Here is an 85,330-nt window from a genome sequence, read left to right on the forward strand (position 1 = left end):
TAGAGCCAAATTTTTTAGGATTTTCATTTGTTTGAATAGTAGATAACAAATGATAATTTGACCAAAAAACTCCCGTTTCAAACAAAGAAGTATCTACTTTCACCCCTTCACCTATTTTTGTCCTTTGTAAAATGGCTGATACGACACCTAATGCTCCCCAAATCCCACTTCCTTGGTCTAGAATAGATACTGGTATTCGGGATATCTCCGATGAACCGGTAATACTTATTAAACCTGTTTCAGCCTGTAAAATGGCATCGTAGCCTGCTTTAAAACGGTCAGGACCATTCTGCCCATAAGCACTTAAACTACAGTAAATGAGACGGTTATTATATTCTTTGAGTTTTTCAAATCCTAACCCTAACTTTTCCGCTTTCCCAAGTCTCAAGTTTTCTACAAATACATCTGCATCAGCAATCATTTCATATATAAAATCAAGCGATTCTTGTAACTTTAAATCCAAAACTACTGATTTCTTATTTCGGTTTATATTAATGAAGTATGTGCCGTCCTCTTTAACAATCGGTGCCATCTTTCTCGCTTCATCACCACTACCCGGCCTTTCTATTTTAATAACTTCTGCTCCTAAATCTGCTAAAATCATAGTTAGAGTAGGTCCAGAAATATTAGTTGTTACATCTATTACTTTAATTCCTTGTAGTGGTAGCATGTTATCCCCTCCCTTCAAGTTTATTAATCATTTTCTTAGTTAATATAGTTGCATCCTTCATTGCACCTATTTCAATACCTGTTTGAATATTCATATCCTCCAAAAGCTGTACAACACCATTTGTTGACACATTTCCGGTTGCACCAGGTGAAAAAGGACACCCACCTAATCCAGCTAGTGAACTATCAAACTTGTCTATTCCAGCTTGTAACGCCGCAATGATGTTGGCAAATGCAAAACCATTTGTATCGTGGAAATGAGCAACAAATACCACATAAGGATGTCTTTCTTTTAATGCTTTAAAACGGTCATAAACGATCCTGGGATTTGCTTGCCCATTTGTATCTCCTATTACTACTTCATCTGCTCCATTAGCAACAAAATGGTCGACAACATAACATACTTTTTCAAAACAAATGTTTCCTTCAAAAGGACAATTAAAACTCATAGAGACATAAGCACGTATGAAAATAGCATTTTCTTTAGCTTTTTGAAAAATCTTCGTACACTCTGACAAAGATTCATCAATTGTTCTTTTGATATTTCGCATATTAAAGGTCTCAGAAGCCCCAACAAAAACTGCTATTTGAGGTACTTTAAAGTCAATTGCTTTTTCTAAGGCTATCAAATTTGGTGTTAAAACAATAAAATTCATTTCTATCTCATGACAAAATTGAATAATTTCTATCGCATCTGCCATTTGAGGTACTACTTTTGGATGAACGAAAGAAGTAGCTTCAATTCGTTTTACTCCCATTTTCTGCAATCGAAGGATAAGTTTCTTTTTTTCCTCGGTAGTAACTTGTACTGGCTCATTTTGTAAACCATCCCGTGGGCTAACGTCTATAATTTCAACTTGTTTCGGAAAAAGCATTTGAACACCTCTAATACGATTTAGGCAAATGAAGAACATGTTCCCCTATATAGGAGAGGATCAGGTTGGTTGATATAGGTGCAACTTGATATAATCTTGTTTCTTTAAACTTTCTTTCGATATCGTATTCAGTGGCAAATCCAAATCCGCCATATGTTTGTAAAGCAACATTCGCAGCTTCCCATGAAGCATCAGCAGCAAGCAACTTTGCCATATTTGCTTCAGCTGCGCATTTTTTACCTTCATCAAATAGTTGTGCAGCTTTTTGACGCATTAAATCAGCAGCTTCAACATGAATATGTGCGGTAGCTATAGGAAATTGAATACCTTGATTTTTACCTATTGGACGATTAAAAACGACACGTTCATTTGCGTAATTGGTTGCATGTTCGATAAACCACCGACCATCTCCAACACATTCGGCTGCTATTAATATCCTTTCGACATTCATACCGTCCAAAATATAGCGGAACCCTTTACCTTCCTCGCCAATCAAGTTTTCAACAGGGACTTTCAAGTTTTCTATAAAGAGCTCCGTAGTTGCATGATTCATCATTGTTTTAATCGGTTGAATTTCTAATCCATGTCCAACAGCATCGCGTAAGTCTACAAGTAATACGGATAATCCTTCACTTTTTTTAGAAACTTTTTCAATTGGTGTAGTTCGAACAAGCAGTATCATTAAATCTGAATGCTCCGTCCGTGAAATAAATACTTTTTGCCCGTTAACAATATAATAATCGCCTTCTTTAACAGCCACTGTTTTTAAATTGGTTGTATCTGTACCCGTGTTTGGTTCAGTTACACCAAACGCTTGAAGTCGAAGAGTCCCATCTGCAATTTTCGGTAAATACTTCTCTTTTTGTTCCTTCGAACCATGTCTTAGAAGCGTACCCATCGTATACATTTGTGCATGACATGCTCCTGAATTACCTCCAGATCGATTGATCTCTTCTAATATTATGGATGCTTCTACGATACCTAATCCCGCTCCTCCATATTCCTCAGGAATTAGTGCACCTAAAAAGCCTGCATCTGTTATTGCCTTTACAAATTCAGTTGGATATGCATCTTTTTCATCCAACTCTCTCCAATATTCTCCTGGGTATTTTTTGCAAACATTGCGTACACCTAAACGTAATTCTTCTAAAAAATCTATTTGCTCTTGAGTATCACTCATAAACTCACTCCTATCGTCCCTTAAAAACTGGTTTTCTTTTTTCATTAAATGCTATTACACCTTCTAACCGGTCCTCAGAATGGACAACTTTTTTATAAGTCTCAATCTCAAATTGTCTAGCCTCGTCTGTCTTCATTGAAATACTCTTATTTACTACTTGCTTTGCCCCCATAATACCTAACGAAGCATTAGAGGCTATTTTGATTGCTAAATCGAGACCAACTGACTGAAGTTCATCATCTTTTACAAGTTTATTTAACAAACCCGATTGATAAGCCTCCTGAGCATCAACGATTCTTCCTGTAAATAACCACTCTTTAGCTATATGGGAGGCTACACGCTGTGGTAATAAGCGAGCTCCGCCACAGCCTGGCATAATACCTCTTGTAACTTCTGGAAGTCCAAACTTAGCATTCTCGGAAGCTATTATTAGGTCACAGTTTAGCGCTAATTCAAATCCTCCTGCCAAAGCAAATCCATTTACTAGAGCAATAGTTGCTTGTGGCAAATCTTCTAATGCATATACCATTCTTTCAAACAAATAATGCTGATTTCCCCATTTTTCATCAGACATTCCTTGGCGTTCTTTTAAATCAGCTCCGGAACAAAATGATTTAGGATCTGAAGAATTTAAGATAACAACCTGTATTTGTTTATCATTCGTGATATTTTGAAAAATAGTTAATAACTGCTCAGCCATTTCGGTATTAAACGAATTTCTCATTGCTGGTCTATTCAATGTAATTTGGAAAATATTCTTTTGATCTCCTAGAAGCTCCGTTAATACATAACTCATTATGGTCACTCCTTTAATGGGTATGTTCTATACCTATAGATGCACGTGTCACTCCTCGATTAAATGAAGCATCCAATGCAGCCGGAATGTCCTCTAACGTGTAATTACATGCAAGAATTTCACTAAACGGGAATTTCTCTATGTTCAAACTTAGAAATTTTAATGACTTATATAAATACCAAGGTTCATAACGAATCAATCCCATTACGGTGATATTTTTTCTTGTCATAACTCCTGGATCAAATTCTGTTAACTTCCCTGGAGAAATATTTCCTATAGAAATATATTTTCCAGCAGATTTAATGAGATGAATACCTTCAGCGAATGCTGCAGGTACACCCGTTAATTCCATTACCACGTCTGCACCAATACCATTTGTTAAATCCATTATCCTGTCAATACGTTCTTCAAGTGTTTTGTATTGTTCGATGGAAATCGTTTCATCTGCTCCAAATTTCTTTGCCAATTCTAATCGATTGGGAACACTATCTATTACAATTACTCGCGCCCCAAATGTTTTGGCAACTGCTGTTGCATTTAATCCTAGACCTCCAGCACCTTGAATTACTATGGTTTCTCCATACTTCAAACCAGATTTTTCAATCCCAAAATATACTTGCGAAAGAGCACAATTAGCTCCAGCGGCTACTTCATCTGGGATATTCCCAGGTACTTTATAAAAATATTGATTTGGGTGAATATAATAATGGGTAGCAAATGATCCATGAAAATGAGGAAACTCCTTTGCATCTTTGCTCCAATACTCGTATGCGTTATCACATAAGTTAAAGTAACCTTGCAAACAATGTTTACATTTCCTACAAGTTATAAAGTAGGCTGCAGCAACACGATCACCAATTTGTACTGGTTGTCCGGCATAATCCGTTGTTACTCCTTCTCCTAAGTCCACGATTTCCCCAACCATCTCATGACCCATAACTCCCGATTTTTTAGTCGGATGTAAGCCCTTCCAAATATGAAGTTCAGAACCACACACATTTGTTCTTCTTACCTTTACTAAAATAGAGCCATGTCCAGCTTTCGGTATTTCATATTCTTCAAAAATCATTTTTTCTGGTTCTGTCATTACCGCAACTTTGCCCTTCATCAAAAGTCCCCCTTATTATCCCTATAATAGGAATGTCATGACAATAATCTAAAAACTACTTTACAATATATCTTTAATTACAAACTTATATACTTCTAGCTTTGTAATCTTTTAAATCCACATCGGATATTGTATCCAATTTATTTTTTAAAAAATTCCTGTCTATTTCAAAACAAGAATACCATTAAAAGTAATTGAAGTAAACTAAATATTTTAATATATCAGTTAATTTTAATTGCATAGAATTATATATGTGAAACAAAAGTATACTATTCATTTAGATTGGTTTATTTCTTTGTCTGCATACCAATCGTTTCCATAAGAATCGTTAATGACGATGGCAGGAAAATTCTCAACCGTAATTTTCCTAACTGCTTCGGTACCCAAATCCTCATATGCTATAACATCCATACTTTTAATAGTACGAGCAATTAATGCCCCAGAACCACCGATAGCAGCTAAATACAGAGATTTGTTTTTTTTAATAGAATCAACTACCTCTTTTGAACGATAGCCTTTCCCTATCATTCCTTTTAAACCATAGTCAAGTAAAGAAGGTGAATATTTGTCCATTCTCTCACTTGTTGTTGGACCCGCGGAACCTATGATTTGTCCTGGCTTTTGTGGAGTTGGCCCTACATAATAAATTACTTGACCCTCAACATTAAAAGGAAGAGATTCCCCTCGTTGAATTGCCTCGTACATCCTCTTATGTGCAGCATCTCTAGCGGTATAAATAGTTCCCGTTATTAAAACTCGGTTACCGGATTTTAAACTATCAATTGTCTTTTGATCAAAAGGCGAGATAATTTTAATAGACAGCAATAACATCTCTCCTCTACATAATTATTTTTTTGTGTCTACTGGCATGGCAGTTTAAATTAATCGCAACAGGAAGTGAAGCAATATGACATGCTTCCATTTCAATCTTTACATCTAAAGCTGTAGTATTTCCTCCCATACCTTGTGGTCCAATACCTAATTTATTTATCTCCTCTATTAAGTCCTTTTCTAAAGTAGATATCTCTTTAGATATGTTTCGAAATCCAATCGGACGAAATAATGACTTTTTCGCCAAGTAAGCACATCTCTCAAAATTACCACCAATTCCAACACCTACTATAAGTGGTGGACAGGCATTTGGCCCAGCTATACGAACTGTTTCTATGATAAAATCTTTCACACCTTGCAGTCCATCTGATGGTTTTAACATTTTCATAGAACTCATATTTTCACTACCTGCTCCCTTTGCAGATAGATTCAAAATTAATTGATCGCCGGGCAGTAGCTCAATGTGAATAACTGCTGGAGTATTATAAGTAGTACTTGTTGTTCTACTAATAGGATTTCCAACAATTGAGTGACGTAAGAAACCATCACTATATCCTTTTACAACTCCCTCATTAATGGCAGAATAAAGGCTCCCCCCTACAATGTGACAGTCTTGGCCAAGTTCAACTATTAAGACTGCAACTCCTGTATCTTGACACATCGGAACTCGTTCTTCTTTAGCAATAACGGCATTTTCAATTAGTTGTTCTAATATATATTTTCCATTTTCCGATGTTTCGGTTTCCAAAGATTTTTTAAATGAGTCAAACACATCACTACCTATATCAAAATTTACATCCTGACATGCTTTACTTACCTTTTCTACAATATCTTCATAATGAATAATTCGCATATGCACGCTCCCATATTCTCAATCATTAGTTGGAGATTCATAAGTTAATAATGTCTTTGCTTTTTTATACATTGGATAATCAATTAATTGATTTTGATAACGTATAGATGCATCACCTTTGTTTTCAGCTTCTTCAAAAACTCGAACTAATTTTTGTGCGTCCATTAATTCTTTTTTAGTTGGAGAAAATAAATCATTTACAATATCAATTTGGTTTGGATGAATAATCATTTTCGACTTAAATCCAATATTTTTTCCACATAGTACACTTTCTTTTAAGCCCGCTATATTATTTAAATCTGTATATATTGTATCTATTGGGGATTGAAGTCCTGCTGCTCTTGATTCATTTACAATCTTTGAACGGGCATATAATAGCTCCATGCCACTAGTTGAAAGTTCACATCCAATATCTAACGAATAGTCGATAGATCCGTATGCTAACTTTGACACCCATCTATTAGATTTTGCTATTTCATATGTAAAATGTATACCTTTAGCTGTTTCTATTAATGGGATAATCTCCATCATTTCTTGCGACTCATTTTTAATGAACTTACATATTTCTTCTATATTTTCTGCCGACTCTGCTTTCGGTATCATGATCCGATTTATCCCAATTTCAATAGCACTTAAAATATCTGATTGCCAAAACGGTGAATTAAAGTCATTTATGCGAAGTAATATTCTTTTCTTGTTCATCCCTATTGCTTGTGCAAGCTTTAATCTAGCATTTTCTTTTTCCACATGAGCTACCGAATCTTCTAAATCAATTATTATAGCATCTGCTTTGCTTTCTAATGCTTTAGAAATCATTTGGTGTTTTGTAGCTGGTACAAAAAGATAAGAACGTTCCATAATTATTCACCTCTTTTACTCTCCACCAATAAAAACCCTTTATTTCACTTCTCTATATACTTCCCCTTGCTATCAATAATTGGAATAAGTCCTTTGCCGACTCTAGAAATATGCTGACTAATTAAATCTCCCGCTTTCAAAGAATCATTTTCTTTCACGGCTTTTAATATTTCTCGATGTTCGCTATTCGATGTTCCAATTTGATTTGGAAGTAAGTATGGGGTATGCTGCGGAAATCCACTCCATAAATTCTCTATAAATGACTTCAGTTTATTCATTTGACAACAACTCATTAATTCAGAATGAAATTGTATATTGATTTTAACAAAATCCTCAATATTAGATGTTTTTCCCATTTCTTCTACTAATTCTTCTAGTCTACTAATGACAGAACCATTCATATTTTCTACACTATCTTTCACCGCTTCTTTTTCAAAAATACTGCGAAGATAGTAAATTTCTTGTACTTCATCAATACTAAATGTTCTTACAAAAGCTCCTTTATGTGGTTCTATAATGATCAAGCCTTCTGTTTCTAATTGTTTAAATGCCTCACGAATTGGCATTCTACTAACACCTATAGAATTTGCTAATTCGTCTTGAACTAAGCGTTGTCCTGGTTGCAGTTCTCCATTAAGGATTGCTTGTCGAATGACACGGCAAACCTTTGTCGGAATTGTCTCAAAATCTAGATTATCTAATCTTAAATTATTTCCTATTCCCATCCTTTTCATCTCATTTCAGTTTTCTTTGTAAAAGCATGAAACAGGTTATTGAATCCAATAACCAATTTACTTATATAAGTTATATTATACCACCTGAATAATTGCAATATTTAATATTTTCAAATAAAATATAATTCTATCATGGTTATAAAATATTCTTTATTCTCTTATTGAACATTCTACCTCCCTCTGTTTAAATGGCAAAAGTTTAATTTTTATTCCTCTCCGCATTCTTGGCACACGGAAAAGACGCTCACCATTTTGAGGCAAGCGTCTTTTCATAGATATTATTTCAATAATCCCTGTTTTAAATCATTATGCCATTGAGAAAGCATTGGTATATCCTCTTCTGTAATTGTTCCGGCTTCTTTTGCAGCGGTTGTTAATGCTTCATAATTTGTTAAACTCACAAAGGAAATACCTGCTTCTTTAAATGCTTGTTCAGCTTTTGGTAGTCCATATGTAAAAATACTTACTACACCCAGTACTTCTAATCCTTCTTTTTGAAGAGCTTCCACCGCTACTAGACTGCTCCCACCTGTGGAAATTAAATCTTCAATTACTACTACTTTTTGTCCTGCAATTACTTTACCTTCAATTTGATTGCCACGGCCATGCTCTTTTGCTTTTGACCTGACATACATCATCGGAAGTTCCAATACATCACTCACCCACGCTGCATGAGGAATACCCGCGGTTGCTGTACCTGCTACTGCTTCTGTTCCAGGAAAGTTCTGTTCGATTGCTTCTGCTAAACCTTGTGCAATCTCTTTTCTAACAATAGGTGAAGACATGGTAATTCGGTTATCACAGTAGATTGGCGATTTAATGCCAGAAGCCCATGTGAAAAGATCATTTGGTTTTAATTCCACGGCACCTACTTCAAGAAGCGCTTTGGCAATTTTAGATTCTAAAGTCATGCATTTTCCTCCCACATTTTCAAAATAGTTTCATAAGCTTGTACAGGGTTTTCGGCGTTTGTTATTGCTCGACCTACCACAATATGAGAAGAACCAAGGATTCGTGCATTTGCAGGAGTTGCAACACGAATCTGATCATGTGCTTCTCCTTCTGCTAAACGGATACCAGGAGTAACGCGTAAGAATTCCTGACCACAAGCATCTGCAATTTTTTTTGCTTCCAATACCGAGCAAACGACTCCATCTAATGTAGCTGTTTTAGCTAGTTCCGCATAATGAACAACAGATGCGTCAATCGTCGTTGGAATCAGCTGTTCTTGTTGCATTTGCGCTTCAGATGTAGAAGTTAGTTGGGTTACAGCAATGATGGAAGGTCTTGTACTACCAGTTGGTGTCCCTGCCTCTAACCCTTCACGTGCTGCAATCATCATAGCCGCTCCACCAGCAGCATGGACGTTTACTAAATCTGCTCCTAAACGAGCAAGACCTCTCATCGCTTGGCCTACTGTATGTGGAATATCATGTAATTTCAAATCAAGAAATACATCATGACCCATTTCTTTCAATTTATATACGATAGAGGGTCCTTCTTGTAAATATAATTCCATTCCTACTTTTACAAATAATGACTGTTCAAATGGAGTTAGAAATTTGTATGCATCTCCTGCAGAGGCAAAATCTAATGCAATTATTGGACTGTTTTTCATAGACGGTGACTCCTTCCAACTAAATCAGCTACTGTTTCAAAGCCAAGTTCATCTAATTTTTGGGGAAGTTGTTCGATTAACGTCGGACATATGAATGGATCTACAAAGTTTGCTGTTCCTACAGCGACCGCACTTGCTCCAGCCGATAAGAAATCAATGACATCATCAATGGTAGAAATACCACCCATTCCAATAATGGGGATAGATACGTGTTTAGCTACATCGTAAACCATGCGAAGTGCCACTGGTTTGATGGCGGGACCTGAAAGACCTCCTGTTACATTTGCAATTACTGGACGACCAGTTTTTGTATCTAAACGCATACCGAGTAATGTATTAATCATAGTAATACCGTCTGCTCCACCTGCTTCTACCGCTTTTGCAATTTCTACAATATCCGTTACATTTGGAGATAACTTCATATACACAGGGACAGATGAAACTGCTTTTACCGCCCTTGTCAATTCTTCCGCAACAAAAGGATCAGTTCCAAATGTAATCCCGCCTTGTTTAACATTTGGACAAGAAATATTTAGTTCTAGTGCGTGCACATTTGGTGCTTTTGAAATGGCTTCTGCTACAGTGACATAATCCTCTGTTGTGTATCCCGCTACGTTTGCAATAATCGGTACTTCGTATTGTTCAAGCCAAGTTAGTTCATTTTCCATCACTTTTTTTAATCCAGGATTTTGTAAACCAATTGCATTTAGCATTCCAGCTGGCGTTTCTGCCACACGTGGTGTTGGATTACCTAATCTCGTTTCAGGCGTTGTTGCCTTAATCATAATTGCACCCAGCTGTGACAAATCGTATAATTGTGCATACTCCTTTCCGAACCCAAAGCAACCAGAGGCTGGAATGATTGGGTTTTTTAAGGAAAGTCCTGGTAATTCGATTGCTAATCTATTCATACTCGAACCACTCCTGACGGGAACACTGGACCATCTGAACAAACCTTCACATAATCAGCATCTATTTTCTCAGTTGTATCGCAAACACATGCAAAACATGCTCCAATTCCACAACCCATACGTTGCTCAAAAGATAAATAACCTTGTTTTTCCGGATACATTTTTTCAAGTGCAGCTAACATCAGTGTTGGACCACAGCTATAGTAAACTTCAAAATCATCGTCCAACATTTCTAAAACATTTGTTACGAATCCAGTAGAGCCATAGCTTCCATCTGCCGTTACGATATGGGTATCTCCAAGTTCTTGAAATTGTTTTTCATAAAAAACAACATCTTCCGACTGAAATCCTAATACATGGATAGGTTGTACACCTTTTTCAACTAGTCTTTTCGATAGCTCATATAGCGGTGGTACACCAATTCCTCCACCAACTAGCAAAGCCTTTTGACCGGCTTCTATTTTATCATCCGGAAACCCATTTCCAAGAGGTCCAAGTACATCGACTTGGTCTCCTGGTTTTTTCTCAGAAAGAAGGGTAGTTCCTCTGCCGTCTGCTCGGTATATCATTGTAAATTCTAATGTAGCTTCATCTATGGAAGAAATACTTATTGGTCTTCTTAACAAAGGTTCCATTTGATCAGAAACTCTTAGATGGACGAATTGACCAGGTTGTTTCATATCCAGTACTAGTTGCCCAGTCAAAGTGAGCTCAAAAATGTTCGTCGCAATGACTTTTTGTTGGACGACTTGCATTTGTTGTTGTCTAATCATGCTTTAACCTCCTGATGTTTCATCGTTTCAGTAGAGAATGTCATTGATTCAATTACGCGTAGCATTGCTTCCGCCGTGTCTAAGGAAGTTAAACATGGGATTCCATTTTCTACAGACTCTCTACGAATACGGAATCCATCACGTTCAGGCTGCATTCCTTTTGTTAATGTATTAATGATAAATTGCGCTTCCCCTTTTTGAATTACATCTAATAGGGTAGTTCCTTTTGCACCGATCTTATCCACGATGTCTACAGGAATCCCAGCATTTTTAATTGCCGCCGCAGTTCCTTGAGTCGCCATAATTCGGAATCCAATTGCATAAAATCTTTTCGCAATGTCTATGCCTTCTTCTTTGTCTTTATCCGAAATGGTCATTAAAACTGTACCATGGTCTTTTATTTCCATACCTGCTGCTACTAAACCTTTATATAACGCTTTTTCAAGTGTAATGTCTTTCCCCATTACTTCTCCAGTAGATTTCATCTCAGGTCCAAGCGTAATGTCTACTCGACGAAGTTTCGCAAAACTGAACACTGGTACTTTTACATATACACCTGGACTATTTGGAGCAAGACCTGGTATGTACCCTTGTTCTATGATTGATTGACCCAAAATTGCTTTTGTAGCAATATTCGCCATAGGAATAGATGTGATTTTACTTAAAAATGGTACTGTACGACTTGAACGTGGATTTACTTCAATCACGTATACCTCATCTTTTGAAATGACATATTGAATATTCATCAATCCAACAATTTTCAATCCCTTTGCAAGTCTTGTTGTATAATCTACCAGTGTTTCAATGTGTTTTTGTGAAAGCTTTTGTGGCGGATATACAGCAATTGAATCTCCTGAATGGACTCCTGCACGCTCTATATGTTCCATAATTCCTGGTATTAATACATTTTTCCCATCACAAATTGCATCTACTTCTATTTCTGTGCCTGTTAAGTATCGGTCAATCAGTACCGGTTTTTCTGGGCTTGCTTCCACCGCATGCTCCATATAATGTTTGATCTCGTCTTCGGTATATACAATTTGCATTGCACGTCCACCAAGTACATAAGAAGGTCTAACTAGTACTGGATATCCAATTTCATGGGCAATACTTGTAGCTTCTTCTACAGAAACAGCCGTTTTTCCAAGTGGCTGTGGAATATCTATTTCATGAAGAGCCGCCTCAAATTTGTTACGGTTTTCTGCACGATCAATGTCTTCTAGCGTCGTACCAAGAATTTTAACGCCTCTTTCTTCAAGGCCAGCAGCTAAGTTGATCGCTGTTTGTCCTCCAAATTGTACAACTACACCTTTTGGCTGTTCTAAATCAACGATGTGCATGACATCTTCCAGTGTAAGTGGCTCAAAGTATAATTTATCTGAAATGGAGAAGTCGGTAGAAACTGTTTCAGGATTATTATTGATAATAATTGCCTCATAGCCAGCTTCTTTAATCGCCCAGACGGAATGGACAGTTGCGTAGTCAAACTCAACTCCTTGACCGATTCTAATCGGACCAGAACCTAGTACAATTACGCTTTCTTTTTCCGTACGAATGGATTCATTTTCCTCCTCATACGTTCCATAGAAGTAAGGTGTTTCTGACTCAAACTCCCCTGCGCAAGTATCGACCATTTTATAGACTGGTATAATTCCATTTTCTTTTTTGAAGTTATATACTTCTAATTCTTTTACATTCCAATATTTCGCAATCGTATTATCTGCGAAGCCCATTCGTTTTGCTTTATATAACACTTCTGTATTGAAAGGATTTGTTTGGATAACTTCTTCATACTTCACGATATTTTGAAGTTTGTTTAGGAAGAATAAATCAATTTGGCTCCACTCATGAATTGTTTCAACAGGTACTCCACGACGAAGTGCCTCTCCGATGAAGAATAGACGTTCATCTCCTGCATGACGAATTCGTTTTTCCATCCATGCATCTGTAATGGACTCACTGTTTTTCATTTCGATATGAAAATGACCTGTTTCCAGTGAACGAACTGACTTAAGGATCGCTTCTTCAAATGTACGACCAAGTGACATTACTTCACCAGTCGCTTTCATTTGTGTTCCAAGATTACGTTTAGCCGATTCAAATTTATCGAATGGCCATCTTGGAATTTTCGCAACAATATAATCCAATGCTGGCTCGAAGCAAGCGTATGTTTTTTGTGTTACGGGATTCATCATTTCATCCAGTGTAAGACCAACCGCGATTTTAGCTGCCAGTTTTGCAATTGGATAACCAGTTGCTTTGGAAGCTAGCGCAGAAGAACGACTTACACGTGGGTTAACCTCGATAATATAGTAATTGAAGCTATGTGGATCAAGTGCTAATTGCACATTACATCCACCTTCAATTTTAAGTGCACGAATAATTTTTAGAGAGACATTTCGAAGCATTTGGTTTTCACGGTCAGACAATGTTTGTGTTGGAGCAACTACGATGGAATCTCCAGTATGAATTCCAACAGCATCGAAATTTTCCATATTACAAACAACAATTGCATTATCAGCCGAGTCACGCATTACTTCGTACTCAATCTCTTTAAAGCCAGCAATCGATTTTTCCAGTAAACATTGAGTAACTGGGCTGTATTTTAATCCACTTGTAACAATCTCAGCTAAATCTTTGTCATTATAGCAAATACCGCCGCCTGTTCCACCCATCGTAAATGCCGGACGAACGATAACTGGGTAGCCAATTCGTTCAACAAATGCTTTCGCTTCATCAAGATTATGTATAATATCACTATCTGGAACTGGTTCATTTAATTCATTCATCAGTGTACGGAATAGATCACGATCTTCTGCTTTGTGAATTGCTTCTAGTTTTGTACCTAATATTTCGATTCCGAGTTCATCTAAAATTCCAGATTCATCCAGCTCAATTGCCATGTTCAATCCAGTTTGTCCACCCAGTGTAGGTAAAATTGCATCTGGTCGCTCTTTACGAATGATTTTACTTACAAATGGTAATGTAAGAGGTTCAATATAAACTTTATCTGCAATTTCTGTGTCTGTCATAATTGTTGCGGGATTGGAATTCACTAAAATGACGCTATAGCCTTCTTCTCTAAGTGAAATACATGCTTGTGTACCAGCGTAGTCGAATTCAGCAGCTTGGCCAATGACGATTGGACCAGAACCAATTACTAATATTGTTTTTATGTCTTTACGTTTAGGCATGTGAATTCCCCTTTTTACCTTCAGCATTCATTAGTTCGATAAATTCGTCAAACAGATGTTTTGAATCTTCTGGACCTGATGATCCCTCTGGGTGGAACTGAACACAAAATACCGGAAACTTAGTATGCTTAACCCCTTCAACTGTGCCGTCATTTAAAGCTATATGTGTTATTTCTAAGTCAGTTTGTACGATGGAATCTGCATCGATTGCATAACCATGGTTTTGAGAAGTTAACTCTGTTCTTCCCGTTCTTAAGTCTTTAACAGGATGATTTCCGCCGCGATGACCAAATTTCAACTTGAAGGAAGTGGCACCACTTGCAAGTGAAATTAGTTGATGTCCTAGACATACTCCGAAAATCGGTACTTTTCCGATAATTCCTTTGACCATTTCGATTGCTTCAGGAATAGCAGTTGGATCTCCAGGTCCGTTAGATAACATAACACCATCCGGGAACATACCTAGAATTTCAGAAGCAGATGTGTTATAAGGAACAACAATAATATCGCAATCCCGTTTGTTTAGTTCTCTTAAAATACCGTGTTTCATACCAAAGTCCACTAGTACGACTCTTTTTCCACGTCCTGGACTTGGATATGGACGAGTGATCGAAACTTGTTCTACTACGTTTCTAGGGATTTCAGTTGCTTGAAGTTCTTTTACTACTTGTTCCACATTCATTTCTTCATCTGCATTTGTAAGTCTTCCTTTTAACGAACCATGCTTTCGAATAATACGTGTTAGCTTTCTTGTATCAATTCCTTCAATTCCAGGAACGTTTTTTGCCTGTAAAAATTCACTCAAAGTACCCGTACTTCTGAAATTCGATGGTTGTTCAGCAAGCTCCCTTACAACAACTCCATATAGTCCAATTGTAATTGCTTCAAAATCATCAGGATTTATGCCATAATTTCCAACCATTGGATACGTAAATGTTAATATTTGACCACAGTTAGAAGGATCTGAAATGGATTCCTGATAGCCTGTCATTGCAGTTGTAAAAATTACTTCCCCAATTGTCCCTGCTTCGCTTCCAAATGCAATTCCCTTGAATACCGTACCGTCCTCTAATATTAAACATCTAGTTTTCAAGCTTGTTCCTCCTGCCATACGATTTCTCCGTTATACATAGTAAGTTGAGGCCATCCATTGCAAGCCCATCCGTGAAACGGTGTACTTTTTCCTTTAGATACAAATGCTTCTTTATCTATTCTTTGTTCTTTTTCTATGTCCAATAAAACTAAATCGGCTGGTGCTCCTACTTCAAGTTTTCCAAATTCAAATCCGAAGACCGCTGCTGGTTTGATGGTTAAGTAATCTAATAGTTGTTTGAGTGTCCATTCCCCAGTTTTTACGAAGTGCGTATATAATAGCGGGAAAGCTGTTTCTAATCCAACAATTCCGAATGGAGCTTTTTCAAATCCTAATGACTTCTCTCCATCTGTATGGGGGGCATGATCCGTTGCGATAAAGTCTAAAGTTCCGTCTTCTAATCCCGCGCGAAGTGCCATCATATCTTCTTTAGCTCTAAGTGGAGGGTTCATCTTCCAAACTGCATCATTAGAAGGAATATCGTCCTCACAAAGTATTAAATGATGTGGACTTACTTCGGCCGTCACATGAATACCAGCTTTTTTAGCATCTCTTATTACACGAACGGATTCTTTTGTACTGACGTGGCATACATGATAGTGAGCTCCTGCTGCTTCTGCGAGTAAAATGTCTCGCGCAATATGTACTGATTCTGAAACTGATGGTATACCTTTTAATCCAAGCTCTTCGTTTCTTTTTCCTTTATGTATTACACCACCGTATATTAGTGTGTTATCTTCACAGTGAGCGACAATAGGAATATTAAATTTTGCTGCTTCCTCCATTGCTTCAAGCATAGTCCCTGCCGCTTGAACACCAACACCATCGTCTGTTAAAGCAAATGCTCCCAGTTTTTTCAAAGACTCGATATCTGTTCTTTCTTTACCTGCTTGTCGAATTGTAATGGAACCATAAGGCAAGACACGAACTAGTGCATTTTTTTCGACTAGCTCCAAAACATGGGAGAAGTTTTCTACAGTGTCAGGTACTGGTCTTGTATTTGGCATTGCGCAAATGGTTGTATACCCTCCTTTAGCTGCTGCTTTCGTCCCTGTCTCAATCGTTTCCTTCTGCTCTCCACCTGGTTCACGAAGATGTACATGTACATCTATGAATCCTGGTGAAAGTATGTATCCCTTACCATCTATGCGTTGTGCGTCAGTTGCTGTGACATTCGATCCAATTGCTGCAATCCTACCATCTTGAACTAATACGGCAGTCGTCTCTAATTTACCTGCATTGTTAACTATTTTAACGTTTTGAATAATTTTTGTCATGTTATTCTCTCCCTCTCAAAATCATCTCCAAGATAGCCATTCGAACATAAGTACCGTTTTCCATTTGCTTAAAAATCCTTGACCGATCGCATTCTATTAGTTCATTTGCTATTTCCACGTCTCTGTTGAATGGGGCTGGATGCATGATAATTGCATCTTTTTTCATTTTTCGCTCTCGCTCAATTGTTAGACCATACATTTGATGATACTGTTCTTTAGAAAATGCTGTCTTCCCATCATGTCTTTCGTGCTGAACACGGAGCATCATGAGAACATCACTATCTTCTACTACCTCATCAAATTCATTTAGCGCTTCAAACTCACCTTGCCATTCGGATGGGCAAACAAATCGGACTTTTGCGCCTAATCTTGTGAGTGCATCTGCATTAGAGCGGGCAACACGGCTATGGGCAATATCTCCTACAATTGTAATTACTTTATCTTGTAAAGTGCCAAATTCTTCCCAAATTGTATAAATATCAAGAAGACTTTGCGTCGGATGATTTCCTGTCCCGTCTCCGCCATTAATAATCGCAGTATTAACTTTTCCAACTAAATCTTCAAAATAATTGTTTTGTTCATGCCTAATTACTAATACATCTAGGCCAATGCATTCTAAAACTTTTACTGTGTCATAAAGTGTTTCGCCTTTTAATGTACTTGAGAAACCAGTTTCGAAAGGAAGGACTTCTAAATTTAGTTTTCTTTGAGCCATTTCAAAGCTCATCTTAGTTCTAGTGCTAGGCTCAAAAAAGAGGTTCGATACTGTGTATTTATTTGTCAGTGTGGAGGTAGCACCATCACGAAATGCTTGTGCTAGGCTTAATATCTCATGTATTTGGTCTACTGATAAGTCTTTCATTGATACTAAATTTTTCATGAAAATCCACCTTTCTTTCTCGTCCATTAATTACTATTTACGAAATAAAGTTAAAACCTCCTCGAAAAAGTCTCGAGAAGGTTCGTTTTTGCATAGACAAGTAATTGGATCATATTACATATCCCCACTTGCTACCCGAACCTTTTGTCGACTCACTGTTCGACTTATTAAAAGGTCTATTTAGTTTGTTGTAAATCTATTCCCTCTGCTTGTTTTTTACCAGGTAGGATAAGATTTAATATAACTCCGATAATTGCTGCTAAAGCCATTCCTTCAATGCTAAGTGCTTCTGTCACGATGAACTTTGCTCCACCGATTCCTATTACAAGAATTACAGATGCAATGACTAAATTACGACTATTGCCAAAATCCACTTTTGCATCGACTAACATTCGCAATCCACTTGCTGCGATTATCCCAAATAACAGGATCGATACACCGCCCAATACTGCTGTTGGTATCGTAGAAATGACCGCCATGGCTTTTCCAAAGAATGATATTAGTATAGCCACAACAGCTGCTCCCAAAATGACATAAACACTATATATACGAGTTATTGCTAACACTCCAATATTTTCACCGTAAGTCGTTTTAGGTGGGCCACCGATAAGTGCGCTTACTAAAGTTCCTAAGCCATCACCTAGTAATGATCTATGCAGTCCAGGTTCTTTTATATAATCTCTTTCTACAACTTTGCCTAACACAAGCTGATGACCAATATGCTCCGAGATCGTTACGATGACAATTGGGACCATCACTAGCAAAATATTAGGAGTAATAACAAAGTCATAATCTACTCCTGGTATTAAAAATTCTGGTAAAGCGAATAATTTTGCTTCTTTTATTGGGGTAAAGTCAACAATTCCAATGATGATGGAATAGATGTAACCTACAACTAATCCTATTAAGATAGGCATTGTACTAATGATATTTTTGAAGAATACCGTACAGACAATTGCTGTAAATAAAGTAATCAAAGCCGCTGAGAAATGTAGGAAGCTATAATCTTTTAAGCCTGTACCAGCATTTGTTATATTCATCGCCATATCAACTGCTACACCAGATAGCCCTAATCCAATGACCATGATAACTGGTCCAACTACGATTGCTGGTAATAGCTTCATGATCCATTTATAACCACTTTTCCAAATGACTAGAGATACGATTCCGTAAACTAACCCTACGAAAACTGCACCGATCATGGCATTTCCTGGATTAATAGCTTTTCCAGATTCATCTAATCCATTTACTGCGATAATGATTGGTGCAATAAAAGCGAAAGAAGAACCTAAATATGCAGGTACTTGGAATTTCGTTACGAGTAAGAAGATTATAGTTGCAATCCCACTTGTTAATAATGCAATTGCTGGACTTAAACCTACTAGCTGCGGTACTAATATGGTCGATCCGAACATGGCAAACATATGTTGAAAACTTAAGGTGACGAGTTGCCCACCTGATGGCTTATCATTTACATCTAAAATGGCATTTGACATGAATTTTCCCTACCTTTAAATAGATTCTTATTCGTATATAGATACTGCATCTACTTCGTCTGTTTCCGTAACTTTAACAACAATTCTCTCACCGCTTGAGGTGGGTATATTTTTCCCAACATAATCTGCTCGAATTGGAAGCTCACGATGACCTCTATCGATTAAAACAGCCAGTTGAATTTGTGATGGTCTTCCTAAATCCATGACTGCATCCATCGCTGCTCGGACAGTGCGTCCCGTATATAACACATCGTCCACAAGAATAACTTTTTTATCCTTTACATCATGGGTTATGTCAACTTGCTGTACTAATGGCTCGCCCGTATCATTCTTTAAGGATAGATCATCTCTATACAACGTAATATCAAGCTCACCTGTTTTTATGGGCTTGCCCTCAATACTTTCGATTTTATCTGCGAGACGTTTCGCTAAAAAAGCTCCTCTAGTTTTGATGCCTACTAGAATACACTCTTCAATACCTTTGTTGCGTTCAATAATTTCATGTGCAATTCTTGTGAGTGCTCGATTTATCGCTTGCTCATCTAGAATATTTGCTTTTTCTCCCACCATTTTTCATCCCCTCTGAATAAAATAAAAAACCTTCTAAGCTCGAGAGCCTAGAAGGTTGTAAATGCGCAAGTAGAGTGATTCCTATAAATCCGCAGATTGATAGCGAGTCACGTTCACATGTACCTTCTCAGCCTCTCTGGACTGTTATTAAAGGTGAAGCTATATAGTTTTTTATTATTTCTTTCATTAGTATAGAATATTAATCCTCATTAATCAATGATTGATTTCGTAAATTTTGTATTAAATCATTAAAATCTTCAGGCAATGGATAAGAAAACTCTAAGTATTCTCCCGATTTCGGATGAATAAACCCTAATAATCCCGCATGTAAAACTTGCCCGTCAAAATTAATCGTTTTTTTCGGACCGTATTTTGGATCTCCCGCAAGTGGATAACCGATATACTTCATATGCACTCGAATTTGATGCGTTCGACCAGTTTCTAATTGGCATTCAACTAGTGAAAATTTATCAAATCTTTCTAACACATGGAAATGAGTAACTGCATGTTTGCCATTATCCACTACTGCCATGCTTTGTCTTTCTCTTTTATCACGTGCGATAGGTGCATCAATTGTTCCTTTATCATGCGCTATACGACCGTGTACAATTGCTGTGTATTTACGAGTAACTGTTTTCTTTACTAATTGATCAACTAAAGATACATGGGCTACATCATTTTTAGCAACCATTAATAGACCAGTCGTATCTTTGTCAATACGGTGCACTATTCCTGGACGCATAATCCCATTAATACCTGACAAATCTTTGATCTGATGCATCAACCCGTTAACTAGTGTACCAGTAGTATGTCCTGGCGCAGGATGTACAACCATCCCACGAGGTTTATACACAACTACTACATCTTCATCCTCATAGACAATTTCTAAATTCAAGTTTTCAGCTTCGATATCCAGTGGCACTGCATCTGGAGGTGTTACGATAATAACATCTCCTGCTTTCACTTTATAATTCGATCTTGCTGGTTCATTATTCACGGTAACATGTCCATCTTTAATAAAACCTTGGATCTGTGTACGTGACCAATCTGACTCAAAAGATGCAAGTGCTTTATCAATACGCTCTTTTGCTTGTTCATTTTCAATAATAAATGTTAAATCTTCCATTACTTCACCTTTTTCTTTTCAGCTCGTTCTTCTTGAAACACGAATACTATTACCATTACAACTCCAACAGTTAGTGCTGCATCCGCCACATTAAAGATTGGAAATTCATAATTGATAATTGGTATTAAAATATCGACGAAATCAACTACTTCGCCTCTCCAAAGTCGGTCAATAAAGTTCCCTATTGCTCCACCAAGTAGCACCATCAAACCAATTTGAAACATTGGTTTACCTTTTGCTTCTTTATGAAAGTAGTAGACAATTCCAATGATGACGATGACAGTAACAATGGTAAAGAATCCTATTTTTCCTTGTAGAATGCCCCAGGCTGCTCCTCTATTCCTATGAGAGAGTAGCGCTAGGTAAGGGTCCCACATAATAATTCGTTCACCAAATGTCATATTTTTAACGACAAGCCATTTTGTCCATTGATCTAACGCAATGACAAAAGCCGCCAGTCCATAAAATTTCCACACATTATTTCCCCCACATAACAAATTCTATTTAAGTAAAATTGAACACTCTCCACCTAGTTTAACACAAAACCATACAATCCGTAAAAGAGCAGAGTAAATTAAAAAAGTGGAAATCGTCCGAATAGTGATGGAAGGTTAATGTGAAAGTTGTAAAAACAATTAACAAAATTTGAATTTAGCTCTCGGCAGGTTCTTAGTTGGAATTATCGATACTTTAGTTGGAATATTATTATTTTTCCAGACTAGTGAGCATTTCTTTTTATCTACATAATCTAGCTGCCCAATCTAAAAAAATGTGATCCTAATAATAGGACCACATTTCGTTACTTCAATTATTTACTTAACAACCTCTGCGCAACGTGCACATAAAGTTGGGTGTGCTTCATTTGTTCCAACTGTTTCGGAAATTGTCCAGCAACGCTCACATTTTTCACCATCTGCTTTTTCTACTACAACTGAAGCACATTCTAATGCCAAGCTATTTGCAGGCGCTTCAGATTGAGCACCACCTAATTCAAACTTAGAAACGATGAATAACTGAGCGAAGTCAATCGCATCCGTATCAAACAATGTTTTATAATCATCATTTACATATAATGCTACTTTTGCTTCTAATGATTTACCGATCGTTTTTGCATTACGTGCTTCTTCCAATGCTTTTAATACATCGTCACGTATTTCCATAATTTTAGCCCATTTAGTTGCTAACTCTTTGAATTCTGGATAATCTACTGCTTCTGGCATATCCGTTAATTGTACACTTTCCGCCGTTTCATGCTCTAAATAAGCCCAAAGCTCATCTGTTGTATGAGGTAAAATAGGTGTTACTAATTTTAGTAGCGCTAATAATGTATCGTACATAACTGTTTGCATAGCACGACGATCTGGGTGATCCTCCCCGTAAATATAAACTACATCTTTTGCAATATCTAAGTAAAATGAACTTAATTCACTTGATACAAAGTTATTCACCGTATGGTATACACTTGCAAAATCATAGCGATCATATGCAGCTCTTACAGTAGTAATTACTTCTTGAAGCTTCATATACATAAATTGATCTACTTCACGAAGATCTTTAAATTCCACACGATTATTAACAGGGTGGAAATCGCTAATATTACCATGTAAGAATCGGAATGTATTACGGATTTTACGATAAACTTCGGATACTTGTTTGAAGATTGCATCAGAAACACGTACATCCGCAGTATAATCAACAGAAGCTACCCATAAACGTACAATGTCTGCTCCTAACTGATTCATCACTTTAGAAGGAACAATTACGTTCCCTAATGATTTACTCATTTTACGGCCATTTCCATCCAATGTGAAACCGTGGCTTAACAAACCTTTATAAGGAGCGTGGCCATGCATAGCAGTACTTGTGATTAATGAAGAGTTAAACCAACCACGATACTGATCCGACCCCTCTAGGTATAGGTCAGCTGGGAACACTAAATCATCACGTTCTTCAAGAACACCATGATGAGATGAGCCCGAGTCAAACCAAACATCCATAATATCTGTTTCTTTCGTAAAGATACCGTTCGGGCTTCCACTATGTGTATACCCTTCTGGTAGTAATTCCTTCGCTTCTCTTTCAAACCAAACATTAGAACCGTGCTCACGGAATAATTTAGAAACATGTGAAATAGTCTCTTCTGTCAGAATAGGTTCTCCATCTTCCCCATAAAACACTGGAATCGGAACTCCCCATACGCGTTGACGAGAAATACACCAGTCTCCACGGTCACGAATCATGTTAAATAAACGCGTCTCCCCCCATGCAGGAGTGAACTTCGTATCTCGAACTGCTTGAAGTAATTCATCTCTAAATGCTTCAATGGAAGCAAACCATTGTGCAGTTGCACGATAAATAACTGGTTTTTTCGTACGCCAGTCGTGTGGATATGAATGTGTAAAGAATGTAAGTTTTTCAAGAGCACCTGCAGCCTCTAACGCTTCAGTAATTGCTTTGTTCGCTGTGTCATAGAATAACCCTTCAAACCCAGGTGCTTCATCTGTCATTACACCGCGGTCATCAACTGGACAAAGAACCTCTAATCCGTAAGCTTTCCCTACGTAAAAGTCATCTTCCCCGTGACCAGGAGCTGTATGAACACATCCAGTACCAGATTCAGTAGTAACATGATCTCCTAAAATGATTAAAGAATCACGATCATATAATGGATGTTTTGCAACTAAGCGGTCCATTTCCTTCCCTAGTAGTGTCCGTTCCACTGTATATTCTTCCCAGCCTAATTCCTCCACAACAGATTTTACTAAATCTAGTGCAACAACAAAATTAGAACCGTTCGTTTTGACAACTGCATACTCCACTTTAGGGTCTAATGCAATAGCTAGGTTTGCAGGAATTGTCCATGGTGTAGTAGTCCAAATGATAAATTTTGTTCCTTCTTCAAGGACACCTTTACCTTCCGTCACTTCAAAGCTTACATAAATAGATGGTGATTTTTTATCTTGGTATTCAATTTCAGCTTCTGCTAATGCAGATTCACTTGATGGTGACCAGTAAACAGGCTTTAATCCTTTATAAATATATCCTTTTTTAGCCATTGAACCGAATACTTCAATTTGACGTGATTCAAACTCAGGAGTCAATGTAACATACGGATTTTCCCAATCTCCACGAACACCTAAACGTTTGAATTGAGAGCGTTGATTGTCGATTTGTTGATAGGCATATTCTTCACAAAGCTTTCTAAACTCTGCTAAAGACATTTCTTTACGTTTTACACCTTTATTCGTTAGCGCTTGCTCGATTGGAAGACCATGCGTATCCCAGCCTGGAACATAAGGGGCATGGTAACCTGTCATAGATTTGTGGCGGACAATCATATCTTTTAATACTTTATTTAATGCGTGGCCCATATGAAGATCGCCGTTCGCATAGGGGGGTCCATCATGCAATACAAAAAATGGTTGACCTTTTGTATGGTCTTGTACTTTTTTATAAATATCCTGCTCTGCCCATTTTGCTTGAATGTCTAATTCCTTCACCGGTAAGTTTCCACGCATTGGGAAATCAGTTTTTGGCATTAATAATGTGTCTTTGTATTCCATCTTATTACCTCCTAATTAATAAAAGCACGAGTACTTACTTTAAAAGTAGTACCGAAAACAAAAAAACTCCACATCCCAAAAAGGGACGAGGAGTTATGCTCGCGGTACCACCCTACTTGCGATTTGACTTAAAAATCGCCGCTTAGAATGCCATAACGGGGCACAAACCGAAGACACTTACTAAAAAGTTCAGTGCCCTTGCTCCAAAGTGATATTCTAAATAAGTTTCTTTTCCTGAGCTCTCACCATCCTCAAGTCGCTATGTCGAAAACAAATTTAGACGTCTTTTTCTACGCATACTATATGATATGAAATTATTATAGGTAAAGTATGACGATGAGTCAAGAAATGTTAATCTTCCGTCACAGATATACGATCAACGGCTTCCGTATCCACATCATATTGCATTAAATGATTCCAGTCATCTGTGTTGATCAAGTCTAGTTGAGCCTCGACTAACATTTTAAAACGATTTCGGAAAACTTTAGATTGTTTTTTCAAATCCTCAATTTCCATCGCAATTCTTCTAGCTTTCGTAAGAGCTTCATTGACAATGCGATCAGCATTTTTCTCTGCCTCTTTCACAATCAGTTTCGCTTCTTTTTGTGAATTGCGACGGACTTCTTCCGCTGCTTCTTGCGCTACAACAATGGACTTATGTAGTGTCTCTTCAAGCGAAGTAAAATGACCAACCTTTTCGCTTGAAGTTTTTAGGTTCGTTTCTAATTCCTTTTTTTCTTTCATCAAAATTTCAAGGTCTTTCATAATTTGATCAAGGAATTCATTTACTTCATCTTCATTGTATCCTCTAAATCCTTTACCAAATTCCTTATTATGTATATCAAGTGGTGTCAGTGGCATTTTAACATCTCCTCTACTTACTATTCTTGCATTCTTTCTACCATTATACATTTTCAAGGAGGTGAAAACATCTAAATTTGAAATATTCTTATAAAAATCAGCTTTTTAGTTCTAACCTACCAATTTGTAATCGAATTTTTTCTTTTTTTGTTCTTCCTTCAATCATTATTAATTTTACTCTACCATGCCCTCTTATAGAAAGTAAATCAAGCTCTTGTAACTCAAGGGATACCTGATCTTTTTCAGACCAGTTCACTTTGACTTTCCCACTATGAATGAGGGATGCTGATTTTTGACGAGATATATTAAAAACCGAGGCAATTACTGTATCCAATCGGAGGGAACTAACCGTTAAAGTCTCGGTTATCCATTCCTCCTGTTGCTCAAAATAATTGATGGAATCTTCAATTTCGTCTATCTGAACTTTCACTTTCCCAATAGATGTGAAATTTGCTCGAACATAATCTAATACCTCTAAAGCAACAACGAATTGAATGGCACCTTCTTGTACGCGTATATCACCAAATTTACTACGATCAATTCCTAGTGACATCATTGAACCAAGAACATCCTTGTGCTTTAACGTTACAAATTTATTGGGATAATGAACTTCTACTACTCTCATAGAGAAATCGTTAGTCGATGCAATATAATAAGACGGAAACAGTAGTACTCTTTTCCTTTCAGCATCCTCCAGTGCACCTTCAGCGCTAGAACCAATATCTGCATATTGGCGACGAATGGAGTCTACGATAAATTGCTGTCTTGGATCTAGAAAGTCCGTCAACTTAGGAGCATATCGATCCTCTACTTCACGCATCATACTCACAACCTGCTCGATAAAAGGCTGTTCTTCTTTTCTAAAATGTTGCAATACATTTTCCATGGTCATATTTCCCTTTCAACTATAGTAAAAAACCCCACGGAAGTGAGGTTAGGTAACTATATTAGCTAAATAATATATACCTTTCATTGCTAGGTTTAATACAAAAATTGCTACGATAGGTGAGATGTCAATCATACCTAGTGGAGGAATAATCTTTCTAAACGGTTCTAAGTATGGTTCACATATTCTTCCTAAAAACTTTCCGAAACCCGATTGTTGAATGCTCGGTACCCATGACATTAAAATATATGCTATTAATGCATATGTATAGATTTGAACACCCCAACTTATTAAATATAAAACTAATCCCATAAGTTATTAATTCCACTCCTCTGTTAATCTAGGTCGTTATAGTAATAATCCGATATTGCGCCATCTACTTCTACAGAATCTGGTGCACAAAGGAATATATCCGTACCTATTCTTTGTATGTCTCCACCTAAAGCGTACACTGTTCCACTTAAAAAGTCGATTATTCGAATTCCCTGCTCCTTATCAATACGTTGCAGATTTACGATTACTGCTTTTTTACTTTTTAAGTGTTCAGATATATCCTGTGCTTCTGCATACACACGTGGCTCTATCAATATTACTTTTGATGACTTTTGTACGTTTTGAATACTTACAAGATTAGGAGTAATCGCTTCTTTAGGAATCGTATTGAATTTACGTTCTTTTGGTGCGGATTTTCCAGTTTGCTGTTTTATATTATTATCAACAGGTTTTTGATGCTGGGATCTTAATTGCTGCGCTTCTGATGCTTCTTCCTCTTCATCCAAGTAGAAGAAATTTTTCATCCAGTTTTTCATGCTCATACAATTCCCTCCCTCTCTTTTCCAACTAATGCTGTTCCGATTCTTATAAAAGTAGCACCTTCTTCAATTGCGATTTCATAATCCCCAGACATTCCCATGGAAAGTTCTGTGCAAGGTGTATTGGCTATTTTTTTAGCTGCAATTTTAATTTGCAGTTGTTTTAACCTTTGGAATACATCACGTATGATGGAGTCATCTTCCGTATTCGGAGCCATTGTCATCAAACCAATAATGCGAATGCGTTCATGGTTTTTGAGTTGATCTATAAATGCTTCTACTTCAGCAAAAGGCAATCCATGTTTTGACTCTTCTTGCGAGACATTTACTTGTACAAAACAATCTTTTGTGGAAGTAGCCCTTTTCTCAATCTCATCTGCTAAACTCATCCGGTCCAACGAATGTAGGAAGTTTATATTATTAATAACTGATTTAACTTTTCTTGTTTGTAAAGTACCTATGTAATGCCACCTGACATCATTAGAAATGTTAGAAATGGCATCTAACTTTTTCTGTAAACCCTCAGGTCTATTTTCTCCTAAGTGCAGAACACCATTGTCCATTACCTCATTAGTTCGATCAACCGAAACTTCTTTTGTTACAGCTATTAAAGTAACATCTTTTACCTTTCGATTAGAACGGTCGCTAGCATTTTGCATACGTTGTTTTATTTGTTCTAAATTTTGTTGTACGTTTGTCATTCGAAACCCCAACTTTTCATCTAATGTTTTATGTTTATTGTATCAATGAAAAGCCGTTTTATCAATGATGAACATTGTAAATCTATATTTTCGATACAATTATAACGTCTTTTCCAATTATTGCTATATTTTGTACTGCTATTTTCTTCGTGTCTCTTTTTTTATTAAAAAAAGTTGGATATGCGCCATTTTCCTCCACTAGAAATGAAATAATAAAGCCAGTGTCCTTATCAATTTCGGCATCGACAATATAACCTAGTAATTGGCCACTTTTCGCTTCTATTACTTCTTTTTGCTGTGCATCTGAAAATTTCATTCTTTGCCCCCTTTATACATTATATGAATGAAAATGAAAAAAACGCTCTTTTCTAGAAAGAAAAAAGCGTTTTAGCTAATTGATACCCTTATAAATTTAATTGACTTTGAATGCTCGATAAAGCACTTTTCTCTAATCGTGAAATCTGAGCCTGTGATAATCCTAAGTCCATTGCTATTTCTGTTTGTGTAGCTCCATAGTAAATTCTTTTTGTTAATATTTTCTTTTGTCTTGTATCTAGCTTCTGAAAACTTTCTTTCACAGTAAAATAAGTGACCCATTGATCTTCGGATACATCATTATCGCATAATTGGTCCATCATATAAATAGCGTCGCCACCATCACTGAATATTGGCTCTTGCAAAGATACTGGATCTTGAATGGCATCTAAAGCAATTAATATATCCTCTACCGGAATATCCAGTTCTTTCGACAAATCCTCCAAGGTTGGCTCTTGTAAATGCTCGTTTATAAACTGTTCCTTTGCTTTCATAGCTTTATATGCAATATCTCTTAACGATCTTGATACTCTTACTGAATGGTGATCACGTAAATGTCTTTTTATTTCTCCAATTATCATAGGAACTGCATACGTAGAAAAACGGACGTTATGCTTTAGATCGAAATTCTCAATAGACTTGATGAGTCCAATGCAACCAACTTGAAACAAATCATCTGCTTGTTCTCCTCGGTACGCAAACCTTTGAACTAGGCTTAATACTAACCTTAAATTACACATTACTAGCTCATCTTTAACAGAGTCTTCACCAGCTTGTAATCGAATAAATAATGCTTTCATTTCTTCATGCTTAAGTAAAGGAAGCTTAGATGTATCAATGCCGCATAATTCAACTTTTGTTCTCGTCATAGATCTTCCTCCGGACTTTTTAATTGTTCTAAGTCAGTTTGTCCGGTATATAAAAGATTATTCTAAAACGTTCTATCCAATTTCACCCATTAGGCAATTGGTTCGTTTAACAGCTCCTTTAAATCTAAAATGATTTTCTTTTCTAAACGAGATATATATGATTGCGAAATACCTAAATGATCGGCTACTTCTTTTTGAGTCATTTCTTCTTTACCATTTAAACCAAATCGACATTGCATAATATACTTCTCTCTATTTCCCAGTAAATTTATTGCTTCAAATACATGTTGGCGCTCTAGTTTCTTCTCCACATCCTCAATGATTAAATCCTCACTAGTACCTAAAATATCTGAAAGTAACAGTTCATTCCCGTCGGAATCAGAATTTAAAGGTTCATCAAAAGAAACTTCTGATTTCATACGATTAGTCTTTCTTAAATGCATTAATATTTCATTTTCTATACATCTAGAAGCATAAGTTGCAAGCTTGATACCTTTTTCGAGATTAAACGTCTCTACAGCCTTTATAAGACCGATAGAACCTATACTGATAAGATCTTCTATATTCGTATTTGTCTGATCAAATCTTCTCGCAATATAAACAACTAGTCTTAAGTTTCTTTCAATTAATACATCTCTAGCGTGGTCGTCGCCGTCCGCAAATGCTAGTAGCATTTCTCTCTCTTCGTCTCTAGATAACGGCTTAGGTAATGATTCATTGCCACCAATATAATGTACACTTTTTCGCCTAAAAGAAAGTACCCAGTAGTAAATTTTACGTAACCATTTCATCAGCATTACCCTACACTCCTTTTCTTCAAATGAAAATATGAGGAACTATGCAATATCCCATCTGCCTCATGTGGAAACTTTTCTTTCGCTTTTGTCATAACAATATATCCTTTAGGTAAAGTCTGACTGTCAACTAACCATTGATCATACTTAATACCAACAACCCATGTTTTATGCTTCTGAATCGTTGCAATTGGGATTAAACGTAATTTACTTGCATATTCTTTAGGAATCTTGTCTAATCCGGTCCTTCCATCAAACTCCCAATCACTAATTGCTGTAAAGAGCGCTTGTGGCAATATTTCTTTTAACATTTCTGCTGCCACAAAGTGGACAGGATCATTGGAAAGTGGTTCCGTACACACATTACCTGAGTCTATGAAAAGTGTCAGTTCTTTTGAAACGCCAAACAACGTAACCTCAGATGGATATAGGAGCTCCCTTTCTACATGTGCGATATTCAGATGAAGTACATGTTTGGCTAAAAAATATAAACCACCAGTAGCAATCAAAGCAAAGTTGATAATCATAAACCAATTACTACTATAGTTATACAAAGGTGCAATTGCAGTAAGTAAACCACCAGCAAAAACACTTGCCAATAACGTTAATATAATTGCTTTAACAATCTGTGAGCGTTTTTTCCAAAAAGCGATAGCAATCATTACAAAAAAAGATAAAAATATTGTACTCAAAGAATGAGAGAAAACAACTGTGATTACTCCAGCAGTTAGAGCAGATAGAAATAAATACTTTTTCTCATTTTCAATCCATCCTATTTTATTGGCAAATGCTAAAACGGTATAATTGAAAAAAGTATTTGTTACAATCATTACTTCCGCATACATAGTTTCCCTCCTTTTGACTAAAGCTTAGCATCTAAAGTGTAAGAAATTTGTCAAAATAACGTTCCAAAATGTTCTTTTTTTACGACATAATAATAATTTGGATTAATGGTGATTTTAACAAATAGGTACGTAAAGGTTATTTCCTCTAACTATTTAATACATATTCGGGAAAAAAACGCCTTTTCTTTTAATATTTAAACCTGTTTTTATTGTTTTCGAAAGGCCTAGGACAGACTTATTGCTATATGATTACCGTTGGATTTTTTAAAGAGGTTGGTCGTGACTGACGTCACGACCAACCTCTTTTTTCACGATAATTTTATGGCTTTTGACTGTCTGTCGCCCTCCTACAACTATAAAAAACAGGTTAGTTCATTTTTGGGTAACTAGAGATATGAAACTCTCCTATTCATAATAGAAGCTCACGAAGATACAATTTCGTTCGCTCTTTCGCTTCTTTATTTAGGTAGCACTAACTATTTCTTTTTTTCCACTAGATAAGAGAAAATCTACTTTCTTCCTCTTTCCTTATAGAATAGTATCCCTAATTAAAAAGACAATTTTATCCCTTCAATAACTTGGACTACTCTAATCATCTTAGCGAGAGGCTATGCAATATCCCCTACTAGAGTACTACTCAAGTAGGGGGCGAACTGTTTAGCTGACGCAATTATTAAGCTCCACAGGTACTTACGTATCCCCCGGCTAGTGACGCAATTAATACGTGGTTAAAATTAGTGTTCAAAAAAAGAAAGAACAATTACTCTGTTCCTTTTGGGTTATATTTTATCTTTTATTTCTTCTCTTTAATTGGATTAAAGTTATTAATACACCTAAATTTATTACTATTAGGATAGGAAACCCGAAGTAAAGAACATAAAGTATCCAGTTCAATGCATCCTTTTCAGAAAGTAATTCCATTTTATTCACCTCAAGTAAGCGTATGAAGAAAACTATACTATGATGCTCATTACGACCAAAGTGTATATTAAAAGATTAGTATCAACCTTTATCTTTAACATAGCCTAAATATAGGAAAAACCGGGCAAAAAAACGCCCGGTCCTTTAAGTAAAATGTAGAAATGCCATTGATTTCTGCTCGTGTACACGGTACATTTTTATATACTTTCTTATCTTTTAAAAAAGCAACCACCGAGGTGATTGCTTTTTTAATGTATTAGTTTCTGCGTTGACGATTTCTTAAGAATGTTGGGATATCTAATGCATCATCTTGTTGGTTATGAGATACATGTCGTTCTTGCTGAGGTGCTTGTTGTTGTTGTTGCGGCACTTCTTCTTTACGTTGTTCACGGATAGGTGCTGTTGCAGTTGGTTGTGGTGCTCTGTTCCCACCAAAACCTGTGCTACGTGGTTGTTTTTGTGTTACATGTTCTTCGTTAAATCCAGTTGCAATTACCGTGACAACTATTTCATCTTTCAAGTTATCATTAATAACCGAACCGAAGATCATATTAACTTCTTCATCTGAGGCAGAGGCAACAATATCCGCTGCTTCTTGAACTTCAAACAGACTTAAATTAGAACCACCCGTAATATTCATCAAGACACCAGTTGCACCATCGATGGATGTTTCAAGTAGTGGACTTGAAATAGCTTTTTTCGCAGCTTCTGCAGCACGATTTTCTCCTGCAGAAATACCAATACCCATTAGAGCCGCGCCTTTATTGGACATAATTGTTTTTACATCTGCAAAGTCAAGGTTGATAAGACCAGGTACTGCGATCAAATCAGAAATACCTTGAACCCCTTGACGTAAAACATTATCCGCTTCTCTGAATGCTTCAATCATCGGCGTGTTTTTGTCAACTATTTCTAACAAACGGTCATTTGGAATGACGATTAATGTGTCTACTGACTCTTTCATCATACCAATCCCACCAACTGCTTGCGTAGAACGTTTACGACCTTCAAAAGTAAATGGACGAGTTACAACACCTACTGTTAATGACCCTAAATCACGTGCAATTTGAGCAATAACTGGTGCTGCACCAGTTCCAGTACCGCCACCCATACCCGCTGTGACAAAGACCATATCTGCTCCTCTCAGAGCTTCCTCGATCAATTCTTTACTTTCTTCGGCAGCTTTTTTCCCTACTTCAGGGTTTGCTCCTGCACCAAGACCGCGTGTTAGTTTTCCACCAATTTGTAGCTTTACTTCGGCTTTTGACATATTAAGAGCTTGGGCATCTGTATTAACAGCGATGAAATCTACCCCTTGAACACCATGTTCAATCATGCGATTTACAGCGTTGTTACCGCCACCACCGACTCCAATAACTTTAATGACCGCTAATTGATCTTCATTTGTTTCAAATTCTAACATGCTATTGCCTCCTATGCTCTCTCTGCTACGATTAAGGGATTATTATTCAAAAAATTTGTCAAAAAATCTCTTTGCTTTTGTCATTGCACTATCTTTGTGTTCATTAGTCATTTGAGCAGTTTGTTTTTGTTTTTTAGATACGGCAACCGCTTCATTTGAAACCGAATGCGCTAACGCATGGCTACTACCAATTTTACCATAGAAAAGGTCTTCTTTATAGGCATATCTTATAAGACCAACTGCAGTCGTATATTGTGGCTCACGAACTCCAATATAATCTGGAGTGTATAATCTCACTCGTGTTTGGAGAATATGCCTAGCAAGCTGTCCTAAGCCTTCCAGTTTAGAAACCCCACCAGTAATAACTACCCCTCCTGGTAAGTCCTGTAAACCAAGTCGATAAAATTCTTCCAGAACCAGTTCAAATAGTTCTTCTAGTCGAACTCCAATGATTTCAGCAATATACCGTTGAGAGTATTGTTCTTTCATATCTGCCCCTATTACTGGTACTTCAAATAATTCATCATCCGAAGCGTCATCATAGAAGGCATGTCCATATTTTAATTTAATCATTTCTGCTTGTTCCGTTGGTGTTTTCAATACTATCGATAAATCTTTTGTAACATGATCCCCACCAACAGGAATAACAGAAGTATTGATTAAGTGACCTTCATTGAAGATGGCAATTGTCGTGGAACCCCCGCCTATATCAATATAAGCTGTGCCATGATTTTTTTCATCTTCTGTTAAAGCGAAATAACCTCCAGCTAAAGGCTGTAAATAAATTTCTCTTATTTGGAGACCAGCTCTTTCTACACATCTTAACACGTTATGTAAAATTGTTTTAGATGTAGTCATCATTATACCGTCTAGCTCTAGACGAGTACCAATCATCCCCCGAGGATCTTTAATCTCCTCTAAGTGATCGACGATGAATTGTTTTGGTGCTATATTAATAAGCTCTCTTTCAGGAGGGATTGACATCACTTGTGCAGACTCAATCACACGTTCTAAGTCTCCATCTGTTATTTCTCTATCCTCTCTATTAACAGCAACTACACCTTTAACATTTTGTATATTTGCCATATTTGCTGGAATGCCTAATACGATTTCATGAATAGACATGCCAATCATTCTTTCGGCTTCACTAACAGCTTTTTTGATAGATTGTACGGTTGCGTCTATATCTACAATGGTGCCTTTTCTTATTCCGTTTGATTTTACATTTCCTACGCCTATTACATGCAGCGAGTCATCATTCATTTCGCCGATTAAGACCTTAATCGAAGACGACCCAATATCTAGTGATACGTATAATTCTGATTGATTCAACCCGTGGCACCTCCTAATAACTCTTATTTATTATTCTAGTGTAAAAATGATATAAAGTCTAAAATTTTCTAAAGAAATAGTCAATTTACACATATAAACTTATTGATTTTTTCTTTCTGACCATTTTGTCAGCATAATTCGACGAATAACTGCTATATTTTGAAATAATCGCACACCAAACGCAAAAATTGCAGCTAAGTATAAATCTATCCCCAAGTGTACGCCTAAAAATGCTAAAGCTGCGGCAAGACCTATGTTAAAGAAAAATCCTGAAACAAATACTTTGTCATCATAAACATGCTGGAGATGAGCACGTATTCCACCAAATAGAGTATCGAGTGCTGCCAATACCGCTATTGATAAATAACTTTCATATATTTCAGGAATCTGTATTTCCGTTAATAAACCGAGGGAAATCCCAAGTATCAGCCCTAATAATGGCAACCACATTTCATGACTCCCCTTCTGGTACTTCTTTTAAAAATCGGTTGTTTATTGTTTGGTCAAAAGCTGAAATGGTGATCTTGTGCTCGGGCTCCCCAATCTTAAGCTTTAAATTGTCGATATAGAAATCATCACCAATTGTTGAAGCCTCCAATTGATTGTACATTTTTTGTGCATCTTCGAAAGTGGATGTTCCAATTTTAATCGTAAATGGAGCATTTCTGACGGATATATTATTCACTGTAGTTTTACCATTTACATCTCTTATTGGTGAAGAATATATAATTCGTTTACCATCCACTTCTATATCTTTTGCTTTGAAACGATTAATTTCATTGATCAAACGAATAAGTAAATCTGGTGAAATGCCTTCTACAGGTTGTCCAAGTGCAATGCTTTCTAATGATGGCTCTACTTTTATAGTGAGTCCTGGACCGGTATATTCATCTAGACCAATATCTTCTTTTAGTTGCTCCACAGTATCTTTTAATGCGAATTCCGCACTCTCATTTACCATGTTCTCATACTTAAGAATTGTTTGATCTAACATATAAACTTCGGACAGTAACTCGGAGTGTGTTTCTGTTTCTACCGATAGCTCTTGACGAATAGCCCATATGTCTCTTGTGTCTCTAGTTTTAGGATCTTGTACGGTGTTATATTGTACCGATAACATAAAACCAATTATCAACAAAATTATGGTGAACCGAATATAGACGGTTTTTTTCATTATTCGGCCTCCTTCACTACTTAGCTATAATCATCATCCCTGAGAGCAGGCATAGTTATTAAATCTTTTTCGCCAACAGTAACCACTATATTATCACTAGTAAGCTGGTCCACTACGCCTCCACCTAAATTCACGGAAGCAAGCAATACTTTTGGATCTCCTACTGCTTCTATCGTAAATGGGGCGGGAAAGGTATTCCCATCTACTACAATTACAGGGCCTGTACATCTTATATAAGAGTTTGCATGAAGTCGCTGACCATTAATGGAAATTGCTTCTGCACCAGATATTTTCAATTCATTGATCACTTTAAAAACATGACTCTCATGTACGATATAATCATTTGGGTTTTCTTGAGAAGGGTTATAAGCCCCGTCTTCCAATGAAACAGTTATACCTTTTCCTCGAGATGGAATATCACCAATTAATAATCGAAGTAATTCTGCTTCTTCCACTAGCTCTTCTACACTTTCTTCACTTTCTACAAAAGAATGTTCATAATCTCGAATTTTTTGCTGCTTAACAATAATTTCTTCCGTTAACTCTTTGTTTCGTTCTTTTTGTTCTACTAATTTTTCTCTATATTTTTCTTGTTCTTGGAACCCCGAGACATCTGAAGCATTTTCTCTTGTGTCCTCAGAGGATATGCTATAAGAATAAGCAAGTATAAACCCTAACACTAAACTTACTATCGATATAGTGATAAGTCCTCTAGAGGGCACTTTAAGGAGTTTAGTCTTCTTCATTTTCGACAATCTCCTCCTCAATTGGGACATTGTACACATCTACATACGGTTGAAAAAATGTTCCAACTTCTAAATCTATAATCCCTTTCACTTCTGGATTCAGCTGTGAAACTATGGACGGATAAAAACTCATTTTCTCTCCGAATGATGGAATGATTGCCTTAACTTCATTGCCATCATTCATATATACTTGAATAGAATAGGCATCATTTTCCGTTGGCGTGTAGTTTATTTGAGAAATATTCCTTAATACTTCACTGTCTAAGGTTTTTAATTCTTTTATCATCCTCAACCGAATTTTCTCATTTTTAAAATCTCTAAAAATGGGACCATCTTTAGGTATAACTAGTCCATCTGTTTTAATAATCTGTCCATTTTCTAAAATAATATGAAGAAAATCTTCATCTTCTAAATAACCAATTTGTTTAAATTCATTTACCTGTATGTGAACGGTCGTTAACCATTCACGTTTGACTTGTACAGATTCTACCCATGCATTACCTGCCACTAGGTTTTCAATTTTACTTTCATTAAAACTCCACATCGATTCGCCAATAGTCAAGGTACTATCCTCTATGTACAATTGTTTCGGAACTAGTTTTTCACCGGTTAATGTGATTTTTTGAATTTGACTATACGAAGATTGAAAATATAAAACTATCAACAATGTAGTAACAAAGAGAAAAAGTAGAATGGAAAATTTTTTATTTGTTCTACGTCTTCTGCGCTCTTTAAGTGTAGGTATACGATCTTCAATATCGATGATTTTTTCCATTCTACCGCCTCCCTTCTTTGTCAGTTGCTAGATTTAAAATAATTCCAATAATCCCCCATGTCATCACTAGTGAAGATCCCCCATAACTAATGAATGGCAAAGTTACTCCCGTCACTGGCAATAAACCGGTTACTACCCCCATATTTAGAAATGTTTGTACCGCTAACAGGGAGGTAAATCCAATAATCATCAACTGCCGTTCGCGTGTTTTTGCAATTGCAGCCATCGTAAAACTCGTTGTAAAGAAAGAAACAAATGCAAGTATGATTATGAATCCCCCGATGAAACCCGTTTCTTCTAACAGAATAGAAAAGATGAAATCATTTTGAGGTTCTGGCAAATATAAAAACTTCTGACGGCTGTTTCCATAACCAAATCCGAATAATCCGGCTGGACCTATTGCCAACAATGATTGGATGGCCTGAAAGCCAGAGCCAAGTGGATCGTTCCAAGGATCTAAAAATGCTTGAATTCGTACAAGTCTATAGGGTGCTGAAACGATTAATAATACAAAAGCAATAATTCCACTCATCCCTATCCAGAGGAAGAATTTAAAAGGAAGACCTGCTGCAAACAATAAAAAGAAAACAGCAACGACCAGAACAAAGGCTGAACCAAAGTCAGGTTGAACCATGATAAAACCAATGGGCAATAAGAGCAGGAATGCACTTTGAATATACATTTTCTTCCTAGACTTTTTTTCATTTGTGAGAGAGCTAGCTAAAACTCCTAAAACAGCTATTTTAGCTAACTCAGCTGGTTGAAAGTTCATAAATCCAAGTGATATCCAACTTTGAGACCCATTTCGAACTACTCCAATACCAGGGATCAATACACCAATTAGTAAAAGGATTGCAACTACGTATAACCCTTTCCAAAAATTATCTGAGCGTATGATGCTCGACCTTTGAATAATATAGGCTCCAACAATCCCTACAACTAAATATGCTGCTTGTTTTAACGCAAATGGCGTTTGCCCTTTATAGTGGACTTCGCTCCAATAGGAACCTGCTGAATGGACAAAGAATATACCAATGATGGATAAAAACAATACAGAAGATAGGAAAATAACTTTTTTTGTATCTTTCGTTTAGGTCATCCTTTCATTATTCTTCTAAAGAAATAACTCGCTCGATAAACTCTTCTCCACGTATTTCAAAGCTTTCGTATTGGTCCCAACTTGCACAAGCAGGAGATAGTAATACAATATCCCCTTCTTCTGATGCAGCTATTGCCATTTCAAATGCTTCTCCTAATGTCTGAGCGCTAACTACTGAAGATATTCCCTGCGCTTCTCCAAAGTTCTGCAATCGATCTTTAGTTGATCCATAGTGGACTAACGCTTTCACACGATCTAGGTATGGTATTAATTCGTCAAATGAATGTCCACGGTCCACACCACCTGCTATTAATATAACTGGCTCCGTGAATCCCTCCAAAGCACTTTTCGTAGCAAGTGCATTTGTAGCTTTTGAATCATTATAAAACTTGCGTTCCTTCCATTCCCTGATGAACTGAGTCCGATGCTTAACTCCATGGAACGTCGATAGCACTTGTATAATAGCCTCTACAGAACAATTCATCAACAATGCGGTAGCCGTTGCAGCTAATACATTTTCTAAATTATGTTTACCCCGCAAGGCAATAATCGATCGTTCAAACAAAGGATTGCCGTTCCAGTAAACAAATAAATCATCCGCACTAATACCTTCTTTAGTTTTACTACTTACATAAAAAGGTACTTTTGATGCCATACTCTTTTGGGCATAGTCCTGAACAATTTGCTGCTCCCCATTAAAAACTAGCCAATCGGTGGCATCTTGTTTTTGAGTAATTTTAAATTTTGCGTCTGTGTATTCTTGAAAATCCTTGTGATAATCTAAATGCGCCTCATATAAGTTAAGTAATACAGAAACTTTAGGCTTTAACTCTTCGGTACCCATGAGTTGGAATGAGGATAATTCGGTTACGATAATATTATCTGCTGTTGCTTCTCTTGCAACACTAGTTGCGACCGTACCTATATTTCCAGCTATTTTCGGTTTTTTATTGGCTGCTGCAAGCATGTCAAATATTAAGGTAGTCGTCGTAGTCTTTCCATTTGAGCCTGTAATTCCGATCATTGGAGCGTCGCTAATCCGGTAAGCTAGCTCTACTTCAGTCCAAACAGGAATTCCCCTTTTGTTTGCCTCTTCAATGACTGGATTTGTGTAAGGTATCCCAGGATTCTTGACGATTAGACTAAAACCTTCGTCTAATAGATCTTCCGGGTGACTTCCACAAATAACAGTTAGCCCTTTGGATAACAAATACTGCGCGTTTTCATTTTGCTCGAATGGCTTTGAATCATTGACAGTAACAAAAGCTCCTAAATCATGAAGAGTTTCTGCAGCTGCAGTACCACTTTTAGCTAATCCTAAAACGAGTATTTTTTTATGATATACAATCGGTAATTTTTTCATATTACAAAACCTCCAAGCAGACTACAATCATTGCAGCTATAAAACCTATTGCCCAAAAGACGGTAACTATTTTACGCTCATTCCACCCCGATAGTTCAAAGTGATGGTGAATCGGGCTCATTTTGAATATACGTTTTCCAGTTGTTTTAAAACTTATTACCTGCAATATTACCGACAACGTTTCAACAACAAAAATTATCCCTACTAGAAGTAATAACAATTCCTGTTTAACTAGAATAGATACCATGGCAAGTGCTCCACCTAATGCTAGAGAACCTGTATCTCCCATAAACACTTTAGCAGGATTTTTGTTGAACAATAAAAATCCTAAAAGTGCACCTGAAACACTAAACGTAAAAATGGCTATATCTGTTTGTTCATAAGCAAGTGCAAGTACACCGAATGTCGCAAAGGCAACCGTTGCAGTTCCTGCTACTAAACCATCTAAGCCATCTGTTAAATTGACTGCGTTTGAAAATCCTACTAGCCAAAATATTAGGAATGCAATATAAAATTGCCCTAAAGGAAGATCGATTTGTGTAAATGGTATTTCTAAGAATGTATCAAATGGGCCTTGCTTTAGTAATATATAAGCAAGTATTGCAATAAGAATTTGACCAATTAGTTTCTGAATAGAAGTTAAACCTAGGTTTCTTTTCAACACGACTTTTATAAAATCATCCAAAAAACCGATAACACCGAAACCTACCAGAATAACTAACAAAACAATTGACTGAGTCGTTAACTTATCAAAATAAAATGAAAGAGCAAGTGTTGAAATAATAATGGAAGTTAAGAAGATTAATCCTCCCATTGTAGGAGTACCTGCCTTTTTGTGATGCGACTGAGGCCCTTCTTCTCTTATGCTCTGACCAAATTTCATTTTTCTTAAATAAGGAATAACAATTGGAGCAAGAATAACAGAGAGTAAAAAACTTACTGTAAGTGTAATAACCGTTGTAGATAATGTCATGAAAAAATCTCCTTAAATACGACCAACTATAATGAATGTAGTATTTTATTTATTTGTGTATACATGAATCGTTCCATCTAATGGGATGAGTCCATTTTCTTTTGGTAGCTGAGATATTATTTCGTCTCCATCACCATGCCAAACAATACTGAAGGGATACATATAGGACGTGATTTCCTTTCTTTTCGTTCCCACAAGATTTGGTGTACGAACTTGTTCTACATCTCCCCATCTATACTCTTTTTCCAGTTGGGTGCCACTACCTTTTGTCTTCAGGGAATCCTCCAAAATTTGACCAACAATAGGTGCTGCAATGACTCCACCAAATTGAGTACTATGTTTTGGGTTATCAATGGCAACATAAACAATAAGTTCCGGATTATCTGCAGGTGCAAAACCGATAAAGGAAACAATGTATTCCCCTTCCATATACCTGCCGTTTTGAACTTTTTGTGCAGTACCTGTTTTACCACCAATCCGAAGTTGGTCGCGATAAGCGTTTCTACCTGATCCTTCTGCAACCACGTGTTCCAAGGCGTCTCTTACAATAGCTGAAGTTTCCTCACTAATCACTCGGCGCTTCATCTCTGGCTCGCTACTTGATAATATTTCGTTTGTTTCTCCATCTATTGTATTTTTTACAATATATGGTTTATACAGGTAACCACCATTAACTGCCGCAGCCACAGCTTGCACTTGTTGAATAGGAGTGACAGAAATCCCTTGGCCAAAAGATGTTGTAGCATGTTCCACTGGTCCAAAGTTTTCTTTACTAAATAGAATACCCGTGGATTCCCCAGCCATCCCTGATCCTGTAGATTCACCAAATCCAAAGTTACGTATGTATTCTTGTAACTTATCTGCACCCACTCTTTTTCCTAACTCAATGAAACCAGGGTTGCAAGAATTTTCAACAACCTCTAAGAATGTTTGGTTTCCATGTCCTTGTCGTTTCCAGCAACGGAGCCTAGACCCTTCGACCATGGTATAACCTATATCATGAAAGTGATCATCCTCTAAGTCTACTACATTCTCTTCTAATGCCGCACTTAATGTAATAATCTTAAAAGTGGACCCAGGTTCAAAGGTCATCCAAACTGGTAAGTTCCGGTTATAAATAGTAGAGTCCACCTCTTGGTATGTCGATGGATCGAAATTGGGAGCAGAAGCAAGTGCTAATATTTCACCGTTTTTCGGGTTCATAACAATGGCAATCGCTTGGGTTGCCTCATACTTTTGCATCGCTTGCGTAAGCTCACGTTCTACTACTTTTTGAATATCTAAATCTACTGTTAGCTGAACATGATTACCTTTTACTCCATTTTTCCAACCATCGTCGACATGCGGGAGTGGTACTCCTTTTGCGTCAGTAAACATTCGAACGGCAGATGATTTGCCTTTTAAGATAGAATCATATTGATACTCAATTCCAGCAAGGCCTTGTGCATCATATCCTGTGAAACCTACTAATCTAGATAACATATTACCATATGGATAGTCTCTTATATAGTCGACTCCTGCATACAATCCTTTAATATTCTTGTCTTGTATTTCCATTGCTAGTTCACTAGAGATATTTTTCCCTTTTGGTGCAATTTTCACCAAGTAGGCTCGTTTGTTTATTTGCTCCAAAAGCTTACTTTTGTCCATACCAATTAATGACCCAATTTCTGCTGCTACCTGCTCAGGATCATCATTTTGAGATGGCATGTAAAATAATGTTGGTGCTAGCTTATTTCCTACGATTACTTCTCCATTACGATCCAAGATATTCCCACGTAGTGATGCGTATGGTAGTTCTCTGTCCCAGCTTTCTTTCGCTTTGGTTGTAAGCTCATCAAATCGGAAAAATTGAAGTTGAACTAATTTGAAAAGTACCAATAAGAATAAAATAATAATCATAATCCATATCATTCGAAGGCGCACAATTTGATTTATTTTAGAAATTGCCAAATCCCCTTTAGTCCGTTTTAGATAACTTATGAGAAAATGGCTCTAACTATTCTCTTACTCTTTTAGTCCTGAGGTAAATCCGTTATTAATTCTTCTTCATTTTTTTCCATGTTCGTTACTTCCTTTGGAGTTGCAAGTTTTATTACGATCGGAGTATCCGCTGTTACAATCGATCCTCCAGTCAAACTCTGTTCTGTGACAAATCCTTCTCCAACAATTTCAATAGGTAGCTTAGACATTGATTTATAAATCATGACATTTCTTTTTGACCATCCCTTAAAGCTAGGTAATTGGATATCTCCCTGTCCCTTTATAAAAACTGTGCTATTTGAAATAGTGGAAGTATTAGCCTCTGGATACTGTTCTTCTACTTTATCTGACTGACCAATAATTACTGTTTTTAACCCTTGAGCCTCTAGTTTACTTTGACTTTCTATCATATCTTCACCAATTACATTTGGCATTTCAATTGGATTTGCAAGCTCTAAATTCTCAGGCTCGATATTTAAATATTTCAAACTTCTTTCTGTTACTGTGTTGAAAATTTCTGATGTTGTATCAGAACCCGATTCTGTTAACTCCAAATTAGGTCGATGAACCAAGATATACACGATTAACTGCGGATCCTCCACTGGGGCCATCCCTATGAAAGAATAGAGGAAATCGTTTCTCCCCCAGTAATAACCACCACCTGGTTTTGAAATTTGGGCAGTACCAGTTTTACCAGCTGACGTATATCCATTTAACTTAAATTTCTTGGCAGTACCTATTTCTGATGTTACGGTACTTGCCAGTATTTCTTTTACCTGTTGTGCAGTTTCTGCAGAAATAGGAGATTTCTTTTCAGTCCTTTTATGATTCTGTACTACTTCATTTGTATTTGGATCGACAATTTTATCAATAACAAAGGGTTGCATCATTTTACCTTCATTTGCTATAGCAGTCATACCTTGCACCATTTGTATAGGTGTAACAGTTGTTCCCTGACCATATGTTGTAGTAATCCGTTCAACAGGTCCAGAGTCTGCTATAATTCCAGTTGCTTCGTTTGGAAGATCTATGCCCGTCTTCTGTCCAAATCCAAAGAGTTTCATGTACTCATTGAATGTTTTCTCTCCAATTTGGTTGAGTAAGTAAGCCATAGCAACGTTAGATGAACGTTGAAAACCTTCTAAATAGGAGATATTTCCCCACCCTACTACGTTATGGTCACGAATCGTTGAATCGTATATTTTGAAAGATCCAGATTTATACGTAGCATTAGGTGCCCATACTCCCTCTTCGATTGCAGAGGCTAATGTGAATATCTTGAAGGTAGATCCTGGTTCAACTGTCTGCTCTGTTACTTCATTTAACCAGTTAGTGGATAATCCTTCTCGTGTATTCGGTTCAAAGGTAGGGCGTTGGGACATAGCTAAAATCTCCCCAGTTTTTGGATCTGCTACAATAGCCGTAATCCGTTCTGGTTCATATTTTTCTTGCACATTATTCATCGCTTCTTCCAGAAAGTTTTGAATGGTTTTATCTAACGTAAGGTGTATATCAAGGCCATTCTTTGCCTCCGTCACCATTTTTTCAGCATTCGGCAGTAAAAAACCTTTCGTATCACTCTTGAATTCAACTTTTCCGGGAGTACCGGTTAGCGCTTCATCATAAATATATTCAAGTCCCATTTTCCCGACAGGTTCAGCTGTCCCATCTTCCTTCTCCTCTTTTAGAGCAAAACCTATCAAATGCGAAGCAAACTGACCATTAGGATATAATCTTTTCAAATCCTCTATGAAAATTATTCCAGGTAGATTGTTACTTTTAATCTCTTCCATTACTTTGTTACTTATATCCCTACCTGCTTTTCCAAATTCTACTTGGTATCTCTCTGCTTTTATATTTTTTTCTAGTAAAGTTACAATCTCTTGTTCTGACATATCTATATAATTCGATAATATTTTAGCAGTCTTTACTGGATCACTAACATGTCTATCTACACTACTATTACCTGAAGCACTTGGACTGATCACAGCAATCATTTTGTAACTAAGTGTATCCTGCGCAATAACCTCATCATTGCGATCCACTATTTTCCCTCTACTCGCTTGAAGAATTTGTTCTCTTTTATATTTATTTTCTGCCCTCGCTGTTAATTCCTGGCCTTCGGCTGTGCCCGTAACCTGTATAAACACAAAACGACTAAGTAATAAAAAAAAGAGCCCTCCATATAGTAAAAACATTAGAAAGGCTCCCCATTGAAAACGAAATTTCTTATTCATTGTCCTGGCACTACCTTTACGTTTTGCTCATTCAGTTTCAAACCGAGCTCTTCCGCCTTTTTCCAAATGCGATCATAGGTAGATAATTCACTTACTTGTACTGATAAGTCAGTATTCGTTTTTGCTGAAGAGTCAATTTCCTTTTCCATCATCGAAATGTCGGTAGTAGTTGCTCTCACAGCGGTTTCCGTTTGAATAATCATTAAAGACAAAACGGTAACTACAGCTAGTAATCCAACTAATAGAATTTTTTCTCCCCGAGAGATTAGATTATTACGTTTGTTCGCCTGCTTCTTTACATGTGGTTGTTCAGTGTAAGAAGGGCGTGGTATGTATGATTGTGACTGCTGTTTGCGTAAAGCCATTTAGACACTTCCCTTTTCGATTAATTTTTCCACAATACGTAACTTAGCTGAACGGGAACGATTATTAACCGCCAATTCTTCTTCTGACGGGACAATCGGTTTCCTTGTAATCATTTTTAACATCGGCTCCATACCTGCAGGAATCACTGGTAAGTTTGGTGGTAAATCCGGTAAAGAAGATGCTTCTTTAAAAATTGTTTTAGTTAGCCTATCTTCTAAAGAATGGAAGGTAATAACACTTACTCTTCCTCCCACTTTTATAAGCTTAATTGCATCTTCTAGAGAGTCTTCTGCTGCTCCTAATTCATCATTTACAGCAATTCGGATTGCTTGGAAGATGCGTTTTGCAGGATGTCCACCAGTTCGTCTAGCAGCTGCTGGAATGCCCTCTTTTATAAGTTCCACGAGTTGGAAAGTTGTAGAAATTGGTTCAATTTCTCTAGCTTTTTCAATTTTACGTGCTACAGGTTTTGAAAACTTTTCTTCTCCATAACGGAAAAATATTTTAAGTAGTTTTTCATATGGCCACTCGTTGACTACATGATAAGCAGTTAACTCACTTGTTTGATCCATTCGCATATCTAGTGGTGCATCGTAGTTGTAGCTAAATCCACGCTCTGGCGTATCTAACTGTGGTGATGATACACCTAAGTCATACAAAATACCATCCACTTTTTCAACACCAATTTGGTGAAGCTCATCTTTTAAATAACGAAAATTAGCATGTATAAATGTGACTTTATCTAAATATGGCGCTAGTTTTAGCTTGGCATTTTCAATTGCCGTCATATCTTGATCAAAACAAATAAGTCTACCTTTTTCATTTAATTGTTGTACTAAATATTCACTGTGCCCTGCTCCACCTAGTGTGCAATCCACATAGACTCCATCAGGACGAATAGCTAGACCATCTACTGTCTCTTTTAATAATACGGTTGTGTGATGAAACAAGCTTCTCACTCCTCATAATCAGATTCACTTTGAGATGAATTAAGTTAAATATCAAAGCCAATCATATTTTCTGCAATATCATTGAACGAATCCTCAGATTCCGTATAATAATTTTCCCAAGCATCTTTAGCCCAAATTTCAAGTCGATTCGATACCCCAAGGACAATACATTCCTTATCCATTTTTGCATAGCTACGGAGATTAGTTGGAATGTTGATACGACCTTGTTTGTCTATTTCTACTTCGGATGCACCGGAGAAGAAAAAACGAGTAAATGCACGAGCATCTTTCTTCGTAACGGGTAGTTCTTTCAGTTTTTCTTCGAGTTTTCGCCATTCATTCATAGGATAACCAAATAGACAATTATCAAGACCACGCGTTAAGACAAAACTATCTTCTAAGTGCTCTCGAAATTTAGAAGGAATTATTAACCGTCCCTTCGCATCAACATTATGTTGATATTCGCCCATGAACATGCTACTCACCCCACTTTATGTCAATAACATACCACATCGCCCCACTTTCCTCCACCGTTTTTTAAAAAAAGGGGCATTATTTCTTTAAAATGCGTAAATAGTACTTGTTGAGACAGGATTTCTAGCAATTTCAACAAAGTATTCTAGAACTTTAAGACGTGTAAAAGTTGGAGTGTTTTTATGTGTTTATTACACCTTTTCAAAAAATGGGGAAGAAATCGCTCAGAAAATGGGTCCAAACATGAAAAAGTGGGGGGAAGTGTAACGTTTCTTGTTGTTAGTTGGAAAAGTGGATTTTATAGAGCACAAGCAGCATTTTCACATAAAAAAACTGGACAAAAGTTCAAAACCTATTTCTCTCGTTTTCGAAGGGCTTTGGACAGATGTTTTGCTATATGATTGCCGAGTGAATTTTAAGGGATGTTAGTTGGTTGTGATATCCGTCATAACCAACTAACATCCCTTTTTTTTGGTAATCTTATGGCGTTTACTACTCTCTTAATTGATTGTAGTGAAAGGTGGCGACTCCGGCGGGATGAGTGAGACAGATGAGATATCACAGCGACGCGCTAGCGACGGTGATAGCTCATCGCTCACCCCGCGGAACGCGTCCACCTGTAACGGAAATCAGTAGAATTATTCTAAGTCCCGTGAACTTCGGTGTTCACTCTATATTTTTTTATACTTTTTCATAAAAAAATCCCCACTATTGAAAGTGAGGAGTGAAAATTATAGATAAATTACATGATGTTTACCGTTAAATTCATATGGAACCTCTAATAGTTGTTGAATCAGAGATGGACCATACTCATTTAACAATTGAATCGGTGTATATGTGCGTTCTTGCAGACCACCGTTTGGAATGAGATTCATACTAATACGATCATAGCGATTAGTGGTCGCATCTAACTTACTTAAGAATGTATCTTCTACTGTATTACCGATAAATTTCAGCTGTTTTTCATGGTTTTTTAAATTCTTTTGCAGTAATGGAGATAACTTCAACCCATCGGTCACTAATAGTTGCTCCAACTTGTCATACTTTTCTATAAGATCCTCTTTCATTTTTTCAATCAAATGAGGAATTTGTTCGTTACGATTAGAATTAATATAATTCAATTTAGCATCTTGCACAGTTCCATTCCACACGTCTTCGATAGTAAAGGATAACTTTTCTAGTAAGGATTGCATTTTTGCATTGACTATCGAAATACTAATTCGTGGCATAAGAACTGGCATTTTCATATCAAAAAGCTCAAATGCTGTTTTAAGTGTACCCCAATAAGCAATCTCACCAGGTCCAGCTATGAAACTTAACACCGGAAAGACCATTTCTTGCATGATAGGTCTAGTCACTACATTATTGCTTAACTTTTCAGGATGTTCTCTAGCAATTTCCATCATTTCATCTAATGTAAATGAGAGTCCCTTTACTTCATGAATAAATTGATCGTTCACTCTTTCCAATAAGAAACGTTCGCCCTCTTCTACGTAAAACAAATGGGCAGCTGATTCTTTTGCTTGAATTGGAGTGCCAAACCCCTCTTGTTGCATTTTATCCTCATGTTCAAATACAACCTTCGCTATTTCTGAAGCATGTAGAATTTGTAATTGGAAATAATCACTCTCTAACTTTCTTAATGGTTCATATGCAGCATCTAGTAATAGTAAACCTTCCTCTTGAAAAAGTTCGTTCATCAATGCTGTAAAAAAGCTTGTATACGTTAAGTTATTTTCTAAAAGCTCTAAAACCTTTGATTGAAGATTTTTTGTGTATAAGGATTCTGGTAGGCTTTTGAAAATTTCATCTAAATAGCTATCCATGAGTTGCAGGTCAAATGTGGATTCGGATGCTATTTTCTTAGTTCTAGACTTTTCCGGATACACTAGCTTTTGTAGCGTTCGGCTTCTTTCTATGTATACATGATTAATTTCGTCAATATCATGATCCTCGCCAGCAATCCAAAAAACAGGAATAACAGGTACTCCAAGTACTTCTCTTTGTTGTTTTGCCATCGCAATAACGGAAATTGCTTTATGGATTGAATACAGTGGCCCTGAAAGAATCCCTGCTTGCTGCCCTCCTATTACTACGACACCATTGTTTCTGAGTTCATCTATATGTTGACTACTCTTTGCTGAAATTCCATATTTACTCATATATGAAGTGATTACTTCCGCAAGTTCAGTTCTTTTATGTTTGCTAAAATCAGCTTCTTGAATCCTTTTAGTAAGTGCTTTTTGATTCCATTCATAATGAAAGAAAGAAGATAAATTAGTTACATCTTCTAAATATTTCTTATAAAATGAGGAAGCGAATGGTTGTGTGTATTGCTCTAATCGCACGTTTTTTCCACCTCTGTTATTTTCAATTTCAATTGGTGAAAAATCACCAAAGCTATCATTTTAAATACTTTAAGAGTATATCACTTACAATTTAAGTGTGAAAATTATTAGCTTATATAACTTAAAACATATCTGATAACTCCGAATAACCATAAAAACGCATATGTAAAGCATAATAAAAGAAATAATAATCTCCATATTTTCCTTAACAAAGGGATTACTTCTATTTCTTTTTTACTACGCCATTCTAGAATCGTGATAATAGTTGCTAGGATAATGGAAAAAATAACGAGATACCAAGCAATCTCTTTTAAGAAAAAGAAAGAAAATAAATTAGTAATGGAAAAATATAAAAAGAATGTTGATATATCAGCTGCTATTCCAATTGTTTTTTTTCTTTTTAGGCGGAAAAATGTACAAAAAAGAAATACCAATAAGAAAACAACTACTGGATATATAACGAAAACCGAAAGAACATTAACGATTGTACTCACCTTCTTTATTCTTTTCACTTAATAATAAATAAAAAGAACGTAAAATAGGCAACGTTTGCTGTCTTTGAGCTGCCATTTCTAAAATAGCTCCTACTATTGTGCCTAACTCCATCATTCGACCATTCTCGTAGTCTTTAAGCATAGAAGAACGATTGAACTCAGTATTCTCACACAGTGCTACAACTTCATCCCACGTTAGTCTATCTTTCCATTCCACAAACGCTTCTATCATTTCATTGTACATACTTCTCAAAATAACTTTGTAAGAATCATTTTTGATAAGCTCGCCATTAGGTACACGAGCAATAGTAGTTAAAGGATTGATCAAACAATTTAGCATGGCTTTCTTTATAAGTATTTGCTCCATATTTTTGGTTAAAATTAATGGGAATTGGTCGTTATTACTTTTTATAAAATTATGAATGGAAGACCATTCCCCTTTATAAGGCCCAATATAAGTTGGACCTATTCCTAAGTGTTGAACTGTAGCGTTGTTTTTTTTCGTTGCACCGTGTAACACAGATCCTAGCATAATTGTTTCTTGTTTTAATTTCTCTAGAAAGGCTATATGTGATAAACCATTTTGTATAAATAGAAGTGGAATATGCAGTGGTAAAGAATTTATCTGGTCTTCTAATTGTGGTAGATGATGGTATTTCACGGCAATAACAATAAGATCCATCTGTTTTAAATCTGCTATATCCAAAACGATATCACAAGCAATTCGCTCCGGATTTCCCGTGTTTTTTTCTATGTAGAATCGCTTAACTTTACTAGTTTCTCGGACTAAAAAAGTAATGTCATGACCTGATTCCGATAACTTAGTGCCAAATAGTAGCCCAATTGCTCCTGCACCAACAATCCCAATATTCATAAATATCACCCCTGAGTTCTAAGAAAACCAGGCATAAAGACGCCCGGTTCTTTAAAAATAAAATGTAGACATGCCATTGATTTCCGCTCTGAGCGGACGCTTTCCGTGGGCACGGCTTCAGCCGCTTCCCTCGCTTACGCTCAGTCCAGGGTCTTCAGCTCGCACTATCCCCACTGGAGTCGCCGCCCTGCGCTCCAAACCATTATATCCACTTTAAATAATCGAATAATTGGATATAAAACCACCTAAATACACGTGTTTTGCTATAAAATAAGTAAGGCTGAAAGGGATTTTGGAAAAAGAAAATCTACTTTCTTCAACCTTCCTTACAGAATAGTATCCCTAAATCAGCAGACCGTCTATCACTATATAAATTTACTACTCTTATCATCTAAGCGATATACTGAGCTATATCTAATAGTTGAGTACTACACATTATATTAATTGTAGTGAAAGGTGGCGACTCCGGCGGGATGAGTGAGACTGATGAGCTATCACAGCGACGGTGATAGCTCATCGTTCACCCCCCGGAGGCCCACAGGAGGTGGGTTATGCAATCGTTGCCGCAGGACGCGGCGAACTTAGATTGCCTTCCTTTTGAGATGTGGCGCTCTTAGCCTTTGTTCCTCCACCTGAAACGCAAATCAGTAGTATTATTTATTCTTCTTTCACCTTTAAAACACAGTCTACACGGTACAATTTTATATACTCTCTTTTCTTTTAAAAAAGGTCTACCTCAGAGGTAGACCTTAGCGTTAAAATTATTATACAGGAAGCACCGGATGTTTTCGAGGTGCATTTACTATTTGTTTATCTTCATAGAAACGTAGACGATTTGCAAGCTCTGAGCGTAATTCACTTGGTGCTACAATTTCATCGATGATCATCTCGGAAGCAAGTTTATAAATATCAATTTCTTCTTTATATTCCGCATGCTTTTCTTGCACGAATTTAAGACGTTCTTTTGGATCTTCGATTGCTTCAATCTTGTTTGAATACACTGCATTAACTGCCGCTTCTGGTCCCATTACAGCAATTTGAGCTGTAGGTAAGGCGATGCACACATCTGGCTCAAACGCAGGACCAGCCATAGCATATAAACCTGCTCCATATGCTTTACGGACAATGACAGATATTTTTGGGACTGTTGCAGAACTCATCGCGGCAATCAGCTTCGCTCCATGTCTAATAATACCTGCTCGCTCTACTTTCGTTCCTATCATAAATCCAGGAACGTCAGCTAGGAATAATAGCGGTATGGAAAATGCATCACAAAGTGAAATAAACTTAGTCGCCTTATCGGCAGAATCTACAAAGAGCACTCCACCTTTAACTTTTGGTTGATTGGCAATTATCCCTACCGCTCGGCCATCAATTCGCGCTAATCCTGTAATTAACTCAGGAGCAAATAGCTTCTTCACATCAAAGAAGGTCCCTTCATCGATTAGTGCATCAATTGCTTCATACATATTAAATGGTGCATTTTGATTTTCTGGAATAATTTCTTCCAATGTTCTACCTTCTTTAATAGCCTTTGGTTCAACTTGTTTCGGTTTCTCGGTGTAATTCGCTGGGAAGAAGCTTAAGTAGCGTTTAGCCTCAGAAATTGCTTCTTCTTCTGTAGAAACAAGCACATCACCCACACCACTTACCGTACAATGCATGCGAGCTCCACCCATTTCTTCCAGTGTAACCTTTTCACCAATTACCTTTTCAGCCATTCGAGGTGAACCTAGATACATAGAGGCATTTCCTTCCACCATAAAGACAACATCACAAAAAGCGGGTATATAGGCTCCTCCTGCAGCAGAAGGACCAAATAATAGACAAACTTGTGGGATAAAACCAGAAAGTCTTACTTGGTTATGAAATATTCTCCCTGCTCCTCGGCGATTTGGAAACATATCTAACTGATCGGTAATACGTGCACCAGCTGAGTCTACTAGGTACAACATTGGCACTCTATTCTTTTCTGCTATTTCTTGAATACGAATAATTTTTTCAACTGTACGAGATCCCCATGATCCAGCTTTCACAGTGGAATCATTTGCCATAACACAAACGGTTTGTCCATTTACTTTACCCGTAGCAGTTACAACTCCGTCTGCTGGCAAATCTCCTGCTTCTACATTCGCAAAGCGACCATCCTCGATATATTCCCCATTATCGAAAAGTAACGCTAAACGATCACGCACAAATAATTTATTTTGTTCTTTCATTTTTTCATGATACTTTGCATGTCCACCCGAATAAATCGTTGCTAGCTTTTCTTCTAGTCTATCATTATACCCTTTTGTTTCTCCCACGGTTTAAAGCCCCCTCTATTCAAACGTCACTAGAACATCGCCTTCATTTACAAAATCGCCTTCATTAGCATTAATTGTTGCAATTTTCCCTGCTGTTTCTGCTTCCATTGGAATCTCCATTTTCATGGACTCCAACACCATTACAACTTGTCCAGCTGATACTTCTTCTCCAACTGCTACATTTACTGTAAATACTGTTCCTGCCATATTCGATTCTAAATTTTTCATTTGGAAACTTCCTCCCTTTGTTTGTTCATCCATTCCCCTAAAACGGATGTTGAATATGCACCACTTGTAAAACTCTCATCTTCCAAAAACTGTTGGAATAGTGGGATATTTGTTTTCACACCTTCTATTTTAACAGAAGAAAATACTTTTTGTGCAGACTCTATCGCTAATTCCCTATTTTCTGCATGGACAATAACTTTAGCAATCATCGGATCATAGAAAGGCGTGACTTTGTCGCCTTCCGCGTAACCCGCATCTACTCGAATATCCTCTTCTGTTTCCCAACTTTGTAAAGTGATCGTTCCAGGTGATGGAAAAAATGATTTTGGATCCTCCGCATATATTCTAAATTCTATCGCATGTCCGTTTGATTTTATCGAAGATTGATCTTTCACAGGTAATTCTTCCCCAGCAGCAACCTTTAACTGCCATTCCACTAAATCGAACCCCGTGATAGCTTCCGTAATTGGATGTTCCACTTGTAATCTAGTATTCATCTCTAAGAAATAAAACTGATGATTATGATCTACGATAAATTCAACTGTTCCGGCATTTACATAGTTTACTGCTTTCGCTGCATTCACAGCTGCTTCCCATAATTTTTCTCTAGCTTCCTGTGGAAAGTTTGGAGAAGGTGCCTCTTCCATCACTTTTTGGTTTCTACGCTGAACAGAACAGTTCCGTTCGAATAAATGAACGATATTTCCATGCATGTCCCCAAAAATTTGCACTTCAATATGTCTAGAAGAATCTATAAATTTTTCAAGAAAAACGACATCACTACCAAAATAGGATTGCGCTCGTGTTTTAATCGACACAAAATTTTTCACAAGCGTCGCTTCATCATCACAGCGAATCATTCCAATACCACCGCCGCCAGCACTTGCTTTAAGCATGACTGGATATCCAATTGAAGCAGCTGCTACTATTGCATCCTCTACAGAAGCAAGTCCTTCTTCCGTTCCAGGAACAACCGGAACGTTTGCATTAATCATCGTAATTCTTGCCTCAATTTTATCTCCCATTTTTTCCATTGTTTCTGGCTTTGGACCGATAAAGATAATACCTTCAGCCTCTGCCTTACGAGCAAATTCAGCATTCTCGGATAAAAATCCGTATCCTGGGTGAATCGCATCCACCTTTTCCCTTTTTGCAAGTGCAATAATATCATCTATTTTTAAGTATGATTGCTGAACCTGACTAGGTCCTATCAAAAAAGCATAATCTGCCTCTTTCGCATAAGGTAAATCTTTGTCTGCTTCGGAATAGATTGCCACGGTTTCAATATTTAATCTCTTACATGTTTGAATAATACGTCTAGCTATTTCTCCCCTATTAGCGATTAAAACTTTCTTCAAATTACATCCCCCTCGATTTGAAACATTTCCCCATCTATATTAGTCTATACGAATTATGAAAGCGATTTCAACTAAAATTATTTCTTATAATTTTTAAACAGCAAAAGAAGCCCAAAAAAAGGCTTCTTTTATTTGCGTTCAATATGTGTAATACCTTGTTTGACCCAATTTAAAAGCTGTTCATAATCATTTTTCAACAAATTATATGCACTTGAAATCTCATCGTAAGAATGCTTCATATCATCATAACTTTCCATTGCCAGTTGCAAATGGTTTTGAAGGGAAGAAGAATCGGCAAATTCTTTAGTAGAATAAGAGGTTGACTTTTGTTCTTTTTTAATAATTTGAGGGCGAAGATTTTTATTCCAGCGAAATGCACATGCTTGCTTAGATCTTCCTAATAATACACTAGCTTCCTGAAAACCAGAAATTTGCGTGTGGCCTCCATTTATTTTGTTCAATATTATTTCTTTTAGAAGATTATCTTCTTCCTCGGTCCAACTATCTTTTCTCAATTTTTCGTTCATCTGGATCACCCTTTGCTTTTTTATTAATATATGCAAAGTGGGTACAAATAGACTCTTATATTACTTCTTTTTAGATAAAAATGAATCGACTGCTTGATGATGAGCTTCTTGCTCCCATAATACGGAACAGGTTCTTACCTCTTCTATAATTCGTTCAAATAATTTCGACTGCTCCCACTTACGAATTAATTGCATTTTGTATGCTTTTAACACAGTCTCATGTGGCATAATCATTTGTTCGATAAATACTTTTAGTGCATCGTATTTATTTCCTTCAAAAACTTCCGTTGCCCAACCAATTGCTTGGAGTTTGTCAGATGAATAGGGAACCGCTTCTGTAAGCATTTGGAGAGTATGGTCTTGGCGCATCCCTTTTTCCCATAAATAAGTTCCTCCGCCCCAGCCAGAAGTGATTGCTAACTTTCCTTGAATGAATCCACATCTTGCCTCTTTCTTTACTAAACGATAATCACATAAAGTCGCAATCTCACACCCCCCGCCTACTGCGGTACCGTTTACTAATGCAATAGTTGGAATGGGCAATGTAGCAACATCATATAAAATAGTTGCTGTGTCACTTAACATTTCAAATGATTCTCGCTCTGTTTTCACCTTATGTAGAACTGACAAATCCCCACCTGAACAAAAAGACTTCTCTCCTGCTCCTGTAATTACTGCTAGTTTTATCGAACTATCCTTTTTTACTGTATGTACTAACTCTTTAAATCCTTCTATGACTTCCATGTTTATCGCATTATGAATAGCAGATCTATTTATTTCGAATATAATTATTTCTTCTCTTTTTATTATCGTGTAATCCATCTCTTTGACACCCCTTATAGAAAATATATATAGAAAAAAAGACTACCGAAGAGCCATGGTCTCTTTGGTAGTCTTTTAAGGAACAAATACTGAATTATTTGCTCAATACTTCTTTCCCTTTGTATTGGCCGCAAGATTTACAAATACGGTGAGCCAATTTCATTTCACCACAATTTGAACAAGAAACCATACCAGGTACGGATAACTTAATATGCGTACGGCGTTTTCTTTTTGCAGTTTTAGAAGTTCTTCTAGCTGGTACTGCCATAGGTGGCACCTCCTTACAGATCTATTATTTATTCGTCTGTTTGATCAAAATACTTAGCTAAATCAGCAAGTCTTGGATCTACTTTTGGTTGTTCATCTTTCTGCACTTCTTTGAGTTCTTCGTCTACTGCATAACTCCAACCATTTCCACCCTCATGTCTAAATTGGTCTGCACCTTCTTTATACACTTGCAATGGAATTTCTAAAAGAATTAATTCTTCTAGAACTGGGTCAACATTAACGACATCACCTTCTACAACATGAAAATTATCATACCCTCTTGCAGTAGTTTGTGCTGACTCTGACCAGTTGAAGATTTCATCAGATTCAATCTCAAATGGAAATTCTACATCTTCCCATGTGCGTGCACACGGTAAAATAAGAGTTCCTGAAAGCTGAAAGTGACAAGTCATTTGCGCTGCACCAAAAGTACAGTGCGCTTTTACGTGAACGGGTGAAATTCTTCGAACGTCCTGGTTCCGCTTCTGCACGTTTTCGAGTTCCACGAATTCATCTAAAGTTAGTCCGTTCTCACGATATTTAGATAGCTGATGAATTGCCCATTTCATACGATTATCACCTCAAGACAACAAAGTTGATTATATAATGACTGAATTTAGATGTCAAGATAATTTCTTGTCACTCCATTATAATAACATTATACTTACATGAAAGAAAGGATTTGGTTTAAAGATGAAAGCGACTGGAATTGTTGTAGAATATAATCCATTTCATAACGGTCATTTGCATCACCTTCAGCAAACCCGTATAAAAACGAATAGCGATATTGTCATTGCCGTCATGTCTGGTAATTTTCTACAGCGCGGAGAACCAGCACTTGTTGATAAATGGACTCGCGCCAAAATGGCCATAGATGCGGGTGTTGATTTAGTAATTGAACTTCCTTATGCATTTGCTACAGCACAAGCAAGTGATTTTGCTAAAGGCGCTATTTTCTTATTAGATGCTTTAAAATGCCATTCCTTTTGTTTCGGTAGTGAAGAAGGTTCATTAGAAGCATTTCAACAAACATATAATCTATTATTGACCAAAAAAGACGATTATAATACAGCCATTGCAAGTAATATGAAAAAAGGTATGAGTTATCCTAAAGCATTAAATGAAGCGTACAGCGAAGTTTCTAAAGACACTACCATCCGATTAGTAGATCTATCCAAACCGAATAATATATTAGGTTATCATTATATACAGGCTGCAAATATGTTAAATAGTAAAATTCGACCTGAAACAATTCAACGTATCGTCGCAAATTATCATGATGATGCTAGCAATAGTGAAACAATAGCTAGCGCAACTGGTATTCGCAAATTACTATTTGAAGGTCAAAAGCTTTCAGAGGTAAATACTTATATGCCTAGTACCAGCTTAGAAAGTTTAAAGGAATGGGAAAGTACCCACTTTTCTTTTGGGAGCTGGGAACTGTTTTATCCGACGCTTCGATTACTTATACTTCGCTCATCCAAGGAAAAGTTATCTCAAATCGCAGAGATTACCGAGGGAATGGAAAACGCCATTTGGAAAGCAGCACTGACACATAGCAACTTTGAATCATTTATGCAGCAAATAAAATCAAAGCGCTTTACATGGACAAGGATTCAACGAATGCTAACACATATCTACACAGATTTTACTTGGAGCCAATTACGCGATATTCATTTCCCCACTTATATCAGACCTTTAGCAATGAGCAAGAATGGACAGGCTTATTTGCAGAGCATAAAAAAAGACTTGCAGCTCCCTCTTATTAGTAGAGTAGCCGCAAGTAAAAATGATAAACAGTTGCAATTAGATATAAAAGCTGCCGACCTATATTACTTAGGCTTACAGACTTCGTATGGCAAAAGTATGGTTGGCAGTGATTTCCGTACTAATCCTATTATTCAAAAATAGTTTATTTTGGCTCTAATTGATCTAGATAAGCAAGCGCATCATCAATCGTTTTCACAGGTACGATTTTCATATTCGTACCTATTTTTCTTGCTGATTTTAAGGCTTCCTCATAATTAGATAGAAGTCCTGGATTATTTGCCAGAACAGTTGGGTCAATATCATCATCAGGAGCAAACATTATTTCCATGTCTTTATTGTCCGCAGCAATCACTTTTAAATCTATCCCACCAATTCTGCCAACTGTTCCATCTGCCCCCATTTCCCCAGTTCCGGCTATATTATAGCCTTTTGTAATATCTTCTGGTAGTAACTGATTCAAAATTTCTAAAGTGAACATAAGACCAGCAGATGGCCCTCCAATATCTTCGGAGTTTATGTGTACAGTTGGTGTCGTTTCAACTTTTTTGTCCGCCGTATAGCTAATACCGATACCCGGCGTTTCAAGCACTCCAGGAATCGTTTTAAGGGATACTTCTTTATCGACCTGTTTCCCATCACGCTCAACCTTTAAACGAATAATATCCCCCTCTACTTTGCCAGCAAGATAGGCTCTAATAGACTCTTCCGTTAAATCTCCGATATCATCCATTTGTAAAATTTTATCGCCAGCCTCTAATACTCCGTCAGCCGCACTTTCATCTACCACATTAAAAATAAATATTCCGTTATTTGATACAGTATAGGGCTTATTTGCTCGGTCAAATGCAACTGAAATAGCATTAAATTGAGAATTAGACATAAGCTTTAATTGACGAACATTATATTCTTTTTCATCTTCCCCCTCATGACGAATTTCATTTACTTTATAAATTTTTTGATTATCCGTCATTTTGGCATAGGCGTAAGTTAGTGGTGTAGCTTTCGCTAGAGCAATTGTAAGGAGACTCAGTGTACCTTCGTCATCTTGGTCCCCACCATCTACTTCTACAAACGGATCTAGTTTGTATGCACCACCTGGTTTAGAAATATAAGAATCCATTGGATAGAAACCTAATGCTAAAACTATCACTACTATGAAAAGAAGGACTATAGGATTTCTCTTCTTCATCAAAATATCCCTCTCTTTCTACAACACATTTGAATATTAGTTTATCACTTCCATTTTTTTCTGACAAAATATTTGTGAACAAAGGATGAATTTTATTGCATAGGCTGATAACAATTGGAAGTTGGGCACTTATAATCCTTTTATTTTTACAGCCCGGCATTGCACACAAAGGTGCAGTAGAAGGTATGAGGATTTTCACCACTGCTCTACTGCCTTATTTACTGCCTTACTTAGTCATAACGCAGCTATTTATTCGCTCTCAAAACTCTTTTTTAATTACGACGAATAAGTTTAAATTGTACTTTAATGTCTATTTACTAAGTGCTATAGGTGGGTTTCCTAGTGGTGCTGCAGTTATAGCCTCGCTAAAAGATTTAGGTACTTTAAATAAGAACAATGCAAGTTGGTTGTTAGCCATATGCCATGCCCCTAGTCCAATGTTTGTTATAGGGTTTGTGGGGATTGAAATCTTCCATGCTGAAATTGCGGGTATAAAACTTTTGCTTATTATCCATGCAGTGAATTTGGTGTTTTTATTAGTATTCATCATTTTATCTCCCCCTATCCATGAAAATATGCATGTTCAAAAGTCTTCTGATTCACCTTTCCAGGAAAGTATTAAAGAGACCTATCAAATATTATTGCTAATTGGTACTACTGTCATATTTTTTACTACTGTAAGTTTTATCGTGTTTGAAACCGTCAAAGAAGTTCTACCGAATATTTCACCTATCCTTCTAGTTTTTGTTGCATCTCTATTTGAAATGACTGGTGGGATTAGCCTAGCTGGGGAAATGTTATCTGGCTCCATGTTCTTACCTTTTATAGTTGCTAGTATTATTGCTTTTAGTGGGATAAGTATTCATATGCAAATAATTGTACTTGCACAGAAAGCAAATATTCCCATTCGCAAATATATTCTATTTCGCTTTCTACACATGCTGATCATTCCGATTTTATTTTTCTTATAATTACTTCGCCTACAGTGCGAATACATGTTGACTAGCCATTTTTACATAACTATCCATTAAACGGCATAAAAAAGAACCTCGAGTGAATGACGAGGTTCTACGTTGGTTGTTATGTATTATATTTTTCTTTTAATGCTTTTTCAACATGAGGTGGCACAAGTTCCTCTATTTTACCGCCATACCTTGCTACTTCTTTAACGATACTTGAACTTAAGAAAGAATACTGATTTTTGGTCATGATAAAAAATGTTTCTATTTTATCATTTAGTACTCGGTTCATTGACGTAATTTGCATTTCATACTCAAAGTCAGAGACCGCACGTAAACCACGAATAATAGCACTTGCATTTACACTTTCAGCATAATCCATTAATAAGCCGGAATATGTTTGGACTTTGACATTTGGCAAATGAGAAGTCGCATCTATGATCAATTGCATTCTTTCTTCAACGGAAAAAAGTGGGTTTTTGGAAGAGTTATTCAACACAACGACAAAAACCTCTTCAAAAATAGATGCCCCTCGATTAATAATATCTAAATGTCCATTAGTAATTGGATCGAATGTTCCTGGAACGACAGCTATTTTTCCCAATTTAATTCTCCTATTCTTTAAGACAACGATAAATAGAGATAACCGTACCTCCATATATTTCTTTTTTTATTAATTCAAAGTGACCATAGGAATTTTCAAGTGTGACATTTTTCTCGTGCTCACAAACAATGATGGCATTATCACTCAAACACCCTTTATCTACTAATGCCTGAACTAATTCATAATACATTATTTTGTTATATGGAGGATCTACAAATAATAGGTCTATTTTAAGTTCTCTTTTTCCAAAAGCTTTTACTGCTCTTGTAGCATCCGCTTTGAAAATTTCACCTGAATCTTCTAGGCGACACTTCAACAAATTGTCTTTAATCGTTTGTATAGCTTTTGGATCCTTTTCGATAAAGATACATGTATCAATACCTCTACTCAAGGATTCAATCCCTAAGTTGCCACTACCTGCAAAGAGGTCTACGGCAATACCTCCATCAAAGTAAGGTCCAATCATATTAAATATGGACTCTTTTACTTTATCTGTTGTAGGTCTTGTATTTGTCCCCGGGACAGCTTTTAATGGCAGTCCTTTTCTCGAACCTGAAATAACTCTCATATCTAAACTCCAATCCTAAAATAGTGCGGATTGTGCAATATTTATACGTTTGTCTTGTTTTTCAATATTCAATAAAAACAACCGTATCATCCACGCTTCTTCAATATATAGTTGTGATCCAATAACTTCAAATGGTACCGATTGGGCATCAAATCTTTTTTTATTCAATACATAAAATGGTTCCTGAATCGGAAAACGAAATGCTCTCGTTTCATTTTGAACATATAAGCCCTTGTCTGTATCGTTAAGCGTATATCCCAAAGTAGTTAACAATGGTTCTGCAGCATATAAAACCTTGCTATCTTTGAATAGAATTTTCATCTCTTCATGCCGTAACTCATTGATGTATACAGGTCTATAATCTTCAAATAATAATGGGAAGTTTTCTGCCCCTGCTTGTTCATTCAGCACAAAGAAGGAAGTTTTTAAATCGATTGTATTGGTCAATATCTCATCAAACTTCGCTGCAGTTGTTTGTTTATTGTTTAGTAAAGTAGTTTGAAATTCTAGTCGTTGATCAGCTGTTAAATAGTTAGTTACCGTTTCATACATCCAGATGGACTTTGTTGAACCAACAGGTATTTTCAACAAAAAGCTAGCTAGAACCTCTGCAATCTGCTGGTCGTCTTGAGTTAAACCAAATTGAGCTTGTATATTCTTGATGATTAGCTCCTGTTGTATAGAAGCAATATCCTCTTGTTGTATAAATGCAATGCGAGAAGCATCAATACTATTTCTATTGTCCTCAAAAAGTACAGCTAAATGCTCGTTATTAGTAAAATCTAACTCCCCAAGTAAGTTAGTGACTTCATCGGATAAAGTATTAGATGCGTAGATTGTGAAATGATCGTCCTCATACTGAACTGGTAATACCTCTTGCTGCCAATACAGTTCTTGAACATCCCCGGCACCAACTGAAAGTGTATAATCGATTAACTCAAGAGAAGTTTTACCTATTACAGGTAATCCAGAAACCCACATACCTCCTCTTTTCACTTCATCTGTTATATGAAGTGAAGTGAGAGAGACCCCTCCCTCGTCAAGTTTAACTAAGAAGTTTTCGATTAATTGACCATCTGTTAGTCCATCTACTAAAGGTATTTCATAGGAAATGCTCTGTTTAGCGCTTTCACCTGCATTAAGCGTTGTCATATCCTCTGTTAGCCGGTTACAGCTATCATTAGCATCTAAATCACAGCTTCTATTCTCACTAATAATCGGCCATAATACTGTAACTTGTTCATTTGGTATATTGGTAAAATGTTGTTTAATAACAATTTTATCCTTCTTTACTTTCATTTCCACTTCTTGTTCATAAAGGAAAGCTTGTCCATCCTCTTCTAATCCAGAGGAGTAAGCATCATATTGAAACAAAAGTAGGACACTATTAGTGACAACAAGCAATAGGCATAAAAAACTTAAAACAAATTTCATAGAATTGCCCTCCAACAAAGTGGTAAGATATATGAGAAAGGAAGTGTTTTCAATTGATTCAACGTTTTATAGAACTAGGCGAAGGTTATGGCGATATTTATGAATTATGTGAACTTGCACGAGTAAACAAGGAACGTTTACATCAAGCATTTATTTTTTCTTCAACTAAAGACAATATAACCTATTTTTCGATCGCAATTGCACTTAAACCAATAAATACTGCAAATTTTTTCCCCATATATATATGTCGAGAGGGTATAGTTCAAACCCAACAAGAACCAAAAAGGCTTATAATATTTAAGGAAACTTTAGACGATTTAGCAATCCAACCCATTAAAGTCGACATAAAACATTCTTCCATCTATCCAGATGTAAATCTATATTATCAGTATATAATTGGTATTTTACGTTTAAATAATTTAATACCGCCACTACAATAGGCTTGGTTATAGTCCGATTTTATAGTCATATTCTTTTGCTTTATCTGGTTTACTATTTTCAAATTCAGTTTTCAAAAATGGTCTATAGGACTCTAAAATTTCCTTGACGTAAGGCAATTTATTCATCTTTTGCTTTGCAATATCGATTTGTTCTAGATCACAATATAATACGACATATTTTTGTCTTTTAGAAATATAATGGACATGGCCAAACTTACGCAAAGATTTAGCTTGTTTTAAATGATGCACATAGACAATTAGTCCTTGTCTTTCTGTCATACTTTTCCCCTCATTTCTTCCTCTCAAGAATAACATATGGAGGAATTTGTTAGCAACAACAACTAGCTGACAGTTTTGTTTACTTTAGATATAATAAGAAAATGCCCTTTATAAATGAAATTCATACTAAAATACATTTTACTCTATTAAGGAGGAATTGAATTATGGGTAAAAAATCGAATGTTGCTTTGACACTTGCAGCCGCAGCAGGTGCAGCATGGGCTAGTACTAAAGTACTTTCCAAACCGCAAGTTCGAACGACTAAAAAAGCATTGCAATACGAACAACCTATTATATTGGCTCATCGTGGCGGATCAGCACTTGCTCCAGAATGTTCTCCTTCTGCATTCGAACAGGCTGCCAAACTAGGAGTTCATGGTTTTGAAATTGATATAAGACTAACAAAAGATGAAGAGATTATAGTATTTCATGATGAAGAACTAAGCAGGGTTACTAACTTTTCTGGTAAAGTTTCAGATTATACTTTAGCAGAATTAAAAGAAGCTGATCTTGGATATCATTTTCTGGATTTAGATGGAACCAATTCTTATAAGAACTGTGGAGAACAGATTATTACGTTAGGTGAATTACTAAATTCATATCCACAGATGCTTATTAACATGGATATGAAGGATGCCCCTCAAACTTATGAAGGTAGTTTAATGCCTTCCAAACTTTGGAGACTATTAGAAGAGCATCAAGCATTTGATCGTGTCGTGGTTGCTAGTTTTTATGATGATCTACTTGATCGATTTAACTTATATGCACAAAATTCTGTTGCACTTGGTGCTAGTGAAAAGGAAGTAAAAAAAGCATACACCGCATACACGAGTCAATTCAAACAACTATATCATCCAAAAGCAGATGTTTTTCAGATTCCCGTTCGATCAAATGTATTCCCACTTGATAATCCAGGGTTTATTAAATTTTTAAATTCACTAAATATACCCGTTCACTATTGGACAATAAATAATCCAGAAATGATGAAAAAGCTTATTAACAAAGGCGCAAAAGGGATAATTACCGATCGACCAGATCTAGCGATGGAAGTGTTGAAATTAGATTGATATCTAAATAAAAGAAGCGTGATTCAACTATAGAATAAATCATGAGCAAAAATATTCCCGCTGTTGATTTCCGTTTCAGGTGGACGCTTTCCGCGGGGTGAACGATGAGCCATCACCGTCGCTCACACGTCGATGTGATGTTTCATCTGTATCACTCATCCCGCCGGAGTCGCCACCTTTCACTCCAATCAATTGAGATAGTAGTACCCAACTCAGGCTAAGACAGAAAAGCGTCCGCTGTAGAAGAGACCACTGTCTTTATAAGGTTACACTTCTTAAAATAAGCATTATTCATAAATCCGCTTCTTCAAATATCCGGATAACCGGATTTATATAACGAAAAATTTTATATTTGATTTAATTTTAAGTGGATTTGTTGATTGAAACGCAAGGCGGCGACTCAGCGGGAATAGCGCGAGTTGAAAGCCCCGCAGGAACGTTTAATAGGGACAAAGGCTAAGTGCGCCACATCGTGTGGCAACGCCTTCGTGACCAACATCCTGTTGGCCCGAGGAGATTGAAGTCGTGCCCGCGGAAAGCGTCCGCCTGGAGTGGAAATCAACTTTATTCGGATTATACTACTAATTACTTAATTATTAAATTGGTTCTTTATTTCTTACAAAAAAAGATGTGTGCAGTTTTTGCACACATCTACTCATTTTTTGAAATTTAGGCAGAACATGAACAAGAACCACCTGTACCGCATCCACTTCCACAGCTTGAGCCAGAGGAAGCAAAAAACGGGTTACTAACAGGAACTTTAACACCTTCTGAAACAGATTTACCAATTAACAAACTCACTTCGTCTAGTAAGTCCTGCAAGTCGTTCTCAGCAACCTTTAATTGCGCCACTGCATCTACCATATCCAATTTTCGTTTAGTTACTCGGATGTCTTTCATAACTTTCGAATAATCAGGATGGTATTTCCCGAAACGTTGAACTTCTTCGTATTGCTCCTTTAGCCTAGTGAAGCTATTAACCTCACTTACTAAAGTTGTATCTGTATATACAGCACGATGTGCATCTAAGTATTGGTAAAATTGTTCAGAGGAAAGAACCATACTACATAATAGATCCGATTGGTCCATTACATCGACCCATTCGTTTGTCATAATCATTTGATTAGCCTCCAATCCTGTTAATCATACCAGAAAAGTAAAAACAAATGCCAAATTAATAACTTATTGTTAGGAGAAAATAATGAACAATCTACAGAATTTATTTGAATCAGTTACAGAACAGGCATCTGAACAAGAACTAAACATACTATATGATTTTTTAAATGCAATTCAACAAAAACAACAAAACAAAGCACCTACTTACTTAAATGCGGTGTTTCAAATGGAGACGCAGTATGACGAAGATCAATGTAGCGTCACTATGCCAATAACTCCAATCTCGTATAATAGTTTTAATATGCCTCATGGCGGAATTATCGCTACACTCTCTGATAATGCAATGGGTTTTTTAATAAACAAGGATTTACACTCAGAGGGCAAAGGTGCAGTAACAACTAATTTGACGATCCATTATGTTAAATCTTCCACGGAAAAAACCTTAATTGCAACAGCTAAATACTTACATAAAGGTCGTCAAACAATAGTGATGGAATGCACTGTAACCCAACCTGACGGAAGAAAAATAGCTTATGCTACCGGATCATTCTTTGTGATTAATCCTCCTTCTTCTTCAAAATAAGCTTTGACTACATCACGATCAGAAAAAGGGACTACAAGGTCATTCAAAATTTGCTCTTGTTCATGTCCCTTTCCTGCTATTAATACAGTATCGCCGGATTCTGCCATCTGTAATGCATAAATAATGGCCTGTTTGCGATCAGGTTCTATTCGATACTTATTCGTATCTAATCCTCTTACAATCTCTTTAATGATATCTACTGGTTTTTCATATCGCGGGTTATCGGAAGTGATGATTGCTTGCGTTGCAAAAGCAGTAGCAACCCTTCCCATCTCGTTTCGTTTTTTCTTATCTCTATTTCCTCCACAACCAAATACAACATATATATTATTTTTTGCTATAGTTTTAATAGTTGAAAGACAGGCTTCCAGTGCATCTGGTGTATGCGCGTAGTCGATTAACACTTTAATCCCTTTATCATTATCCACATGTTGAAATCTACCGTTTGGAAGTGCGAGAGGTTTTACGTTTTGAATTGGGATGCTCAAAGCCCATAAAGAGGCTAGCGCAGCGGCGAGATTCATTCCGTTATAAAATCCACTATTTCTCATTCTCACTTTTATTTCTTTATTCTTCACTTTAAATTTATACATTATTACTTCATCTTTGTCGTTTTCCTGTTGAAAAACAACCGTATTACGATTATCCAAACCGAAGCTTATAATTGGTAAAAATGAATTTTCTGCAACTGTTCTACACCAGTCATCCTCCGCATTTATTACTAGTTTGGTACATAGTTGCACGAGTAATTCTTTTGATTTTTTGTATGGGACCATCCCCCCATGAAATTCAAGATGATCTTTGCCAATATTTAAAAACACCCCAATATCTATCGGATAATTCCCTAAGCGATTGTCCAATAATCCTTGCGAGGATGCCTCTAAAATAATAAACTCAACGGAATGCTCATAACAATAATGGACTATTTGTATAAAATCATAGAATGGTAACGTCGTATTATTGCGGAAATTTTGTTCCAACTGTTTCCCGTTGATAAACACACCTAATGTCCCTATTACACAAACCGATTTGCTTTGCTGCATGAGTAATTGTCCTATGAAAAAAGCAACTGTTGTTTTACCATTTGTCCCCGTTACCGCCACTGTCTTTATTTTCTTCCCATATAATTCATAGGTTTTTTTACCGATTCTTTCTTTTAGTAGTTCCATGTCGGAAGGAATAATAATTTGTGGAACACTACAGTCAGCTATAAAAACTTCTGATATTACTGCAATAGCTCCTAAATGAATTGCTTCATCTAAAATGCGACGATTATTTGTTTCGGCGATAAATATATCGCCTTCTTTAATCTGCTTTGAAAAATTTACGATCTTGCTCATCCTGATTATGGAAAAGTCGCCTATTACATTGTATGTTAATCCTTTTAAAAGTTCATTTAACGTATAAATAGTAACACACTCCCTACACCATTCTTGTAAAATCGCATACAGTAAAATGAATTCCCTGTATCGTATGAACGGAGTGTTTGAAATGTCACGAATAGAATGGTTGAGATTATGATTGTTCAAAAATTTGGTGGTATCGCCATGCAAAATCATCAGAACCGACAATTAGTAATACAGCGAATCCTGCAAGCAATTCATACCCATCAAAAGGTACTTGTCGTAGTTTCCGCAATGGGAAGAAGGGGTAAACCCTATGCAACAGATACGCTATTGGATTTACTTCCTTTCACCGAAAATAGCATTGAAACCGATTTACTCTCTGCTTGTGGGGAGTTGATCTCGAGTTCTGTATTATCGATGGAACTAAAAGCTAACGGAGTATCTTCTACCCTTCTTTACGGAAGAAATGCTGGCATTATTACGAACGACAATTGCGGTAATGCTCTTATTAAAAAGGTTGATCTGAGTTCTGTATATCAAGCGTTTGAAAATTTCCAATGCATCATCGTTCCAGGTTTTCAAGGCGTCTCTGAAAGCACACATAATTTTACAACATTAGGAAGAGGCGGTAGTGATTTAAGTGCTGTTGTTTATGGCTATCATTTAAATGCTGACATGGTCGAATTTTACAAAGATGTCCCAGGTATCATGACTGCAGATCCTTTTACTAGCAAGCATGCAGAACTCATACCTTTTATGAGTTATGAGGAACTTCAAGAAAAGATTGATGAGCCTGTGGAAGTAATACAAAAAAGAGCAGCTACATTTGCTGCTCTACATCAAGTCCGTTTGCATATTCGTTCTTTGTATAAAGATAGTGAAGGTACCTTCGTTTCCAATTAATTATTCAGGAATATTTTTGGTAGTATTTACAGCTTTTCGTTCAATAAAGTTTTGCGTATAATAACTACCATATACTCCAATTCCAGTATGTGTAAAATCCTGCCCTAATAAGATTTCCCGATGGTCCTTAGAATTCATCCAACCGTTTACGGCTTCCCCCGCATCAAAATAAAAAGCGGCTGTATTTCCAGCGGCACTAGAAAATTCAATAGAGGACTCTTTCAACTGATCACTAAACTTAGATATTTCAAACTTTTCATTTACAACAACATTGTTTCTGGCCATTTCTTCACTGTTATTCATCGCAATCTTTTGCAATTCATTATCAGATAATAGTATGCGAAGGCTATTACGAAGACGATATACATTTGAAAGTTCAAAAATCTGTCTCTCATTAGCACGATCTATCGCTGCTTGGGTGAGGGAGTCAGGGGTTTTTGTTTCCACCATAATTCCGTTATATAGAATGTCATAAGGTTTATGCAGCAAAATCGTTTTAGGATCTGTAAACCTAACTGCCTCTAACTGCCGACTTTCAGAATCTATATATAACATAGCAAATAAATTATCAAACTGAACTAATATTCTATTATCTATATCTTCTTCTGTAAGAGTAAAAGTATATGTATTTGAATCTATAGAAAACGTAATTTCAGATTGCACTATTGTAAAACGATAGATTTCATCTATGTTCTGCCCAATTTTATAAGGAGCGACTTCTAGATTAGCTCCTGCAGCAAAGGCTTGTGTTACTTTTTCTCCTTCAACTCCGATTAATAAATAAGTTGTAAGAGATTTATTGTATATCCACCATTCATAACCAAATGCTGATGGTTCGGTCCGAGTTGGTTTTCCTAACATCTCAATAACCGCTTGGCTCGAACCTCCTACTAATGTGGAGATCCCTTCTTTTGGACGTGTAAATACCGACTCAACTTCCACCACTTCTGAAGAAGTATCTGGAATTACCTGTCCCGTATTGTTTGAACCAGTAATGAGCTTATTTTCATGTACAGGATTATCAAAATATATAAATACTACTAGTACTATAGCTATAGCAATAACAATTCGAATTAGATTATTCATCATAATTGTTTCTCCTTATTTTCCCATCATTTCTCCTAGTATACCAAGGTTAGCTAGAAAGTCACAATGTTACCATTGCAACATTATGAAATTTGAATTAATATTAGTAGGAAGAGATTTTATTTGGAATATGAACGTGAAGGAGGACAATTCAATGTATTTCGAAAACACTGGTATAGAAAACACTATCATTGATCTAAATATATTAGATGAACTTATGAAAAAGCAAGGTTTAGTTCGTGCAGGTCAATGGGATTATGAACGCGTAACCTATGATAAAAAGTTTATGATAAAAGAAGGTACATTTTATCTTCGAGTATTTGGTTTTACTAGAGATGGTGATGTAGGTGCACACGATGCAAATATAACACTTTTAAAACCGGTTATTGGTAAACACTATTATCCACATGGTGTTGAATATGGCGAAAATGAAGTTTTTCCAAATCATTTGTTAAAATCATGTGAACAAACATTAGCTGCTGTTAGAGCTGAATTAGCTACTTTTGAAATTCACGCTTAATAGTAATATTCTAAACCGCAGGAATTACATTCTCTTGCGGTTTTTCTGTTCAAAAATTAAGAACTTGTCTATACTGTTAGAGAGGGGAAGAAAGGAGCATACTATGGTCTTAAACATACTTAAAAAAGAATACATAAAATATTTTGTTCTAGTTGTCATGCTCTTATTATTAGCTATTTTCATACTTCCAGTATCTATTCCCATTATACTTGCTTTACTGACAGCTAATATTATGGAACCTATCGTAAAGTTCACTCAAAAAACCTTTAAATGGAGACGGAAAGCTGCCGTGATAACTAATTTTATTCTTTTTATTAGCGTCATTTCCGGTCTATTATACTTGGTAATTACAAAACTTTTTAGCCAGCTCATATATGTATCACTGACCATTCCTACACATATTAATAACTGGACTGGGTTATGGATCGATATGCAAAATAATTTATTTAAATATACGGAAGGTCTCCCTAAAGAAGTAGTAGAATCGATTCAAAATAAATTTGATGCTACATTAGAAGGTATGAGAGATGCTCTACTAGATATACTAAGTTACACTAATATTTCCGCACTTTTAACAGATATTCCTAACTTTTTAGTAAGTTTTATAGTTTTTATTATTGCGCTTTTTTTATTTATGTTAGATTTGCAGAGTTTACAGACTAAATTTTTTCATTACTTAACTGATAATACTGCAAGCAAAGTACGATTTATGTTTGCTAGTATAAAGAAAGTGGCTATAGGATTTATGAAAGCTCAAATTATTGCAAGTTTCATTATTTTGGGGGCATCATTCATCGGACTTTTACTTATTATCACGCCAAAGTATGCTTTAATTATGGCTTTTGTTATTTGGATTATCGATATTATTCCTATATTGGGCTCTATTGCGGTATTAGCACCTTGGGCTATTTATCATTATTTAACAGGTGACATTGTACTAGGAACCAAGTTAACTATATTAGCAGTAGTTTTATTAGTAATACGTAGAGCTGTTGAGCCTAAGTTAATGGGTTCTCAAATGGGCATATCTCCCTTAGCAATTTTAATTGGTATGTTTATCGGAGCAAAGCTTTTCGGTTTCATAGGATTTTTGTTAGGTCCACTAGTCATTATTATTTTTATTACGGCTAAAGAATCCGGCATGCTAAAACTTAACTTTAAAATTTAAATTCAATAAGAAAAACCGGGAAAAAAACGCCCGGTTCTTTAGGATCTAAGCCTGTTTCTCCTGTTTTCGAAGGGCTTTGTACAGATTTATTGCTATATAATTACCATTTGATTTTTTAAAGACGCTGGTCGTGACTGAAGTCACGACCAGCGTCTTTTTTTCTCGGTAATCTTATGGCTATTAACTGTCCGTCGCCCTTCTACAACTTTTAGAAACGGGTTAGTTCATTTTTTGGGTAACTAGAGAAAAGATACTATCCTAATAATTGAGGAGGCTCACGAAGATGCAATTTCGTTCGCTATTTCGCTTCTTTATTGGGTAGACACTTACTATTTTTCATTATTTCCACTAGTAAAAAAGAAAATCTACTATATTCATCTTTCTTTACACAATTTCATTCCTACATTCAACAGACGGTTTTATCCCCACATTAACTCGGACTACTCTTCTTATCTAAGCGAGAGTCTATGTAATATCCCCTAGTTTAGTACTACTCATTTAATTGATTGGAGTGAAAGTGGCGACTCCTGTGGGAACAGCACGAGCTGAAAGCCCCGCAGGAACGTTTGAAAGGGACAAAGGCTAAGAGCGCCACATCGTGTGGCAACACCTTCGTGACCAACATCCTGTTGGCCCGAGGAGATTGAAGCCGTGCCCACGGAAAGCGTCCACTGAAACGGAAATCAGTAGTACCATTCATGCATTAAAAGTCCTGTAAAAACAATGTTCATGCTGTATTTTTATATACTTTCTTATCTTTTAAGAAAAACCGGGAAAAAAACGCCCGGTTCTTTAGGATCTAATCCTGTTTCTCCTGTTTTCGAAGGGCTTTGGACAGACTTATTGCTATATAATTACCGTTTGATTTTTTAAAGATCCTGGTCGTGACTGAAGTCACGACCAGCATCTTTTTTCTCGGTAATCTTATGGCGATAGACTGTCCGTAGCCCTCCTACAACTCTTAGAAACAGGTAAGTACATGTTTGGTTAACTAGAGAAAAGCTAAATTCCTATATAGAGAAGAAGCTCACTAAGATGCAATTTCGTTCGCTATCTCACTTCTTTATTTAGTAAACACTTACTAATTCTCTTATTACCACTATATAAAAGAAGATCTCATTTTTTCCTCATTTATTCAATAGTCGATTTTATCCCTATATTAACTTTTTCTACTCTTGTCGTCTTAGCGATAAGCTCTGCTAATCTTCTTATCGAGTACTACTCACTTAATTGATTGGAGTGAAAGGTGGCGACACCAGCGGGATGAGTAAGACAGATGAGACGTCACATCGCTCACCACACGGAGGCCAACAGGAGGTTGGTCACAAAGGCGTTGAGGCCCACAGGATGTGGGTTATGCAATCGTTGCCGCAGGACGCGGCGAACTTAGATTGCCTTCCCTTTGAGACGTGGCGCTCTTAGCCTTTGTACTCCACCTGAAACGCAAATCAGTAGTATTATTCATTCTTTCAAGTCCCATGAATCCAGTGTACACGGTACATTTTTATATACTTTCTTATCTTTTTAAAAAAGCCAATGCTCTCTTGGAATAAGTTCCATAAGAGCGTTGGCTTTTTCAATATTTATCCACCTAATATTGCCTTAAACACAGAAGTGGTTGCTCCACCACTATAAAATACATATAACAATAAGTAGACGGCTACACCTGTTATTCCTACAAAGAACCATATAACACTTGTGATTGGCCCTATCTTACGATGTTTTTTAATATTGTTTTTATATCCTAAATATATAGTGACTAATCCAAAAACTGCGCCAGTCGTTGCCAATGTAATATGGAATATTAAAAAGATTGTATAGTAAATTTTAATGTCATCAGGACCACCAAAAGCTGTATTCCCAATGAAAATAGTTCGCGATACATAGATGATGAAAAATAATAGAGCTGAAATTGCTGCTGCTATCATCGTTTTTTTGTGGGCATCAATTTTCTTTTGTTTGATGAGTGCCCACCCAATTGCTACTAAGACCGCACTTAATACGATAAAAAATGTACTTATAGTTGGTAGAATAGGTAAATTCATTAATCATTCTCCTCAAATCGCTTAATAAAGTTTAAAGATTAGCTTGTACTTTTAAATCATCAAGAGCTTTTTGTGTAATTTCTTCGGCATTATCCTGCTCATTTTTATACCACTTGGAAAATATGGACATTAAAAATACCGCGTAAATTATTTCTTGTACAATTTTCATCAGTATTCCACCTAATTGTTGGTCGTCAAGAGGTGACATATTAGAAAATAACTGAGGTCCACTCAATGATAGTCCTGCTAATGTACTCGCTGGTACACATAGCTCCATCGCTTTCAACCATACATCTGAATTTGTGTACGTCTCATACAAAGGTGTTCCAGTGAAGATAATTAACGCACATGCCGGAGTTATTAACACAGCACTTGCGATTATAAATCCGATCTTTTTTAACCCATGCAAATGTCCAGATAGTCCCTTAATATCAACGATAGACCACCACATGAAAATCGCTGAAAGGAATAAAATAAACGTATACGTACCATGTAATCCTTCATCCAATTTGATAAAATCAAAAATCATAGGAATATGATAAAAAGAAAACATCCCTGAAAAGACAATTAGTGAAAGTAATGGTTTGGTTAGTATAGGAAAAACCTTACGAACTGCTGGCAATTCTATTACAACTTTCCATATCCACCAAGGAATCCCTTTCATAAGTATAGGTGGTATTAACATTAATAATAATGCCATCTGTACCATATGATATGAGAACATAATATGTGCCATTAAATCTATAGGTGAACCTTTTACAATATATAAAAGAACAATGCCGCTTAAAAAATAAGCTGCTTCTTTCTTTTTCAGTGGCTCTGATACTTTAAAGTCATTTCTCCATTTGACGGTTATTAAAAAATATAAAATAGTTAAAAATACCAATACTCCTATCATAACAGGGCTCCACAATGCTTGGAATCCAAATATACTTATAGGCATAAGTAACATCGCTCCTTTTAGCTAACTTCCTCTATTATATAGGTCAATCCGCATAACTTCAATGAACGAACTATGACATTTAAGTATTCCAACTTGTCAGTTTACACAAAAAACATCCATTATTAAAGTTCCCGTTAGCAGAACCATACTAACTATGTTGTATGTACCATTAAAGCATAAACTTCATATTATCTCAAAAATAGCCGAGACAAAGTGGATAACTTTGTCTCGGCTTTAGATTGTTTAACCCCACCAAATGATAGTTAGGAAAGTTAAGATGAAAGTGAAAGCTAACATAACAGCGCTGTATAAGAAAAAAGCAACAACCTGATGATTCTTTTCACTCATATGCATGAAATAGTAAAGCTGTAACACTACTTGAATTGCTGCAAGTAATAATATTACCGGAACTATTAAATAGACGGAAAAATCAGCAGCTACAGCTGTAAAAGAAATTAACGTTAAGAATATCATAATTCCAAAAGTCGTAATTTGGTTACGCATATCTTTTCTACGTTTTTGCTTAATATATTCAAATTCTGTTTGTGATCTCACATAAACTTGAGCGTCGTGTGACATATTAACCAACAACTCCCATCAAGTATACTACTGTAAAGATGAACACCCAAACTACATCAATGAAATGCCAGTATAGGGAAGCAGTATAGTATTTTGGTGCATTATACAAACTAAATCCACGTTTTGCATTACGTAACATCAATAGAATAATCCACCCTAGACCAATTACTACGTGCAATCCATGAGTACCTACAAGAGTAAAGAAAGAAGATGAGAAAGCACTTTGTCCATAAGTAAAACCTAAATGTACATAGTGATTAAACTCATAAATTTCTAAACCTAAGAATGCAAATCCCAACAGAACTGTTATAGCCAACCAAGTTTGCATCCCTCTAAAATTATGGTTTTTCATGTGATACATTGCATACACACTTGTTAGTGAAGAAGTTAAAAGAATCATCGTCATTATAAATACTAATGGTAGCTCAAATAGTGTATCAGTTGAGAATTCCATACCACTTGGTCCTTTATTTTTAAGTGCTAAATACGTTGCAAACAAACTTGCAAATAATACCGTTTCCCCACCTAAAAATAACCAAAAACCTAAAAACTTATTCTTACCTTCTAAAGTAACTTGCTCAGGATGATCTGGCCAAGTTTGTGGGGTGTACTTTTTGTTAAAGTCCATTATTATTTACCCCCTTTATCATTCATTAGATCTTCTTTATGAATATGGAATCCATGATCATCTTTTATAGAACGAACAGCCATAGAACCAACGGTAATTGCTATACCTAATACTAGAACTGGAATTGCCCAATCCTTTTCACCGTGATATAACGCTCCGAATGCTGCGATAAATAAACCAAGTGTCATTACAAAAGGAATGAAAGAATTGTTTGGCATATGAATATCAGAAAGTGGCTCTGCATATGTCATACCTACTTTATTTCCTTCTTGTTTTTCGATCCAGAATGTATCTAATCCACGAACGAGTGGAGTTTGTTTAAAGTTATAAAACGGAACTGGTTGTGGAATAGCCCACTCTAAAGTACGTCCATCTTCCCATGGGTCATTACCTGCAGGTACGTTTTTAACTACCGTAATAATGATGTTAACTACTAGAATAATAACACCTACTGCCATGAAAGCAGCACCAATCGAACTGATTAAGTTGAATAAATCCCAACCTTGATTTGCTCCGAATGTAAATACTCGACGCGGCATACCCATTAGTCCTAAGAAATGCTGAATGAAGAATGTTAAATGGAATCCGATAAAGAAGAACCAGAAAGTCCATTTACCAAGTTTTTCACTTAACATTTGGTTAAACATTAAAGGCCAATATAAGTGTACTGCCGCAAGAATTGCTAGCACTACTCCACCAACGATTACATAGTGGAAATGGGCAACGATAAAGTAAGAATCATGTAATTGGTAATCAAGCGGTGCTGCTGCTTGCATAATACCAGTTACCCCACCTGCTACGAATGAAGGAATGAATCCTAAAGCATATAACATTGGAGTCGTAACTTTAATACTTCCTCCCCAAATCGTAAGCAGCCAGTTAAAGATTTTCATACCAGTAGGAACAGCGATTGCCATAGTAGCAACTGCGAATATTGCATTAGCTGTTGGCCCTAAACCAACTGTGAACATATGGTGAGCCCATACCATGAAGCCTAAGAAACCGATTAGGACAGTTGCAAAAACCATAGATGAGTAACCAAATAATCGTTTACGCGAGAATAAAGCGAATATTTCTGAGAATATACCAAAAGCAGGTAATATTAAGATATATACTTCAGGATGCCCGAAAATCCAGAATAAATGCTCCCAAATAATCGTATTACCACCCATTGTATGATCAAAGAAGTTACCACCGAACATACGGTCTAAGATTAAGAAAAATAAACCAATAGTAAGTGGAGGGAATGCAAATAATATCAATGCACTAGCTACGAATGTAGTCCAAGTAAACAACGGCATACGCATGTATGTCATACCTGGGGCACGCATATTAATAATAGTTACAAGGAAGTTAATACCCCCTATATAAGTACCAGCACCGGCTATTTGAAGTCCGAGTGCATAAAAGTCAATACCATGACCAGGTGATGCTAACGATAATGATGCGTAAGAAGTCCATCCTGCATCAGGTGCTCCACCCATAAACCAAGATAGGTTAAGGAATATACCACCGAACAAGAATAACCAGAAACCAAGTGCATTTAGAAATGGAAACGCTACGTCACGTGCACCAATTTGAAGTGGCATGACAGCGTTCATAAATCCAAATAGTATTGGCATGGCTGCTAGGAAGATCATCGTCGTTCCGTGCATTGTAATAATCTCGTTAAAAAGACCTGCACTGACAAAATCATTATCTGGTTGTGCTAATTGGATTCGAATAAGCATTGCCTCAATACCACCGATTACGAAGAACAAACCGCCGGCAGCTAGGTACATGACTGCAATCTTTTTATGGTCTACTGTTGTTAAATAGTCCCATATAGTTGCGCCAAAGCCCTTTTTCTTTGCGATAGAACTCACAACTTTAACCTCCTTCATAATTTATCTGTGGATCTTATTTTTCTACAGATAGTCCCATTAGATATGCTGCAAGAGCATCTAATTGATCTTCACTAAATTTTTTGCCATTATTAATTGTTTCTGGCTGAGGCATTAAGTTGCCTGGTTTGTACTCTTGAGGATCATTTATCCAATTTTTTAAGTTTTCTTCATCATGAGGCATAAATCCTGCCACACGATTACGGTCACCGAAAGCAGCTAAGTTTGGAGCAGGTCCACCTGCAGTGCCTGCTCCTGATGTTGCATGACAAGTTATACAGCTAGTGTTGAAAATTTCTTCACCTTTTGTTGCAAGATCGTCTGCTGCAACATGCTCAGTAGTTTTCATTGATTCTGCCCAAACTTTGAATTCCTTTGGCTCTAAAGTTTTTACTTTGAAATCCATTAGGGCATGGGACGGGCCACAAAGTTCCGCACATTTACCATAGAACACACCTTGTTCTAAACCAGCGGATTCTTTATCAAATTCTAAATAGAATTGGTTAACGTTTTCTACGTTTGTATCCATTTTACCACCTGCTGTAGGAATCCAGAAAGAGTGCTTCACATCAGCGGCTTTTAAGTTAAAAAATACTTTTTGATCAGTAGGTACTACTAACTCTTGAGCTGTAACTATTCCAAGATCTGGATACTCAAATTCCCACCAATAAAGTTTAGCAGTAACATTTACTGTTACATTAGTTTTGTTACCTTCTTCGTCTACTTGATCCATTGCAGCTACATCCGCATGTTTATAAGTATAGTAAACAGTTGGAATAGCAAGGACGATTAACAGTAATATTGGAATAACTGTCCATATTATTTCAAGCGTATGACTTCCTTCTACTTGTTTAGGAATAACATCTTCCCCAACTTTTTTACGACGGAATTTCACTAGAGCAACCACATAAATAATTACTACTACAATAATAACTAAAGCCATAATAGCAGAAGATAGTAATAACAAATTAAATTGATCTCGTCCGACTTGTCCTGCAGGTGTAAGCGTTGATAAATATTCTTCGCCACAACCCGATAAGAAAATCGTTAGAGCTGCTAACAGTGAAAAAAGTCGCCATTTTTTAAGCCCTCTCATCATAGCTAAATCAAACCCCTCTTTCATAGTTGTTTTCATGTTTCTTGGACTGTGGTTCTTTATATGAATTCTTGTTGACTAAAGAAAGAATTCCAGTAATTAGATAAAAATAGAGAAAATAATAATAGCTACGAATAATATCGTCATATAGTTTAAGGAATAGATGAACATTCCTGTTGCCCACTTGATATCATCTTTTGCACGGAAACCTTTAATGGAGAAGTATAACCACCCAAGATTAAGTGCGGTTGCCAATAAAACAAATATTACTCCTAATTCCATTAATAAAAAAGGTAATGGGAATAATAGTAGAATCCATACAAGTATAGATACTTTTGTACGTTTAAAGCCCTTTACCACAGGTAGCATTGGAATATTAGCTGCACGGTATTCTTCCGTACGCTTCATAGCAAGCGCATAAAAATGTGGAGGTTGCCACGCAAACATAATTAAAAACAATGCTAATGCTCCAAAACCTAAGCTAGGTTCAACAGCTGCCCACCCAATTACTGGCGGGATTGCCCCAGATATACTACCCACTATTGTGTTACTCACATGTTTACGTTTAGACCACATCGAGTATAACACAACGTAACTGACGATTCCTGCTAGTCCCCAAACTCCTGCGGAAGTAGAGGCGGAAAACAACAATATTTCACCTACAATCATTAGTGAAAAAGAAGTTATTAGCACGGATGATGGACTAAACCTTCCTGTAACTGTTGGTCTTTGCTTTTTGCTCTTCATGACAGGATCGATATCTCGATCGATAAAATTATTCATAGCTGCAGAACCAGCTATGATCATTCCTGCACCTATTAGGGTATAAAATATGGTATCTAACTCTCTAAGAAAATTTCGATCTGTAAATTGAAATGCTAGCCACATACCAGTGAATGTTGTAAATAAATTAGAGTTAACTATACCTATTTTAATAAGTGAAAGAAAATCTTGTAAAAATGTATTATGTACTAGATCAGCTTCAGTCTCATTAGTTGCGGTTATTAAATGACCATTGGACATGCTGCTCCTCCTTTCAAAGTTGTAAGCATACTCCGCTACCTTTTACTATAACGAAATTCTTACGTAATTTCTACAGTTAAAGATAATTTCCGCAAAAATATATCGAGATAATCTTTTATATAGTTAGATCATATATATAGTAATACATTTTCGTGTCTTATTTGTGAATGTTCAAGTGCTAAATTATGAACAATTTGTGAAAACTAATATCCATGCATATTAGTTTTCAGGTTATTCATTGTATTTTCCGTCATGATTCGATATCATCAAAAAGCAGGTACTGTTTATTTAAAGACGGGCAAGATACATAAAGTAGGTGGAGTAATGCACATTCATAAAAATTTAAAATTGTTAGCTGTTGCATCTACAGTTGGTATGCTTCTCATTCTTCTAGGAGGTGCATTAGTAACTAAAACCGATAGTGGTATGGGTTGCGGTAGACACTGGCCCGGCTGTAATGGACAACTTATACCAGATGTAATCACAGCGGAAGTATTGATCGAATTCTCACATCGGTTAGTTACAGGTACCGTTGGAATATTAATCGTGGCATTAGCTATCTGGACATGGAAGGCACTTGGACATGTGAGAGAAACAAAGTTCTTATCGGCAATGGCAGTATTTTTCTTAGTTGCTCAAGCCTTGATAGGAGCAGCACAGGTAAAATGGGGACAAGGCGATTTTATATTAGCTCTTCATTTCGGGATATCTCTTATTTCCTTTGCTTCCGTTTTATTACTAACTTTATTAGTTTTTGAAATTGACCGAAAATTTGATACAGATAAGATCAGAATAGGCAAAGCACTAAAATTTCATACAATTGGTGTAACACTCTATTCTTATATTGTCATTTACACTGGGGCATTAGTACGACATACAAAATCTAGTCTTATATGTAATGATTGGCCATTATGTAATAATGAACAGTTTGCATTTCCTACTAATTTATATGAGTGGGTACAAATGGGGCATCGTGCTGCTGCAGGGTTAATATTTATTTGGATTTTAATCATAACCATTCACGTAATGCGAAATTATAAAAACCAACGGGCAATTTACTGGGGATGGACGATCTCGTTAATATTAGTCTCCTGCCAAGTAATCACTGGTATGTTAGTCGTGTTAACCAAACTAAATCTTTACTTAGCTCTACTACATTCATTATTTATCTCCCTATTATTCGGTTTGTTATGCTATATGATTCTATTATTATCAAGAAGTAAATTGAATGATTAAGAACAAAACCTGTTTCTATCGTTTCCGAAGGACTTTAGACAGACGGCTTGCTATATGATTACCGAGTGAATTTTTAGGATATGCTTGGTTGTGACTGACGTCACAACCAAGCATATCCCTTTTTACGGTAATCTTATGGCGATTAGCTGTCCGTCGCCCTCCTGCAGCTATTAGAAACAGGTAAGTGCGTTTTGATAACGAGAGAAAAGACACTTTCATATTCATAGAGGGGATGACAGTCTAAGTACGCGACATCTTGTCGCAACGACTGGCTGACCCTCATCGTGCGGGCCTCGAAGATACAATTTCGTTCGCGATCTCACTTCTTTATTTGGTAAACTCTTACTATTTCTCTTAATTTCCACTAGTATTAAAGAAAATCTACTTCATTCATCATTAAGCAATAGCATCCCTAATTCAACTGCAATTTCAGAAAGATTTTCTTCCTACATTAACTGAAATTAATCTTATTATCCCTAGCGATAAGCTTGTAAATCTTAAATTGAGTACTACACATTATTTTGATTGTAGTGAAAGGTGGCGACTCCAGCGGGACCAGCACGAGCTGAAAGCCCCGCTAGAACGTTTAAAAGGGACAAAGGCTAGAGCGCCACATCGTGTGGCAACGCCTTCGTGACCAACATCCTGTTGGCCTGAGGAGATTGAAGCCGCGCCCGCGGAAAGCGTCCACCTGAAACGGAAATCAGTAGTATTTTTCATTCTTTCAAGTCACATGAACCCAGTGTTCACTGGACATTTTTATATACTTATTCTAAAGTAAAAGGCTATTAGACATGAATGTCTAACAGCCTTTTATTTATTGCTTATTCTTTTTCCATCTCTATTAATAAATCACCAGTTGCAATCGCTTCTCCAGCTATAACATGAATCTCTTTGACAACTCCATTATATGGCGCTTGTACAGTGGTTTCCATTTTCATTGCTTCCGTAATAAGAAGATGTTGACCTCTTTTAACTTTGCTACCTGTAGAAATGGCCACCTTTAGTACAGTCCCTGGCATAGTTGCACCAATATGGCCCTCATTCTTTAAATCTACCTTTTGTTTAGATAAATGGCTCACTTCCACATTCAAATCCTGAATAGAAACTTCACGTGGTTGACCGTTTAATTCGAAGTACATAATACGATTTCCATCATGAGTCGGCTCGCTTATAGACACAAGCTTGATGATTAACGTTTTTCCAATCTCGATTTCTACTTCGATCTCTTCTCCTAATCTCAATCCGTATAAAAATGTTGGTGTATCTAATACGGAAACATCCCCAAAGTTTTTATTTGTTTCACTATATTCTTCAAAAACCTTTGGATAAAGAGTATAGGCAAGAATCTCTTGACTAGTAACAGGACGATTTAATTTATGGAATAGCATCTCTTTAATTTCCTCGAAGTCCACGGGCTCCAACAATTCACCCGGACGCACCGTGATCGGTTGACGATCCTTGAGGACTATTTTTTGTAATTCTTGCGGGAATCCTCCATAAGGCTGACCAATATACCCTTCAAAAAACTCTATAACAGAATCTGGGAAATCTATTGTCTTACCTCTCGTAATGACAGAAACTTCATCTAAATTATTTTGAACCATGAATAGAGCCATATCCCCTACCACTTTAGAAGAAGGTGTAACTTTCACTACATCTCCAAACAATAGGTTTACACGAGAATACATTTCTTTTACTTCTTCCCAACGTTCTCCAAGTCCTACTGCTTTTGCTTGTTGTTGAAGATTACTATATTGTCCACCCGGCATCTCATGCACATAGATTTCCGTGTGGGGACTCATCATGCCACTTTCAAAGTCTTGATAATATTTTCGAACATCTTCCCAATAATAAGAGATTTTTTCAAATGCATCGATATTTCCAATAACTTCTCTTTTAGAACCTTTTAATGCGTAACTTAAACTACTTGCACTTGGTTGAGAAGTTAAACCAGCCATTGCACCTAATGCAGTATCAACGATATCAACTCCAGCTTCTATTGCTTTAGCATACGTATACACACCGTTACCACTAGTATCATGTGTATGAAGGTGAATAGGGATATCTACTGTGCTTTTTAGCTCACTTACTAAACGATAAGCTGCTTCTGGTTTTAATAGTCCTGCCATATCTTTAATCGCTAAAATATGCGCACCTGCATTTTCTAATTCTTTCGCCATGTCTTTATAGTATTGAACCGTATATTTGTCTCTAGAGTCATCTAAAATATCTCCAGTGTAACATAGCGCTGCTTCTGCAATTTTCCCAGATTGTCTAGTGGCATCGATTGCAACTTCCATCCCTTTAATCCAGTTTAGGCTATCAAAGATTCGGAATACATCAATACCAGCTTCTGCAGACTTTTGTATAAACTCTCTTATCACATTATCTGGATAGTTTTTATACCCTACTGCATTAGCTCCACGGAATAACATTTGGAATAATACATTTGGAATCATTTGTCTCATTTTTAACAAACGGTCCCAAGGATTTTCTTTTAAAAAGCGGTAAGCAACGTCAAAAGTTGCTCCTCCCCACATTTCATATGAAAATAAATCAGGCATACCCTGTGCAGATTCTTTAGCAATACCGAACATATCATGAGAACGGACTCGTGTTGCTAATAATGATTGGTGAGCATCTCGGAAAGTAGTGTCTGTTAACAACACACCTTGTTGTTCCTTCACCCACTTAATAACTCCGTCGGCACCTTGCTGTTCCAAAATTTGCTTTGTACCAATAGGAGGAGCTGCACTCAAATCAAAACTAGGTGTTCTACTTGCACCAAAAATAGGCTTGGATTTTTTCTCGATACCTGGGAATCCATTAACTGTAACATTCCCAATATAATTTAATAATTTAGTCCCGCGGTCTTTGCGATTTGGGAATAAAAATAATTCAGGTGTAGAATCGATGAAACTCGTATTAAATTTACCAGAAATGAAGCTTGGATGTTTTACGACATTTTCTAAAAATGGGATGTTCGTTTTTATTCCTCTAATTCTGAATTCCTGCAAATTTCTATCCATTTTAGCTGCTGCTTCTTTAAAGGACATGCCCCAAGTAGAAACCTTCACTAACAAAGAATCATAGTAAGGGGTGATGATAGCCCCTTGGAAACCATTCCCTGCGTCTAAGCGTACACCAAATCCACCACCGGAGCGATAAACCATTAGTTTACCTGTATCGGGCATGAAGTTGTTTAATGGATCCTCAGTAGTTACACGAGATTGAATCGCAAATCCAAATAACGGCATGTTTTCTTGATTTGGAATGCCCATTTCGTCACTATTAAGTGCTGTACCATCCGCTATTTTGATCTGTGCATGGACAATATCTACACCAGTAATCATTTCCGTAATCGTATGCTCTACTTGAATACGTGGATTTACTTCGATAAAATAGAATTCGTCATCCGTCACTAAAAATTCTACCGTTCCAGCATTTATGTAAGAAACATTTTTCATTAATTTAACAGCTGCTTCACAAATTTTATCGCGCAACTTTGGATCCAACGAATTGGAAGGTGCTATTTCCACAACTTTTTGATGTCTTCTTTGAATAGAACAATCACGTTCATATAAATGGATTAAATTACCTTCTGCATCTCCAAGAATTTGTACTTCAATATGTTTCGGTTGGTAAATATAACGCTCGACATATACTTCATCTGAACCAAAAGCAGCTTTTGCCTCTGATCTAGCACGTTCAAAGGCACTTTCAAGCTCGTCTTCAGATTGTACTACACGCATACCACGTCCGCCGCCACCTAAAGACGCTTTAATCATTAAAGGATAGCCATGATCTTTGCTAAAGGCACGTACCTCTTCAACAGTATCTAATGGACCGTCACTCCCTGGAATAACAGGTATACCTGCAAGTACTGCTTGTTCACGAGCTTTTACTTTATCTCCAAACATATCTAAGTGCTTAGAGGTAGGTCCGACGAAGATAATCCCTTCCTCTTCACATCTTTTCGCAAAATCTACATTTTCAGAAAGGAAGCCATACCCTGGATGGATTGCATCAGCTTTACTTTCTTTTGCAATTCTAATGATATCTTCAATATCTAAATATGCATCGATTGGCTTCTTACCTTCACCAACTAAATAGGACTCATCGGATTTAAATCGATGAAACGAACCGCTATCTTCTCTTGAGTAAATGGCAACTGTTCGAAGGTTTAACTCCGTACAAGCTCGAAAAATACGTATTGCAATTTCTCCTCTATTTGCTACTACAATTTTTTTGATTTTATTCATCCAAATTTGCCCCTTTTCGTCGCTATTTTTTTTCGTGTTTCACAAACATAGATACGTTCATCAAAATCCCAAGTGCAGCCGATAAAATAATAATCGAAGTACCACCGTAACTAATAAACGGAAGTGGCACGCCCGTCAGCGGAATAATTCCAAGCATTCCTCCTAAATTTATAAAGGTTTGAAAGCCTATAATACTACCTATGCCCGCAGCAATCATTCGGGCTTGGGGATCCTTTGTAGATAAAGCAATACTAATCGCTTTAAATACAATAAAGAACAATCCACATAATACAATTAATACGCCAATTAGACCAAGTTCTTCTGCTATGATAGCCATGATAAAATCAGTATGTGGTTCGGGCAAGTATCCATACTTCTGATTGGAATTTCCTAAACCTAAGCCAGTTAAACCACCTGATCCAATGGCGATATAACCATTTACAATTTGATACCCATAATCTTGTTCAAAATCAAAAGGATTAAAAAATGCTTCTAACCTTCCTCTACGATGGGGAGTCAATAATGCATCTTTCATCATATAGATTGCAAATAGACCAGCTGTTAAAACTATACCAATTAATCCGATTATTTTCGAAAATGACTTAAATTTAATTCCACTAGCTGCAATTACTGAAATAGCTACGAAACTAATAATCATCGTATTCCCAACGTCTGTCTCCATCATTATTGATACGAACACACAAAATAACACAATTAATGGTGGTCCAACGGATTCATTTAATTTATCTAATGTACCATTTTCAGACTTTTTTGCAAATATCCCTGCAAAATATAAAACTATCACAAGTTTCGCAATTTCAGAAGGTTGTATGTTAAAACCCAAATCAATCCAACTCTGCGAGCCACTTTCTCCACCAACACCGATAAAATGAACTAATAATAAAAGTGTAAACATAACAAGAAGCATTAGTTTCATTATTGCTTTATTTTTATAATGCTTATAAGGAAAAAAGGCGGTTATAAAGAATATGGGAATGCTAAGTATTAAATTTGATTTTTGCTTAGTAAAAAAACGGTCAGGCTCCCAACCATAATTGAGTACTGCCCAGCC

81 protein-coding genes and 1 other annotated feature are annotated in these 85,330 nt (G+C 36.6%); of the genes, 9 read left to right on the plus strand and 72 right to left on the minus strand.

What is annotated here, in order from left to right; all coding sequences use genetic code 11:
- From LDK52_RS09370 to LDK52_RS09635, 55 genes are all read right to left on the minus strand, one after another.
- Nucleotides 1–670: CaiB/BaiF CoA transferase family protein (locus LDK52_RS09370; protein WP_277585696.1), on the minus strand; the 670-nt coding region annotated here is incomplete at its 3' end.
- Between the two features lies 1 nt (nt 671).
- The gene (locus LDK52_RS09375; protein ID WP_277585697.1) at nt 672–1,544 is read right to left on the minus strand and encodes a hydroxymethylglutaryl-CoA lyase; all 873 of its coding nucleotides are present in this window, start codon (nt 1,542–1,544) and stop codon (nt 672–674) included.
- A 10-nt stretch (nt 1,545–1,554) separates the two neighbouring features.
- A complete protein-coding gene (locus LDK52_RS09380) occupies nt 1,555–2,724 on the minus strand; it encodes an acyl-CoA dehydrogenase family protein (RefSeq protein WP_277585698.1) in 1,170 nt (389 codons plus the stop codon).
- A gap of 10 nt (nt 2,725–2,734) precedes the next feature.
- Nucleotides 2,735–3,520 (minus strand): enoyl-CoA hydratase/isomerase family protein, encoded by a 786-nt coding sequence (locus LDK52_RS09385; RefSeq protein WP_277585699.1) that lies wholly within the window; start codon nt 3,518–3,520, stop codon nt 2,735–2,737.
- 13 nt (nt 3,521–3,533) lie between these two features.
- Nucleotides 3,534–4,628 carry a zinc-binding dehydrogenase gene (locus LDK52_RS09390; protein WP_277585700.1) on the minus strand — a complete coding sequence of 365 codons (1,095 nt, stop codon included), beginning with the start codon at nt 4,626–4,628 and terminating at the stop codon, nt 3,534–3,536.
- Between the two features lie 273 nt (nt 4,629–4,901).
- A complete protein-coding gene (locus LDK52_RS09395; RefSeq protein ID WP_407081807.1) occupies nt 4,902–5,453 on the minus strand; it encodes a Fe-S-containing hydro-lyase in 552 nt (183 codons plus the stop codon).
- Nucleotides 5,454–5,466: 13 nt separating this feature from the next.
- Nucleotides 5,467–6,312: a fumarate hydratase gene (locus LDK52_RS09400; RefSeq protein WP_277585702.1), complete on the minus strand. Its 846-nt coding sequence runs from the start codon at nt 6,310–6,312 to the stop codon at nt 5,467–5,469.
- A gap of 18 nt (nt 6,313–6,330) precedes the next feature.
- Nucleotides 6,331–7,170, minus strand: a complete 840-nt coding sequence (locus tag LDK52_RS09405) for an HpcH/HpaI aldolase/citrate lyase family protein (protein ID WP_277585703.1) — start codon at nt 7,168–7,170, stop codon at nt 6,331–6,333.
- A 44-nt stretch (nt 7,171–7,214) separates the two neighbouring features.
- Nucleotides 7,215–7,895 carry a GntR family transcriptional regulator gene (locus tag LDK52_RS09410; protein WP_277585704.1) on the minus strand — a complete coding sequence of 227 codons (681 nt, stop codon included), beginning with the start codon at nt 7,893–7,895 and terminating at the stop codon, nt 7,215–7,217.
- A gap of 287 nt (nt 7,896–8,182) precedes the next feature.
- A complete protein-coding gene (pyrE, locus tag LDK52_RS09415; protein WP_277585705.1) occupies nt 8,183–8,815 on the minus strand; it encodes an orotate phosphoribosyltransferase in 633 nt (210 codons plus the stop codon).
- Nucleotides 8,812–9,522 (minus strand): orotidine-5'-phosphate decarboxylase, encoded by a 711-nt coding sequence (gene pyrF / locus LDK52_RS09420; protein WP_277585706.1) that lies wholly within the window; start codon nt 9,520–9,522, stop codon nt 8,812–8,814. The genes pyrE and pyrF overlap by 4 nt, the downstream gene beginning before the upstream one ends.
- Nucleotides 9,519–10,433, minus strand: a complete 915-nt coding sequence (locus tag LDK52_RS09425; protein WP_277585707.1) for a dihydroorotate dehydrogenase — start codon at nt 10,431–10,433, stop codon at nt 9,519–9,521. The genes pyrF and LDK52_RS09425 overlap by 4 nt, the downstream gene beginning before the upstream one ends.
- Nucleotides 10,430–11,206 (minus strand): dihydroorotate dehydrogenase electron transfer subunit, encoded by a 777-nt coding sequence (locus tag LDK52_RS09430; protein ID WP_277585708.1) that lies wholly within the window; start codon nt 11,204–11,206, stop codon nt 10,430–10,432. The genes LDK52_RS09425 and LDK52_RS09430 overlap by 4 nt, the downstream gene beginning before the upstream one ends.
- Nucleotides 11,203–14,400, minus strand: coding sequence for a carbamoyl-phosphate synthase large subunit (gene carB / locus LDK52_RS09435; protein WP_277585709.1), 3,198 nt, complete (start codon nt 14,398–14,400; stop codon nt 11,203–11,205). The genes LDK52_RS09430 and carB overlap by 4 nt, the downstream gene beginning before the upstream one ends.
- Nucleotides 14,393–15,493 (minus strand): carbamoyl phosphate synthase small subunit, encoded by a 1,101-nt coding sequence (locus tag LDK52_RS09440; protein WP_277585710.1) that lies wholly within the window; start codon nt 15,491–15,493, stop codon nt 14,393–14,395. The genes carB and LDK52_RS09440 overlap by 8 nt, the downstream gene beginning before the upstream one ends.
- Nucleotides 15,490–16,770, minus strand: a complete 1,281-nt coding sequence (locus tag LDK52_RS09445) for a dihydroorotase (protein WP_277585711.1) — start codon at nt 16,768–16,770, stop codon at nt 15,490–15,492. Before LDK52_RS09445 ends, LDK52_RS09440 begins: the two co-directional genes overlap by 4 nt.
- A gap of 1 nt (nt 16,771) precedes the next feature.
- On the minus strand, nt 16,772–17,650 hold the full coding sequence (locus tag LDK52_RS09450) for an aspartate carbamoyltransferase catalytic subunit (RefSeq protein WP_277585712.1): 879 nt from the start codon (nt 17,648–17,650) through the stop codon (nt 16,772–16,774).
- Between the two features lie 176 nt (nt 17,651–17,826).
- Nucleotides 17,827–19,146 carry a solute carrier family 23 protein gene (locus tag LDK52_RS09455; protein ID WP_277585713.1) on the minus strand — a complete coding sequence of 440 codons (1,320 nt, stop codon included), beginning with the start codon at nt 19,144–19,146 and terminating at the stop codon, nt 17,827–17,829.
- Nucleotides 19,147–19,173: 27 nt separating this feature from the next.
- A complete protein-coding gene (gene pyrR / locus LDK52_RS09460; protein ID WP_277585714.1) occupies nt 19,174–19,716 on the minus strand; it encodes a bifunctional pyr operon transcriptional regulator/uracil phosphoribosyltransferase PyrR in 543 nt (180 codons plus the stop codon).
- 199 nt (nt 19,717–19,915) lie between these two features.
- Nucleotides 19,916–20,842 (minus strand): RluA family pseudouridine synthase, encoded by a 927-nt coding sequence (locus LDK52_RS09465; protein WP_277585715.1) that lies wholly within the window; start codon nt 20,840–20,842, stop codon nt 19,916–19,918.
- Nucleotides 20,842–21,318, minus strand: a complete 477-nt coding sequence (gene lspA / locus LDK52_RS09470) for a signal peptidase II (protein WP_277585716.1) — start codon at nt 21,316–21,318, stop codon at nt 20,842–20,844. Before lspA ends, LDK52_RS09465 begins: the two co-directional genes overlap by 1 nt.
- Nucleotides 21,319–21,654: 336 nt before the next feature.
- Nucleotides 21,655–24,405 carry an isoleucine--tRNA ligase gene (gene ileS, locus LDK52_RS09475; RefSeq protein WP_277585717.1) on the minus strand — a complete coding sequence of 917 codons (2,751 nt, stop codon included), beginning with the start codon at nt 24,403–24,405 and terminating at the stop codon, nt 21,655–21,657.
- A gap of 78 nt (nt 24,406–24,483) precedes the next feature.
- Nucleotides 24,484–24,707, minus strand: a binding site (T-box leader).
- 49 nt (nt 24,708–24,756) lie between these two features.
- Nucleotides 24,757–25,266, minus strand: a complete 510-nt coding sequence (locus LDK52_RS09480; RefSeq protein WP_277585718.1) for a DivIVA domain-containing protein — start codon at nt 25,264–25,266, stop codon at nt 24,757–24,759.
- Nucleotides 25,267–25,363: 97 nt separating this feature from the next.
- Nucleotides 25,364–26,152, minus strand: coding sequence for a YlmH family RNA-binding protein (locus LDK52_RS09485; RefSeq protein WP_277585719.1), 789 nt, complete (start codon nt 26,150–26,152; stop codon nt 25,364–25,366).
- 48 nt (nt 26,153–26,200) lie between these two features.
- Nucleotides 26,201–26,464 (minus strand): YggT family protein, encoded by a 264-nt coding sequence (locus tag LDK52_RS09490; RefSeq protein ID WP_277585720.1) that lies wholly within the window; start codon nt 26,462–26,464, stop codon nt 26,201–26,203.
- A 23-nt stretch (nt 26,465–26,487) separates the two neighbouring features.
- A complete protein-coding gene (locus LDK52_RS09495; RefSeq protein WP_277585721.1) occupies nt 26,488–26,967 on the minus strand; it encodes a cell division protein SepF in 480 nt (159 codons plus the stop codon).
- Nucleotides 26,964–27,665 (minus strand): YggS family pyridoxal phosphate-dependent enzyme, encoded by a 702-nt coding sequence (locus tag LDK52_RS09500; RefSeq protein WP_277585722.1) that lies wholly within the window; start codon nt 27,663–27,665, stop codon nt 26,964–26,966. Before LDK52_RS09500 ends, LDK52_RS09495 begins: the two co-directional genes overlap by 4 nt.
- Before the next feature lie 82 nt (nt 27,666–27,747).
- Nucleotides 27,748–27,981: a YlmC/YmxH family sporulation protein gene (locus tag LDK52_RS09505; RefSeq protein WP_277585723.1), complete on the minus strand. Its 234-nt coding sequence runs from the start codon at nt 27,979–27,981 to the stop codon at nt 27,748–27,750.
- A gap of 88 nt (nt 27,982–28,069) precedes the next feature.
- Complete coding sequence (gene sigG, locus LDK52_RS09510; protein ID WP_277585724.1) at nt 28,070–28,849, minus strand: RNA polymerase sporulation sigma factor SigG; 780 nt, start codon at nt 28,847–28,849, stop codon at nt 28,070–28,072.
- 89 nt (nt 28,850–28,938) lie between these two features.
- Complete coding sequence (gene sigE / locus LDK52_RS09515; protein WP_277585725.1) at nt 28,939–29,646, minus strand: RNA polymerase sporulation sigma factor SigE; 708 nt, start codon at nt 29,644–29,646, stop codon at nt 28,939–28,941.
- Nucleotides 29,646–30,488 (minus strand): sigma-E processing peptidase SpoIIGA, encoded by an 843-nt coding sequence (locus LDK52_RS09520; RefSeq protein WP_277585726.1) that lies wholly within the window; start codon nt 30,486–30,488, stop codon nt 29,646–29,648. Before LDK52_RS09520 ends, sigE begins: the two co-directional genes overlap by 1 nt.
- Nucleotides 30,489–31,665: 1,177 nt before the next feature.
- The gene (ftsZ, locus tag LDK52_RS09525; RefSeq protein WP_277585727.1) at nt 31,666–32,832 is read right to left on the minus strand and encodes a cell division protein FtsZ; all 1,167 of its coding nucleotides are present in this window, start codon (nt 32,830–32,832) and stop codon (nt 31,666–31,668) included.
- 42 nt (nt 32,833–32,874) lie between these two features.
- The gene (ftsA, locus tag LDK52_RS09530) at nt 32,875–34,164 is read right to left on the minus strand and encodes a cell division protein FtsA (RefSeq protein WP_277585728.1); all 1,290 of its coding nucleotides are present in this window, start codon (nt 34,162–34,164) and stop codon (nt 32,875–32,877) included.
- Nucleotides 34,165–34,263: 99 nt separating this feature from the next.
- A complete protein-coding gene (locus LDK52_RS09535) occupies nt 34,264–34,614 on the minus strand; it encodes a small basic family protein (RefSeq protein ID WP_211893547.1) in 351 nt (116 codons plus the stop codon).
- Nucleotide 34,615: 1 nt separating this feature from the next.
- Nucleotides 34,616–35,338 carry a DUF881 domain-containing protein gene (locus LDK52_RS09540; RefSeq protein WP_277585729.1) on the minus strand — a complete coding sequence of 241 codons (723 nt, stop codon included), beginning with the start codon at nt 35,336–35,338 and terminating at the stop codon, nt 34,616–34,618.
- 20 nt (nt 35,339–35,358) lie between these two features.
- Nucleotides 35,359–36,084, minus strand: coding sequence for a DUF881 domain-containing protein (locus LDK52_RS09545; protein ID WP_277585730.1), 726 nt, complete (start codon nt 36,082–36,084; stop codon nt 35,359–35,361).
- Entirely contained in the window at nt 36,071–36,859 is a 789-nt protein-coding gene (locus LDK52_RS09550; RefSeq protein WP_277585731.1) for a cell division protein FtsQ/DivIB, read from the minus strand. The genes LDK52_RS09545 and LDK52_RS09550 overlap by 14 nt, the downstream gene beginning before the upstream one ends.
- A 1-nt stretch (nt 36,860) precedes the next feature.
- A complete protein-coding gene (locus LDK52_RS09555) occupies nt 36,861–37,910 on the minus strand; it encodes an FtsW/RodA/SpoVE family cell cycle protein (RefSeq protein ID WP_320415359.1) in 1,050 nt (349 codons plus the stop codon).
- 55 nt (nt 37,911–37,965) lie between these two features.
- Complete coding sequence (gene murD / locus LDK52_RS09560; RefSeq protein ID WP_277585732.1) at nt 37,966–39,321, minus strand: UDP-N-acetylmuramoyl-L-alanine--D-glutamate ligase; 1,356 nt, start codon at nt 39,319–39,321, stop codon at nt 37,966–37,968.
- A gap of 1 nt (nt 39,322) precedes the next feature.
- Complete coding sequence (gene mraY / locus LDK52_RS09565; protein WP_277585733.1) at nt 39,323–40,294, minus strand: phospho-N-acetylmuramoyl-pentapeptide-transferase; 972 nt, start codon at nt 40,292–40,294, stop codon at nt 39,323–39,325.
- A 45-nt stretch (nt 40,295–40,339) separates the two neighbouring features.
- Complete coding sequence (locus LDK52_RS09570; protein WP_277585774.1) at nt 40,340–42,208, minus strand: penicillin-binding transpeptidase domain-containing protein; 1,869 nt, start codon at nt 42,206–42,208, stop codon at nt 40,340–40,342.
- A 101-nt stretch (nt 42,209–42,309) separates the two neighbouring features.
- The gene (locus LDK52_RS09575) at nt 42,310–44,475 is read right to left on the minus strand and encodes a penicillin-binding transpeptidase domain-containing protein (RefSeq protein WP_277585734.1); all 2,166 of its coding nucleotides are present in this window, start codon (nt 44,473–44,475) and stop codon (nt 42,310–42,312) included.
- A 35-nt stretch (nt 44,476–44,510) separates the two neighbouring features.
- On the minus strand, nt 44,511–44,879 hold the full coding sequence (ftsL, locus tag LDK52_RS09580; protein WP_277585735.1) for a cell division protein FtsL: 369 nt from the start codon (nt 44,877–44,879) through the stop codon (nt 44,511–44,513).
- On the minus strand, nt 44,880–45,830 hold the full coding sequence (gene rsmH, locus LDK52_RS09585; protein WP_277585736.1) for a 16S rRNA (cytosine(1402)-N(4))-methyltransferase RsmH: 951 nt from the start codon (nt 45,828–45,830) through the stop codon (nt 44,880–44,882).
- Between the two features lie 44 nt (nt 45,831–45,874).
- Nucleotides 45,875–46,306: a division/cell wall cluster transcriptional repressor MraZ gene (gene mraZ / locus LDK52_RS09590; protein ID WP_277585737.1), complete on the minus strand. Its 432-nt coding sequence runs from the start codon at nt 46,304–46,306 to the stop codon at nt 45,875–45,877.
- A gap of 729 nt (nt 46,307–47,035) precedes the next feature.
- Nucleotides 47,036–48,652, minus strand: a complete 1,617-nt coding sequence (gene bshC, locus LDK52_RS09595; protein WP_277585738.1) for a bacillithiol biosynthesis cysteine-adding enzyme BshC — start codon at nt 48,650–48,652, stop codon at nt 47,036–47,038.
- Between the two features lie 107 nt (nt 48,653–48,759).
- The gene (locus LDK52_RS20105; RefSeq protein ID WP_407081808.1) at nt 48,760–49,164 is read right to left on the minus strand and encodes a DUF3397 family protein; all 405 of its coding nucleotides are present in this window, start codon (nt 49,162–49,164) and stop codon (nt 48,760–48,762) included.
- Complete coding sequence (locus LDK52_RS09600) at nt 49,130–50,020, minus strand: 2-dehydropantoate 2-reductase (RefSeq protein WP_277585739.1); 891 nt, start codon at nt 50,018–50,020, stop codon at nt 49,130–49,132. The genes LDK52_RS20105 and LDK52_RS09600 overlap by 35 nt, the downstream gene beginning before the upstream one ends.
- Nucleotides 50,021–50,784: 764 nt before the next feature.
- Nucleotides 50,785–52,326, minus strand: coding sequence for an acyl-CoA carboxylase subunit beta (locus LDK52_RS09605; RefSeq protein WP_277585740.1), 1,542 nt, complete (start codon nt 52,324–52,326; stop codon nt 50,785–50,787).
- Between the two features lie 15 nt (nt 52,327–52,341).
- The gene (locus LDK52_RS09610; protein WP_277585741.1) at nt 52,342–52,554 is read right to left on the minus strand and encodes a biotin/lipoyl-containing protein; all 213 of its coding nucleotides are present in this window, start codon (nt 52,552–52,554) and stop codon (nt 52,342–52,344) included.
- Entirely contained in the window at nt 52,551–53,912 is a 1,362-nt protein-coding gene (locus LDK52_RS09615; RefSeq protein WP_277585742.1) for an acetyl-CoA carboxylase biotin carboxylase subunit, read from the minus strand. The genes LDK52_RS09610 and LDK52_RS09615 overlap by 4 nt, the downstream gene beginning before the upstream one ends.
- Before the next feature lie 128 nt (nt 53,913–54,040).
- Complete coding sequence (locus LDK52_RS09620) at nt 54,041–54,439, minus strand: transcriptional regulator (protein ID WP_277585743.1); 399 nt, start codon at nt 54,437–54,439, stop codon at nt 54,041–54,043.
- 60 nt (nt 54,440–54,499) lie between these two features.
- Nucleotides 54,500–55,261, minus strand: a complete 762-nt coding sequence (locus tag LDK52_RS09625) for an enoyl-CoA hydratase/isomerase family protein (RefSeq protein WP_277585744.1) — start codon at nt 55,259–55,261, stop codon at nt 54,500–54,502.
- Between the two features lie 94 nt (nt 55,262–55,355).
- Nucleotides 55,356–55,529 (minus strand): 50S ribosomal protein L32, encoded by a 174-nt coding sequence (gene rpmF, locus LDK52_RS09630; RefSeq protein ID WP_277585745.1) that lies wholly within the window; start codon nt 55,527–55,529, stop codon nt 55,356–55,358.
- A 28-nt stretch (nt 55,530–55,557) separates the two neighbouring features.
- Nucleotides 55,558–56,097 carry a YceD family protein gene (locus tag LDK52_RS09635; protein ID WP_277585746.1) on the minus strand — a complete coding sequence of 180 codons (540 nt, stop codon included), beginning with the start codon at nt 56,095–56,097 and terminating at the stop codon, nt 55,558–55,560.
- Between the two features lie 124 nt (nt 56,098–56,221).
- Between LDK52_RS09635 and LDK52_RS09640 the strand changes: the two genes are divergently transcribed.
- Nucleotides 56,222–57,439 carry a nucleotidyltransferase gene (locus LDK52_RS09640; protein ID WP_277585747.1) on the plus strand — a complete coding sequence of 406 codons (1,218 nt, stop codon included), beginning with the start codon at nt 56,222–56,224 and terminating at the stop codon, nt 57,437–57,439.
- A 1-nt stretch (nt 57,440) separates the two neighbouring features.
- Here LDK52_RS09640 and LDK52_RS09645 read toward each other — a convergent pair whose 3' ends face one another.
- Complete coding sequence (locus LDK52_RS09645) at nt 57,441–58,487, minus strand: SepM family pheromone-processing serine protease (RefSeq protein WP_277585748.1); 1,047 nt, start codon at nt 58,485–58,487, stop codon at nt 57,441–57,443.
- Between the two features lie 95 nt (nt 58,488–58,582).
- On the opposite strand from LDK52_RS09645, the gene LDK52_RS09650 reads away from it, so the two are divergent.
- Nucleotides 58,583–59,458: a hypothetical protein gene (locus tag LDK52_RS09650; protein WP_277585749.1), complete on the plus strand. Its 876-nt coding sequence runs from the start codon at nt 58,583–58,585 to the stop codon at nt 59,456–59,458.
- A 109-nt stretch (nt 59,459–59,567) separates the two neighbouring features.
- Here the strand turns inward: LDK52_RS09650 and coaD are convergent, their stop codons facing one another.
- The 3 genes from coaD to LDK52_RS09665 are packed head-to-tail and all read right to left on the minus strand — an operon-like array spanning nt 59,568 to nt 62,052.
- Nucleotides 59,568–60,050 carry a pantetheine-phosphate adenylyltransferase gene (gene coaD / locus LDK52_RS09655; RefSeq protein ID WP_277585750.1) on the minus strand — a complete coding sequence of 161 codons (483 nt, stop codon included), beginning with the start codon at nt 60,048–60,050 and terminating at the stop codon, nt 59,568–59,570.
- 10 nt (nt 60,051–60,060) lie between these two features.
- Complete coding sequence (rsmD, locus tag LDK52_RS09660; RefSeq protein WP_277585751.1) at nt 60,061–60,618, minus strand: 16S rRNA (guanine(966)-N(2))-methyltransferase RsmD; 558 nt, start codon at nt 60,616–60,618, stop codon at nt 60,061–60,063.
- Between the two features lie 15 nt (nt 60,619–60,633).
- Complete coding sequence (locus tag LDK52_RS09665) at nt 60,634–62,052, minus strand: hypothetical protein (protein WP_277585752.1); 1,419 nt, start codon at nt 62,050–62,052, stop codon at nt 60,634–60,636.
- A gap of 53 nt (nt 62,053–62,105) precedes the next feature.
- Between LDK52_RS09665 and LDK52_RS09670 the strand changes: the two genes are divergently transcribed.
- The gene (locus tag LDK52_RS09670) at nt 62,106–62,492 is read left to right on the plus strand and encodes a DUF7147 family protein (RefSeq protein WP_277585753.1); all 387 of its coding nucleotides are present in this window, start codon (nt 62,106–62,108) and stop codon (nt 62,490–62,492) included.
- 6 nt (nt 62,493–62,498) lie between these two features.
- Here LDK52_RS09670 and LDK52_RS09675 read toward each other — a convergent pair whose 3' ends face one another.
- Nucleotides 62,499–62,771, minus strand: coding sequence for a YlbG family protein (locus tag LDK52_RS09675; protein WP_277585754.1), 273 nt, complete (start codon nt 62,769–62,771; stop codon nt 62,499–62,501).
- Nucleotides 62,772–62,935: 164 nt separating this feature from the next.
- Here LDK52_RS09675 and LDK52_RS09680 point away from each other — a divergent pair, with 164 nt between their 5' ends.
- Entirely contained in the window at nt 62,936–63,838 is a 903-nt protein-coding gene (locus tag LDK52_RS09680) for a glycerophosphodiester phosphodiesterase family protein (RefSeq protein ID WP_277585755.1), read from the plus strand.
- A gap of 669 nt (nt 63,839–64,507) precedes the next feature.
- On the opposite strand, the gene LDK52_RS09685 is transcribed toward LDK52_RS09680, so the two are convergent.
- Entirely contained in the window at nt 64,508–64,957 is a 450-nt protein-coding gene (locus LDK52_RS09685; RefSeq protein ID WP_277585756.1) for a YlbF/YmcA family competence regulator, read from the minus strand.
- An 82-nt stretch (nt 64,958–65,039) separates the two neighbouring features.
- Between LDK52_RS09685 and LDK52_RS09690 the strand changes: the two genes are divergently transcribed.
- Nucleotides 65,040–65,537 carry a PaaI family thioesterase gene (locus tag LDK52_RS09690; RefSeq protein ID WP_277585757.1) on the plus strand — a complete coding sequence of 166 codons (498 nt, stop codon included), beginning with the start codon at nt 65,040–65,042 and terminating at the stop codon, nt 65,535–65,537.
- Here LDK52_RS09690 and LDK52_RS09695 read toward each other — a convergent pair.
- Nucleotides 65,486–67,096, minus strand: coding sequence for a UDP-N-acetylmuramoyl-L-alanyl-D-glutamate--2,6-diaminopimelate ligase (locus tag LDK52_RS09695; RefSeq protein WP_277585758.1), 1,611 nt, complete (start codon nt 67,094–67,096; stop codon nt 65,486–65,488). The two genes, LDK52_RS09690 and LDK52_RS09695, sit on opposite strands and share 52 nt — an antisense overlap.
- Here LDK52_RS09695 and LDK52_RS09700 point away from each other — a divergent pair.
- Nucleotides 67,055–67,786, plus strand: a complete 732-nt coding sequence (locus tag LDK52_RS09700) for an amino acid kinase family protein (RefSeq protein ID WP_277585759.1) — start codon at nt 67,055–67,057, stop codon at nt 67,784–67,786. The two genes, LDK52_RS09695 and LDK52_RS09700, sit on opposite strands and share 42 nt — an antisense overlap.
- Here the strand turns inward: LDK52_RS09700 and LDK52_RS09705 are convergent, their stop codons facing one another.
- The gene (locus LDK52_RS09705) at nt 67,787–68,875 is read right to left on the minus strand and encodes a CAP domain-containing protein (protein WP_277585760.1); all 1,089 of its coding nucleotides are present in this window, start codon (nt 68,873–68,875) and stop codon (nt 67,787–67,789) included.
- Nucleotides 68,876–69,026: 151 nt separating this feature from the next.
- Here LDK52_RS09705 and LDK52_RS09710 point away from each other — a divergent pair, with 151 nt between their 5' ends.
- On the plus strand, nt 69,027–69,392 hold the full coding sequence (locus LDK52_RS09710) for a YugN family protein (protein ID WP_277585761.1): 366 nt from the start codon (nt 69,027–69,029) through the stop codon (nt 69,390–69,392).
- 103 nt (nt 69,393–69,495) lie between these two features.
- Nucleotides 69,496–70,560: a sporulation integral membrane protein YtvI gene (gene ytvI, locus LDK52_RS09715; RefSeq protein WP_277585762.1), complete on the plus strand. Its 1,065-nt coding sequence runs from the start codon at nt 69,496–69,498 to the stop codon at nt 70,558–70,560.
- Between the two features lie 1,583 nt (nt 70,561–72,143).
- On the opposite strand, the gene LDK52_RS09720 is transcribed toward ytvI, so the two are convergent.
- From LDK52_RS09720 to cyoE, 7 genes are all read right to left on the minus strand, one after another.
- Complete coding sequence (locus LDK52_RS09720) at nt 72,144–72,605, minus strand: DUF420 domain-containing protein (protein ID WP_277585763.1); 462 nt, start codon at nt 72,603–72,605, stop codon at nt 72,144–72,146.
- A 31-nt stretch (nt 72,606–72,636) separates the two neighbouring features.
- Nucleotides 72,637–73,548: a cytochrome c oxidase assembly factor CtaG gene (ctaG, locus tag LDK52_RS09725; RefSeq protein WP_277585764.1), complete on the minus strand. Its 912-nt coding sequence runs from the start codon at nt 73,546–73,548 to the stop codon at nt 72,637–72,639.
- 243 nt (nt 73,549–73,791) lie between these two features.
- Entirely contained in the window at nt 73,792–74,127 is a 336-nt protein-coding gene (gene ctaF / locus LDK52_RS09730) for a cytochrome c oxidase subunit IVB (protein WP_277585765.1), read from the minus strand.
- A gap of 1 nt (nt 74,128) precedes the next feature.
- The gene (locus tag LDK52_RS09735; RefSeq protein ID WP_277585766.1) at nt 74,129–74,755 is read right to left on the minus strand and encodes a cytochrome (ubi)quinol oxidase subunit III; all 627 of its coding nucleotides are present in this window, start codon (nt 74,753–74,755) and stop codon (nt 74,129–74,131) included.
- A 2-nt stretch (nt 74,756–74,757) separates the two neighbouring features.
- Nucleotides 74,758–76,620, minus strand: coding sequence for a cytochrome c oxidase subunit I (locus tag LDK52_RS09740; protein WP_277585767.1), 1,863 nt, complete (start codon nt 76,618–76,620; stop codon nt 74,758–74,760).
- A gap of 34 nt (nt 76,621–76,654) precedes the next feature.
- Nucleotides 76,655–77,737, minus strand: a complete 1,083-nt coding sequence (coxB, locus tag LDK52_RS09745) for a cytochrome c oxidase subunit II (RefSeq protein ID WP_277585768.1) — start codon at nt 77,735–77,737, stop codon at nt 76,655–76,657.
- Between the two features lie 96 nt (nt 77,738–77,833).
- Nucleotides 77,834–78,757, minus strand: coding sequence for a heme o synthase (cyoE, locus tag LDK52_RS09750; RefSeq protein ID WP_277585769.1), 924 nt, complete (start codon nt 78,755–78,757; stop codon nt 77,834–77,836).
- 324 nt (nt 78,758–79,081) lie between these two features.
- On the opposite strand from cyoE, the gene LDK52_RS09755 reads away from it, so the two are divergent.
- Nucleotides 79,082–79,993, plus strand: a complete 912-nt coding sequence (locus LDK52_RS09755) for a COX15/CtaA family protein (protein ID WP_277585770.1) — start codon at nt 79,082–79,084, stop codon at nt 79,991–79,993.
- Nucleotides 79,994–80,817: 824 nt separating this feature from the next.
- Here LDK52_RS09755 and pyc read toward each other — a convergent pair.
- Together pyc and LDK52_RS09765 are read right to left on the minus strand one after the other, a co-directional pair.
- Nucleotides 80,818–84,258, minus strand: a complete 3,441-nt coding sequence (pyc, locus tag LDK52_RS09760; RefSeq protein WP_277585771.1) for a pyruvate carboxylase — start codon at nt 84,256–84,258, stop codon at nt 80,818–80,820.
- 22 nt (nt 84,259–84,280) lie between these two features.
- The coding region (locus LDK52_RS09765) for an FtsW/RodA/SpoVE family cell cycle protein (RefSeq protein ID WP_277585772.1) at nt 84,281–85,330 on the minus strand (1,050 nt) is incomplete at its 5' end.

Source organism: Psychrobacillus antarcticus (assembly GCF_029533155.1).
Taxonomy (GTDB): Bacteria; Bacillota; Bacilli; order Bacillales_A; family Planococcaceae; genus Psychrobacillus; species Psychrobacillus antarcticus.

Excerpts from the sequence above, each read along its gene's own strand:
- LDK52_RS09375 (WP_277585697.1), bottom strand. The coding sequence starts at position 1,544 with ATGCTTTTTCCGAAACAAGTTGAAATTATAGACGTTAGCCCACGGGAT.
- LDK52_RS09380 (WP_277585698.1), bottom strand. The coding sequence starts at position 2,724 with ATGAGTGATACTCAAGAGCAAATAGATTTTTTAGAAGAATTACGTTTA.
- LDK52_RS09385 (WP_277585699.1), bottom strand. The coding sequence starts at position 3,520 with ATGAGTTATGTATTAACGGAGCTTCTAGGAGATCAAAAGAATATTTTC.
- LDK52_RS09390 (WP_277585700.1), bottom strand. The coding sequence starts at position 4,628 with ATGAAGGGCAAAGTTGCGGTAATGACAGAACCAGAAAAAATGATTTTT.
- LDK52_RS09400 (WP_277585702.1), bottom strand. The coding sequence starts at position 6,312 with ATGCGAATTATTCATTATGAAGATATTGTAGAAAAGGTAAGTAAAGCA.
- LDK52_RS09405 (WP_277585703.1), bottom strand. The coding sequence starts at position 7,170 with ATGGAACGTTCTTATCTTTTTGTACCAGCTACAAAACACCAAATGATT.
- LDK52_RS09410 (WP_277585704.1), bottom strand. The coding sequence starts at position 7,895 with ATGGGAATAGGAAATAATTTAAGATTAGATAATCTAGATTTTGAGACA.
- pyrE (WP_277585705.1), bottom strand. The coding sequence starts at position 8,815 with ATGACTTTAGAATCTAAAATTGCCAAAGCGCTTCTTGAAGTAGGTGCC.
- pyrF (WP_277585706.1), bottom strand. The coding sequence starts at position 9,522 with ATGAAAAACAGTCCAATAATTGCATTAGATTTTGCCTCTGCAGGAGAT.
- LDK52_RS09425 (WP_277585707.1), bottom strand. The coding sequence starts at position 10,433 with ATGAATAGATTAGCAATCGAATTACCAGGACTTTCCTTAAAAAACCCA.
- LDK52_RS09430 (WP_277585708.1), bottom strand. The coding sequence starts at position 11,206 with ATGATTAGACAACAACAAATGCAAGTCGTCCAACAAAAAGTCATTGCG.
- carB (WP_277585709.1), bottom strand. The coding sequence starts at position 14,400 with ATGCCTAAACGTAAAGACATAAAAACAATATTAGTAATTGGTTCTGGT.
- LDK52_RS09445 (WP_277585711.1), bottom strand. The coding sequence starts at position 16,770 with ATGACAAAAATTATTCAAAACGTTAAAATAGTTAACAATGCAGGTAAA.
- LDK52_RS09450 (WP_277585712.1), bottom strand. The coding sequence starts at position 17,650 with ATGAAAAATTTAGTATCAATGAAAGACTTATCAGTAGACCAAATACAT.
- LDK52_RS09455 (WP_277585713.1), bottom strand. The coding sequence starts at position 19,146 with ATGTCAAATGCCATTTTAGATGTAAATGATAAGCCATCAGGTGGGCAA.
- pyrR (WP_277585714.1), bottom strand. The coding sequence starts at position 19,716 with ATGGTGGGAGAAAAAGCAAATATTCTAGATGAGCAAGCGATAAATCGA.
- LDK52_RS09465 (WP_277585715.1), bottom strand. The coding sequence starts at position 20,842 with ATGGAAGATTTAACATTTATTATTGAAAATGAACAAGCAAAAGAGCGT.
- ileS (WP_277585717.1), bottom strand. The coding sequence starts at position 24,405 with ATGGAATACAAAGACACATTATTAATGCCAAAAACTGATTTCCCAATG.
- LDK52_RS09480 (WP_277585718.1), bottom strand. The coding sequence starts at position 25,266 with ATGCCACTGACACCACTTGATATACATAATAAGGAATTTGGTAAAGGA.
- LDK52_RS09485 (WP_277585719.1), bottom strand. The coding sequence starts at position 26,152 with ATGGAAAATGTATTGCAACATTTTAGAAAAGAAGAACAGCCTTTTATC.
- LDK52_RS09490 (WP_277585720.1), bottom strand. The coding sequence starts at position 26,464 with ATGGGATTAGTTTTATATTTAATAAGTTGGGGTGTTCAAATCTATACA.
- LDK52_RS09495 (WP_277585721.1), bottom strand. The coding sequence starts at position 26,967 with ATGAGCATGAAAAACTGGATGAAAAATTTCTTCTACTTGGATGAAGAG.
- LDK52_RS09500 (WP_277585722.1), bottom strand. The coding sequence starts at position 27,665 with ATGACAAACGTACAACAAAATTTAGAACAAATAAAACAACGTATGCAA.
- LDK52_RS09505 (WP_277585723.1), bottom strand. The coding sequence starts at position 27,981 with ATGAAATTTTCAGATGCACAGCAAAAAGAAGTAATAGAAGCGAAAAGT.
- sigG (WP_277585724.1), bottom strand. The coding sequence starts at position 28,849 with ATGACGAGAACAAAAGTTGAATTATGCGGCATTGATACATCTAAGCTT.
- sigE (WP_277585725.1), bottom strand. The coding sequence starts at position 29,646 with ATGCTGATGAAATGGTTACGTAAAATTTACTACTGGGTACTTTCTTTT.
- LDK52_RS09520 (WP_277585726.1), bottom strand. The coding sequence starts at position 30,488 with ATGTATGCGGAAGTAATGATTGTAACAAATACTTTTTTCAATTATACC.
- ftsZ (WP_277585727.1), bottom strand. The coding sequence starts at position 32,832 with ATGTTAGAATTTGAAACAAATGAAGATCAATTAGCGGTCATTAAAGTT.
- LDK52_RS09535 (WP_211893547.1), bottom strand. The coding sequence starts at position 34,614 with ATGTGGTTGCCATTATTAGGGCTGATACTTGGGATTTCCCTCGGTTTA.
- LDK52_RS09540 (WP_277585729.1), bottom strand. The coding sequence starts at position 35,338 with ATGAAAAAAACCGTCTATATTCGGTTCACCATAATTTTGTTGATAATT.
- LDK52_RS09545 (WP_277585730.1), bottom strand. The coding sequence starts at position 36,084 with ATGAAGAAGACTAAACTCCTTAAAGTGCCCTCTAGAGGACTTATCACT.
- LDK52_RS09550 (WP_277585731.1), bottom strand. The coding sequence starts at position 36,859 with ATGGAAAAAATCATCGATATTGAAGATCGTATACCTACACTTAAAGAG.
- murD (WP_277585732.1), bottom strand. The coding sequence starts at position 39,321 with ATGAAAAAATTACCGATTGTATATCATAAAAAAATACTCGTTTTAGGA.
- mraY (WP_277585733.1), bottom strand. The coding sequence starts at position 40,294 with ATGACATTATCTACAACGGTTATTACACTTACAGTAAGTTTTTTACTC.
- LDK52_RS09570 (WP_277585774.1), bottom strand. The coding sequence starts at position 42,208 with ATGATATGGATTATGATTATTATTTTATTCTTATTGGTACTTTTCAAA.
- LDK52_RS09575 (WP_277585734.1), bottom strand. The coding sequence starts at position 44,475 with ATGTTTTTACTATATGGAGGGCTCTTTTTTTTATTACTTAGTCGTTTT.
- ftsL (WP_277585735.1), bottom strand. The coding sequence starts at position 44,879 with ATGGCTTTACGCAAACAGCAGTCACAATCATACATACCACGCCCTTCT.
- mraZ (WP_277585737.1), bottom strand. The coding sequence starts at position 46,306 with ATGTTCATGGGCGAATATCAACATAATGTTGATGCGAAGGGACGGTTA.
- LDK52_RS09600 (WP_277585739.1), bottom strand. The coding sequence starts at position 50,020 with ATGAATATTGGGATTGTTGGTGCAGGAGCAATTGGGCTACTATTTGGC.
- LDK52_RS09610 (WP_277585741.1), bottom strand. The coding sequence starts at position 52,554 with ATGAAAAATTTAGAATCGAATATGGCAGGAACAGTATTTACAGTAAAT.
- LDK52_RS09620 (WP_277585743.1), bottom strand. The coding sequence starts at position 54,439 with ATGAACGAAAAATTGAGAAAAGATAGTTGGACCGAGGAAGAAGATAAT.
- LDK52_RS09625 (WP_277585744.1), bottom strand. The coding sequence starts at position 55,261 with ATGGATTACACGATAATAAAAAGAGAAGAAATAATTATATTCGAAATA.
- rpmF (WP_277585745.1), bottom strand. The coding sequence starts at position 55,529 with ATGGCAGTACCAGCTAGAAGAACTTCTAAAACTGCAAAAAGAAAACGC.
- LDK52_RS09635 (WP_277585746.1), bottom strand. The coding sequence starts at position 56,097 with ATGAAATGGGCAATTCATCAGCTATCTAAATATCGTGAGAACGGACTA.
- LDK52_RS09640 (WP_277585747.1), top strand. The coding sequence starts at position 56,222 with ATGAAAGCGACTGGAATTGTTGTAGAATATAATCCATTTCATAACGGT.
- LDK52_RS09645 (WP_277585748.1), bottom strand. The coding sequence starts at position 58,487 with ATGAAGAAGAGAAATCCTATAGTCCTTCTTTTCATAGTAGTGATAGTT.
- rsmD (WP_277585751.1), bottom strand. The coding sequence starts at position 60,618 with ATGAGAGTTATTTCAGGTTCGAGAAAAGGACTGCCATTAAAAGCTGTC.
- LDK52_RS09665 (WP_277585752.1), bottom strand. The coding sequence starts at position 62,052 with ATGAAATTTGTTTTAAGTTTTTTATGCCTATTGCTTGTTGTCACTAAT.
- LDK52_RS09675 (WP_277585754.1), bottom strand. The coding sequence starts at position 62,771 with ATGACAGAAAGACAAGGACTAATTGTCTATGTGCATCATTTAAAACAA.
- LDK52_RS09680 (WP_277585755.1), top strand. The coding sequence starts at position 62,936 with ATGGGTAAAAAATCGAATGTTGCTTTGACACTTGCAGCCGCAGCAGGT.
- LDK52_RS09685 (WP_277585756.1), bottom strand. The coding sequence starts at position 64,957 with ATGATTATGACAAACGAATGGGTCGATGTAATGGACCAATCGGATCTA.
- LDK52_RS09690 (WP_277585757.1), top strand. The coding sequence starts at position 65,040 with ATGAACAATCTACAGAATTTATTTGAATCAGTTACAGAACAGGCATCT.
- LDK52_RS09700 (WP_277585759.1), top strand. The coding sequence starts at position 67,055 with ATGATTGTTCAAAAATTTGGTGGTATCGCCATGCAAAATCATCAGAAC.
- LDK52_RS09695 (WP_277585758.1), bottom strand. The coding sequence starts at position 67,096 with ATGATTTTGCATGGCGATACCACCAAATTTTTGAACAATCATAATCTC.
- LDK52_RS09705 (WP_277585760.1), bottom strand. The coding sequence starts at position 68,875 with ATGATGAATAATCTAATTCGAATTGTTATTGCTATAGCTATAGTACTA.
- LDK52_RS09710 (WP_277585761.1), top strand. The coding sequence starts at position 69,027 with ATGTATTTCGAAAACACTGGTATAGAAAACACTATCATTGATCTAAAT.
- ytvI (WP_277585762.1), top strand. The coding sequence starts at position 69,496 with ATGGTCTTAAACATACTTAAAAAAGAATACATAAAATATTTTGTTCTA.
- LDK52_RS09720 (WP_277585763.1), bottom strand. The coding sequence starts at position 72,605 with ATGAATTTACCTATTCTACCAACTATAAGTACATTTTTTATCGTATTA.
- ctaG (WP_277585764.1), bottom strand. The coding sequence starts at position 73,548 with ATGCCTATAAGTATATTTGGATTCCAAGCATTGTGGAGCCCTGTTATG.
- ctaF (WP_277585765.1), bottom strand. The coding sequence starts at position 74,127 with ATGTCACACGACGCTCAAGTTTATGTGAGATCACAAACAGAATTTGAA.
- LDK52_RS09735 (WP_277585766.1), bottom strand. The coding sequence starts at position 74,755 with ATGGACTTTAACAAAAAGTACACCCCACAAACTTGGCCAGATCATCCT.
- coxB (WP_277585768.1), bottom strand. The coding sequence starts at position 77,737 with ATGATGAGAGGGCTTAAAAAATGGCGACTTTTTTCACTGTTAGCAGCT.
- cyoE (WP_277585769.1), bottom strand. The coding sequence starts at position 78,757 with ATGTCCAATGGTCATTTAATAACCGCAACTAATGAGACTGAAGCTGAT.
- LDK52_RS09755 (WP_277585770.1), top strand. The coding sequence starts at position 79,082 with ATGCACATTCATAAAAATTTAAAATTGTTAGCTGTTGCATCTACAGTT.
- pyc (WP_277585771.1), bottom strand. The coding sequence starts at position 84,258 with ATGAATAAAATCAAAAAAATTGTAGTAGCAAATAGAGGAGAAATTGCA.